General features: G+C 74.0%; 100 protein-coding genes (1 of these 100 cut by a window edge). 58 read left to right on the top strand and 42 right to left on the bottom strand.

Annotated elements, in window-relative coordinates:
- The 4 genes from BJY14_RS34990 to BJY14_RS35005 form a co-directional block, all read right to left on the bottom strand.
- A protein-coding gene (locus BJY14_RS34990; RefSeq protein WP_179836186.1) for a phosphoadenylyl-sulfate reductase crosses the window boundary here: on the bottom strand, window positions 1-634 show its 5' portion. Its footprint begins 77 nt before the window's first position; the window shows 634 of its 711 coding nt (coding positions 1-634); its start codon is at window positions 632-634; its stop codon lies off the left edge, out of view.
- On the bottom strand, window positions 631-801 hold the full coding sequence (locus BJY14_RS34995) for an Insertion element protein (protein ID WP_179847510.1): 171 nt from the start codon (window positions 799-801) through the stop codon (window positions 631-633). Before BJY14_RS34995 ends, BJY14_RS34990 begins: the two co-directional genes overlap by 4 nt.
- A 16-nt stretch (window positions 802-817) precedes the next feature.
- Window positions 818-2,485 carry a nitrite/sulfite reductase gene (locus BJY14_RS35000; RefSeq protein ID WP_179847511.1) on the bottom strand — a complete coding sequence of 556 codons (1,668 nt, stop codon included), beginning with the start codon at window positions 2,483-2,485 and terminating at the stop codon, window positions 818-820.
- Between the two features lie 272 nt (window positions 2,486-2,757).
- Entirely contained in the window at window positions 2,758-2,934 is a 177-nt protein-coding gene (locus tag BJY14_RS35005) for a hypothetical protein (protein ID WP_179847512.1), read from the bottom strand.
- A 245-nt stretch (window positions 2,935-3,179) separates the two neighbouring features.
- Here BJY14_RS35005 and BJY14_RS35010 point away from each other — a divergent pair, with 245 nt between their 5' ends.
- The 3 genes from BJY14_RS35010 to BJY14_RS35020 are packed head-to-tail and all read left to right on the top strand — an operon-like array spanning window position 3,180 to window position 6,070.
- A complete protein-coding gene (locus tag BJY14_RS35010) occupies window positions 3,180-4,232 on the top strand; it encodes a YihY/virulence factor BrkB family protein (protein WP_312879545.1) in 1,053 nt (350 codons plus the stop codon).
- Window positions 4,233-4,271: 39 nt separating this feature from the next.
- Window positions 4,272-5,300 (top strand): phosphotriesterase family protein, encoded by a 1,029-nt coding sequence (locus BJY14_RS35015; RefSeq protein WP_179847514.1) that lies wholly within the window; start codon window positions 4,272-4,274, stop codon window positions 5,298-5,300.
- Window positions 5,301-5,335: 35 nt separating this feature from the next.
- On the top strand, window positions 5,336-6,070 hold the full coding sequence (locus tag BJY14_RS35020) for a phosphoribosyltransferase (RefSeq protein WP_179847515.1): 735 nt from the start codon (window positions 5,336-5,338) through the stop codon (window positions 6,068-6,070).
- Window positions 6,071-6,360: 290 nt separating this feature from the next.
- Here the strand turns inward: BJY14_RS35020 and BJY14_RS35025 are convergent, their stop codons facing one another.
- The 4 genes from BJY14_RS35025 to BJY14_RS35040 all read right to left on the bottom strand — a co-directional run bounded on the left by BJY14_RS35025 (window position 6,361) and on the right by BJY14_RS35040 (window position 9,991).
- Window positions 6,361-6,657: a WhiB family transcriptional regulator gene (locus tag BJY14_RS35025; RefSeq protein WP_075901375.1), complete on the bottom strand. Its 297-nt coding sequence runs from the start codon at window positions 6,655-6,657 to the stop codon at window positions 6,361-6,363.
- A gap of 186 nt (window positions 6,658-6,843) precedes the next feature.
- Window positions 6,844-7,758, bottom strand: coding sequence for a ferredoxin family protein (locus tag BJY14_RS35030; protein ID WP_179847516.1), 915 nt, complete (start codon window positions 7,756-7,758; stop codon window positions 6,844-6,846).
- A 62-nt stretch (window positions 7,759-7,820) separates the two neighbouring features.
- Complete coding sequence (locus tag BJY14_RS35035) at window positions 7,821-9,386, bottom strand: glycerol-3-phosphate dehydrogenase/oxidase (protein ID WP_312879548.1); 1,566 nt, start codon at window positions 9,384-9,386, stop codon at window positions 7,821-7,823.
- Window positions 9,383-9,991 (bottom strand): TetR/AcrR family transcriptional regulator, encoded by a 609-nt coding sequence (locus tag BJY14_RS35040; protein WP_179847517.1) that lies wholly within the window; start codon window positions 9,989-9,991, stop codon window positions 9,383-9,385. Before BJY14_RS35040 ends, BJY14_RS35035 begins: the two co-directional genes overlap by 4 nt.
- 64 nt (window positions 9,992-10,055) lie before the next feature.
- On the opposite strand from BJY14_RS35040, the gene BJY14_RS35045 reads away from it, so the two are divergent.
- From BJY14_RS35045 to BJY14_RS35065, 5 genes are all read left to right on the top strand, one after another.
- On the top strand, window positions 10,056-11,645 hold the full coding sequence (locus BJY14_RS35045) for an FAD-binding oxidoreductase (RefSeq protein ID WP_179849837.1): 1,590 nt from the start codon (window positions 10,056-10,058) through the stop codon (window positions 11,643-11,645).
- Between the two features lie 29 nt (window positions 11,646-11,674).
- Window positions 11,675-12,577: a diacylglycerol kinase family protein gene (locus BJY14_RS47470; protein ID WP_218905728.1), complete on the top strand. Its 903-nt coding sequence runs from the start codon at window positions 11,675-11,677 to the stop codon at window positions 12,575-12,577.
- 327 nt (window positions 12,578-12,904) lie between these two features.
- Window positions 12,905-14,419, top strand: a complete 1,515-nt coding sequence (locus BJY14_RS35055) for a metallophosphoesterase family protein (protein WP_179847518.1) — start codon at window positions 12,905-12,907, stop codon at window positions 14,417-14,419.
- A gap of 156 nt (window positions 14,420-14,575) precedes the next feature.
- Window positions 14,576-15,070, top strand: coding sequence for a DUF4234 domain-containing protein (locus tag BJY14_RS35060; protein ID WP_179847519.1), 495 nt, complete (start codon window positions 14,576-14,578; stop codon window positions 15,068-15,070).
- A 314-nt stretch (window positions 15,071-15,384) separates the two neighbouring features.
- Window positions 15,385-17,073 carry a bifunctional 3'-5' exonuclease/DNA polymerase gene (locus tag BJY14_RS35065; protein WP_179847520.1) on the top strand — a complete coding sequence of 563 codons (1,689 nt, stop codon included), beginning with the start codon at window positions 15,385-15,387 and terminating at the stop codon, window positions 17,071-17,073.
- Between the two features lie 140 nt (window positions 17,074-17,213).
- On the opposite strand, the gene BJY14_RS35070 is transcribed toward BJY14_RS35065, so the two are convergent.
- Window positions 17,214-18,644 (bottom strand): MFS transporter, encoded by a 1,431-nt coding sequence (locus tag BJY14_RS35070; protein ID WP_179847521.1) that lies wholly within the window; start codon window positions 18,642-18,644, stop codon window positions 17,214-17,216.
- A 116-nt stretch (window positions 18,645-18,760) separates the two neighbouring features.
- Here BJY14_RS35070 and BJY14_RS35075 point away from each other — a divergent pair, with 116 nt between their 5' ends.
- Window positions 18,761-19,372, top strand: coding sequence for a TetR family transcriptional regulator C-terminal domain-containing protein (locus tag BJY14_RS35075; protein WP_179847522.1), 612 nt, complete (start codon window positions 18,761-18,763; stop codon window positions 19,370-19,372).
- A gap of 83 nt (window positions 19,373-19,455) precedes the next feature.
- On the opposite strand, the gene BJY14_RS35080 is transcribed toward BJY14_RS35075, so the two are convergent.
- The 5 genes from BJY14_RS35080 to BJY14_RS35100 form a co-directional block, all read right to left on the bottom strand.
- Window positions 19,456-20,718 (bottom strand): flavin-dependent oxidoreductase, encoded by a 1,263-nt coding sequence (locus tag BJY14_RS35080; protein ID WP_179847523.1) that lies wholly within the window; start codon window positions 20,716-20,718, stop codon window positions 19,456-19,458.
- Window positions 20,719-20,806: 88 nt separating this feature from the next.
- Window positions 20,807-21,592 carry an ABC transporter ATP-binding protein gene (locus BJY14_RS35085; RefSeq protein WP_179847524.1) on the bottom strand — a complete coding sequence of 262 codons (786 nt, stop codon included), beginning with the start codon at window positions 21,590-21,592 and terminating at the stop codon, window positions 20,807-20,809.
- Between the two features lie 52 nt (window positions 21,593-21,644).
- Window positions 21,645-22,448, bottom strand: coding sequence for an ABC transporter permease (locus tag BJY14_RS35090; protein ID WP_179847525.1), 804 nt, complete (start codon window positions 22,446-22,448; stop codon window positions 21,645-21,647).
- On the bottom strand, window positions 22,445-23,221 hold the full coding sequence (locus tag BJY14_RS35095) for an ABC transporter permease (protein ID WP_179847526.1): 777 nt from the start codon (window positions 23,219-23,221) through the stop codon (window positions 22,445-22,447). Before BJY14_RS35095 ends, BJY14_RS35090 begins: the two co-directional genes overlap by 4 nt.
- The gene (locus BJY14_RS35100) at window positions 23,221-24,201 is read right to left on the bottom strand and encodes an ABC transporter substrate-binding protein (protein WP_179847527.1); all 981 of its coding nucleotides are present in this window, start codon (window positions 24,199-24,201) and stop codon (window positions 23,221-23,223) included. The genes BJY14_RS35095 and BJY14_RS35100 overlap by 1 nt, the downstream gene beginning before the upstream one ends.
- A 602-nt stretch (window positions 24,202-24,803) precedes the next feature.
- On the opposite strand from BJY14_RS35100, the gene BJY14_RS35105 reads away from it, so the two are divergent.
- From BJY14_RS35105 to BJY14_RS35125, 5 genes are all read left to right on the top strand, one after another.
- Window positions 24,804-27,827 carry a nitrate- and nitrite sensing domain-containing protein gene (locus BJY14_RS35105; protein ID WP_179847528.1) on the top strand — a complete coding sequence of 1,008 codons (3,024 nt, stop codon included), beginning with the start codon at window positions 24,804-24,806 and terminating at the stop codon, window positions 27,825-27,827.
- Window positions 27,824-28,273 carry a roadblock/LC7 domain-containing protein gene (locus BJY14_RS35110; RefSeq protein WP_173396277.1) on the top strand — a complete coding sequence of 150 codons (450 nt, stop codon included), beginning with the start codon at window positions 27,824-27,826 and terminating at the stop codon, window positions 28,271-28,273. Before BJY14_RS35105 ends, BJY14_RS35110 begins: the two co-directional genes overlap by 4 nt.
- Window positions 28,274-28,303: 30 nt before the next feature.
- The gene (locus BJY14_RS35115) at window positions 28,304-28,759 is read left to right on the top strand and encodes a DUF742 domain-containing protein (RefSeq protein WP_179847529.1); all 456 of its coding nucleotides are present in this window, start codon (window positions 28,304-28,306) and stop codon (window positions 28,757-28,759) included.
- A 34-nt stretch (window positions 28,760-28,793) separates the two neighbouring features.
- Window positions 28,794-29,408 (top strand): GTP-binding protein, encoded by a 615-nt coding sequence (locus BJY14_RS35120; RefSeq protein ID WP_179849839.1) that lies wholly within the window; start codon window positions 28,794-28,796, stop codon window positions 29,406-29,408.
- 111 nt (window positions 29,409-29,519) lie between these two features.
- Window positions 29,520-30,293, top strand: coding sequence for an SGNH/GDSL hydrolase family protein (locus tag BJY14_RS35125; protein ID WP_179847530.1), 774 nt, complete (start codon window positions 29,520-29,522; stop codon window positions 30,291-30,293).
- Here BJY14_RS35125 and BJY14_RS47475 read toward each other — a convergent pair.
- Entirely contained in the window at window positions 30,290-30,628 is a 339-nt protein-coding gene (locus BJY14_RS47475; RefSeq protein ID WP_179847531.1) for an STAS domain-containing protein, read from the bottom strand. The genes BJY14_RS35125 and BJY14_RS47475 overlap by 4 nt on opposite strands.
- A 204-nt stretch (window positions 30,629-30,832) precedes the next feature.
- Between BJY14_RS47475 and BJY14_RS47480 the strand changes: the two genes are divergently transcribed.
- The 7 genes from BJY14_RS47480 to BJY14_RS35165 all read left to right on the top strand — a co-directional run bounded on the left by BJY14_RS47480 (window position 30,833) and on the right by BJY14_RS35165 (window position 38,392).
- Window positions 30,833-34,414 (top strand): AAA family ATPase, encoded by a 3,582-nt coding sequence (locus BJY14_RS47480; RefSeq protein ID WP_179847532.1) that lies wholly within the window; start codon window positions 30,833-30,835, stop codon window positions 34,412-34,414.
- A 250-nt stretch (window positions 34,415-34,664) separates the two neighbouring features.
- The gene (locus BJY14_RS35140; protein ID WP_312879550.1) at window positions 34,665-35,780 is read left to right on the top strand and encodes an LCP family protein; all 1,116 of its coding nucleotides are present in this window, start codon (window positions 34,665-34,667) and stop codon (window positions 35,778-35,780) included.
- A gap of 64 nt (window positions 35,781-35,844) precedes the next feature.
- Window positions 35,845-36,138, top strand: a complete 294-nt coding sequence (locus BJY14_RS35145; RefSeq protein WP_179847534.1) for a hypothetical protein — start codon at window positions 35,845-35,847, stop codon at window positions 36,136-36,138.
- A gap of 85 nt (window positions 36,139-36,223) precedes the next feature.
- Window positions 36,224-36,382, top strand: coding sequence for a hypothetical protein (locus tag BJY14_RS35150; RefSeq protein ID WP_179278923.1), 159 nt, complete (start codon window positions 36,224-36,226; stop codon window positions 36,380-36,382).
- 170 nt (window positions 36,383-36,552) lie between these two features.
- Window positions 36,553-36,708, top strand: a complete 156-nt coding sequence (locus BJY14_RS35155; protein WP_179847535.1) for a hypothetical protein — start codon at window positions 36,553-36,555, stop codon at window positions 36,706-36,708.
- Between the two features lie 110 nt (window positions 36,709-36,818).
- Complete coding sequence (locus BJY14_RS35160) at window positions 36,819-37,307, top strand: glutathione peroxidase (RefSeq protein WP_179847536.1); 489 nt, start codon at window positions 36,819-36,821, stop codon at window positions 37,305-37,307.
- 170 nt (window positions 37,308-37,477) lie between these two features.
- On the top strand, window positions 37,478-38,392 hold the full coding sequence (locus BJY14_RS35165) for an oxidoreductase (RefSeq protein ID WP_179847537.1): 915 nt from the start codon (window positions 37,478-37,480) through the stop codon (window positions 38,390-38,392).
- 209 nt (window positions 38,393-38,601) lie between these two features.
- Here BJY14_RS35165 and BJY14_RS35170 read toward each other — a convergent pair whose 3' ends face one another.
- The 3 genes from BJY14_RS35170 to BJY14_RS35180 form a co-directional block, all read right to left on the bottom strand.
- Window positions 38,602-39,144 (bottom strand): methylated-DNA--[protein]-cysteine S-methyltransferase, encoded by a 543-nt coding sequence (locus BJY14_RS35170; RefSeq protein WP_179847538.1) that lies wholly within the window; start codon window positions 39,142-39,144, stop codon window positions 38,602-38,604.
- Window positions 39,145-39,218: 74 nt separating this feature from the next.
- Complete coding sequence (locus tag BJY14_RS35175; RefSeq protein ID WP_179847539.1) at window positions 39,219-41,864, bottom strand: DUF7824 domain-containing protein; 2,646 nt, start codon at window positions 41,862-41,864, stop codon at window positions 39,219-39,221.
- Complete coding sequence (locus BJY14_RS35180; RefSeq protein WP_179847540.1) at window positions 41,861-43,234, bottom strand: SWIM zinc finger family protein; 1,374 nt, start codon at window positions 43,232-43,234, stop codon at window positions 41,861-41,863. The genes BJY14_RS35175 and BJY14_RS35180 overlap by 4 nt, the downstream gene beginning before the upstream one ends.
- 167 nt (window positions 43,235-43,401) lie before the next feature.
- On the opposite strand from BJY14_RS35180, the gene BJY14_RS35185 reads away from it, so the two are divergent.
- The 3 genes from BJY14_RS35185 (at window position 43,402) to BJY14_RS35195 (ending at window position 45,152) form a co-directional block, all read left to right on the top strand.
- Window positions 43,402-43,758, top strand: coding sequence for a hypothetical protein (locus BJY14_RS35185; protein ID WP_179847541.1), 357 nt, complete (start codon window positions 43,402-43,404; stop codon window positions 43,756-43,758).
- Window positions 43,759-43,844: 86 nt separating this feature from the next.
- The gene (locus BJY14_RS46865) at window positions 43,845-44,156 is read left to right on the top strand and encodes a DUF3817 domain-containing protein (protein WP_230299216.1); all 312 of its coding nucleotides are present in this window, start codon (window positions 43,845-43,847) and stop codon (window positions 44,154-44,156) included.
- Window positions 44,157-44,228: 72 nt separating this feature from the next.
- Window positions 44,229-45,152 (top strand): bifunctional helix-turn-helix transcriptional regulator/GNAT family N-acetyltransferase, encoded by a 924-nt coding sequence (locus tag BJY14_RS35195; RefSeq protein WP_179847543.1) that lies wholly within the window; start codon window positions 44,229-44,231, stop codon window positions 45,150-45,152.
- Between the two features lie 639 nt (window positions 45,153-45,791).
- Here the strand turns inward: BJY14_RS35195 and BJY14_RS35200 are convergent.
- Window positions 45,792-47,042, bottom strand: coding sequence for an MFS transporter (locus BJY14_RS35200; RefSeq protein ID WP_218905730.1), 1,251 nt, complete (start codon window positions 47,040-47,042; stop codon window positions 45,792-45,794).
- Window positions 47,043-47,295: 253 nt separating this feature from the next.
- Window positions 47,296-48,279, bottom strand: a complete 984-nt coding sequence (locus BJY14_RS45935; protein WP_246396223.1) for a hypothetical protein — start codon at window positions 48,277-48,279, stop codon at window positions 47,296-47,298.
- A gap of 199 nt (window positions 48,280-48,478) precedes the next feature.
- Here BJY14_RS45935 and lon point away from each other — a divergent pair, with 199 nt between their 5' ends.
- Entirely contained in the window at window positions 48,479-50,875 is a 2,397-nt protein-coding gene (lon, locus tag BJY14_RS35210; RefSeq protein WP_179847544.1) for an endopeptidase La, read from the top strand.
- Between the two features lie 183 nt (window positions 50,876-51,058).
- Window positions 51,059-51,487, top strand: a complete 429-nt coding sequence (locus BJY14_RS35215; RefSeq protein WP_312879554.1) for a VanZ family protein — start codon at window positions 51,059-51,061, stop codon at window positions 51,485-51,487.
- On the opposite strand, the gene BJY14_RS35225 is transcribed toward BJY14_RS35215, so the two are convergent.
- Window positions 51,484-52,995: a nitroreductase family deazaflavin-dependent oxidoreductase gene (locus BJY14_RS35225; protein ID WP_246396227.1), complete on the bottom strand. Its 1,512-nt coding sequence runs from the start codon at window positions 52,993-52,995 to the stop codon at window positions 51,484-51,486. The two genes, BJY14_RS35215 and BJY14_RS35225, sit on opposite strands and share 4 nt — an antisense overlap.
- A gap of 168 nt (window positions 52,996-53,163) precedes the next feature.
- Between BJY14_RS35225 and BJY14_RS35230 the strand changes: the two genes are divergently transcribed.
- Genes BJY14_RS35230 through BJY14_RS35265 form a run of 8 tightly spaced genes read left to right on the top strand, consistent with a single transcriptional unit; the run spans window position 53,164 to window position 61,578 of the window.
- On the top strand, window positions 53,164-54,174 hold the full coding sequence (locus BJY14_RS35230) for a Gfo/Idh/MocA family protein (protein WP_179847546.1): 1,011 nt from the start codon (window positions 53,164-53,166) through the stop codon (window positions 54,172-54,174).
- Window positions 54,171-55,022 carry a TIM barrel protein gene (locus BJY14_RS35235; protein WP_312879555.1) on the top strand — a complete coding sequence of 284 codons (852 nt, stop codon included), beginning with the start codon at window positions 54,171-54,173 and terminating at the stop codon, window positions 55,020-55,022. Before BJY14_RS35230 ends, BJY14_RS35235 begins: the two co-directional genes overlap by 4 nt.
- Window positions 55,019-55,954, top strand: coding sequence for a 5-dehydro-2-deoxygluconokinase (iolC, locus tag BJY14_RS35240; RefSeq protein ID WP_179847547.1), 936 nt, complete (start codon window positions 55,019-55,021; stop codon window positions 55,952-55,954). Before BJY14_RS35235 ends, iolC begins: the two co-directional genes overlap by 4 nt.
- On the top strand, window positions 55,951-56,808 hold the full coding sequence (iolB, locus tag BJY14_RS35245; RefSeq protein ID WP_179847548.1) for a 5-deoxy-glucuronate isomerase: 858 nt from the start codon (window positions 55,951-55,953) through the stop codon (window positions 56,806-56,808). The genes iolC and iolB overlap by 4 nt, the downstream gene beginning before the upstream one ends.
- Window positions 56,805-58,655: a 3D-(3,5/4)-trihydroxycyclohexane-1,2-dione acylhydrolase (decyclizing) gene (gene iolD / locus BJY14_RS35250; RefSeq protein ID WP_179847549.1), complete on the top strand. Its 1,851-nt coding sequence runs from the start codon at window positions 56,805-56,807 to the stop codon at window positions 58,653-58,655. Before iolB ends, iolD begins: the two co-directional genes overlap by 4 nt.
- A 45-nt stretch (window positions 58,656-58,700) precedes the next feature.
- On the top strand, window positions 58,701-59,690 hold the full coding sequence (locus BJY14_RS35255; RefSeq protein WP_179847550.1) for a sugar ABC transporter substrate-binding protein: 990 nt from the start codon (window positions 58,701-58,703) through the stop codon (window positions 59,688-59,690).
- Window positions 59,687-60,739, top strand: a complete 1,053-nt coding sequence (locus tag BJY14_RS35260) for an ABC transporter permease (RefSeq protein WP_179847551.1) — start codon at window positions 59,687-59,689, stop codon at window positions 60,737-60,739. Before BJY14_RS35255 ends, BJY14_RS35260 begins: the two co-directional genes overlap by 4 nt.
- A complete protein-coding gene (locus BJY14_RS35265; protein WP_179847552.1) occupies window positions 60,736-61,578 on the top strand; it encodes an ATP-binding cassette domain-containing protein in 843 nt (280 codons plus the stop codon). The genes BJY14_RS35260 and BJY14_RS35265 overlap by 4 nt, the downstream gene beginning before the upstream one ends.
- Window positions 61,579-61,617: 39 nt before the next feature.
- Here BJY14_RS35265 and BJY14_RS35270 read toward each other — a convergent pair whose 3' ends face one another.
- From BJY14_RS35270 to BJY14_RS35285, 4 genes are read right to left on the bottom strand one after another with little or no spacing between them, the layout of a single operon-like run.
- Window positions 61,618-64,719, bottom strand: a complete 3,102-nt coding sequence (locus BJY14_RS35270; protein WP_179847553.1) for a coiled-coil domain-containing protein — start codon at window positions 64,717-64,719, stop codon at window positions 61,618-61,620.
- The gene (locus BJY14_RS35275; protein ID WP_179849844.1) at window positions 64,716-65,363 is read right to left on the bottom strand and encodes a DprA-like winged helix domain-containing protein; all 648 of its coding nucleotides are present in this window, start codon (window positions 65,361-65,363) and stop codon (window positions 64,716-64,718) included. Before BJY14_RS35275 ends, BJY14_RS35270 begins: the two co-directional genes overlap by 4 nt.
- Window position 65,364: 1 nt before the next feature.
- The gene (locus BJY14_RS35280) at window positions 65,365-65,910 is read right to left on the bottom strand and encodes a hypothetical protein (RefSeq protein ID WP_179847554.1); all 546 of its coding nucleotides are present in this window, start codon (window positions 65,908-65,910) and stop codon (window positions 65,365-65,367) included.
- Window positions 65,907-67,118, bottom strand: coding sequence for a hypothetical protein (locus BJY14_RS35285; protein ID WP_179847555.1), 1,212 nt, complete (start codon window positions 67,116-67,118; stop codon window positions 65,907-65,909). Before BJY14_RS35285 ends, BJY14_RS35280 begins: the two co-directional genes overlap by 4 nt.
- Before the next feature lie 119 nt (window positions 67,119-67,237).
- On the opposite strand from BJY14_RS35285, the gene BJY14_RS35290 reads away from it, so the two are divergent.
- The 3 genes from BJY14_RS35290 to BJY14_RS35300 all read left to right on the top strand — a co-directional run bounded on the left by BJY14_RS35290 (window position 67,238) and on the right by BJY14_RS35300 (window position 72,273).
- Entirely contained in the window at window positions 67,238-69,700 is a 2,463-nt protein-coding gene (locus BJY14_RS35290; protein ID WP_312879556.1) for an ATP-binding protein, read from the top strand.
- Between the two features lie 111 nt (window positions 69,701-69,811).
- Window positions 69,812-71,281 carry a class I adenylate-forming enzyme family protein gene (locus tag BJY14_RS35295; protein WP_179847556.1) on the top strand — a complete coding sequence of 490 codons (1,470 nt, stop codon included), beginning with the start codon at window positions 69,812-69,814 and terminating at the stop codon, window positions 71,279-71,281.
- Between the two features lie 65 nt (window positions 71,282-71,346).
- Window positions 71,347-72,273, top strand: a complete 927-nt coding sequence (locus BJY14_RS35300; RefSeq protein ID WP_179847557.1) for an AMP-binding protein — start codon at window positions 71,347-71,349, stop codon at window positions 72,271-72,273.
- A 45-nt stretch (window positions 72,274-72,318) separates the two neighbouring features.
- Here BJY14_RS35300 and BJY14_RS35305 read toward each other — a convergent pair whose 3' ends face one another.
- Window positions 72,319-73,761, bottom strand: coding sequence for an aldehyde dehydrogenase (locus BJY14_RS35305; RefSeq protein WP_179847558.1), 1,443 nt, complete (start codon window positions 73,759-73,761; stop codon window positions 72,319-72,321).
- Window positions 73,762-73,890: 129 nt separating this feature from the next.
- Here BJY14_RS35305 and BJY14_RS35310 point away from each other — a divergent pair, with 129 nt between their 5' ends.
- The gene (locus BJY14_RS35310; protein ID WP_179847559.1) at window positions 73,891-74,487 is read left to right on the top strand and encodes a mycothiol-dependent nitroreductase Rv2466c family protein; all 597 of its coding nucleotides are present in this window, start codon (window positions 73,891-73,893) and stop codon (window positions 74,485-74,487) included.
- Window positions 74,488-74,491: 4 nt separating this feature from the next.
- On the opposite strand, the gene BJY14_RS35315 is transcribed toward BJY14_RS35310, so the two are convergent.
- Window positions 74,492-74,920, bottom strand: a complete 429-nt coding sequence (locus BJY14_RS35315; RefSeq protein WP_179847560.1) for a cytidine/deoxycytidylate deaminase family protein — start codon at window positions 74,918-74,920, stop codon at window positions 74,492-74,494.
- Window positions 74,913-75,599 (bottom strand): RibD family protein, encoded by a 687-nt coding sequence (locus BJY14_RS35320; RefSeq protein ID WP_179847561.1) that lies wholly within the window; start codon window positions 75,597-75,599, stop codon window positions 74,913-74,915. Before BJY14_RS35320 ends, BJY14_RS35315 begins: the two co-directional genes overlap by 8 nt.
- A 116-nt stretch (window positions 75,600-75,715) precedes the next feature.
- Between BJY14_RS35320 and BJY14_RS35325 the strand changes: the two genes are divergently transcribed.
- Complete coding sequence (locus BJY14_RS35325; protein WP_179847562.1) at window positions 75,716-76,843, top strand: exonuclease SbcCD subunit D; 1,128 nt, start codon at window positions 75,716-75,718, stop codon at window positions 76,841-76,843.
- On the top strand, window positions 76,840-79,863 hold the full coding sequence (locus BJY14_RS35330; protein ID WP_179847563.1) for an AAA family ATPase: 3,024 nt from the start codon (window positions 76,840-76,842) through the stop codon (window positions 79,861-79,863). Before BJY14_RS35325 ends, BJY14_RS35330 begins: the two co-directional genes overlap by 4 nt.
- A 25-nt stretch (window positions 79,864-79,888) precedes the next feature.
- On the opposite strand, the gene BJY14_RS35335 is transcribed toward BJY14_RS35330, so the two are convergent.
- Window positions 79,889-80,257 carry a PH domain-containing protein gene (locus BJY14_RS35335; RefSeq protein ID WP_179836129.1) on the bottom strand — a complete coding sequence of 123 codons (369 nt, stop codon included), beginning with the start codon at window positions 80,255-80,257 and terminating at the stop codon, window positions 79,889-79,891.
- 47 nt (window positions 80,258-80,304) lie between these two features.
- Complete coding sequence (locus BJY14_RS35340) at window positions 80,305-80,757, bottom strand: MarR family winged helix-turn-helix transcriptional regulator (protein ID WP_179847564.1); 453 nt, start codon at window positions 80,755-80,757, stop codon at window positions 80,305-80,307.
- 103 nt (window positions 80,758-80,860) lie between these two features.
- On the opposite strand from BJY14_RS35340, the gene BJY14_RS35345 reads away from it, so the two are divergent.
- The 6 genes from BJY14_RS35345 to pqqE all read left to right on the top strand — a co-directional run bounded on the left by BJY14_RS35345 (window position 80,861) and on the right by pqqE (window position 85,108).
- Window positions 80,861-81,877, top strand: coding sequence for an SMP-30/gluconolactonase/LRE family protein (locus BJY14_RS35345; protein ID WP_179847565.1), 1,017 nt, complete (start codon window positions 80,861-80,863; stop codon window positions 81,875-81,877).
- A 188-nt stretch (window positions 81,878-82,065) separates the two neighbouring features.
- Window positions 82,066-82,167 carry a pyrroloquinoline quinone precursor peptide PqqA gene (gene pqqA, locus BJY14_RS35350; RefSeq protein ID WP_179847566.1) on the top strand — a complete coding sequence of 34 codons (102 nt, stop codon included), beginning with the start codon at window positions 82,066-82,068 and terminating at the stop codon, window positions 82,165-82,167.
- Window positions 82,168-82,178: 11 nt separating this feature from the next.
- Window positions 82,179-83,063, top strand: coding sequence for a pyrroloquinoline quinone biosynthesis protein PqqB (gene pqqB / locus BJY14_RS35355; protein WP_179847567.1), 885 nt, complete (start codon window positions 82,179-82,181; stop codon window positions 83,061-83,063).
- Window positions 83,060-83,752, top strand: coding sequence for a pyrroloquinoline-quinone synthase PqqC (gene pqqC / locus BJY14_RS35360; RefSeq protein WP_179847568.1), 693 nt, complete (start codon window positions 83,060-83,062; stop codon window positions 83,750-83,752). Before pqqB ends, pqqC begins: the two co-directional genes overlap by 4 nt.
- A complete protein-coding gene (gene pqqD, locus BJY14_RS35365; RefSeq protein WP_179847569.1) occupies window positions 83,742-84,017 on the top strand; it encodes a pyrroloquinoline quinone biosynthesis peptide chaperone PqqD in 276 nt (91 codons plus the stop codon). The genes pqqC and pqqD overlap by 11 nt, the downstream gene beginning before the upstream one ends.
- Window positions 84,014-85,108, top strand: a complete 1,095-nt coding sequence (gene pqqE, locus BJY14_RS35370; protein WP_179847570.1) for a pyrroloquinoline quinone biosynthesis protein PqqE — start codon at window positions 84,014-84,016, stop codon at window positions 85,106-85,108. Before pqqD ends, pqqE begins: the two co-directional genes overlap by 4 nt.
- Here pqqE and BJY14_RS35375 read toward each other — a convergent pair.
- The 3 genes from BJY14_RS35375 to pdhA are packed head-to-tail and all read right to left on the bottom strand — an operon-like array spanning window position 85,095 to window position 88,574.
- A complete protein-coding gene (locus tag BJY14_RS35375) occupies window positions 85,095-86,453 on the bottom strand; it encodes a dihydrolipoamide acetyltransferase family protein (RefSeq protein ID WP_179847571.1) in 1,359 nt (452 codons plus the stop codon). The two genes, pqqE and BJY14_RS35375, sit on opposite strands and share 14 nt — an antisense overlap.
- Entirely contained in the window at window positions 86,450-87,466 is a 1,017-nt protein-coding gene (locus BJY14_RS35380; protein ID WP_179847572.1) for an alpha-ketoacid dehydrogenase subunit beta, read from the bottom strand. Before BJY14_RS35380 ends, BJY14_RS35375 begins: the two co-directional genes overlap by 4 nt.
- 1 nt (window position 87,467) lies before the next feature.
- Window positions 87,468-88,574: a pyruvate dehydrogenase (acetyl-transferring) E1 component subunit alpha gene (gene pdhA, locus BJY14_RS35385; RefSeq protein ID WP_179847573.1), complete on the bottom strand. Its 1,107-nt coding sequence runs from the start codon at window positions 88,572-88,574 to the stop codon at window positions 87,468-87,470.
- Between the two features lie 120 nt (window positions 88,575-88,694).
- On the opposite strand from pdhA, the gene BJY14_RS35390 reads away from it, so the two are divergent.
- From BJY14_RS35390 to paaE, 6 genes are all read left to right on the top strand, one after another.
- Window positions 88,695-89,204, top strand: a complete 510-nt coding sequence (locus BJY14_RS35390; RefSeq protein ID WP_179847574.1) for an Lrp/AsnC family transcriptional regulator — start codon at window positions 88,695-88,697, stop codon at window positions 89,202-89,204.
- Between the two features lie 130 nt (window positions 89,205-89,334).
- The gene (gene paaA / locus BJY14_RS35395) at window positions 89,335-90,303 is read left to right on the top strand and encodes a 1,2-phenylacetyl-CoA epoxidase subunit PaaA (protein WP_179847575.1); all 969 of its coding nucleotides are present in this window, start codon (window positions 89,335-89,337) and stop codon (window positions 90,301-90,303) included.
- Window positions 90,300-90,581, top strand: coding sequence for a 1,2-phenylacetyl-CoA epoxidase subunit PaaB (paaB, locus tag BJY14_RS35400; RefSeq protein WP_179847576.1), 282 nt, complete (start codon window positions 90,300-90,302; stop codon window positions 90,579-90,581). The genes paaA and paaB overlap by 4 nt, the downstream gene beginning before the upstream one ends.
- An 8-nt stretch (window positions 90,582-90,589) precedes the next feature.
- On the top strand, window positions 90,590-91,507 hold the full coding sequence (gene paaC, locus BJY14_RS35405) for a 1,2-phenylacetyl-CoA epoxidase subunit PaaC (protein ID WP_179847577.1): 918 nt from the start codon (window positions 90,590-90,592) through the stop codon (window positions 91,505-91,507).
- Entirely contained in the window at window positions 91,501-92,004 is a 504-nt protein-coding gene (gene paaD, locus BJY14_RS35410) for a 1,2-phenylacetyl-CoA epoxidase subunit PaaD (RefSeq protein ID WP_179847578.1), read from the top strand. The genes paaC and paaD overlap by 7 nt, the downstream gene beginning before the upstream one ends.
- 2 nt (window positions 92,005-92,006) lie before the next feature.
- Entirely contained in the window at window positions 92,007-93,065 is a 1,059-nt protein-coding gene (gene paaE / locus BJY14_RS35415; RefSeq protein ID WP_312879561.1) for a 1,2-phenylacetyl-CoA epoxidase subunit PaaE, read from the top strand.
- 5 nt (window positions 93,066-93,070) lie between these two features.
- On the opposite strand, the gene BJY14_RS35420 is transcribed toward paaE, so the two are convergent.
- Window positions 93,071-93,661, bottom strand: a complete 591-nt coding sequence (locus tag BJY14_RS35420; RefSeq protein ID WP_179849846.1) for a TetR/AcrR family transcriptional regulator — start codon at window positions 93,659-93,661, stop codon at window positions 93,071-93,073.
- Between the two features lie 950 nt (window positions 93,662-94,611).
- On the opposite strand from BJY14_RS35420, the gene BJY14_RS35425 reads away from it, so the two are divergent.
- A complete protein-coding gene (locus BJY14_RS35425) occupies window positions 94,612-95,985 on the top strand; it encodes an OFA family MFS transporter (protein WP_179847580.1) in 1,374 nt (457 codons plus the stop codon).
- A 22-nt stretch (window positions 95,986-96,007) separates the two neighbouring features.
- On the top strand, window positions 96,008-96,154 hold the full coding sequence (locus tag BJY14_RS35430; RefSeq protein ID WP_179847581.1) for an MFS transporter small subunit: 147 nt from the start codon (window positions 96,008-96,010) through the stop codon (window positions 96,152-96,154).
- On the opposite strand, the gene pdxR is transcribed toward BJY14_RS35430, so the two are convergent.
- On the bottom strand, window positions 96,123-97,571 hold the full coding sequence (gene pdxR, locus BJY14_RS35435) for a MocR-like pyridoxine biosynthesis transcription factor PdxR (protein ID WP_179847582.1): 1,449 nt from the start codon (window positions 97,569-97,571) through the stop codon (window positions 96,123-96,125). The genes BJY14_RS35430 and pdxR overlap by 32 nt on opposite strands.
- Before the next feature lie 80 nt (window positions 97,572-97,651).
- On the opposite strand from pdxR, the gene BJY14_RS35440 reads away from it, so the two are divergent.
- Both BJY14_RS35440 and BJY14_RS35445 read left to right on the top strand, forming a co-directional pair.
- Entirely contained in the window at window positions 97,652-98,947 is a 1,296-nt protein-coding gene (locus tag BJY14_RS35440; RefSeq protein ID WP_179847583.1) for an FAD-binding oxidoreductase, read from the top strand.
- A gap of 346 nt (window positions 98,948-99,293) precedes the next feature.
- Window positions 99,294-99,617: a histone-like nucleoid-structuring protein Lsr2 gene (locus BJY14_RS35445; RefSeq protein ID WP_179847584.1), complete on the top strand. Its 324-nt coding sequence runs from the start codon at window positions 99,294-99,296 to the stop codon at window positions 99,615-99,617.
- Window positions 99,618-99,653: 36 nt separating this feature from the next.
- On the opposite strand, the gene BJY14_RS35450 is transcribed toward BJY14_RS35445, so the two are convergent.
- The 7 genes from BJY14_RS35450 to BJY14_RS35480 form a co-directional block, all read right to left on the bottom strand.
- Window positions 99,654-100,229, bottom strand: coding sequence for a helix-turn-helix transcriptional regulator (locus BJY14_RS35450; RefSeq protein ID WP_179847585.1), 576 nt, complete (start codon window positions 100,227-100,229; stop codon window positions 99,654-99,656).
- 130 nt (window positions 100,230-100,359) lie between these two features.
- Complete coding sequence (locus BJY14_RS35455) at window positions 100,360-103,329, bottom strand: ATP-binding protein (protein ID WP_179847586.1); 2,970 nt, start codon at window positions 103,327-103,329, stop codon at window positions 100,360-100,362.
- A gap of 130 nt (window positions 103,330-103,459) precedes the next feature.
- On the bottom strand, window positions 103,460-104,743 hold the full coding sequence (locus tag BJY14_RS35460) for an MFS transporter (protein ID WP_179847587.1): 1,284 nt from the start codon (window positions 104,741-104,743) through the stop codon (window positions 103,460-103,462).
- Window positions 104,744-105,008: 265 nt separating this feature from the next.
- Entirely contained in the window at window positions 105,009-105,713 is a 705-nt protein-coding gene (fabG, locus tag BJY14_RS35465; RefSeq protein ID WP_179847588.1) for a 3-oxoacyl-ACP reductase FabG, read from the bottom strand.
- Window positions 105,710-108,088 carry a type I polyketide synthase gene (locus BJY14_RS35470; protein ID WP_179847589.1) on the bottom strand — a complete coding sequence of 793 codons (2,379 nt, stop codon included), beginning with the start codon at window positions 108,086-108,088 and terminating at the stop codon, window positions 105,710-105,712. Before BJY14_RS35470 ends, fabG begins: the two co-directional genes overlap by 4 nt.
- A complete protein-coding gene (locus tag BJY14_RS35475; protein ID WP_179847590.1) occupies window positions 108,085-109,119 on the bottom strand; it encodes a beta-ketoacyl synthase N-terminal-like domain-containing protein in 1,035 nt (344 codons plus the stop codon). The genes BJY14_RS35470 and BJY14_RS35475 overlap by 4 nt, the downstream gene beginning before the upstream one ends.
- Window positions 109,116-110,456, bottom strand: a complete 1,341-nt coding sequence (locus BJY14_RS35480) for a beta-ketoacyl-[acyl-carrier-protein] synthase family protein (RefSeq protein ID WP_179847591.1) — start codon at window positions 110,454-110,456, stop codon at window positions 109,116-109,118. The genes BJY14_RS35475 and BJY14_RS35480 overlap by 4 nt, the downstream gene beginning before the upstream one ends.
- A 244-nt stretch (window positions 110,457-110,700) precedes the next feature.
- On the opposite strand from BJY14_RS35480, the gene BJY14_RS35485 reads away from it, so the two are divergent.
- Complete coding sequence (locus tag BJY14_RS35485; RefSeq protein ID WP_179847592.1) at window positions 110,701-112,476, top strand: AMP-binding protein; 1,776 nt, start codon at window positions 110,701-110,703, stop codon at window positions 112,474-112,476.
- Window positions 112,477-112,659: 183 nt separating this feature from the next.
- The gene (locus BJY14_RS35490) at window positions 112,660-114,255 is read left to right on the top strand and encodes an HAL/PAL/TAL family ammonia-lyase (protein WP_218905734.1); all 1,596 of its coding nucleotides are present in this window, start codon (window positions 112,660-112,662) and stop codon (window positions 114,253-114,255) included.
- Window positions 114,256-114,310 lie beyond the last annotated feature (55 nt).

Here is a 114,310-nt window from a genome sequence, read left to right on the forward strand (position 1 = left end):
GGCGGGTGCACGGCGCGCAGCCGATCGACGGGTAGCCGTCGTAGTGCAGCGGGTTGACGAGCACCCCGTTGTCCTCGATGTAGTTGTCCATGTCCTCCTGGGACCAGCCGAGGATCGGGTTCACCTTGACCATGCCGCGCTTGCGGTCCCACTCGACGACCCGGCGGTCGCGGCGGCTGGCGGTCTCGTCCCGGCGGATGCCGCTGAACCAGGCCATGTAGCCCTCCAGCGCGCGGCCGAGCGGCTCCACCTTCCGCAGGTGGCAGCACAGGTCGGGGTTGCGGCCGTACAGGCGCGGGCCGAGCGCGGCCTCCTGCTCCTCCACCGTGCGGGACGGGGTGACGTCGATGACGTTCACCGGGTAGACGGCCTCGACGGCGTCGCGCGTCCCGACCGTCTCGGCGAAGTGGTAGCCGGTGTCGACGAACAGCACGTCGATGCCCGGCTTCACCTTCGACACGAGGTGGATCAGGGCCGCGTCCGACATGGAGGACGTGAGGCAGATGCGGTCGCCGAACGTCGCGACCGCCCACCGGATGACCTCCAGCGTGGGGGCGCCCTCCAGGGCCGCGGCGGCCGACTCGACGATGTCCTGAAGGTCGAGGGTGGGTCTGTCGGTCTCCAGCAGGGTCACCGGGGGACCTCCTTGCTCGCGGCGCGGGGAGCGCCGACACCGAGGAACTTCAGGCTGAAGGAACGCAGGCAGTCGGGGCAGAACCAGGCCCCGGGGTTCTCGTCCCGGGGTTCGAGGCTCTCCTCGCCGCAGTAGGGGCAGTGGAACGGCGCCATCCGCTCGCTCATGCGAGATCAGCCCCGTTCACTTGAGGTCCGCCTCGTCGGCGCGGTGCACCCACTCGGCGAAGGTCTCGCCGCCGGTGCGCTGCTCGTCGAACCGGCGCACGACGCGCTCGACGTAGTCGGTGAGCCCGGCCGAGGTGGTCTTGAGCCCGCGGACCTTCTTGCCGAACGACGCGCCGAGCCGCCCGCCGAGGTGGATCTGGAAGCCCTCGACCTGCTCGCCGTCGTCGTCCACGACGAGCTGGCCCTTCAGGCCGATGTCGGCGACCTGGATGCGGGCGCAGGCGTTCGGGCAGCCGTTGACGTTGATCGTCAGCGGCTGGTCGAAGTCGGGGAGCCGCTCCTCCAGCTCGTCGATCAGGTCCATCGCGCGCTGCTTGGTGTCGACGATGGCGAGCTTGCAGTACTCGATGCCCGTGCACGCCATCGTCTGGCGGCGGAACGTGGACGGCCGGACCTGGAGGTCGTGTTCGGCCAGCGCGTCGGCGAGCGCCTCGGTCCGCTCCTGCGGGACGTCCAGGATGACCATCTTCTGCTCGTTGGTCGTGCGGACGCGGCCGGAGCCGTAGCGCTCGGCGAGATCGCCGATGACGCCGAGCAGCTCGCCGTCGACCCGCCCGACGCGGGGCGCGAACCCGACGTAGTAGGCGCCGTCCTTCTGCGGGTGGATCCCGACGTGGTCGCGGCGGGCGAGCGGCGCGGCGGGCTCGGGGCCGTCCGGCAGCGCGTACCCGAGGTACTCCTTCTCCAGCACCTCGCGGAACTTCGCGGCGCCCCAGTCCTTCACCAGGAACTTCAGCCGGGCGCGGCTGCGCAGCCGCCGGTAGCCGTAGTCGCGGAAGATGGAGGTGACGCCGTGCCACACCTCGCTGGTCTGCTCGGGCTTGACGAACACGCCGAGGCTCTGCGCGAACATCGGGTTGGTGGACAGGCCTCCGCCGACGAACACTTGGTAGCCGGTCTCGCCCGCCTCGTTCACCACGCCCGTGAACGCGATGTCGTTGATCTCGTGGACGGTGCAGTGCGACGTGCAGCCCGACATCGCCGTCTTGAACTTGCGCGGCAGGTTGGAGAACTCGGGGGAGCCGATGAAGCGGTCGTGGATCTCGCGCAGGTCCGGCGTCGCGTCCACGACCTCGTCGGCCGCGATCCCGGCCAGCGGACAGCCGATGATCACCCGGGGGACGTCGCCGCACGCCTCCGTCGTGTGCAGCCCGACCGCCTCCAGCGCCTCCCAGATCGCGGGGACGTCCTCGATCCGCACCCAGTGCAGCTGGACGTTCTGGCGGTCGGTGATGTCGGCGGTGCCCCGCGCGTACCGGGTGGAGACGTCCGCGATGGTGCGCAGCTGGGGGCCGCTCAGCTGACCGCCGTCGATGCGCACCCGCATCATGAAGTAGCGGTCCTCGAGCTCCTCGTCCTCCAGCGCGCCGGTCCTGCCGCCGTCGATGCCGGGCTTGCGCTGGGTGTACAGGCCCATCCAGCGGAACCGGCCGCGCAGGTCGGACGGGTCGATCGAGTCGAAGCCGCTCTTGGAGTAGATGTCGATGATCCGGCGGCGGACGTTCAGGCCGTCGTCGTTCTTCTTGTTCTCCTCGTTCTTGTTGAGCGGTTCGCGGTAGCCGAGGGCCCACTGGCCCTCGCCCTTCTTGCGTTTGGTCGCGGGTGGCACGGCGCGCGTCCTCATCTGTGGTCGTGAGGGACGCGCGGCGCACCGGCGCTCTGAGGCAGCCGGCTCGACGCTGAGCGGGATGAAGTCAAAGGTGACGCCGATGCGCCACGCGCCCGGCTGTACAGGGGCGTGGTCGGAGCGTCACCTACAGATCGCGCTGCGGACGCGGAGGAAGTCGACGTGCCGGCGCTTGGCCAGCAACGGGTCCGCGGCAGTCATACCCGAACTGTGACATGCCGTCTCGCGGACTGTCCAGTGACGTCCGGCATGCGGACGCGTGAGATGCGTCATCCCTGCCGCCTCCAGTTCACCGGAGGCTCGGCCTTCCCGCCGGACGCGGGGTCAGCGCGCCGGCCGGGGGCGGCGTCCTCGGGGGCGGCGGGCGCGGGGTGGTGCTGGCAGTCGCACCAGGAGCCGCCACGGCACTCCTCGTGGTGGCGCTCTCGGCACGACTGGCAGATCATGTCTTCCATTGTCACCCATGGAGGCAAATGCCCGGTTCGCCGGGCGACCGCGTGTGGATGATCATGGTCCGCGAAACGTTCTGTGCCGTCATAGCGGGTATGGGCCAAGGGATGTGCACGGAACGGGCGGCGCGCCTGCGGAACCACCGGGCGGGGGAGGGGATCGGCACGCCACGCGCGGAGCGGACCAGTGAAGTGGGCGACGCGGCATGTTCCGGGCGCGCGACCCTCTACGGTGGGGCGGTGTGACCACCGTCTCCGACGCAGCGGGCGCCTCCCGGGCTGGGGATCCGCCCTCCGGAAAAGACCCGGAGGGCCCGCAGCGGCGCCTGCGCGACCGCCTGAACGCGCGCGTGCGCGCCGACGCGCGGGCCGCCGCGGGGATCGCCTGGACGCTGACCAAGGGCACCGCCATCGGCGGGTTCCGCTACCGGGTCACCGGGCTGGCGGCGGAGGCCGCGTTCTTCGCCCTGCTGTCGATGCCTCCCCTCGTCATCGGGCTCATCGGCACGATGGGCCACCTGCGCGGCCTGTTCGGCACGGAGACGATCGCCGAGGTGCGCGCCTGGGTGATCGAGCACTCCCAGACGGTGCTGACCGGCCCGACCGTCAAGACGGTCGTCGTCCCGCTCATCGACGACGTGATCAGGGGCGGCAGCCCCGACATCGTGTCGGTCAGCTTCCTGATCTCGCTGTGGGCGGGGTCGCGGGCGACGAACGTCTACGTCGACACGATCACGATCGCCTACGGGCTGTCGGGCGTGCGCGGCGTGATCCGCACCCGGCTGCGCGCGTTCGTGCTCTACCTCATCGGGCTGCTGACCCTGATCGTCGTGGTCCCGATGCTGGTGGCCGGGCCCGCGCTGGTCCGCCAGGCGCTGCCGGAGAGCACCGAGGCCGTCCAGGCGCTGTACTGGCCGGTCGTGGTGAGCGTGTCGATCGTCTTCCTCTCGCTGCTGTACCACATGAGCGTCCCGGTGCGGACGTCCTGGTGGCGCCAGACGCCCGGCGCGGCGCTGGCGCTGCTGATCTGGATCGTGGGCAGCTTCGTCCTGCGGATCTACCTGGCCGGCTCGCTGAGCGGGGTGTCGGTGTACGGGTCGCTGGCCGCCGCGATCGCGCTGCTGGCCTGGCTGTACGTGGCGGCGCTCGCGGTGCTGATCGGGGCCGCGCTGAACGCCGAGATCGACCGCCTGTGGCCCAGCGGGGACACCGCCCGGATCCGCGCCGAGCTGGAGGCGCAGGCCGACCAGGTGCCGCGGGACCAGGGCGCGACGGGTAAAAACCACTCCGTTTGAGGTCCTGAAAAGGGCAAACATGTCGTAGCCTCGCGTGACATGACCCCCCGTGAGGAGACCGGCCGGCTCCGGACCGTGACCGGCACGATCGCGACGTCCGACATCACCGGGCCGGTGCTCTCCCACGAGCACCTCCAGCTGGACCTGCGCTGGCCGGCGCGCCCCCAGCTCGCCTCCTCCGACCCGAACCGGTGGCTGGACGAGGAGAAGGCCGTCCAGCGGGAGCTGAACGGCCTGCGCAAGGACCACGGCCTCGGCCTCGTCGTCGACCTCACCTGCTCGGGCATGGGCCGCAACGCCGCCGCCCTCGCCCGCATCAGCGCCGGCGCCCGGGTTGCGGTGGTCGCCGGGACGGGCGTGTTCACCGAGCCGTTCCACCCCGCGTACGTGCGCGAGGTCCTCGCCGCCGGGGCGGCCCCCGCGCCCCCCGGATTCGAGGCGGACCGCGACGAGGCCGGGTACCCGGGCCCGTCGGCGGTCGACCGGCTCGCGGAGCGCCTGCTCGCCGAGGTCGGCTTCGGCATGGACGGAACGAACTCGCTGCCCGGCGTCATCGGCGAGATCGGCACCTGGGGGGAGGCGCCGACCGAGACCGAGGAGCTGTGCCTGCGCGCCGCGGCCCAGGCGGGCCGCTACTCCGGCCTGTCGGTCGCGACCTACGGGCGCGCGGGCCTCGCCCAGCTGGAGATCCTCACCTCCGCCGGGCTGCCCCCCGGGCGCGTCGCGGTGGGGCAGCAGGACCGGGTGGACGACCCCGCCCAGCACCGCAAGATCGCCGAGTCGGGCGGGTACGTCTCGTTCGGCACGCTCGGCCTCGCGGGGGAGGACGCCTCCGCCGTCGGCGCCCGCGTCCGCCGGGTGCTGGACCTGCTGGAGGCCGGGCACGCCGACCGGGTGCTGCTGAGCACCGGGGTTGCCCGGATGGCCCAGGTCGGCCGCTACGGCGGCGCTGGTTTCGGGTACCTGTTCGACACGTTCCTGCCCGCGCTGCGCGCCGCGGGCGCCGACGAGGCGACCCTCGGCGCGATCCTGCACGACAACCCGCTGCGGTGGCTCACCGGTTCCTGAGCGGGTAGGGGAACCCCTGGAAGGGGGTGCGTCCGATGCCCTGGAACCGTCCCGCGGGACGAGGCGCCAGGCGGGCGGCGACCGTCCGGCTCCCCTACACCGACCGCTCCGAGGCGGGCCGGGTGCTCGCCGCCCGACTCGCCACGATGGGGCTGGACGGGGCCGTGGTCCTCGCGCTGCCGCGCGGAGGCGTCCCCGTCGGCTACGAGATCGCGCGGCACCTCGAAGCCACGCTCGACGTGCTGGTGACCCGCAAGATCGGCTATCCGCCGCAGCCGGAGCTCGGCGTCGGCGCGATCGCCGAGGGCGGCGCCCCGGTGTTCGACGAGGGTCTGCTCGCCCGCCTCGGGCTCCGCGCGGACGACCTGGCCCCCACCGTGGAGGCCGAGCGCGCGGAACTGGACCGCCGGGTGACGGCCTACCGGCGCGGCCGGCCGCTGCCGCCGGTCGCCGGGCGGCCGGTGATCGTGGTGGACGACGGGCTCGCCACCGGCGGCACCGCCCGCGCGGCCGTGCGGGCGGTGCGTGGGCGCGGGCCGTCCCGGCTGGTCCTCGCGGTGCCGGTGGGCGCCGCCGAGACCGTCCGGAGCCTGGAGGCGGAGGTGGACGACCTGGTGGTGCCGGTCGCGCCCTGGGACTTCCAGGCCGTGGGGCAGTGGTACCGCGACTTCGGGCAACTCGGCGACGCCGACGTGACGGCCTGGCTGGAGCGCGCCGGACGGCCGGGCGGCGGCCCCGCGGACGGGCCCGCGGAGCCGGGCCGGGCGTGAGCGGCGGTGCCGGTCCGGACGTGAACCGCCGGATGCCGGGACTGAATGGTCCCCCGCGGATTTTCGGGAAATGGCCACATCGGCGGGGCCGGTGCGGTAAAAGGGCGGCCGGCCGAATGTCGTGGAACGATGTGACCGGGTCGCAACGCAGATGTGACGGAGAACCCGGGCCCGGTCGGGATGGACCGGGCCCGGGCAACGCAAACGGCCCCGCGGGGCGGGGCCGTGACGTTTTACAGGTGGCGTGCCGGGGTTCGCGATGGGAGCGTTTCGGCGATCTGCGCCTTCGTTCAGGCGGCGTTGGCGCGACGCATGCGGCGACGGCGCTCGGACGCGCGCTCGTCCTCGTTCAGGCCGCCCCAGGTGCCGTACTTCTCGGGCCGGGACACCGCGTAGTCCAGGCAGTCCGTACGGACCGGGCAGCCCATGCAGATCTGCTTGGCCTTGCGCTCGCGGATCTCGCGCTCGGGCTGGCGCTCGCCGTCGGGGCCGAAGAAGAGGACGAGGTCTTCCCCCCGGCACGCCGCGGCGTCCTGCCAGCCCCAGCTGGGACGAGGGAGGTTTGCCTGCCGACGTACCTGAGCCATGGAACACCCACCTTGATTGGTTTCGAACAAATTCGGGACATGGACGCTCGACGTACTTCGGATGACAAGAGTCAGAGAAGCGCCGAATGTTCCAACGTCTGGAGTTGCCGCTCTGTTCCCCGTCCGGTTACTCCGGAAACCTGGGGACGTGCGACAGGGAGACCCTCGAATGGGGCCTCAAGGAGATTACACGAGGGCCGCCTCGTTGAGAAGGGTGAGTTCCCTAACAACGTAGGTTCTCTGGTTCTCCCCGCAGTCGGTGCCGCACGGGTCGGGCTGCTGGACGGCCTCCACGACCACCCGGTAACGGCTCCGCCTCAGGAGAACAACCGCTTCGTGCCGGCTTGTTCCGGGGATTCCAGTGATCGACGCCACGGTCACGTCGTCCACCCCGAGCCGTCCCGTGTGCGCGCGGACGAAGTGCTCCGCGGCCTGCGCGGGCTCGGGCGCTCCCGCCCGCCCGCGCAGCCTGGGGAGGGCGACCTCGCCCCGCAGGTAGGCGTCCGCCGCCGCGTTCGCCTCCGCTTCGCCGAGGTCGCCGTACGAGAATCCGTGGGGAAGACATACCAAATTCGCCGCAAATCGGTCACCGCCGACATGGGTGGTTTCCCAGATCAGGCGGTCGAAACGCGTCGCGAGAAAACGGGCCAGCGGAGCACCGGTGCGGGCGCAGCAGGCGTTGCGGCGCCCGTGCGTGCAGACCAGCAGGACCGGCTCGCCCGTCCGCTCGCCCAGGCCCGGGGACCGGCCCTCCGCGAGCGCGTCCAGGTCGAGCGCCGCCAGTTCGTCCGGATCGGCCAGCTCGCGCCCCTCGATCCAGGCCTCGCCCCCGCGGGAGGACGCGGCGTAGACCTGGAACGGCGGGGTGGCGCGCCGGCGGCCCGGCCGGCGGATCAGCTGCGGACGGACGCCCGCCTTCTTCGCCGCCCGCACGGCCTCGGCGACCGGCGCCGGGTCGGCGAGGTCCTCGACGCGCTCGGGCCAGGGGCCCGGGTGCTCGATCAGCAGCCAGGCGCCCGCCTTCACGGTCGCGGTCGCCAGGCACGGCCGCTCGCCGGTGTGGCTCCCCGGGCAGTGTCCGCAGCTTCTGCCGCGCGTCACGCAGTCCCCCCGCCGATCTTCGTACATCCCCGTCGAGCTGAAAACGATTAGGTAAGGGTAACCTAAGGCGCGACGGTCAAACCAGGCGGGGCGGCTAGCAGCGCTTCCGCCGCGGGCAGAGCGGCCTCCCGGTCGGCCGCCACGAGGCCGATCCGGGTGCGCCGGTCCAGGAGATCGCCCGCGTCGAGGGCGCCCTCGTGCAGCACGCCCCACGCCAGCTCCGCGCCGGTCACCGGCAGCCCGGCGACGACCGGCTCCAGCAGCGCCGCGTCCCGCCGCCCCAGGGCGGCCAGTAGCGGCGCCTCGGTGCCGTACCGCTGGACGAGCCGGGTAGGCGCGTCCAGGGCGTCCAGCCGTCGGCGCGGAGCCGCGCCGACGAGGGGCAGCCGCGCGGTGCGGCAGGGGCCGGCGGGAAGCCCGCGGGCGCGCACGACCGCGTCCACGGCGTCCTCGGCCATGCGCCGGTAGGTGGTCAGCTTGCCGCCGACGATCGTCACGACGCCGTCCCGGGACGTCAGGACGGCGTGCCTGCGGGAGATGTCGGCGGTGTCGCCGCCGTGGCCGACGTCCAGCAGGGGCCGCAGGCCGGCGTACGCGCCGGCGACGTCGGCGCGCCGCACCGGGACGTCCAGCGCCGAGTCCAGGACGTCGAGCAGGAAGCCGATCTCGCCCTCGGTGGGCTCCGGTACGTCCGGGACGGGCCCGTCCGCGGGCTCGTCGGTGAGGCCGACGTAGACGCGGCCGTCGCCCTGCGGGAGCACGAGCACGAACCGGTTGCCCGCCCCCGGGATGGGGACGTGCATCGCGGCGGTGAGCCCGCGCAGCGCCTCGGCCCGCAGCACCAGGTGGGTGCCGCGGGACGGGCGCAGCCGCACCCCGTCCACCAGGCCGCCCGCCCACACCCCGGCGGCGTTCACCACCGCGCGCGCCCGCACGGTGGTCTCGCGGCCGGTGAGCTCGTCGCGGATCAGGGCGCCGTCGCCGGTCAGCTCGACCGCGCGGCAGCGGGTGAGGATCCGGGCGCCGTGCCCGGCGGCGGTCCGGGCGAGCGCGGTGACGAGGCGGGCGTCGTCGGCGAGCTGCCCGTCCCACGACAGCAGCCCGCCGCGCAGCCCGTGGGGCCGCAGGGCGGGCGCGAGCCGCAGCGTCTCGACCGCCGACAGCCGGCGCGGGCCCGGCAGGACCGAGCGCGGGGTGCGGGCGGCGAGCCGCAGCAGGTCCCCGGCGCGCATGCCGGCCGCGGCCAGCAGCGCCTGCGAGCGGGACACCAGCGGGGTCAGCGGCAGCACGAACGGGAGCGCCCGCACCAGGTGCGGGGCGGTGCGCAGCATCAGCGCGCCGCGCTCGACCGCGCTCTCGTGCGCGACGTCCACCTGCCCGGAGGCCAGGTAGCGCAGCCCGCCGTGGATCAGCTTGGAGCTCCAGCGCGACGTGCCGAACGCCAGGTCGCGGGCGTCGACCGCGGCGACCGACAGGCCGCGGGAGGCGGCGTCCAGCGCGGCGCCCGCGCCGGTGGCGCCGAGGCCGACGACCAGCACGTCCACCACCTCGCCGGGCAGTTCGGCGAGCTCGCGCTCCCTGCGCGCGGCGTTGAGCGAGGTCCGCGGATCGGGTCCGGCTGCGTTCACGGTGCGAGCATCCTCTCCAGGATGTGGCGGAGTTCGGCGTCGAGGGCGTCCGCGTCGACCCCGGGCGGCCCCGCGTCGATCATGATCTGCGCGGAGAGCCCGAACGACTGGACGACCAGCAGGAGCGCGCGGGCCTGGAGCGCGGGGTCGCCCGCCCGGACGGTGCCGTCCCGCTGGCCGGCGGAGATCGCCTCCTCGAACCCGGCGAGGAAGGATCGCTGGCTGGCGCCGCAGCGGTCCAGCAGGTAGGGCAGCAGCAGCTCCGGGTCGACCTCGATGATCTTGCGGAGCAGCGGGTGGTCGCGGAACGTCCGCACGCCGGTGACCAGGCCGTCCACCAGCCGGGGCCGGACGGGGCGGCCGTCGTCGAGGGGCCGCAGCGCGTCGCCGATCCCCGTCCACTCGCGGGTCATCAGGTCGGCGACGATGGTGCGGACGTCCGGCCAGCGCCGGTAGAGGGTCATCCGCGAGACGCCGGCCCGGCGCGCGATGTCGGTCAGCGTCGTGCGCCGCACCCCGACCGCGAGCACGCAGTCGCGGGCGGCGTCGAGCACGGTGTCGTCGGCGGTCCGCGCCGCCGGCCTGTTGTGACGATTCGACGTCATGTGTCACAGTGTAAGCCACCAGGAAGCCGGGGCGGCGAGGGAGGCGGGCGTGGAGACGCGCGACATGCTGTGGAGCGGCTGGGGCGACCCGGCGAAGGCGGCGCCGCTGCCCGAGCCGATGGTCGGCCTGCTGCGCGACCTGCTCGGCGTGCGGCCCGCCGAGGAGCCGCCGGCCGTGCTGACCGGCGTCCGGGTCGCCGAGCCCCGGCTGTCCGGGGACGACCTGGCCGCGCTCGCCGCCGCCGTGGGGGACGGGAACGTCCGCGTCGAGGCCGAGGCGCGGATCCGGCACACGCGCGGCAAGTCCACGTCCGACCTGCTGCGCATCCGGGCCGGTGACGCCGCCGACGCGCCGGACGCGGTCGTCCTGCCCGGCACCCACGACGAGGTGCTCGCCGTGCTGGAGGCGTGCGCCGGGCGGCGGATCGCCGTCGTCCCGTTCGGCGGTGGCACCTCGGTCGTCGGCGGGCTGGCGCCGGAGGGCGTGGACGCCTTCGTCGCCCTCGACCTGCGCCGCATGGACGGGCTCACCGAACTCGACGAGGTCTCCCGGACGGCCGTCCTGCAGCCCGGCCTGCGCGCCCCGGCGGCGGAGGCGCTCCTCAACGAGCGCGGCTACACGCTCGGGCACTTCCCGCAGTCCTACGAGTGGGCGTCGATCGGCGGGTTCGCGGCGGCGCGGTCGAGCGGGCAGGCTTCCGCCGGGTACGGGCGGTTCGACGACATGGTCGTCGGCCTCACCGTGGCCACCCCCGAGGGGACGCTCGACCTCGGGCGGGCGCCGAAGTCCGCCGCCGGGCCCGATCTGCGGCAGCTCGTCCTCGGCTCGGAGGGCGCGCTCGGCGTGATCACCTCCGTGCGGGTGCGGGTGCATCCCGTCCCGGCGGAGCGCGCGTACGAGGGCTGGCGGTTCGCCTCGTTCGACCAGGGCGCCGCCGCGCTGCGGCGCCTCGCCCAGGACGGCCCCCTCCCCGCGGTCCTGCGGCTGTCGGACGAGACCGAGACCATGGTCGGGCTGGCCGATCCGTCGGCCATCGGCGGCGGCTCCTCGGCGGCCGGGGCCCTGGCCGTCCTCGGCTTCGAGGGCGCCCCCGCCCATGTCGCCGACCGCCGGGCCGGGGCCGCGCGGGTGCTGCGCGAGGCCGGCGGCGAGCCCCTCGGCGCCGGGCCGGGGGAGAAGTGGGAGCACGGCCGCTTCAACGCCCCCTACCTGCGCGACTCCCTCCTGGACGTCGGCGCCTTCGTCGAGACGCTGGAGACCGCCGCCTTCTGGTCCGGCGTTCCCGCGCTGTACGAGGCCGTCCGGCAGGCGCTGATCGGGACGCTGTCGGGCGCCGGGACGCCGCCGCTGGTGATGTGCCACATCTCGCACGTGTATCCGACCGGCGCGTCCCTCTACTTCACGGTCGTGTCCGCGCAGGGGGAGGACCCCGTCGAGCACTGGGCCGCCGCCAAGCGCGCGGCCTGCGACGCGATCGTCGCGGCGGGCGGGACGATCAGCCATCATCACGGGGTGGGCACCGACCACCGTGACTGGTACGCCCGGGAGATCGGGCCGCTCGGCGCCGCCGTGCTGCGCGCCGTGAAGGACCGGGTCGATCCCGCCGGGATCCTCAACCCGGGCGTCCTCCTCCCGCCCGCGGAAAGGAAGTGAGCTCCGTGGGCGGGGATGAAGCGGGCAGAGTGCGCGGGGATGAAGCGGGCAGGGTGCGCGCGTTCACCGCGATCGTCAACCCGGCGGCGGGCGGCGCGTCCGCCTCGTGCCTGACGCCGCTCGCCCGGCTGCTGCGCGACGCGGGCGCCGAGGTCGACGTCGAGTACAGCCGCGGGATGGAGCACGCCGCCGGCGCCGCCCGCGCCGCCGCCGAGGCCGGCCGCGCGGTGCTCGGCGTCGGCGGGGACGGCCTGGTCGGCTGCGTCGGCGGGGCCCTGGCCGGGACGGACGCCCTCTTCGGGATCGTTCCCGCGGGCCGGGGCAACGACTTCGCGCGTCAGCTCGGCGTCCCGTCCGATCCGGAGCGGCTCGCCCCACTGCTGCTGGAGGGCGAGCCCCGCGCCGTCGACACGATCGACGCCAACGGGACGGCCGTGCTGGGCAGCGTCTACGCGGGCGTGGACGCTGTCGCCAACGACAACGCCAACCGGACGCGGCTGCTGCGCGGCTCCGCCGCCTACTACGTGGGGGCGCTACGCGCGATCGCCTCGTGGCGGCACGCCGACTACCTGATCACGGTGGACGGCGAGCGGCACCGGCGGGAGGGCTACACCGTCGTCGCCGCGAACTCCGGCTACTACGGGTTCGGCAAGCACATCGCCCCCGACGCGCGCGTGGACGACGGCCTGCTCGACGTCGTGCTGATCCGCAAGGCGCCGAGGACGCTGTTCTTCGCCGTCATGCGGGAGCTGGAGGCGGGGACGCACGTCCGGCGGCCCGAGGTGGAGGTCCTGCGCGGCCGCGAGGTGCGCATCGAGCTCGCCGAGGGGTCCGGCAGGACGCTCCCGTACGGCGCGGACGGGGAGCTGCCCGGGGTCCTCCCGGTCACCGCGCGGGTGATGCCGGGCGCGCTGCGCGTCCTGGCGCCCTGAGCCGCCCCGCCGAAGTTTTGCGGCGCGTTTAGGGCGGTTTACGCCCCCATTACGGCTCTCCGGATAGTGTCGGTTACGTCCCGCTACGGGACCTTGGGGCTGTCTGTGGAGGCATCATGGGAAGGCGACTGCACTGCTCGCCGTTCTGGGGGGACTCATGATGACCGCAGGCCCCCTCGTCGTGGTGGCGCCGGTGTCCTTGGGGGTGGCGCCGGCGCCAACCGCGGCTCTCTGACGAAGTGTCTGCTTCCTGGCGTCGTGTCGGCTTGACGGCGTGACCGCCTCCGGAAAGGCTGTGAGCAACCCCTCACCGCCCGGAGGCATTCTGTGTCCGCCGAGGTCCCCCCCGGACCCGACAACTCGCGCACCTCCGAGGAAGGCGCCGGCTGGGCCTGCGGCAAGCGGGGAAGCTTCCACGAGCTGCTCCCCGACCGCGTCCCCGACTTCTCCTGGCGCCGCCCCTCGGTGCTGTGGCGTTCGCGCAACGACGTGCTGGCGCGCCTGTTCGGCGACCCGGCGAACGCGATCCGCCGCCGCTGCGTGGCGTCCCTGCGCGAGCGCGGCACCCCCGCCGCGTTCACCGTCCACCGCCCCGCGCCGGAGTTCTCCTTCGCGCTGGTCGGCGACACCGGCGAGGGGGACCGGTCGCAGTACGCGGTGGTCCCGCCGCTGCTGCACGCGACCGAGGGCACCGACTTCATGGTCATCGCCAGCGACGTGATCTACCCGACCGGCGACGCGGCGGACTACCCCGGCAAGTTCTTCCGCCCCTACAAGGACTACCCCGCCCCGATCTACGCCGTGCCCGGCAACCACGACTGGTACGACGGGCTGCGGGGGTTCCTGCACGTCTTCTGCGGCCTGGACGAGAACTGCTCGCCGCCCCCGTGGCGCGGCCCGCTCGCGTTCATCCCGCGCCGCCTGTGGCGCCACTCCGGAGCCGTCGACGCCGAGGCGCTCGCCGAGGCCCGCCGGCTGTACCGGGGCGCGCCCGGCCAGCAGGGCGCGCAGCCCGGCCCGTACTGGGCGATCGACACCCCCGCGCTGCGCATCATCGGCATCGACACCGGGATCACCGGCCGGCTCGACCGCGACCAGGGCCGCTGGCTCCGGGAGGTGTCCGGGGGGCCGAAACCCAAACTGCTGGTGACCGGAAAACCGCTGTATGTGGACGACGACCACCGTCCCGGGCCGATCGAGGGCGGCGGGACGGTCGACGAGATCGTCCAGGACCCGGCGCACCACTACGTGGCCGCGATCGGCGGCGACATCCACAACTACCAGCGCTACCCGGTGAGGACCGGCGACGGCCGGACGATCCAGTACATCGTCTCGGGCGGCGGCGGCGCCTTCATGCACGCGACCCACATCATCCCGCGGACCCGGGTGGTGGACGAGGACGAGTTCCGCTGCTACCCGCTGCGCGGCGACTCCCTGTCGCGCTACAGCAAGCTGTACGGCCGGTGGCTGCGGCTCCCCGGGTTCTTCGAGCTCACTCCGGAGGAGGCCACCGCCGCCGTCGAGCACCGGCTCGGCATCAGGCCGGGACGCGGATACGACGGTCCGGCGGCGTCCCGCCGCGCGCGCTTCGTGGCCGCGCTCCTCGGCGTGCCGCGCAACGCCCGCGGCCGCCCCCGGTTCCTGCGGCTGCCCGTGCGCAGGCTGCCGCAGCGGTTCCGCTCGGAGCTGGCCGACTGGGACCGGCCGCCGTTCTTCAAGAACTTCCTGCGCCTGGACGTGACGGAGTCGCGGCTGCGCATCCGTTGCTTCGCGGCGACGGGCTGCGGCGACCACGAGACGTCACCGCCGTGCGAAGACGAGGTGACGATTCCGCTGCGCTAGCCGGTCGATCTGGAGAATTCGCCAGCAATGATCCGAATGTGGTCGATCTTGCCCCGCGGCGCGCCCCCCTGCCGTTACAGTCGTGGCTCACCACACGGGTGAACGGTAACGGACGGTCGGCCGGAAAACGACCGCGTCCTTCAGGAGAACTTCGCAATGAGTTACCCCCAGCAGGGTCAGGGCCAGCAACAGGCGTACCAGGGCGGCTACTCGCCCGCCCCCGCGCAGCACCAGGCGCCCGCCGCCGTCGGCACGGGCCTCAACATGAAGCGCCGCAACCCGGTCGGCGCATGGCTCGGACTGCCGATCATCACCTTCGGCATCTACGGGCTCGTCTGGTTCTTCAAGGTCCACGACGAGCTGCACCAGTACGACCGCCGCATCGACAACGCCGCCACCAACGCGCTGCTGTCCATGCTGTTCGGCGGCATCACCCTCGGCATCTGGCCCCTCGTCATGTGGGTCAAGCTCGGCGGGCGCATCGCCCAGGCGCAGCGCGCCGCCGGCCTCCAGCCGAGCTGCAGCGGCGGCATGGGCTTCCTGCTCGGCATCTTCGGCTTCGGCGTCCTGTACTACCAGCTCCAGCTGAACAAGGTCACCGACCGCTACGGCGACACCCCCGCCGCCCAGCAAGTTTCTCTGGCTGCGTAGTCCTGCATTTCTCTCCTCCTTCGGGCCTAGGCGGCCCTCCATCGTCGAGAAATGCGGGCGATCGCTGGCATCGCTCCGACTCGCCTTGCGGCTCGCTTCGCGATCAGGTACTCGCAAGCTCGTACCTGCCTTCGGACGCGATCGCAACGGGGGAGGTCGTTGCCGGCTGAGCTTCAAACGCTGTGTTGAGCAGCGGGCCACGGCCCTGGCCTGCTGATTCGGATCGCGCTCGACCCCTCCGCGACTTCGTCGCGGAGGGGTCTTCGCTTTTTTGCGGAGCCGGTTCTGTCGGTGGGCGGGGACAGAATGGGGGCGTGAGGATCGCGGTCGCCGCTGGTGGCGGGGTTGGGGGGTCGCTGCAGGCGGTGGGGGAGGACGGGGCGCCCGCGGGGGGCGTCGAGGAGGTCCCCGACCTGGTCTCGGCCATCGCCCTGCGGGAGCGTGACTCCGCACCGCGCTGGGTGTGGCCGTCCACCGCGCGGCTCTACCCGCGGCTGCTTGCGGCGGGGGTGCGGGTGTCGCGCTGCCATGACCTCGAACTCGTCGAAAGCCTGCTGCTCGGCCATGCCGGACGGTACGGGGAGCCGCGCTCGGTCGCGGCGGCGTGGGCGCGGTTGCGCGGCGAGCCCGTCCCGGCCGACCCGCCGCCGCCCCGGGAGGACGCGGCGCAGCCGTCGCTGTTCGACGACGACGCCGGGCGGGAGGCGTCCGCCGACGACCTCGGCCAGATCGTCGCGGTGCACGCCGAGCAGCAGCGGGCCGTCGCCGGGCTCGGCGGGTTCGCGCTGCTCGCGGCCGCGGAGTCGGCCGGAGCGCTGGTGGCCGCCGAGATGGCGCACGACGGGCTGCCCTGGTCGGCGGCCGAGCACGACGCGCTGCTCACCGAGTTGCTCGGGCCGCGCCCCACGGGCGGCCTGCGGCCCCGCAGGCTCCAGGACCTCGCCGACCGCGTCAGCGCGGCGTTCGGGCCGCGCGTGCACGTCAACCCCGACTCCCCGGCGCAGATCATCCGGGCCTTCGCCTCGGCGGGGCTGCCGATCCCGTCCACCCGGGCGCACGTCCTCAGGCAGCTCGACCACCCCGCCGTCCCCCTGCTGCTGGAGTACAAGGAGCTGGCGCGGCTGCACGCCGCGCACGGCTGGACGTGGCTCGACACGTGGGTGAGCGGCGGCCGGTTCCGTCCCGAGTACGTCGTCGGCGGCGTGGTGTCGGGACGGTGGGCGACGAGCGGCGGCGGGGCCCTGCAGATCCCGCGCGTGCTGCGCAAGGCCGTCGTCGCAGACCCCGGATGGGCCCTGGTCGTCGCCGACGCGGCGCAGCTCGAACCCCGGGTGCTGGCGGCGCTCGCGGGCGACCGCGCGTTCTCGGAGGCCGCCGCGCACGGCGACCTCTACGCCGCCCTGTCCGACGCCTTCCACGACGACCCCGACGGGAAGCGGAGCGCCCGCGACAAGGCCAAGATCGCCCTGCTCTCCGCCATGTACGGGGGAGGGACGGCGGACGCGGTGCAGCTCCTCGCCGTCCTGAAGAGCCGGTTCCCGCAGGCGTTCGAGTACGTGGAGGCCGCCGCGCGGGCGGGGGAGCGCGGGCTGCTCGTGCGTTCCCGCCTCGGGCGCACGTGCCCGCCGCCGTCGGCGGGATGGCGGGAGCTGACGTCGGCGGGCGACGACGACGCCCCCGGGCCCCGGGGCGGCACGGCGGCCCAGGCGCTGCGCGGACGGGGCCGCTTCACCCGCAACTTCGTCGTCCAGGCCACCGCCGCCGACTGGGCGCTCGCGCTCCTGGCCTCCCTGCGCCGCCGCCTCACCGCGCTCGGCCCGCCCCGCCTGGTGTTCTTCCAGCACGACGAGGTCATCGTGCACAGCCCCGCCGACCTGGCCGAGGAGGTAGCCGGAGCGGTGCGCGCCGCAGCACAGGAGGCGCGCGCCCTGCTGTTCGGCGACACCCCGGTCGTCTTCCCGATGGAGATCGCGGTCGTAGACCGCTACGCCGACGCCAAGTGACCCGCCCGCCGCCCGCATCGCGCCGCCGCGACGAACCCCGCCGGCCCAGCCCGCGCAGCAACCCCGCAACAACCTCAATGGTTGCGATCGCGTCCGAAGGCAGATTCGAGCGAAGCAAGAATCTGATCGCGCAGCGAGCCTCAGGGCGAGCCGGAGCGATGCCAGCGATCGCCCGCGGTGCTCGACGATGGAGGGCCGCCAGGCCCGAAGGAGGAGAGCACTGCAATGAACACAGCGCTGGTTGTGCAGAAGAGGTACACGGCTGTGTAGTCGCCGAGGGCGGCGTTCTCCGGGAGCAGCGCGGCGAGGACGGCGATGCCGAGCACGCCGCCCAGCTGCCTGGCCGTGGTGTTGAGTCCGGTGGCGCCGGCGAACCGCGACGGCCCGGCCGACAGCGCGGCGGCCGTGGCGGTGCCCGTGCTGATCATCCCCATCCCCGTTCCGGCCAGGAGGCCGAGCGGGAGCCAGAACGTCGCGTAGTGCGGCTCGGCCGGCAGGGCCGCTACGGCCCAGGTCCCGGACGCGGCAATGATCAGCGCGCCGCCCGTCACGGCGGGACGGACGCCGAAGCGGGAGGCGAGGCGGCCCGCCGCGACCGCGGCCGCGGTGGCGGTGAACGCGCCGGGCGTCGAGGCGAACCCCGCCTTCAGGATCGAGTAGTGCCACTCGCCCGTCAGGTAGAGCACGCCGGCGAGCAGCCACGCGTACAGAGCCGTCCCGTACAGGAACGAGGCGGCGTTCGCGGCGGCGAACCGGCGGTTGCGCCACAGTGAGATCTCCAGCGCGGGGACCGGGTGCCGCGCCGACCGCCACAGCGCCAGGGCGAACAGGGCGGCGCCGCCGAGCAGCAGCCCGAGCGTCCGGGCGTCCGTCCAGGCCCAGTCCCTGCTCTGCGTCACGCCGAGCGCGACGCCGCCGACCCCGGCGGCGAGCAGCAGCGTCCCGGCGAGGTCGGGCAGCCGCCCCGCGCCGCCCGCGGCTCTCGGCAGGCGCCGCCCGCCGAGCAGCATCGCGAGCCCGATCGGCACGTTGATGAGGAACAGGGACCGCCAGCCGGACAGGTCGACCAGCACCCCGCCGAGGCCGGGGCCGATCGCGGCGGCGAACGCGCCCGCCGCGCTCCACAGCCCGATGCTGCGGGCGCGGCGCTCGGGGGGCGTGTCGTGCAGCAGCAGCGCGAGCGACGCCGGGATCAGCGCCGCCGCCGCGGCGCCCTGCGCGGCGCGCGTCGCCAGCAGGACGGGCAGGTTCGGCGCGACCGCGCACGCCAGGGACGCCAGCGTGAACAGCCCGGTGCCCCACAGGTACAGCGACCGCCGGCCGACCAGGTCGGCGAGCCGCCCGGCGGGGGCGAGCAGCGCCGCGAACAGCACCGCGTACAGGGTGATCACCCAGGTCAGCCCGGACAGCGTGCTGCCCGGGAAGTCGGCGTGCAGATCGGCGACGGCCAGGTTGGCGGCGGTGGCGTCGAGCATGGCCAGGAACGTCGCCCCGGCGGCGAGCCAGGGGACGTACCGGCGCGCCGCGGCCGTTCGCGGCGGCGCCGTGCCGGTCTGCGTCTCGGTGGTCATCGAAAGGCCTCTCCAGAAAAATAAAACCGAACGGTCGTACACTCTTCTGGCGAGACGGCCCGCGTCAAGGGGTCCGGCGCATTGACTTTGAACGAACGGTCGTGCAGATTGATCCCATGAGCACCGACGGACGGCTGGTCAAGGGGGAGCAGACGCGCGGCACGATCCTGCGCCGCGCCGCCGACATCGCGTCGGCCGACGGCCTGGAGGGCCTGTCGATCGGCCGGCTCGCCACCGAGCTGCGGATCAGCAAGAGCGGCGTGTTCACCCACTTCGGGTCCAAGGAGGAGCTCCAGCTGGCGACCGTCCGCATGGCGGCCGAGGTGTTCCGGACGCACGTGGTCGAGCCCGCGCTCGCCGTCCCCGAGGGGATCGGCCGCGTCCGCGCGCTGCTGGACGCCTGGCAGCGCTACCAGCGCGAGCCCGTCTTCCCCGGCGGATGCTTCTTCCACTCCGCGATGGCCGAGTTCGACGCCCGCCCCGGCCGCGTCCGCGACGCGATCGCCGCGTCGCAGCGCGACTGGAGCGCCTTCGTCGAGCGCTGCCTGCGCGAGGCGCGCGACCTCGGCGAGATCGAGGCGGAGGCCGACGTCGCCCAGCTCGCCTTCGAGCTCGACGCACTGTGCCGCACGGGCGCGGCGCAGGCGCTGCTCCATGACGACCCGTCCCTCTACGACCGCGCCGCCCGCGCCGTGGACGCGCGGCTGGCCGCCGTCACCCCCGCCTGAGCCGGAGGTCCCGCGCGCGAAAGCCGGAGGCGCGGCGAGGCGACCGCCTCACCGCGCCCGTCAGCGTGCGCCCGCCGGTGCCGTCAGCGTGCCGCCGTGTAGGAGGGGCGGGAGTTCAGCGCCTCGACGTCGGAGAACGAGGTCTGCCGGTACGCGCCGCTGATCGTGTTCAGCTCGTCGGGGCTGAGCACGTCCTCGATCGAGGTGAAGCCCTGCGGCGCCCGCTGGCTGACCGTGTGCAGGACGCGGTCGGCCGGCATGTCGCGGCAGGCGCGGACGATGGCGTTGACCGGCTCGCGCCGCGCCTTGTCGTAGGCGAGCAGCCCCTCGGCGGCGTCGCCGGAGGCGGCCAGCTCGTGCGCCAGGACGCGGGCGTCGAGGATGGCCTGGGAGCCGCCGTTGGACCCGATCGGGTACATCGGGTGGGCGGCGTCGCCGAGCAGCGTGACGCGGCCGAACGTCCAGCGGTCGACGGGGTCCCGGTCGACCATCGGGTACTCCAGGATCTCCGCCGCCTGGGACATCAGCGCGGGGAAGTCGAGCCAGTCGTACTTCCAGTCCGCGAAGTAGGGGAGCACGTCCTCCAGGCGGCCGGCCTTGTTCCAGTCGGGGTCCCAGTCCAGCCGGTCGTCGGCGAGCCTGACCTCCGCGGCCCAGTTGAGCAGCGCCCTGCCCCGGCGCTCGGTCCGCATCGAGATCGGGTAGACGACGATCTTCGACGTGGCGTTGCTGCCCATGACGACCATGGTCCGCCCGGTCAGGATGGGGTCGGCCTCGGTGATGCCGCGCCACAGCCTGATGCCGTTCCACAGCGGCGCCGGCTCGTCCGGGTACAGCTGCGCGCGGACGGCGGAGTGCAGGCCGTCCGCGCCGACCAGCGCGTCGGCCGCCACCGTCTCGGCGGTGCCCGACGCCCGGTCGAGCAGGCGCGCCCGCACCTGCGTCCCGTCCTGCTCGAAGCCCTCGAAGACGGTCCCGGTGCGGACGGCGTCCTCGCCGAGCCGCGCGCGGACGGCGTCGAGCAGCATCATCTGCAGCTCGCCGCGGTGGATCGAGTACTGCGGCCAGTGGTAGCCGAGCGCGCGTCCGCGCGGCTCCGCCCAGATCCGGCCGCCGTGCCGGTCGAAGTGCACCATCTCGCCGGTCGGGATGCCGGTCTCGGCCAGCTCGTCGGCGAACCCCAGCTCGGTGAGCTCCCGGACGGCGTGCGGCAGCAGATTGATGCCGACGCCGAGCGGCAGCAGCCGGTTGGCGGAGTCGACGACGAGGGCCTCGACCCCGGCCTCGTGCAGGCTCAGCGCGGTGGTGAGCCCGCCGATGCCCGCCCCCACGATGAGTACGCGCATGAATCACCCTCCCGTTGGTGTCGGGGCGACCGGCCGGGCGGCCCGCCCGCGCCGGTCTCGTTCGTGTCGCCGCACGTGGCGGCCGTTCTCAGCCGGTCTTCGCCGGCGCCGCGCCGGGCACCTTCGCGCCGCCGCGGACCAGCCGCCCGACCTCGGCCCGGAGCCGGACGAACTCGGGGGTCCCCCGGGTCTCGATCTGGTCGCGCGCCGAGGGCAGGTCGACCGGCAGGTCGGCGTGCACGCGGGCGGGGGAGCGGTTCAGCACGACCACCCGGTCGCCGACGTAGACGCTCTCGTCGATGTCGTGCGTGACCAGCAGGATCGTCATCTTCCCGGTCCGGTGCATCTGCAGGACGAGGTCCTCCAGGTCCTCCCGGGTCTGCGCGTCCACCGACCCGAACGGCTCGTCCATCAGCAGCAGCGACGGGCGGTAGGCGAGGGCCCGCGCGATCGACACGCGCTGCTGCATGCCGCCCGACAGCTGCCACGGGTACTTGCGCCCCGCGTCCGCGAGGCCCACGGACTCCAGGGCCTCCTGCGCCGCGGCGCGCCGCTCGGAGCGGCCCTTCCCGCGCCGCCGCAGCGGCAGCGCCACGTTGTCGCGGACGGTCAGCCAGGGGAACAGGGAGCGGCTGTAGTCCTGGAACACCACGGCGAGGTCGTCGGGCACGCCGTCGATCGGCTCGCCGTTCAGGGTGAGGGTCCCGGCGGTCGGGCGGATCAGCCCGCCGATGCAGCGCAGCAGGGTGGACTTTCCGCAGCCGGAAGGGCCGACGATGCTGAGCAGCTGGCCGTCCGGGACGGTGAGGTCGAGTCCGTCGATGGCTCGGTGGCCGTCGCCGTAGGAATGGCTGAGGCCGGTTATCTGAAGCACCACGGCCGCCTTTGCTGTGTGTGTGTCGTCAGGTTCGGCATAGGGGACATCGTCAGTTCGCGAGCCGTTTCGCGCCAGTGTGCCAGGCCAGCAGACGCCGCTCCAGAAGCATGAACACCCCGTTGAACAGGAGGCCGAGCAGGCCCAGCATGACGATCCCGGCCCACATCCGGGGCAGCTCGAACGAGCGCTGGGCCCCGATGAGCTCGGAGCCGATGCCCGCGGTGCTGCCGAACAGCTCGGAGATGACCATCAGGATCAGCGCGAACGACAACGCCACCCGCAGTCCCGCGAAGATCTTGGGGGAGGCCGCCGGGAGCGTGACGGTCAGCAGCCTGCGGAGCCGGCCGACGCCGAACACCCGGGCCGTCTCCAGCTGCAGGGGGTCCACGGTGCGGACGCCGTCGCAGGTGTTGAGCAGCACCGGCCAGACCACGCCGAAGGCGATCGTGACGACCTGCATGGTCGCGCCGAGCTGGAACACGATGATGAAGAACGGCACCAGCGTGGGCGGAGGAACCGCGCGCAGGAACTCCAGCACCGGGTTCAGCAGGTCGTACAGGGTCCGCGACCGGCCGATCGCCGCGCCCAGCAGGACTCCGGCGGCTCCCGCGGCCGCCCACCCGGCGAACAGGTGGGTGAGGCTGGTGGAGAAGTCGTCCACCGCCTTGTCCGTGAGGAACCCCTGGGAGGCGGGTCCGGAGAACCACAGCTCGTGCAGCGCGTCGACGATCTTCGTGGGCGGGGGGAAGTAGGTCTCGTCCACCGCGCGCGTGACCAGTTCCCACAGCGCGATGGCGAGGGCGACGAGCCAGACCCGCTCGACCGATCCGCGCAGCGCTCCGAGGGCCCTCATGCGATCCCCTCCACGCGGGCGGTCTGCCAGCGGAACACGATCCGTTCCAGTGCGAAGAGGGCCGTGTTGGCCAGCAGCCCCAGCACACCGGCCCAGCAGGCGCCGGCCAGCAGCAGGTCGGTCCGGCCGCCGCCGGACTGGGTGTCGCCGAGGTAGATCCCCACTCCGTTGACGCCGCCCGCCAGGAGCTCGGTGCTGATCACCACGATGAGGGCGACGGAGGCGGCGATCCGGATGCCGGTGGCGATGAACGGCGAGGCGCTCGGCAGGGAGACGCGCCACAGCACCGACAGCGTCCCGAAGCCGAAGCTGCGCAGGCTCTCCTTGGCGACCGGATCGACGTCGCGGAGCGCGTACAGGGTGTTGATGAGGATCGGCCACAGGCAGGCGTAGAAGATCAAGGACATCTTCATCTGCGTGGGGTCGGCGAACAGGATGATGGCGAGCGGGATCAGCGCGACCGACGGGATGGGGCGCAGCAGTTCGACCAGCGCGCGGGAGGCGGTGCCGAGCACCGGCACCGAGCCGAGCAGCACGCCCAGCGGCACCGCCACGAGCACCGCCAGGACGAGCCCGCCGAACCATGCCGTGACCGTGGCCCCGACGTCGGCGAGGAACTCCCCGTCGACGGCCAGTTTCGCGGCCTCCCGCAGGACGGTCGACGCCGGGGGCAGGGCGGTCTCGTCGACGAGGCCGGAACGGCTCACGACCTCGACGACGGCGACCAGCCCGGCGACCCCGGCGGCGCCGAGAACGATACGGCGGTGGTTCATCAAGCGGGTGTGGCCATGAACGGCTTGACGTCGAGGGGCTTGTCCAGGTAGCCGAACTGCTGCATCAGGTCGGCCACGCGCTGGAGGCGGGTGGCGTTCAGCGTGGTCGGCCACGTGCCGAAGCTCATGGTGGAGGCGACCTTGGCGTCGATCCCCTTGGCGTAGGTCGGCAGGACGTCCTGGATGAGCTTGCGGTCGGCGGCCATGCCCTGCGCCTTCAGCAGCGCGCGCTGGAAGGCGGCGACCGTCTTGGGGTTCTCCTTGGCGAACTTCTCGGTGGTGGCGAAGCCCGCGATCGGGAAGTCCGCGGTCGGTCCGCTGGACAGGTCGGCGACCATGCGGGCGCCCATCGACTGCTGCATCTGGGTGCCGAACGGCTCGATCGCCTGGACGGCCTCGACGCTCTTGGACTTCAGGGCCTGCTCCATGGCGGGCGGGGGGACCTCGACGAAGTTCTTGTCCTCGTCGAATTCGACGCCCTGGGGCTTGCCGGCGGCGCGCACCAGCAGCGTCGCGATGTTGCGCTTGGTGTTGACGGCGATCTTCTTGCCGGCCAGGTCCTTGACCGTGTGGTACGGGGAGTCCTTGCGCACCATCAGCGTGTGGGTCTTCGGCGCGCTCTGCATGCCCTCAACGACGATCTTGGGCTTGAACCCCGGGTCCTTGGACCCGGCGGTGAGCAGCGAGACGTAGTTGCTGATGCTGAAGTCGAGCCGGCCGCTCTTCAGGAGGGGGATGCCCGCGGCGCCGCCCGGGATGACCTGGGTCTTGACAGTCAGGCCCTCGGCCTTGAACAGTCCCTTGGAGATGGCGAGCTGGACGGGCGCGGTGTCGGCGACGGTCATGTTGCCGAGAGTGATCTCGGACTTCTCCAGACCGTTGGCCGACTTCTTCTCAGAAGAGCCGCAGGCCGCGGCGGAGAGCGTCAGAGCGATCGCTAGCGCGCCTGTGACGGCTGTACGGCGGTGGGAAGCAGGCATGGCAAGGCTCCATTTTGCGGGGGAAGCACGTCGAACCTGATCTTTCAAACGAGGCGGGAGCGTAGCGCACTGTGGGTGTGGCTTGGGTGAGATGAGAGGATTATGTGCAATTATGTGAACATGGGATAACAGTCTGTGACATTCGCATCTCCTGCATCACAAGTCCAGACTTGTGTGATCATTCGGGTTGGCCATGATGGTGGCTCTGTGTTGCAATATCTCGCGCTCGCCCCCAGTGGCGTGGGTGAGCGATGCGACCCGAATCCCGTTCAGGCCACTGTACGCCGCGAGCGATCGACCCCATTGAGAGGTAGCGGAGGGCAGTGCGGAAAGCAGAAGGGGCCGAGATGGCCCCGCAATCCCCCCAGCCAGGCCCGTCTGCCAGGGACGACGCCCCGAAGCGAGGCTCCCGCGGCGGGCGGTACAAGCTGCGCAACTGGCGAGTGCGCACGCGCCTGTTCGCCCTCATCGCGGTGCCCACGATCGTGGCCGCACTCTTTGCGGGTTACCGCGTTTCGGTGTCGTTGGACAACGCCGAAGCCTATAGCCGTACCGGCCAGCTGGCTACGCTCGGTAATCAACTGACCGCGCTCGCGCACGATGTGGAAGCCGAGCGCGACGCGATGGCGGAGCGCGCCGCCGGCGGCGGGCGCGCCGCGGGCGCCGAGGCGCTCGCCGCGCGGCAGGAGGCGGTGGACGCCGACGCCCGCAAGGTGCGCGCCGCCGCCGCGGACGTCGAGCTGTACTCCACCAGCCTTCGGCTGGCGGTCGGCAACGTCCTCAACCGGGTCGACGACCTGCCCGCGCTGCGCACCGCGTCCGCGCGCCTCGGCCCCGGGGTGATCATCGACAAGTACACCGAGTTCGTCGACGACTTCACCTCCTTCCACATCCTCATCTCCCAGGACGCCCCGACGGCCGAGCTCGCGCAGAGCGCGCTGGCGCTCGCCGACCTGGCGAACGCCAAGGACGCCGCGTCCCGCGAGCGGGCCCTGCTGTCGTCCGCGCTCTGGGAGGGGCGGTTCGAGCCCCTCGACCGCGCCGCGGTCGACGACGCCCGCGCCGACATGAACACCAGCATCTCCGCCTTCCGCAGCTCGGCGACACCCGCCCAGCTGCGGCTGTACGAGGACACCGTCACCGGGCCCGAGCTGGACCGCGCGGAGGTGACCCGGCTGCAGACGCTGGCCGTCGCCGACTCCTCCCGGCAGCTCCAGGTCCGGCTCGGCGTCCGCACGGCCCGCTCCTGGACGGCCGACTCGACCGCGCGGGTCGACAAGCTGCGGGCGGTCGAGAAGCGCATCGCCGCCGACCTCGCCGCCTCGGCGGACGACGCGCGGACCGGTGCGCAGACCGCGGCGATCCGGGACGGCGTGCTGCTGTTCCTCGTCCTCGCGGTCGTGCTGGCGACCCTGATCGTGATGGCGCGCTCGCTGGTCCGGCCGCTGCGCCGGCTCCAGTCCGGCGCGCTCGACGTCGCCAACGCGCGCCTGCCCGGCCTGGTCGACCGGCTGCGCGACCCGGAGGCCGCCGCGGGCGGCATCGAGGTCAAGCCGATCGAGATCGACTCCACCGACGAGATCGGCCAGGTCGCGCGGGCGTTCGACGAGGTCCACCGCGAGGCGGTCCGGCTGGCCGCCGACGAGGCCGTGCTGCGCGGCAACATCAACGCGATGTTCGTCAACCTCTCCCGCCGCAGCCAGTCCCTGATCGAGCGGCAGCTGCGGCTGATCGAGGAGCTGGAGCAGAGCGAGCGCGACGAGGAGCAGCTCGGCAACCTGTTCCGGCTGGACCACCTCGCCACCCGCATGCGTCGCAACTGCGAGAACCTCCTCGTCCTCGGCGGCCAGGAGCAGGTGCGCCGGTGGAACCAGCCCGTCCCGCTCATCGACGTCGTCCGCGCGTCGCTGTCCGAGGTCGAGCAGTACGAGCGCGTCGCGCTGCGGGTTCAGGGCGACATGACGGTCGCCGGCCCCGTCGTCAACGACCTCGTCCACCTGCTGGCCGAGCTGGTGGAGAACGCCACCGTGTTCTCCTCGGAGAACACCAAGGTGACGGTGTCGGGGCAGATGCTGAGCGGCGGCGGCTGCATGCTGCAGATCACCGACAACGGCGTCGGCATGTCGCCCGAGGAGCTGGAGCAGGCCAACTGGCGGCTGGCGAACCCGCCCGTCATCGACTTCTCCGCCGCCCGCCGCATGGGCCTGTTCGTGGTCGGCCGCCTGGCCGTCCGGCACGGGATCCGCGTCGAGCTGCGGGCCGCCCAGGGCGGCGGCCTCACCGCGTTCGTGGTGCTGCCGGACGCGGTGGTCACGCCGGGCGAGTCCGCCGGCATCGGCACCCGCCCCGGCCTCGCCCCGCGCGAGGCGGGCTCCCACAACCAGCTCGCCGCGCTCACCACCACCCCCGCCGCCGAGCCGCCCTCGGGCGGGTTCCGGCAGGACGACTACGGGCCCGCCGCCTCCATGGGCGGTGGCACCGGACCGCATTCCATGGCGGGCGGCACGGGAGCGCACCCCATGGTCGGCGGCACCGGCCCGCTGCGGCCCGCCCGCGGCGCCACCGGCCCGCTGCCGAGCGTCTCCGAGACCGGGCCGATCCCGTCCCCGGGCGCGCACGACCCCTACGGCACGGGCGCGCAGCCCGTGGTCCCGCCCGCCGAGCGGCGCCCCGCGCGGGACCCGCGCACTCCCGCGAACGACCCCTACGGGACCGGTGAGGGGCAGCCGCCGCGCAGGCCGGGGGAGCTGCCGGTCCGGGAGCCGGGCACGCATCTGCAGAGCCGCCCGTCCGACGGCGGCTCCTCGAACGGGCTCTTCCAGCCGCGCAGCGAGCGCCCGCCGGAGGAAGAGGCCGGCACCAACGGCGCCTACCGGCCGGGCGGGCGGACCGGGCCGCAGCCGGTCGTCCCGGAGGCGCAGCCGATGGTGCCCGACTCCGGCGGCGGGCGGCACATCCCGTGGGAGACCGGGCCGCTGGAGCAGGTCGCCCCGGCGCCCATGGCGCCCGCGCCCCACGTGCCGGAGGCCTCCGTCCCCGAGCCGCGCGTTCCCCAGCCGGCCGCGCGGGCCGCGGCGGCCCCGGAGCCGAAGGCCCCGCCGCGGCCGCCCGAGCGCTCGCCCATCTTCGACGCGATGCAGTCGGAGTGGTTCATGCGCAGGTCGGGGGGCGCGTCCGGCGAGGAGCCGGCCAAGAGTTGGGAGTCCCCGGCGGACGCGGGCTTCCGCGCCGCCGAGGCGGCCCGCGAGCCGGTGGCGACGAGCCGGACCAACGTCGGACTGCCCAAGCGGGTGCCCGGCAAGAACCGCATCCCCGGGGCGGTCGGCCGCGGGGCGCAGGACGCGCCCCAGCCGCCGGCGGGCCCGCCGCAGGGCCGTCCGGCGCCCGCCGGGGCCGGTCTCGGGCCGCAGGCGCCGACGCAGGGCATGCCGGTCATCGGCCAGCAGGCCCCGGGGCAGCCGCAGGGACAGCAGGAGCAGGGTCCCGGCCAGTCGGCCGACGCTGTACGCAACCGCTTCGCGAGCCTGCAGCGCGGCGTCCACCGGGGACGCCATGAGGCTCGTGGCACAGGCACATCAGGTGAGGTGCCGTCACAGGGTGACGGCGAGACAGGAGGCACCCGGTGAGCGGGCAGGATCTCAACTGGTTGGTGACGAACTTCGCGGACCGTGTCGCGAAGGTCGCGCACGCCGTCGTGGTCTCCTCGGACGGACTGCCGATGGCCTACTCGGCGGGCTTCCCGCCGGAGCGGGCGGACCAGCTCTCGGCGATCGCGTCGGGGCTGATGAGCCTGACCCAGGGCGCGGCGAAGATCTTCGACGCCGGCGGGGTGAACCAGACCGTCGTGGAGATGGACCGCGGGCTGCTGTTCGTCATGTCCATCACGAACGGTTCGGTGTTCGCGGTGCTGGCGGCGCCCGACTGCGACCTCGGGCTGGTGGCCTACGAGATGACGCTCCTGGTGGAGCGGGTGGGACGGGTGCTGACTCCCGCCCTGCGCGCCCAGGAGCAGCAGCCCCCGTACTCGGGGCCTTCCGTGACCGAGATGGGCGCCGGGCCCGCCCGCTATTGACCGTGACTGACTCTGACGGAGGTCGGCGACATGGATCGAGGCAGTCCCTTCGGGGGCGGTCCCGGAGGCGGCGGCCGCTGGCCGGGTGACCAGGGGCGGGCCCCCGTGCAGGGCCGTCCTCCCGAGCGGGACGAGCGCGACGGCAGCTCGCTCGTGCGCCCGTACGCGGTCACCGGCGGGCGCACCCGGCCGCGGTACGACCTGGCCATCGAGGCCCTCGTCACCGCGGCGCCCTACCCGCCGCGGGACGTGGCCGTGCTGACCCCGGAGTACCGGGCGATCATGGACCTGTGCCGGTCGGCCCGCTCGGTCGCCGAGGTGTCCGCGCTGCTGCGCCTGCCGCTCGGGGTCGCGCGGGTCCTCGTGGCCGACATGGCCGTCGAGGGGCTGCTGCGCCTGCACCAGTCGCAGTCCCCCACCACCGCCGGCGGACAGCCGGACATCCGCTTGCTAGAAAGGGTGCTCAGTGGCCTTCGGAAGCTCTGACCACGTGCCGGGGCCGCACGGCGGGGAGACCGAGCTGACCTCGGTCAAGATCGTCGTCGGTGGCGGCTTCGGCGTCGGCAAGACCACCTTCGTCGGCTCCGTCTCGGAGATCATGCCGCTCACCACCGAGGCGGTGATGACCGCGGCCAGCGCCGACGTGGACGACCTGTCGGCCGTCCCGGACAAGACGACCACCACGGTCGCGATGGACTTCGGCCGCGTGTCGCTGGACAGCGAGCTGATCCTCTACCTGTTCGGCACCCCCGGGCAGCACCGCTTCTGGTTCATGTGGGACGACCTGGTCCGCGGCGCGATCGGCGCCGTCGTGCTGGTCGACACCCGCCGGCTGGAGGACTGCTTCGCCGCGGTGGACTACTTCGAGGAGCTCGGCCTGCCGTTCGTGGTGGGGGTCAACGGGTTCCACGGCGAGTTCCAGTACGCCGTCGAGGACATCCGCGACGCCCTGTCGATCAGCGCGCACGTCCCGATCGTGCAGTGCGACGCGCGGAGCCGCGAGTCCACCAAGCAGGTGCTGATCACGCTGGTCAAGCACGCGATGACGGTGCACGCCGCCGGGGCGCAGGCGGCCGCCCCCGCGCCGGGCGCCCCCGGCGGGCAAATCGGCACCACCTCCCCAAGCTGGACATAGCCGCGCGCGGGGGCGCGGCGTGGTCCTGGCGGTGGCTACGGTCGCGTAGGTCGTGTGCACGATGCATGATTGTTCGTCGTGATCGAGCATGAGTCCGCGCTGGGGGTTGCGATGAGCGCATCGGAGAAGATCGGCACCTTCGTGGCCATCGGCGACAGCTTCACCGAGGGCCTGAACGACCCCTACCCCGGCGAGACCGACGTCTTCCGCGGCTGGGCGGACCGGCTCGCCGAGCACATCGGCGCGCTGAACCCGGGCCTGCGCTATGCCAACCTCGCCGTCCGGGGGAAGCTCGTGCGGCAGATCGTGGACGACCAGGTGCCGATCGCCGTCGGCCTCTCGCCCGACCTGGTCACGCTCTGCGCGGGCGGCAACGACATGATCCGTCCCGGCGCGGACCCCGACGCGGCCGCGGTCCTGTTCGACGACGCGGTCCGGCGGCTGCGCGCCACCGGCTCCCGCGTCGTGGTCTTCACCGGGTTCGATCCGCGCGGGCTGCGCGCGGGCGGCCGCATCCGGGGCAAGGCCGCCACCTACAACATGCACCTGCGCGCGATCGCCGACCACCGCGGCTGCGCGGTGGTGGACCTGTGGCCGCTGCGCGTCTTCCACGACCCGCGCGCCTGGTACGAGGACCGCCTGCACCTGTCGCCCGAGGGGCACCGGCGCATGGCGCTCTACGTCGCCGGGGTGGTCGGCGTCCCGGTCGAGAGCGACTGGCGCGAGCCCTGGCCGCCCCTGGACCGCGCCGACTGGCTCACGATGAGGCGCGAGGACGTCCACTGGGCCCGGACGTACCTGCTGCCGTGGATCGGCCGCCGGGCCACGCGCCGCTCCTCCGGCGACGGCCGCGGCCCGAAGCGCCCCACCCCCCTCCCGCTCTAGGCGGGGTCGGGTTCGGTCGCCAGCGCCTCCTGGAGGGTCCTCTTGACGGGGATGCGCCGGTGCAGGCCCGTGATCTCCAGGGCGCGGCGGACGATGGGCCGGGGCCCGGCGAGGACGAGGCTGCCGCCCGCCGCGGTGGCGGACTTGTAGCAGGCGACGATGACCGAGAGTCCGCCCGAGTCCATGAACTCGAGGTCGGTGAGGTCCAGCACGAGGTGGTCGCCGTGCTCGCGGCGGGCCTCGTTCAGGTGGACGCGCAGCTCCTGCGAGCCGGCGACGTCGAGTTCTCCGCACAGCCTGAGGACGGCGCGTCCGCCGTCCGGCCGTGTGGTCACTTCCAAAGGTGACACGGGGGGTTCCCCTCTTGTGTGCTGCTTTGGCCGGACTCGTCCGGCGAATAGTTTCCGTCCGACAACTATCGCGGACGCCGGGCCGCCTGCCAACCCGCCGCAACAGGGGTGTGCGTGATCGTGACGCGCCGTAAGGTGCTTGTCGGATGTGATTGCCTCGACGATCCGCTGCGTAGGAGACGACCCCAGGTGAGTTCCCCCCGGCTGCCGGACCATCTCGAAGTGCTGCTCACTGAGGAGCCGGTCCTCGATGTGTACGCGTACGGCCCCTGGCGCGTGCCCGACGGTCTGTACGAGGAGATGCGCGAGCGCGCGGTCGCCTACAACACCGACCAGCGCGCCGTCGTGCTGACGCGGCAGCTCAGTGACTTCTACGGGAGCGACACCAGCGCGGCGGGAGCCGAGCAGTGGTCGCTGCTGACGTTCCTGCTGGGCGCCTCGGCGGTGCGCGGCGGGTCGCGCGGCGACGTCGACTACGAGCTGCTGTCGGCGTTCCTGGCGACGCCCGAGTCGGCCGTCCGGGACCCGGCCGCGTGGTTCACCCAGGGCGGGCGGTGGCGCCCGCCGGGCCTGTGGCTGCCCGAGCCGGCCGGAGACGACCGGGAGCGGCGCGCGGTGATGTTCGAGCTGGCGCGGGCCGGGCTGGAGGTCTTCGAGGGCCTGGAGCCGCTGGAGCGGCGCCGGCGGGCCCTGATGGGCCTGTTCGACCGGCGCGCCGCCGACCCGGCGCTGCGCGAGGCGGACATGACCGTCCCCAACCGGCGGCTGGAGGACCTGTGGGTCTCCGGCCTGACCGAGGAGGAACTGGCCGTCCTGCCCGAGCTGGCCGGCCCGGTGGGCTACCTGGGCTGGGTGTGCGAGGGGCTGGACGCCGCGCACGAGGGGCTGGCCGGGGCCGTCGCCGACGGCGACGAGCCCGACGTGGCGCTGGCGCGGCTGCTGCTGGCGGCCGACGCCGCGGTCGTCCCGGCCGAACTGGCGGTGGTGCTCGGCACCGCCCGCTACGAGAACGTGGAGGAGCGGTTCCGCGCCGCGCGGGACGGCTTCGCCGCCGAGGCGTGGCAGTACGACGTGCGGGCGTGGCTGGCGCGCGGCCTGGTCGCGGGCGCGGCGGACGCGGCCCGCGCCTGGCTGGACATGGCGGTGCGGTTCACCGGCGCGGTGCAGGGCCTGCCGGAGGCGCCGGTCAGCCCGCGCAGCCGGGTGCCGGTGCGCCCGTTCCAGACCGACCTGCGGCGGCTGTTCACCGTCCGCCGGGTCTTCAACACCCTGAAGTTCGGTTCCGGCGAGGACGGCTCGCGGACGGCCCCCGCCGAGCGGGCCGAGCCCGGTGCGCGGAGCGGCCCGCCGCTCATCGGCCAGCCGGAGCTGTCGCGGGCGCTGCAGGACGCGGTGGCGGCGCGGCTGGCGGGCCAGCGGCCGGTCCGGCTGCTCGTCGCCGGCCCGGAGGGCACCGGCAAGGGCACCGCCGCCGAGATCGTCGAGAGCGCGCTCGGCGAGGGCGGCGCCGTCCGCGAGGCGCTGTGGATCTCCGACCAGGTCTTCGCCTCCCTCGGCGTGAGCGACGCCGTCCTGTGGCTGCAGGCCCGCGTCCGCGACTGCCTGGAGGGCCGCATGCTCCTGGTCGTGGACGACCTGGAGAAGCTCGCCGCGCACGAGCGGTGCGGCGCCGCCGCCGCGGAGGAACTGCGGCGGCTCATGGCGCGCTCGCCGTCGCTCAACGTCGTCGCCCTGTGCCGCCCCGGCGGCGACCGGCGGCTCTTCGACGCCAACCCCGCGCTGGTCCGGGCGTTCGACGTCGCCCGCACCCGCGACTTCGCCGAGGACGACCTCGCCGAGCTGTTCACCCTCGCCGTCGCGCGGCTCGGCGCGCGCGCCGGGGCGGAGACGGCCGCGGCCGCCGGCGCCATGCTCCGCCGCACCCCGCCGATGCTGAACCTGCGCGGCGCCCGCCTGGTGGAGCACATGGCGAGCCGGGCCGTCGCCGAGGCGGACCGGCGGGCCCGGGAGGACGGGACCGACGCCGGGCCCCTGGAGGTCACCGCCGCGGACCTGCCGCAGCGGCTCATCGCCGGCCGTCCCGCCGACTCCGACCCGCTCGCCGAGCTGGCCGCCTGCGTCGGCATCGAGCCCGTCAAGCGCGAGGTCGACGCGCTCGTCGCCGAGGCCAAGGCCGCCCGGCTGCGCCGCGAGGCGGGCATGACGGCCCGGACCCGGCTGCGGCACCTGGTCTTCACCGGCAACACCGGCACCGGCAAGGGCAAGGTCGCGCAGATCCTCGGCCGGATCTACGCCGACCTCGGCGTGCTGTCGTCCGGCCACACGGTCGAGGTGGAGCGCGCCGACCTGCTCGGCGAGTACGCCAGCGAGAGCGTCCTGCGCGTCCGCCGGGCGGTGGAGCAGGCGCACGGCGGCGTCCTGGTCGTCCGCGACGCGCACGCCCTGGTTTCGGCCGCGTCGGACGCGGCGCGCGGCCGCGAGGTGCTGGACGTGCTGCTGACGAGCGTCCAGGCGCACACCGAGGACCTCGTCGTGGTGCTGACCGGCCCGGCGGCGGAGATGAACGGGCTGCTGAAGTCCCACCCCGACCTCGCCGCCGCCTTCCCCCGCACGCTCCGCTTCCCCGACCTCACCGACGAGGAACTGGTGGAGGTGTTCACCGCCAAGGCCGCCGACTCGGGGTTCGAGCTGGCCCCCGGCGTCCTGGACAAGGTGCGCGCGCTCGTCGAGGCGGCGCCGCGCGAGCGCGGGGTCGGCAACGTCCGCATCATGACGAACCTGCTCGAACGGGCCGTCGCGATGCAGGGGCGCCGCGTCCTGGCCGACGGGATCGTCGACGAGGACGAGTCCCTCGACGTGATCCTGCCCGAGGACGTCCCCGACACCCTCACCCGCGGCCGCGACGACGTCCCCGGCGACCCGCTCGCGGAGGTCGAGCGGCTGATCGGCCTCGCCGACATCAAGCGGGAGGTGGCCGCGCTGGTCGCCGAGGTCCGCGCCGAGCAGCTGCGGCGCGACGCCAAGGTCTCCCCGGCGCCCCCGGCCCGGCACATGGTGTTCGCCGGCAACCCCGGCACGGCCAAGACGACGATCGCGCGGCTGATCGCCGCCGTGTTCGCCCGGCTCGGCCTGCTGTCGTCCGGGCACCTGGTGGAGGTCACCCGCGCCGACCTCGTCGCCGAGTTCATCGGGCAGACCGCGCCGCGCGTGCGGGACGCGGTCGGCCGCGCGCTCGGCGGCGTGCTGTTCGTGGACGAGGCGTACACGCTGGCGTCCGGCGGCGGCGGCGACCGGCGCGACTTCGGCCACGAGGCGATCGCCGAGCTGCTGCGGCTGATGGAGGAGCACCGCGGCGACCTGGTGGTCATCGTCGCGGGCTACGACGCCGAGATGGAGCGCTTCCTGGACGCCAACCCGGGGCTGAAGTCGCGGTTCCCGAAGCGGCTGCGGTTCCCCGACTACTCCGACGACGAGCTCGTCACGATCTTCGAGTTCATGGCGGCGGAGGACGGGTTCGCGCTCGCCCCCGGCATCCTGGACGGGCTGCGCCGCCTCGTCGCGGCCCAGCCGCGCGGCTCCTCGTTCGGCAACGCCCGTCTCGTCCGCAACCTGCTGGAGGCGGCGATCTCCCGGCAGGCGCAGCGCATCACCGCCAAGGAGGACGCGGCGGCGGGCGAGATCGACCCGGCCGAGGTCGCGCTGCTGCGCCCCGAGGACCTGCCCGAGGCCCCGCCCCGCGAGGAGCAGGGAGGCTACGGCCTCTACATCTGACCGGGCCCTCCCGATCACCTCGCCGCGCTCCGGCAGGTGGACGCGGCCGGCGTCCTCCGCGCGTACGACCAGCCCGGGGCGGTATGCGCCGTAAGAGGGACGATGTCCGCTTCGTTTCTCCCAGAGCGCGGTGATTTGTTGGTGTGGACAATCATGCGCCGGACGGACGCGCGGCACGCCCGGGTTGTCTAAGGTCTACGGCATGGTTGACGGCTGGCCGCAGGGCCGGACACGCAAGGAGGGCGACCGCGTGGGGCGAAGCAGGGAGAACTCCGCACGCGCGGAGCACCATCAGGCCGCCTACGGGCGGGACACTTACGACGACCCGTACGACGACCCGTACGCCGGCGACCAGCTCGCCGGGGGACGGGCCGACCAGGGCGGCCCCCGCGGCGGGGCGCCCTACCGCCGGCGGCGCCGGCGGCGCTGGCCGCGGGTGTTCGGCGCCCTCGTCGCCGTGCTCCTGGTGGTCGTCGTCGGCGGCTACTTCTACCTGGACTCCCGGCTGAAGCGCGAGTCGGTCCTCGTGGACTACGCCGGCCGGGTCGCCGACACACCGGGGACGAACTGGCTGGTCGTCGGGTCCGACAGCCGCGAGGGCCTCTCGAAGGACGACCAGAAGCGCCTCGCGACCGGGTTCGCCTCCGGGCGCCGCACCGACTCGATGATGCTGCTGCACTACGGCGCCGGCGGGACGTCCCTCATCAGCCTGCCGCGCGACTCCTACCTCCCGATCCCCGGGCACGGCTCGAACAAGCTGAACGCGGCCTTCGCCTTCGGCGGGCCCAAGCTGCTCGTGCAGACCGTGGAGAAGGCCACCGGGCTCCACATCGACCACTACGCCGAGATCGGCTTCGGCGGCTTCGTGGGCGTGGTGGACGCGGTCGGCGGCGTCGACATCTGCGTCAAGGAGAACATCAAGGACCGCAAGGCGGGGCTGAACCTCAAGGCCGGATGCCAGACGCTGGACGGCGGCCAGGCGCTCGGCTACGTCCGGACCCGCGCCTTCGCCCGCGCCGACCTCGAACGCGTGGAGCACCAGCGGCAGTTCTTCGGCGCGCTGATGAGGAAGGCCACGAGCCCGGGCACGATGCTCAACCCGTTCCGCGGCGTCCCGCTGGCCATGAACGCCACCAGCAACTTCCTGGTGGACGACGGCGACCACCTCTACGACCTGGTCCGCATGATGTGGGCGATGAAGGGCGTCAGCGGCGGGAACGGCGTCACGACCACCGTCCCGATCGGGGGCTCCGGGAGCTCCGCCTCCGCCGGGTCCTACATCACCTGGGACAGGTCCAAGGCGTCCACGCTCTTCGGAGCGCTGAAGCAGGACCAGGAGATCCCGTCGAACGTCATCACGAAGTGACGGACCGGCCCGTCGCCTCGCCCGGCGCGAGGTGGCGGGCCGGACGCTCGAATAGAGTCGGGCCATGGCCGAACAGACGCCGGACGGCGGGAATCTGGACGAGCTGACGTCCAAGGAGCTGTACGAGCGGGCGATGGGCCTCGCCAAGGAGCGGCGCGACGTCGGCTTCCTGTGGGACCTGCTGCGCGCGATCCCGGCGGCCGCGGCGGCCACCGGGGAGGTCGACCGCGCCGAGTTCGACCTCTTCCACGGCCTGTCGCTGCTGGAGGAGTTCACGCACGCGGGGGAGGGCGAGATGGCCGATGCCCTCCGGCCCTTCTACATCGACTACCTCCACCGGCACGCCAAGGGGACCTGACCCGCTCTTTGTCCCCTCTTGATCTCTCTTCGGCCACCCTGGGGAATCACTGAGAGTAAGTGATCGACCGCAGAGGGTGGTTGAAGTGAACAAGAAGCACATGAAGATCGCCGCCATCGCCTTCACGGCGTGGTACGTCATCAGCAGGCCCGAGGGGGCGGCGCATCTCGTCAACGGCGCCCTGAGCGGCCTCGGCAACGCCGCCGAGTCGTTGTCGCAGTTCATGAGCGCCATCCCGAACTGACCGACGGGTCGCCCGGCCCCGTACCGCGCCGGTACGGGGCTTCTCTTCGCGACGCCACCATGAAGTTGCCCGAACGTCACAGTAAAATCGCGCTTTGCGGGCAGACGCGGCTGGGCACAATGGGATCGGGTCGATTGTGTCGCGCGCTACGAACAGGGATGGCGTTACGGATGAAGAAGAACCTCCGCTATGTGGCGATCGCCTTCGTCATCTTCTACTTGCTGAGCTCACCGACGGATGCGGCAGATGTGGTCAACAACGCCTTCAGCAAGCTGGGTGACGCGGGCAACTCGCTCTCAGCCTTCGTGAACCAATTGGGTAAGTAACGCGCGCGCTGGGCGCGTGAGGGCGGCCGGCGGCGGGAGACCCCCGCCACCGGCGGCGTCAGCGGCGAGGACGGGGCCGAACCGCGGAGCGATCTCCTAGGATCGGCCGCATGTCTGTCTTCGACGTAGAGATCGAGGGCCTGCGCGGCGGGCCCGCGGACCTCGCACAGTACCGGGGCAAGGCCGTTCTGGTCGTCAATGTCGCGTCCAGGTGCGGCCTCACTCCGCAGTACTCCGGCCTGGAGCGGCTGCAGGAGACGTACGCCGGACGGGGCTTCACCGTCCTCGGCGTCCCCTGCAACCAGTTCATGGGGCAGGAGCCCGGCAGCTCCGAGGAGATCGCCGAGTTCTGCTCGGCGACCTACGGGGTCACGTTCCCGATGACCGAGAAGGTCGAGGTCAACGGGGACGGCCGGCATCCGCTGTACCGGGAGCTCGTCGGCGTCCCCGACGCCGAGGGCCACACCGGCGACATCCGGTGGAACTTCGAGAAGTTCCTGATCGCCCCGGACGGCGCCGTCGCGGCCCGCTTCGCGCCCCAGACCGAGCCGGAGTCCGCCGAGGTCGTCACCGCCATCGAGAAGAGCCTGCCCGCCTGACCGAGGACACGCCCTCCACGCGGAGAGCACGCCCTCCGGGAGGGGGACGGTCTCCGCGTGGGGGGCGCGTTTCGTCCGGGGTGTGAATCGCGCCACATCGTGGGGACATTGCCTCGTATTCGAGGGCCCGTCTAACTTGTGGAACTCGCGATATGACGTGGAGGTGCCCCATGGGCGGATGGACGGCCGGCGACATCCCCGATCTGCACGGGCGGCGGGCGATCGTCACCGGGGCCAACAGCGGCATCGGCTACCACACCGCGCTCCAGCTCGCCCGGCACGGCGCGTCCGTCGTGCTGGCCTGCCGCAGCGCCGAACGCGGCGGCGCCGCCCTGGAGCGGATGAGGACGGCCGCGCCGGGGGCCGACCTCGTCCTGGACTCCCTGGACCTCGCCGACCTGGCGTCCGTGCGGGAGTTCGCGGCCCGGCACGGCGAGGCGCCTCTCGACATCCTGGTCAACAACGCCGGGGTCATGGCGATCCCGCGCCGCGCGACCGCCGACGGCTTCGAGATGCAGTTCGGCACCAACCACCTCGGCCACTTCGCGCTCACCGGCCTCCTGCTGCCCGCGCTGCGCGCCGCCCCGTCCGCCCGCGTCGTCACCGTCACCTCGGGCTTCGCCTGGACGGGACGTATCGACTTCGACGACCTGCAGGGCGAGCGCCGGTACCGCAAGTGGACCGCCTACAGCCAGGCCAAGCTCGCGAACCTGGTCTTCGCCAAGGAACTGGACCGGCGCGTCGCCGAGGTGACCAGCGTCGCCGCCCACCCCGGCTACGCCGCGACCAACCTGCAGCAGACAGGGCCGCGCATGCAGGGCAACACGCTCATGGAGAAGGCGACGGGGCTGGGCAACGCGCTGGTGGCGCAGTCCGCCGCCGCGGGCGCGCTCCCGTCCCTGTACGCCGCGACGGCGCCGGACGTGTCGGGCGGCGCCTGCTACGGCCCCCGCCTGTTCCAGTACCGGGGCGCCCCGGCCAAGGTCCCCACGCCCCGGCACGCCGACCGTGCCGGGCTGGGGGAGCGCCTCTGGGAGGTGTCCGAGGCCCTCACCGGCGTCACGTACGCCGGGGCCAAGGCCTAACGCTGTGTTTCAAAGTCCCGGCCCACTTCGCTCGCCTGGCGGCTCGCTACACGACCTGGCCTGGGCGAACGCGGCATCGCTTCGCGATCTGCCCGGCTCCGCTCGCCTCCGGCTTCGCTCCACCGGCCAGGTCACGCGTTCGCGCGCTTGACCGGAGCCACTTCGAGACAGGCCCTAGCGCGGCTTGCAGAGGCGCGTGGTCCGGTGGGTCACGGCCCCCGGTCGATGTCCCAGTCGAGGGTGGCGGGGACGGAGCCTTCGAGGGTGAGGAGCCAGCGCTTGACCTCGACGCCGGAGCCGCCGCTGTAGCCGCCGAGGCCGTTCGAGGCGACGACGCGGTGGCAGGGGACGATCAGAGGGATCGGGTTGCTGCCCATGACCTGGCCGATGACCTGGGCGTGCACGCCGGTGCCGCTGCGGTCTCCCAGGTCGCCGTAGGTGAGGACCTGCCCGTAGGGGACGGTCTCGTACAGCGTCGTGAGCACCTGCCGCTGCACGTCGGACGTGAGCCGCCAGTCGATGGGCAGCTCGAAGTGCTTCAGGTCGCCGGCGAAGTAGTCCCGGAGGGCCGCCAGCGCGGGGGCCAGGCGGTCGGGGGCGTCCACGACGGGCAGCCCGGTCGCCTTGGCGGTGCGGGCACGCGCGGCGGGGGTGTCGCGGAAGTGCAGCGAGACGACCCCCGTCCCGGTCTCGCCGACGAGCAGGCGGCCGAGCACGGTCTCGACCGTGCCGAACGCGAGGGTCTCGGTCATCGTCCAGCGCTCCTTCCCACCGGTTTCAGCGTTCCACATCGAACCGGTACTTCCGTCAACACCGGTGCGGGCCCTCACGTTGCGAGCGTGCGGTGCAGGCGGGCGGACTCCTTCACGAGCCGGCTGGAACCGCCGCGGGCCGCCACTTCCTGGACGCTCGCGATGGCGCCCCTGGCGCCGGTCGTGTCCGCCAGGCGGGTCGCCAGGGCGATGAGGTCGGGAACCCCGGTCGCGGCGCGCTCGCCCGGGCCGGGGAGCGCGTGCGGGAGCGCCGCGGCGAGGATCGCCCAGACCCCGGCGTGCCCGCCGCCGTCGGCGGCCGCCGTGAGGGCCTTCACGGCGCGGGGGAGGGTGAGGCGCTTCAGGGCGGCGAGCCGGCCGAGCGCCGTCCCCGTCGCGGCCGCCGGCAGGTCGCCCCGGGCGCTGAGGACGAGCAGCGCCTCGACGGCGTCCGCGCGCTCGTTCTGGTTGCGGTGGGCGAGCGCGCAGGCGAGCAGCGTGCCCGTGGCCGCGCCGGTGGGCCCGTCGGCCTCGGCCAGGTCGAGCATGATGGCGCCCTGGTCCAGGTCCTCCTCGCTCGCGCCCGCCAGGTCGGGGACGAGATGCGCGGCGGTCACCTCGCGGTGGGACGGCAGGACCGACGGCCAGAAGCCCTGGGCCGCCCTGATGCCCGCCGTCCCGAAGTCCGTCCAGCCGTCTTCGGGGAAGGCGCACAGGTGGGCGATGTCGGAGTCGCCCGGGACGTCCACCGTGGACAGGATCCGGGTCGGCAGCCGCACCGTCCGGCCGCGGACGCTCGCGAGGGGCTTGTCGAGGACCGTGCACTCGACGGCGGGGTCGGCGAGCCCGCCGTCCGCCAACCACGCCGCGAGGGTCCTGCCGGCCTTGGACTCAAGCCGGCTCGCGCGGGCCGCGGCGGCCGGGTCGATCTCGCGGGGCAGGCGCAGCATCGCCTGCGTGAGGTCGGCCCGCCCCGGCCCGGCGCCCGCCGCCTCGATCCGTTCGAGCCGCTCGACCAGGACGCCGGGGTCGACGTGGCCGCTGCCCTCGGTCGGGGTCGCGAGGAGGACGGGCGCCTTCCCGACCGCGGACGCGATCTCGTGCCTGCGCAGGGTGAGGAAGCGCTCCATCTGCGGGTGGAACACCGTCCCCGCCTTGCGGGACCGCCCCTTCAGAAGGGAGGCCAGTGCTTCGGCGAGGCCATGCGACTTCGCGGGGCGCAGGAGGCTCTGCACAGGGAACGCGATCCAGCTCGCCTGGACATAGGCGCGCCAGTAGGAGTGTTTGTCGGCGTCCGTGATCCAGGACGCGAGGTCGTCGGCGGGTTTCCGGAGGGCCGCGCGGGTCGCCTCCAGGTCGCGGTAGGCGAACTCGACGAGCGCGGCGAGGAAGCGTTCGGACGTGCGCCACTCCTCGTCGGCGCGGAGCAGGACCGCGAACTCCTCGGCCAGTTCGCCGAGGGAGCCGATCGGCGCGGGCGCTTCGCGCGGGGTGAAGGGGGGCGGGCCCGGGGAGGGCTCGGGACCGGCGGCCGTCTCGACGGCGCCGAACGCCGCCGCGACGGGCTCGCGCAGGACGGCCGGCAGGTCGGCGGCGGCGGCGCGCACCTCCTCGCGGACGGCCTCGCTCGCGCGGTCCGCATGCCTGGTCGCGACCGTGACGGCGCGTTCGCGCAGGTCGAGCGCGTCGGAGCCGAAGACGGCCGTGGCGGCGCGCAGCGTGGCGTCGACCCGGTCGCGCTTGCGGGCCGTGCGGTCGAGCCAGGTCAGCGCGGCCTGGACGAGCTTCTTCTCGGGACGGAACAGCAGCGCGTCCGCGGCCTCGCCGAACAGTGCGGCGTCGAGCGCGCCCCGGTCGTCGGCGCGGCGGATCTCGCGCAGGGCCAGGCCGGCGACGGTCGAGGGCGCGGCGGGGAGCAGGCGGACGTAGTCGCGCACGCGGGTGGCCGTCTCGTCCACGGTGGGCTCCAGCGCGTCGTGCAGCGCGATGAACCAGCGGAGGTCGCGCACGGTGCCGCCGCGCAGGAAGCGGCGGACGCAGCCGTCGAGCAGAAGCGCGCGGTCGAGCCGCCCGGTCGCGGCCATGCCGGAGAGGGCGCCGGCCCAGGTGCCCTTGCGGGCGCTTCTCCACTGGGGGCTCGCCTCGTCCTCGGCGAGGGCGCCGCCCACCGCGTTCACCTCGAACAGCTTCGGGACGAGCGCGTCCAGGAACGGGTCGTCGGCGCCGGGGAAGTCGCGCTCGGTCACCCAGCCCACCACGAAACCGTCCGAATCCGGGACCGTCCCCGCCGACTCGGCCAGCGTCGCCGCCATGTGCCACAGCATCGACTCGCCGTCGGAGACGCGGATCCGGTCGGCGACGCGGTGGGCGACTTCGGCGCGCCATTCGTCGGGGCGCGCGGACGTGACCGCGCGCAGCGCCGCGGACACCCGAAGGAAGGCGTCAGGCGCCCACCACAGGCGCAGGTCGCGACGGCACAGCCACGCGGCCGCGGCCGCCGGCCCGCCGAGCGTGCCGGCCCCGGCGACCAGCAGCGGCTCCACCGTCCCAAGGATCAGCTCGCCGTAGGGCGACGCGGCGCGCATCGCCTTCAGGCGGTCGGGCAGGTCCTTCGCGACGGCGCGGCGGGCGTCGTCGTCGAGCTCGCCGACCAACCGCGCCGCCAGCTCCGCGTCGCCGGCGTCGAGCGCCTTCTGGAGGTCGTCCTCGCGGGCCCTCATCGGGCCGTCTCCACGCTCGCCTCGCGGCGGACGATCCGGGCGGCGAGGACGTGCTTGCACGGGCCGCGCTCGCCCCGGTGGTCGTACCACCACGGGCAGGTGCAGGCGGCCCGGTCGCCGTCGAAGCGGACGTGCCGCTCGCCGCCGTTGCCCGCGACGACCGCCGCGTCCTCTGCGGTGAACCGCACGGCGCCCTGCGCGACCAGCGCGCGCGCCGAGCGCAGCCGCGGGTTGAGGTCGGCCACGCGGGACGGGTCGTAGGGCAGTTCGCGGTGGAAGAACGCGGCCTCGGCGGTGTCGAAACCGACGCGGCCGGACGTCCCCAGCTGGACCAGCGCCGCCTTCGTCCGCGCGAGCGCGAGCCCCGACCGCTCGGCCAGCAGGCCCGGCTCCACCCGCGGCTCGAAGGACAGCAGCGCGCCGATCAGGTCCGCGTCGCCCGCCGCCTCGTCGGTCGAGACGGCGTCCAGTACGGCGCCTTCCCCGGAGAAGCCGCGCGAGTGCTGCGGCGACAGCGTCAGGACGTAGCGCATGCCGGGGAGCTCCAGCTCCCAGACGCTCGACACCGGCCCGCTCCCGGCGGCGACGGGCGGCCCGTAGACGCGCAGCGCCTTCGCGAACCGCAGCAGCGGCAGCATCGTCCGCAGCCGGTCGGGCCCCGCCAGGCAGACGGCCCCGGGCGACGGGCGCGCCGCGACCCGCAGCGTCCGGCCCGCGGGGACGACCCACAGCGGCTCGCGCCCGCCGCGCGGCAGGGACCGCAGGAACCGCACCGCGCCGGGCCCGCTCAGCTCCCCGCGCGGGTCGAACCCGGCCGTGATGACCTGGACCTCGGCGAAGCCGCGGAGCCAGCGGTCGGGCAGCGGGACCTTCTTCTCCACGACGGCCCCGTCCATCGTGGTGACGGCCAGTTCCTCCGCGCCGACCGCCAGGTGCAGCGGGTCGGATCCGCCCACCCGGGCGAGCGCCTCGCGCAGCGGCCCGTTCACGTCCACGTTCGTCGTGCCGCGCTCGTGGACCTCGCCGTCCAGCGCCGGTTCCAGCACGTCCAACCGCGCGTAGACGCCGCCGCAGGCGGAGAACGACTCCATCCGGATCCGGTCGCCGTTGCACGTGACGACCGGGTCGCGGAACGCGGTGGGACGCGGCTGGAAGTACCGGGTCTGCGCGACGTCGGCCAGCGCGAGCAGGCCGGCCGCCGCGGCCGCCGCCTGCGTCAGCACGCCGCTGAAGAAGTGCGGATGCGCCCGCGGCCCGCCGCTGGTCGTCCCGCCGGACGTGGAGAGCCCGAGAAGCCCCCCGTCCAGCCCGGAGGGCCTCGTGTACCGGTACGACTGCGCGGCCCCTGCCGCCACCGTGCTGCTCGCCATGCCGGAAACGTAGAGCGTCGGGCTGACAAAGCGGGCCGAGTCCGCGATCACGCGGTCCACAGGCCCGGCGGCGGGCGCGCCGAGCCGCTGATGGACCTCGTCCGGGCGCGCCGCGCCGGGCCGGGGTCGCGGTCGGGGGCCGGGGGACCGGGGGTAGGCTCGGTGACGTGCGACGGTTCCTCACCCCAGGCTGGCTCGGGCTGCATGCGCTCGCCCTCGTGCTGTGCGGCGCGTTCCTCGGCTTCGGCTGGTGGCAGTTCGACCGGGCCCAGGGCGGCAACGACCGCAGCTGGGCCTACACGTTCGAGTGGCCGATCTTCGCGATCTTCGTGATCGTGATGTGGGTCAAGATGATCCGGGACGAGCGGGCCGGAGTGCGGCCCGCCCCGCGGACCATCGAGGAGCCCGCGGAGGCCGAGGTCAAGCGGGAGATCATCCGTCAGCAGGAGGAAGCGGACCCCGCCCTCGCGGCCTACAACCGCTACCTCGCGCGGCTCAACTCCGAGAGCCGCGGGCGCGGCTGACCCGCGTCCCGCACGCCCCCGCCCAGGGGGATCCGCCCCGCCCGAGGGGCCGCCGAACGAAAGGTGCGTTTGCTGTGGAAGGCGCGGTGACCAGGTACCGGATCCTGGCGCTGGTGGTCGGCACGCTGCTGGTGCTGCTGGTGATCGGCATGATCCTCAAGTACGGGCCGACCGACATGCCGGCGCTCGCGGGCATCGTGGCGCCCGTCCACGGCTTCCTCTACATGGTCTACCTGGTGGTCGCCTACGACCTGTGGCGGCGCACCGGCTGGCCGCTGAGCCGGATGGTGATGATCGTGCTCGGCGGCGTGGTGCCGCTGATGACCTTCTTCGTGGAGCGCAGGGTGGTCCGCGACGCGCGGGAACTGCCGCCCGCGAAGGCAGAGGCGAGCGTCTGACGGTCTCGGGGGACTGGTGCGCCGCGCCCGGCTCGCCTAATGTTTGACTGAGTCAAACGTTAGGAGGCGGGCATGGAGGCGACCCGGGAGGACGTCGGCACGGTCCGCGCGTTCAACCGCTTCTACACCGGTGTCATCGGCGTGCTCGGCGAGGGCCTGGTCCGGTCGCCCTACTCGCTCACCGAGGCGAGGGTGATCTTCGAGCTGGCGCAGCGGGAGGCCGGCGAGGTGCTGGCCCTGCGCCGCGCCCTCGGCCTCGACGCCGGCTACCTCAGCCGGATGCTGGCCCGGTTCGAGACCGACGGCCTCGTGGCGCGGGAGCGCGCGCCCGGCGACGCCCGGCGCCAGATCGTCCGGCTCACCCCGCGGGGCCGCGAGGTCTTCGCCATGCTGGACGAGCGGTCCGTCGCCGAGATCCGCGAACTGCTGGACGGGCTGGACCCGGCCGACCACCGCCGGCTGCTCGCCGCGATGCGCACCGTCCAGGACGTCCTCGGGGAACGTCCCCGCCGGGACGGCTTCGCCCTGCGCCCGCTGCGCCCCGGCGACCTCGGCTGGGTCGTGGAGCGCAACGGCGCGCTCTACGACGTGGAGTGCGGCTGGGACCGCACCTACGAGGCACTGGTCGCCTCCGTCGTCGCCGACTACGTGCGCGGGCACGACCCGGAGCGGGAGAACGCCTGGATCGCCGAGTCGGAGGGGGAGCGGCTGGGCGCGGTGTTCTGCGTCCGGCGTGAGGAGGGCGTCGCGCAACTCCGGCTGCTGCACGTCGAGCCGCGGGCCCGCGGGACGGGCGTCGGGGCGGCGCTGGTCGCCGAGTGCGTCGACTTCGCCGCCAAGGCGGGCTACGGCGAGATCATGCTGTGGACGACGGCGCTCCAGCGTCCCGCGCACCGCCTCTACGAGCGCGCCGGGTTCGTCCTGGAGGAGCGGGAGGCGCCGGAGGAGCGCTTCGGGGACGTCGTGCACGGGCAGGTCTGGCGCAGGAAGCTGTGAACGGGGCCCGTGGAGGGTGTCGCTCCTCCACGGGCCCTGCTCCGCAGCGATCCCTGACTGCGTAGGCGGCCGGGACGGGGGTCGGACGGAGTACCGGCCGCCTGAACTCACCGGCTGCGCGCCGGTCCGAGTCGGGTCTGGATCCCACCTCCTTCCCCTGCCGCGCCGGGCGCGGGCGCTCGCCCGGCGTTCGGGAGAGGGCGCCTGCACGGCGCCCGGATGCCTGCGGCCGGACCGGCGGCACGGCTGCGCGCCGCGGCCGGCCCGGCCTGTGGGGGCGCCGGTGCCGCGGGGGCGAGCGGCACGGGGCCCAGGGGAGGACGCCGGCGCCGGGCCGGTCCGGTACGGCCGAGGACCCGAGGTGTGTCGCCGTGCCCGCCCTCCGCGGCTCCCGCTGGGGGGCGGGGCCGGCCGCGATGCGGTACGCCGCGAACGTTCTCGGCCGTACGGACCGGGCCGCGCGGGGAAGGGGGCGCGGAGGCGGCCCGGTGTGCACATCCGCTACCGTGCATTCGCCGCCTCCCGCCGTTCGACCTGGGGCTTTGCCGCCCGAGTACCTGCCGTTCACCCTGCGTCACGATCTCGTTGCGTTAGGTACCCTCGCGTCATGCGCGCGTAAACCGAGCCCCGTGCAAAGAATCAAGATCGCGAAGGCGCCTTTGCCTCCGCGTTGCCCCGCCGGTCCGGGCGGGAGGGGCGGCCGGAACGGTGCGACAGGTGCCGGGCGAGCGCCACGCAGGCCAGCAGGGCGACGAGCGCGCAGACGGCCGTCCAGCCGAACCGCGTGCAGGCGGCCGCTCCGAGCCACGATCCGGAGCTGCCGCCGAGGAACGCGCAGGTCATGTAGGCGGTGTTGACGCGGCTGCGGGCGTCCGGGCGCAGCGCGAAGATCCGTGCCTGGTTCGCGATCATGCCGGACTGCAGCGCGACGTCCAGCAGCAGCGTCCCGGCGCCGAGCGCCGCGAGCCCCGGCGCTCCGCCGAGGGCGCCCAGCGCCAGCACCCCGGCCGCCGCGAGCGTCCCGGTGATCGCGACGAGGCTGACCGGGTCCGGGCCCCGCCGGTCGACCCGGCGTCCCGCGGCGGGCATCGCGGCCATGGTGCCGGCGCTGACCAGCGCGAGGACGCCGACCGCCTGCGCCCCGAGCCCGTACCCGGGGCCCGTGAGATACAGGGCGAGGCCCGTCCAGACGGCCTGGAACCCGCCGAAGAGCGTCGCCTGGTAGAGGCACGACCGCCGCAGTTCGGGTTCCTCGCGCAGGAGCCGCAGCGGCGCGGCCAGCAGCGCCGGGTAGGACTGCCGCGACGGCGGGACGGTCGCCGGCAGCGTGAACGCCAGCGCCGCCGCGATCGCCAGGGTGGCGACCGCGGCGATCAGGTACGGGGCCCGCCAGCCGAGCCACTCGCCGGCGAACCCGCCGAACGTGCGGGCCAGCAGGATGCCGCCGATCGAGCCGGCCAGCAGCGTCCCCATGACCGCGCCGCGCCGCTCGGCGGCCACCAGGCCGGCCGCCATCGGCGCGATGACCTGCGCGACGACGGTCGTGACCCCGGTCACGGCGCTCGCGCAGATCAGCCCCGCGAGCCCGGGCGCGCCCGCCGCGCAGAGCATCGCCGCGCCGGTGACGGCGAGCATCGCCACGATCAGCGGGCGGTGCGGGAGCCGGTCGCCGAGCGGCACCAGCAGGAAGTTCCCGGCCCCGTACCCGAACTGCGCCGCGGTCACCACCAGCGCCGCAGAGTCCGGCGCCACGTGCAGCCCAGACGCGATGAGCGGGCTCACCGCCTGCGGGAAGTAGATGTTGCCCACGGCGACGCCGCAGGTCAGAGAGAGAAGGAAGAGCGTGCGGCGGTCGATCGAGGCGTCCGCCGCGGACACGGGAGAAGACAAGGATGCTCCACGTCGAGTCGACACCGGCGCGGAATCCGCGCAGGCCGGGACAGCGGGGGGACGACCCCCGCCGGAATCGCCTCGGCGTCGTGGAGCGGTGCCGGCCTAGGCCGCCGCGCGCCTCGTCGCCGAGACGCCGGTAGTGGCCTTGCCGGAAGCGGTGTACACGCGCGACCTCCCGTAGCGCATCCAAGATCTTCGCGCTGACCCTGGCATGCCCCGACCTCGCCCGCAACGGGTTTTTCCGCGAGCCTCAGCGCGCGTGGGGCTCGTCCATGTTCCAGGCGGCGGGCAGGGCGCCCCCGCACACGGCGCAGACGTAGTGGTCGTCCTTCACGATGTTGCGCTGGCGGCACTGGCGGCAACGCCGGAACACGATCGGGTGGGTGAACTCGGGGGGACGTTCAAGGCCGGCTCGGTCGAGAGCCGCCGCGACGGCCGTCCAGGAGGACGGGTCGGGGCAGTAGCCGGTCGACTGGTTGCTGATCTCGCTGACCGTCCAGGCGCCCCCGCTCGCGGCGAACGTGATCTCACCCGCGCCCAGCACGGGCTCGCGGCCCGCGCAGGCGACGTGCTCGCTGCGTTGCGGCGCCAGGCGCAGCGTCCCGTCCAGACCGACGACGTAGGTGAACGGCTCCTCCGCGTCCTGCGCCGTCTGCCCCGGCAGCCAGACGGCGAGGTCATCGTGCGACGCGACCGCCTGCCCGCGCCGCCCCGGCAGCGCCTGCTCGAAGATCTCGGCAGGCCCGACGTAGCGGTACTCGCGCGGCCCCGGCGGCTTCAAAGCCGCGGAGAAGGACGGCGCGACGGTGCGCCATGCGCACCCACCCGGATCGGTGAAGAGGTCGCTGGCGACCACGCGCGGATCGGACGCGCCGGTGCGGTAGTCCAGAGCGATCGCGACGTCGTCACCGGCATGCCGGTTGACCGCGATGAGAACGGCCGCGTCGACGTCCAGCCAGGGCAACTCCACCGGGGCGCCGCCCCGTCCCAGCCGGAAGAGCCCTGCGTGGCTCTCATGAAGACCCAGCAGCGCCCCCGTCTCCCTGCGCATCTCGTCGTAGTCGACGAGGAAGTCCAGCGGGTCCTCGAACCAGGGCATGACCTCGCGCAGCACGTCATCGCCGGGATGCCGCCACCGCCCCGTCTCCAGCAACTCCACGAGGAGTGCCGGCAGCACCAGCCCGCGAACGCGCACGCGTCCTCCGCCGCGCTCGACGCCCACAGCCCGATCCATGCGCCGAGCCTGCCACACGCCGCCCCTCGGCCGACGCCCGCTCAGGAGCTCCGGAGCCGGCCGTGGCCGAACACTTCGGCCACCGCGCGGGGTGATCGCTGAGAGCGAACGTTGCTGAGGAAACAAAATGCTGCTCCGCTTTCTTGAGTGTGTATGACTCAATCTTGCGGTTGGGTGTCCTACTGAGTTGGAGCTGAGCATGAGCGAGACCCTGACGCTGCCGGTGCTGCCCCTGGAGGACGGGGTCGTTCTGCCCGGCATGGTGGTGCCCCTGGACCTGTCGGAGAGCGGCGAGGTCCGGGCCGCGGTGGAGGCCGCGCGGGCGGTGGCGCAGACCAAGGGGCCGGGCATCCGGTCGGCGGCCAAGCCGCGGGTGCTGCTGGTGCCCCGGCTGAACGGGCAGTACGCCGGCATCGGCACGCTCGGCGTGATCGAGCAGGAGGGGCGGCTGCCCGGCGGTGAGCCGGGCGCGGTCGTCCGCGGCGTGCAGCGGGTGCGGATCGGCACCGGGACGACCGGGCCGGGCGCGGCGCTGTGGGTCGAGGGGACGGCGGTGGAGGCGCCGCCGGCGACCGGGCGCGCGCAGGAGCTGGCGAAGGAGTACAAGGGGCTGGTCAGCGCGATCCTGCAGAAGCGGGGCGCCTGGCAGGTGGTGGACGTCGTGCAGCAGATCGACGACCCCTCCACGCTGGCCGACAACGCCGGGTACGCGCCGTACCTCACCGACGAGCAGAAGATCGAGGTCCTGGAGACCGTCGACGTCGTCGAGCGGCTGACCCTGGTGATCGGCTGGACGCGCGACCACCTCGCCGAGCTGGACGTGGCGGAGACGATCCGCAAGGACGTCCAGGAGGGCATGGAGAAGACGCAGCGGGAGTTCCTGCTGCGCCAGCAGCAGGAGGCCATCCGCAAGGAGCTGGCCGAGCTGAACGGCGACCCGGCCGACGAGGAGGACGACTACCGGGCCAGGATCGAGGCCGCGAACCTGCCGGAGAAGGTGCGCGAGGCGGCGCTGAAGGAGGTCGACAAGCTGGAGCGGTCGTCCGACGCCTCGCCCGAGGGCGGCTGGATCCGCACCTGGCTGGACACCGTCCTCGACATCCCCTGGAACGAGCGGTCCGAGGACGCCTACGACATCGCGGGCGCGCGGGAGATCCTGGACGCCGACCACGCCGGTCTCGACGACGTCAAGGAGCGCATCGTCGAGTACCTGGCCGTGCGCAAGCGTCGCGAGGAGCGCGGCCTCGGCGTCGTGGGCGGGCGCAGGAGCGGCGCCGTGCTGGCGCTGACCGGTCCTCCCGGCGTAGGCAAGACGTCGCTGGGCGAGTCGGTCGCGCGGGCCATGGGACGCGAGTTCGTGCGGGTCGCCCTGGGCGGCGTGCGGGACGAGGCCGAGATCCGGGGTCACCGCCGCACGTACGTGGGCGCCCTCCCGGGCCGCATCGTCCGCGCCATCCGCGAGGCGGGGACGATGAACCCCGTCGTCCTGCTGGACGAGGTCGACAAGGTCGGCGCCGACTACCGGGGCGACCCGACCGCGGCGCTGCTGGAGGTCCTCGACCCCGAGCAGAACCACACCTTCCGGGACCACTACCTGGAGGTCGAGCTCGACCTGAGCGACGTGCTGTTCCTGGCCACCGCGAACGTGGTGGAGGCGATCCCCGGCCCGCTGCTCGACCGGATGGAGCTGGTGGAGCTGGACGGCTACACCGAGCACGAGAAGGTCACGATCGCCCGCGACCACCTGCTGCCGCGCCAGCTCGACAAGGCGGGGCTGGAGGCGTCCGAGGTGGCCTTCGGCGACGACGCGCTGCGGCTGCTGGCGGCCGAGTACACCCGGGAGGCCGGCGTCCGGTCCCTGGACCGCTCGATCGCGCGGGTGCTGCGCAAGGTCGCGGCCAACGTCGCGCTCGGGAAGGCGGCGCTGCCCGTCCGGATCGGCGCCGACGGCCTGAAGGACTACCTCGGCCGGCCGCGGTTCACCCCGGAGGTCGAGTTGAGCAGGAACGAGCGCCGCACCGGCGTGCCGGGCGTGGCGACGGGCCTCGCCGTCACCGGCGCGGGCGGCGACGTCCTCTACATCGAGGCGTCGCTGGCCGACCGGGAGACCGGCGACACCGGCGTGACGCTCACCGGCCAGCTCGGCGACGTCATGAAGGAGTCGGCCCGGATCGCGCTCAGCTACCTGCGCTCGCGCGGCGCGGAGCTGGAGCTGCCGGTCGGCGACCTGAAGGACCGCGGCGTGCACGTCCACGTGCCCGCCGGGGCGATCCCGAAGGACGGTCCGAGCGCGGGCATCACGATGACGACGGCGCTGGCGTCGCTGCTGTCGGGCCGCCCGGTGCGCTCGGACGTGGCGATGACCGGTGAGGTGTCGCTGACCGGGCGGGTGCTGCCGATCGGCGGGCTGAAGCAGAAGCTGCTGGCCGCGTCGAGGCTCGGCATCACCACCGCGATCGTGCCCAAGCGCAACGAGCCGGACCTGGAGGACGTCCCGGCCGAGGTGCTCGGCGCGATGACGGTGTTCGCCGTCAGCGACGTCCGCGAGGTGCTGGACCTGGCCCTGGAGCCGGCCACCACCCCGGTCGCCGTCTGATCGCGGCGCACGGAACGCCCGTGCCGGGTTAATCCCGGTACGGGCGTTCTGACTTCAATGGGCTATCCGGTCGCCCGAAACCCGGAGCCGCGCATGGACCGCGGCGGACGGGGCAGACCGCGCCTCGTGTTGGTCGAAATGTGGCAGCCCGCAGCGGCGGGCGAGAGGGTCCCTTGGTACGTCGTGGCTCTGCGCGTGACGGTCGTCATCGTCGCGCTGGGTTTCCTCGGCGTATTCTTTTACTTCGCGTTCAAGCTGACGCTGACGCCCGTCGATGACAACGGGCAGGCGGGCGGGAACACCGATCCGGGCCGGTCGCTCCGGTTCTACATGGACCAGCCGACCAAGGACGCGATCCTCCAGATCGGCGGCAACGTGGTGCTCCTGGCGCCGCTCGGAGTGCTGCTGCCCCTGGTCTGGACGACCCTGCGGGGCCCCGTGCGGCTGGCCCTGGTGAGCGGCATGCTCTCGCTGGCCATCGAGACCGTCCAGGGCACGTTCGTGATGGGACGGGCCTTCGACGTCGACGACGTCATCCTCAACGTCGCCGGTGTCGTGCTCGCCTACCTGCTCATCGGGCGCAAGCTCTCCCTGAAGCTCCGCGGCCGTTAACGGGGGGTCAGGCGGAAGACTCTGAGCTGCCGCTCGGCGCGCTCCACGTAACGGTCGTAGACGGGCCAGACGGCGGTGAGGCGAGGCCAGACCTCCTTGCGCTCGACGTCGTCCAGGAGGCGTGCGGTGACGGGGGTCGTGCGGCCCTGGAAGCTGACCTGCGCGTCGGGATTCTTCAGAAGGTTCCCCGTCCAGGCGGGGTGCTTCTCCCGGCCGAAGTTGGAGCCGACGACGTACCAGCCGCCCTCCCGATCGGGCAGGCACGCGAGCGGCGTCTGCCGCGGGAGGCCGCTGACGGCGCCGGTCGTCGTCAGGACGAGGCTCGGCACGAGGAGCTGGCCGAGCAGGAGCCGCCCGCCGGTGAGCCGGTGCAACGTCCGGTCGACGGGCGGGACGACCTTGGGCCCCACCTTGGAGAACCATTCGGCGCCCGAGACCCGGTGGAAGACCGGTCCGAAGGTGCGCTGGACGAGAGTCGGCATGGGGGCCTCCTTGGCGGCGAGCCGTCCGGCCCGGCGCGGGTTCAGATGGCCGCTCTCGGCCAGCCAGCGCAGGCCGTCGGCGACGGTCTCCTCGACGGGACGCAGCGTGAGGCCGAGCGCGTCCAGGATGGGGCGGTCGTCGGTCGGCACCAGCGTCACCATGAACTCGGCGGCGTCGCGGGTGAGCGGGTAGTCGAAGCGGCGGACGCGCTTGGCCGCGTCGAGGACGGAGCCGAGCGCGAGCATCGCGCGGCTGGGCACGCGGACGCGGCGGCACCTGACGCCGGTGAGGCGGTCGCACAGGTCGGCGTACTGCGGCCAGGTCAGGTAGTGGCCGCCGAGCACCCAGCGGCTCGGGCCCTGTCGCGCCTCGACGGAACGTGCCAGCGCCTCGCCGAGGTCGCGGACGTCGATGACCGAGACGCCCCCGCCCGGAAGCGGCCACACCTTGCCGAGCGCCGCGGCGAGGCCCTCCATCAGCGCGTCCAGCGCCGGCTGGTTCGGGCCGCACACGGCGCCGGGGTAGACGATGGTGACCGGCGCGCCGTCCTCCTGGAGGCCGCGCACGTAGCGTTCGGCCGCCAGCTTGGACCTGCCGTAGTCGGTGCGGGGGCTCGCCAGGGCGTCCCCCGCGGTGATGACCGGGCCGGACGGCGGGACGAACACCGCGATCGTCGACACGTGGACCACCGGGGCCAGGCCCTGCGCGACGGCGCCGCCGACGACGTTGCGGGTGCCGCGGACGTTCACCTCCACCAGGTCGCCGGCGCCCCCGGTCACCCCGATCGCCGCGGCGGCGTGGACGGCGGCGTCGCAGCCGCGCATCGCCTCGGCGACCGCGTCCTCGTCCAGCATGTCGCCGGGGACGAGTTCGACGTCCCGGGGGTCGACGCCGACCGCGCGCAGGACCTTCGCCGCCCGGCCCGGGTCGCGGACCAGCGCGCGCGGCCGGTGCCCGGCGGCGAGCAGGGCGCGGACGGCGTGGGACCCGACGAACCCGGAGGCGCCGGTGACGAAGATCCGCATAAGGCAAAACTAGCGCTTGGTATGACTCCGGCGACAGCCGAGGCCCCGAGTAACGGCCGGGATTTCGGACACCTCCATTACGGAGAGGCGGACGGTCGGGGCGTTGACGCTTCTGGAACGCTCCATCAGACTCGTGTCTCCACCTGACCGCCGACCGGGAGGGGATCGATGAGGATCGGACTGGCCGGCGCGGGGCGCATTGGTGCGCGCCACGCCGCCGCGTTGCGAGAGTTGCCCGAGGTGGAGGCGGTGATCATCGCGGACGCCGATCCGGGGCGCGCCCGCGATCTCGCCGCGCGCCTGGGCGGGGGACCGCCGGGGGTCACCGCCCTGGAAACCGTGGAGGGGCTCTTCTCCGCCGGCCTGGACGGCCTGGTCGTCGCGGCGGCCACGGACGCGCACGCGGCCCTGGTGGAGCGGGCCGTGGCCGCGCGAACTCCCGTCTTCTGCGAGAAACCGCTTGCGTCCGATATGAATGGAACGTTCCAAGTCGTCCGGGCGGCGGCGGGCGCCGGCGTTCCGGTGCAGGTCGGGTTCCAGCGCCGGTTCGACGCCGGGAACGCGGCGGCGCGCGAGGCGCTCGCCTCCGGGCGGCTCGGCTGGCTGCACACCGTCCGCTCGTGCAGCTTCGACCCGGCGCCGCCGCCGGCCGAGTACGTCCCCACGTCCGGCGGGCTGTTCCGCGACTGCATGATCCACGACCTGGACCTCATCCGGTTCGTCACCGGGCGCGAGGTCGTCCGCGTGATGGCGGTGGGCGCCAACCGCGGCGACGACTTCTTCCGGGAGGCCGGCGACGTCGACACCGGGTCGGCGTTGCTCGTCCTGGACGACGGGACGCTCGGCCAGGTCTCGGCCACCCGCTACAACGCCGCCGGGTACGACGCGCGCCTGGAGCTGTTCGGGTCCAAGGACAGCGTCATCACCGGACTGGACGACCGGACGCCCGCGACCGCGCTCCCCGACGGGGACCAGCCGAGGGCGCCCTACGGCGGGTTCATGGAGCGCTTCTCCGACGCCTACGACGCCGAGTTGCGGGCCTTCGCCGACGTCGTGGCGGGCCGCCGCGCCAACCCGTGCCCGCCGGAAGAGGCGCTGGAGGCGTTCTACCTCGCCGAGGCGTGCGAGCTGTCCATGCGGGAAGGGCGGTTCGTCGACGTCGAGGAGGTACGGCGGTGAGGATCGCCGGCGCGCCGATCTCGTGGGGCGTGTGCGAGGTGCCCGGCTGGGGCCACCAGATGGAGCCGGACCGGGTGCTCGCCGAGATGCGCGACCTCGGCCTCGCCGCCACGGAACTGGGACCGGACGGCTTCCTTCCCAGAGCCACACAAGAGCGGGACGAGTTGCTGACCTCTTTCGGGCTGGGTCTTGTAGGGGCGTTCGTGCCTGTCGTCCTGCACGACCCCGCGTTCGACCCATTGCCCGTCGTCGAACAGGCGTTGGACGACATCGATGGCGTCCTCGTACTGGCCGCCGCAACGGGAGTCGACGGATACGACGAGCGTCCCGTCCTTGACGCCAAGGCGTGGGCGGCGCTGCTCGCGAACCTTGACGCGATCGCCGCACAGGCCGCCGACCGCGGGAAGCTCGCCACCCTGCACCCTCACGTCGGGACGGTCGTTGAGCGGCGCGCCGAAGTCGAACGCGTGCTCGGCGGATGCGGCATCCCGCTCTGCCTCGACACAGGGCACCTACTGGTCGGGGGAACCGATCCGGTGTGGCTGGCACGTTTCGCGGCGCCGCGCATAGCGCATGTCCATCTGAAGGACGTGGACGTGGGCCTTGCCCAACAGGTACTCAAGGGAGACATCACGTACACGAGCGCGGTGCGCGACGGTCTGTACAGGCCGCTAGGGGACGGCGACGTCGACATCCCCGACATCATTCGCTCCCTGGAGGTCGCCGGTTACGACGGCTGGTGGGTGATGGAGCAGGACACCGTGCTGACCGGCGAGCCCGCGCAGGGTGCCGGACCGTGCGGCGACGTCCGCAGGAGCCTCGACTACCTCGCCGGGGTGGCCCGATGACGTTCGACCTCATCACGATGGGGCGGGTCAGCGTCGACGTCTATCCGGACCAGGTGGGCACGCCGCTGGAGGACGTCGAGTCGTTCGGCAAGTACCTCGGGGGCAGCCCGACCAACGTCGCGGTGGCGGCGGCCAGGTACGGCCGCAGGACCGCCGTCATCACGCGCACCGGAGAAGACCCCTTCGGCCGGTTCATCCACAAGGCCCTCCAGGGCTACGGCGTGGACGACCGGTTCGTCACCGCCGTCCCCGGCCTGCCGACACCGCTGGCCTTCTGCGAGATCTTCCCGCCCGACGACTTCCCGCTGTACTTCTACCGCTACCCCAAGGCGCCCGACCTGGAGATCCGTCCGGACGAGCTGGACCTCGACGCGATCCGATCGGCGCGCATCGTCTGGGGCACGGTCACGGGTCTTTCGCAGGAGCCCAGCCGGGAGGCGACCCTCACCGCGCTGGGGGAGCACCCCGGGCAGACCGTCATCGACCTCGACTACCGGCCGATGCTGTGGGACGACCCCTCGGAGGCTCCGCACTGGGCGGGTCTCGCCTTGGAACGGGCAACGGTCGCGGTCGGAAACCTGGAGGAGTGCGAGGTCGCCGTGGGGGAGCGGGAGCCGCGCGCCGCCGCCCGCGCGATCCTGGCGCGCGGCCCGGAACTCGCCATCGTGAAGATGGGGCCGGAAGGCGTCCTCGCTGCGACGGCCGACGAGGTCGTGGAGGTACCGCCGGTCAAGGTGGACGTCGTCAACGGACTCGGCGCCGGGGACGCGTTCGGCGGCGCCATCTGCCACGGCCTCCTCGCCGGATGGGACCTGCGGCGGCTCGTCGAGTTCGCGGGCGCCGCAGGGGCGATCGTCGCGTCCCGCATCGCCTGCTCCGACGCGATGCCTGCACAAGACGAGGTCGACGAACTCCTCAAGGAGCCGCGATGAAACACCATCTCCCCGCCGGAACCGCTGCGGAAGCCCCGTACGAGCTTGTCGTGACGCCCGAGTCGGCCGGCTGGGCGTACTCGGGGCTGCGCATCCTGGAGCTGCCGGAAGGCGGGGTGCACACGTTCGACACCGGTGAGTTCGAGACGATCGTGTTGCCGCTGGCGGGGTCGTGCGCGGTGGAGTGCGACGGCGAGCGGTTCGAGCTGGAGGGGCGCGAGGACGTCTTCGCCCGGGTCAGCGATTTCGCCTACGTCCCGCGGGACGCCCAGGTGACGGTTCGGGGCCGCGGGCGGTTCGCGCTCGCGGGTGCCAGGTGCGAGCGGCGGCTGGTACCCCGCTACGGGCCGGCGGAGACGGTTCCGGTGGAGCTGCGGGGCGCGGGGTCGGCGAGCCGGCAGGTGAACAACTTCGGGACGCCGGAGGGGTTCCCGTTCGCCGAGAAGCTGATCGCGTGCGAGGTGCTGACGCCGGCGGGGTGCTGGTCGTCGTTCCCGCCGCACAAGCATGACGAGCAGAGGCCCGGCGAGTCGGTCCTGGAGGAGATCTACTACTTCGAGGTCGCCCGGGACGGCATGGCCTACCAGCGCGTCTACGGGTCGCCGGGACGTCCGATCGACGTGCTGGCGGAGGTCCGCAGCGGCGACGCCGTGCTGATCCCGCACGGCTGGCACGGTCCGTCGATGGCGCCGCCGGGGCACGACCTGTACTACCTGAACGTGATGGCCGGGCCGTCCCCGGAGCGCGCGTGGCGCATCTGCGACGACCCGGAGCACGCCTGGATCCGCGACACCTGGGAGGGGCAGGCAGTGGACCCCCGGCTGCCCCTGACCTCGCCGGAGGGACGCTCGTGAGACTCACCGTGGCTCAGGCCCTGGTCCGCTTCCTCTCCGTGCAGTACAGCGAGCGGGATGGTGTGGAGCGGCGGTTCTTCGCGGGCTGTTTCGGGATTTTCGGGCATGGCAATGTGGCCGGGATGGGGCAGGCGCTGCTGGAGCACGGCGGTGAGCTGCCGTATTTGATGGCGCGTAATGAGCAGGCGATGGTGCATGCGGCTGCTGGGTTCGCGCGGATGAGTGATCGGTTGTCGGCGTTGGCGTGCACGACGTCGATCGGGCCGGGTGCGACGAACATGGTGACGGGTGCGGCGCTGGCGACGGTGAACCGGTTGCCGGTGCTGCTGCTGCCGGGTGACGTCTTCGCGACGCGTGCGGCCAATCCGGTGTTGCAGGAGTTGGAGGACGCCCGCTCGTATGACGTGTCGGTGAACGACTGCTTCAGGCCGGTGTCGAGGTACTGGGATCGGATCAATCGTGCCGAGCAGTTGCCGGGGGCGTTGCTGGCGGCGATGCGGGTGCTGACCGATCCGGCCGAGACGGGTGCGGTGACGTTGGCGTTGCCGCAGGATGTGCAGGCCGAGGCGTTCGATTGGCCGGAGGAGTTGTTCGCGCGGCGGGTGTGGCGGGTCGGGCGTCCGGTGCCCGAGCCGGCGGCGTTGGAGGAGGCGTCGGCGCTGTTGGGCGGGGCGGAGCGTCCGTTGATCGTGGCGGGCGGCGGGGTCATCTATTCGGGGGCCACCGACGAGTTGCGCGCCCTGGCCGAGCGGACGGGGATCCCGGTCGCTGAGACCCAGGCGGGCAAGGGTGCGCTGGCGTGGGATCACCCATCGTCGGTGGGTGCGGTCGGCGCGACGGGGACCACGGCGGCCAACGCGCTGGCGCGCCAGGCCGATGTGGTGGTGGGGATCGGTACCCGCTACAGCGACTTCACCACCGCCTCCCATAGCTTGTTCGCCGATCCTGGGGTGCGGTTCGTCAACATCAATGTCGCCCGCGCTGACGCGGTCAAGCTCGGGGGAGTGTCGGTGGTGGCCGACGCCCGCGAGGGCATCCGTGCCCTGCACGCGGCGCTGGACGGTTACAGCGTCCCGCAGGCCTACCGGGATGATGCCCGGGCGCTGACGGCCGAGTGGAACACCAAGGTCGACCTGGCCTGCGCGCCCCGGAACGGGGAGCGGCTCACCCAGGCCGAGGTGATCGGGGCGGTCAACGAGATCAGCGGGCCGCGGGACGTGGTGGTGTGCGCGGCCGGGTCGATGCCCGGGGACCTGCACAAGCTGTGGCGGGCCCGCGATCCCAAGGGCTACCACGTCGAGTACGGCTACTCGTGCATGGGATATGAGATCGCCGGGGGTCTGGGCGTGAAGATGGCCGCGCCCGACCGGGAGGTGTTCGTCATGGTCGGCGACGGCTCCTATCTGATGATGGCCCAGGAACTCACCACCGCCGTCGCCGAAGGGATCAAACTCGTCGTCGTCCTGGTCCAGAACCACGGCTACGCCTCCATCGGCAACCTGTCCGAAAGCGTCGGCGCGCAGCGCTTCGGCACCCGCCACCGCCTGCGCACCCCCACCGGCCTGGACGGCGACCCCATCCCGGTCGACCTCGCCGCCAACGCCGCCAGCCTCGGCGCCGACGTCATCCGCGCCACGACGGCCACCGACCTGCGGGACGCTCTCCAGCAGGCGCGCAAATCCCCGAGGACCACGGTCGTCCACATCGAGACGGACCCCTTGGCAAGCACCCCCGACAGTGCGGCATGGTGGGACGTCCCGGTCGCGGAGGTGTCGGCGCTGGACTCCACCCGGGAGGCCCGCGCCCGCTATGAGCGGGATAAGCGCACGCGCCGTCATCATCTGTGATCAACTCCTCAGACCGACCATTCGGGGAGAAACGGAGAGCAGCCGATGAGAGGCGTTTTCGCGCGTGGGACGTCCAGGGGCCTCGCGGTGCTGGCCGCCGCGGGACTGCTGGCGCTGAGCGCCTGCAGCAGCTCGGGCGGCAAGAAGTCCGAGGACACCCCGGAGGGCGCCGGCCCCCGGTTGAAGATCGCGATGGTCACGCACTCCGGCGCGGGCGACACCTTCTGGGACATCGTCCAGAAGGGCGCGAAGGCCGCCGCCGCCAAGGACAACGTCGAGTTCCTCTACTCCGCCGACCCGGACGGCGGCAAGCAGGCCCAGCTCGTCCAGGCCGCGCTCGACAAGAAGGTCGACGGCATCATCGTCACCCTCGCCAAGCCGGACGCGATGAAGGACGTGCTGGCCCGGGCCGCGGCCGCGAAGGTGCCGGTCGTGACGATCAACTCCGGCGCCGAGGAGTCGGCGAAGCTCGGCGCGGTCGCGCACTTCGGGCAGGACGAGTCGATCGCCGGTGAGGCGGCCGGCACGGAGCTGGCGAAGATCGGCGCCAAGAAGGCGCTGTGCGTCGTGCACGAGCAGGGCAACGTCGGCCTGGAGGACCGCTGCGCCGGCGCGAAGAAGACGTTCGGCGGCGACCTGCAGAACCTGTTCGTCCAGGGCACGAACATGCCGGAGGTGAAGTCGTCCCTCACGGCCAAGCTCCAGGCCGACAAGGGCATCGACGGGATCCTGACGCTCGGCGCCCCGTTCGCCGCGACCGCCGTCGACGCGGTCAAGGAGACCGGGAGCAAGGCCGAGATCGGCACGTTCGACCTGAACAAGGACCTCATCGCCTCGATCAAGTCGGGCGCGATCGCGTTCGCCGTCGACCAGCAGCCCTACCTGCAGGGCTACGGCGCCGTCGACGAGCTGTGGCTGCTGAAGAACAACGGCAACGTGCTCGGCGGCGGGCGCCCCGTGCTGACCGGGCCCGCGATCGTGACCGAGCAGAACGCGGGACAGCTGGAGGCGTTCGCGAACCGGGGGACGCGATGACCCAGGCGGTGGCCGGGCCGCCGGAGGCCCGCCCCGACGAGCGCCTGGCCCGGAGCTCGCCGCTGCGGCGGCTGCTCGGCCGCCCGGAACTCGGCGCGCTGCTCGGCGCGGTGGCGCTGTTCGCGTTCTTCTCGATCGTCGCGGACGCGTTCCTGCGCGCCGGGTCGTTCTCCACCGTGCTGTACGCGGCCTCGACGTTCGGGATCATGGCGGTCGGGGTGTCGCTGCTCATGATCGGCGGCGAGTTCGACCTGTCCGCCGGGGTGATGGTGACGTCCTCGGCGCTGGTCGCCGCGCTGACCGCCTACCAGTTCACGCTGAACGTGTGGGCGGGCGTGGCGATCTCGCTGGTGCTGACGCTGGCGCTCGGCATGGTGAACGGCGTCCTGTACGTCCGGACGCGGCTGCCGAGCTTCATCATCACGCTCGCGACGTTCTTCATGCTCGCGGGCCTGAACCTCGGCGTGACGAAGGCGCTCACCGGCAACGTCGCCAGCGACTCGGTCCGCGACATGGACGGGTTCGCCTCCGCCCGCGCGGTCTTCGCCTCCGACGTGGACGTGCTCGGCGTCAACGTCAAGGTCACGGTGTTCTGGTGGCTGCTGTTCACGGCGATCGCCACCTGGCTCCTGCTGCGCACCCGCGCCGGCAACTGGATCTTCGCGGTGGGCGGGGCCGCCGGCAGCGCCCGCGCGGTCGGCGTGCCCGTCGACCGCGTGAAGATCGGCCTGTTCATGGGCGTGGCGTTCTGCGCCTGGTTCTCCGGGATGCACCTGGTGTTCGCGTTCGCGACCGTCCAGTCGGGGGAGGGCGTCGGCAACGAGTTCCTCTACATCATCTGCGCGGTCATCGGCGGGTGCCTGCTCACCGGCGGCTACGGGTCGGCGATCGGCGCGGCGATCGGCGCGTTCATCTTCGGCATGACGAACAAGGGGATCGTGTACGCCGAGTGGAACCCCGACTGGTTCCGGTTCTTCCTCGGCGCGATGCTGCTGATCGCGACCGTGGTCAACCTGGTCGTGCGGCGCAGAGTGGAGCGGTCGCCATGACGGACGCGAAGGGGGCGCCGCTCATCAGGCTCAGCGGCGTCGGCAAGAACTACGGCAACGTCATCGCGCTGCGCGACGTCGACCTGGAGGCGTCCGCGGGCGAGGTCACCTGCGTCCTCGGCGACAACGGGGCGGGCAAGTCCACGCTCATCAAGGTCGTCGCCGGGCTGCACCGCCACGACACCGGCACCTACGAGGTGCGGGGCGAGGAGGTGAGCTTCGCTTCGCCGCGCGACGCGCTCGACCGCGGCATCGCGACCGTCTACCAGGACCTCGCGGTCGTCCCGCTCATGCCCGTCTGGCGGAACTTCTTCCTCGGCTCGGAGGTGCGGGGGCGCTTCGGGCGCATGGACGCCGGCTCCATGCGCGCGACCACCCAGCGCGAGATGGCCGCGATGGGCATCGACCTGCGCGACGTCGACCAGCCCATCGGGACCCTGTCGGGCGGCGAGCGGCAGTGCGTGGCCATCGCCCGCGCCGTCCACTTCGGCGCCGAGGCCCTCGTCCTGGACGAGCCCACCGCCGCCCTCGGCGTCAAGCAGGCCGGGGTGGTGCTGCGCTACATCGTGCGGGCGCGCGAGCGGGGCCTCGCGGTCGTCTTCATCACCCACAACCCGCACCACGCCTACCCGGTCGGCGACCGCTTCCTGATCCTGAACCGGGGGCGCGGCATCGGCCACCACACCAAGGAGGAGATCACCCGCGAGGAGCTCACCGGCCTGATGGCGGGCGGCGGCGAGCTGGAGGAGCTCGCCCACGAACTCGACGCGGCGGGCTCGTCCGGGGCCGCCGCGCAGCTGGCGAAGGAGGCCGAGAGCCTCGGCCTCACCGACGACTGACGGCCGCCCCGGGCCGCTCCCCGCGGCCCGGGGCGGCCATCACGCCGGCTCGGGCGGCGCCGGTTCGGGGCGGGCCGCGGTGATGTGGTCGGCCAGCTTGCGGACGCGGGCCTCGTGCTCGTCGTAGCCGACGACGACCGGGGGCTCGTTGTAGGGCATCGTGTCGGACGAGCGGCGCAGCTTCACGTACTGGCCGCACGCGTCGATCGCGTACGGCTCCATGTCGTCCTGCAGCGCGCCGATCACCGTGATGCCGTGCGTCTCGCCGATCTTGCGGAAGAGGGCGACGGCCTCCTTGCGGTGCTCCTTGCCGAGGTTGCGGCCGAGCTCGTCCAGCACGAGGCAGAGCCGGCCGCCGCCTGAGCTGGCGAGCGCGGCCGCGCAGACCAGCTTGACGGCCTTCTCGTCCATGAGCGCGGTGTTGGCGCGGCGGTTGTACGGGACGTACCGCTGCCCGTCCGAGCGCCGCCACTTCGGCGTGACGCGCCAGCGCCACTCCTGCTCGGGGTCGCCCGGCTGCTCCGGCGTGGGGAACTCCAGCGTCGCGCCGTACCCCCCGTACGTCACGTCGAGCTTCTCGAACTCCTCCGAGACCCGCTGCAGGCGCGCGCGGATCGCGGCGGTCAGCGCGGTGCGGTGCGCCTCGGCGGCTCCGGCCGCCTCCGTCGCGCCCTTCTGCGCCTTGTCGAGGTCGGCGCGGCGGGCCGACATCTGCACCTCGATCTGCCGGCGCTGGTGCCTCTCGTAGTCCTCCTGCTGGCGCAGGTAGCTCTCCATCGCCTTGACCAGGCGCGGGAACGTGGCCTGCTCGCGGTCGGTGCGGCGCCCCTCGCCCTCGGCGCGCTCGCGAAGCAGGAACCGCATCTCCTCGGGCATGTCCTCGTCCGACGGCCCGTCGGGGAAGACCCTCCGCAGCGCCTCCGACAGGTGCTTCTCGGCGGTGTGCCACCACTCGGCGGGCGTCCACGTGGCCTCGTCGTCGTCCAGGGCGGACAGCCACTCGGCGGCGCCCTCGCGGGAGCCGCCCCACGCCTTCTCCAGGTCGTCCAGGCCGAGCGCGGCGCGCCTGTCGGCCAGCTCGGACGCGGCGCGGCGGACCTTGTCGCGCTCGCGCTCGTGCGTCTCCCTGCGGCCGCGCAGCCGGTCGACCTCCAGCGCGCGCGTGTCGGCCTTCGCCTGGAGCCGCCGCAGCGTCTGCTCCGCCGCCCCGAGGCGCGGGCCGAGCCGGGACTCGCTGCCGCCGAGCTCCTCCAGGCGCTCGCGCAGCCCCGCCATCGCCGCGCGGACCTCGTCCAGTTCGGCCGCGGCGCGCGCGCCCGCGAGACGCCGCCCGGCGAGCGCCACGTCGGCGGCGGCGTCGGTCGTGGCCTGCCGCGCCCTCTCCAGCGCCTCCTCGGCGGACTCCACCGCCGTCCCGGCCGCCTGGACGCGGGCCACGCGTCCGGTGACGGGCTCGCCGAACCCGCCGACGACCACGACCCCGGTCCCCTCTCCTTCGAGCGCCGCGAAGAAGGAGGCCGGCGACGGCTCGCAGCTCACGCCGTCCGGCAGCGTCGTGCCGCCGTCCGCGGGGACGATCATGGAACCGGGCATGCCGTCGAGGGCGGCGACCGCCGCGTCGAGATCGCCGGCGCCGACGACGACGGCCTCCCGGTACGGCCACAGGGCCGCCTCCCAGCGCTCCCGGACGCCCTCGGCCAGCTCCACGGCGTCCAGCAGGCCGACCGCCGCGATGCCCGCGGCGGCCAGCGCGCGGATCTGCGCGGGCGCGCTGCCCTCGCCCGCCTCCGCCTCGGCCAGGGACCGCTTCGCGCGCGCGACGGCGCCCTTGGCCATCCCGTACTCCTGCTGGGCCTCGTCACGGCGGGCCTCGGCCTCCGCCAGCTCGGCGCGCGCGGCGTCGCGGTCGCGCCCGTCGGCCTCCCGGCGGCGCTCCTCCAGCGCCGACACGCGCCGGCGCAGCTCGTCCAGGCGGTTGCGGGCGACGGCCTTGTCCGCGCCGAGCTGGTCGGCCTGGCCCTTCAGATCGGCGAGCGCCGCGCCCGCCTCCTGGAGCTGCGCCTCCAGCGCCCCTCCGGTGAGCTGCTCGATCTCCTTCTCCGCGGCCTTGGCCGCGGCGGCCAGCTCCTCGCCCTCCCGGTGCAGCCGCTCCTGGTCGGCCGCGTGCGCGGCGTCGGCCTCGGCCGCGTCCATCAGCAGCCGGGCCTGCCGCGTCCGCCAGCGCCGCACCGCCGCCGCGGCCTCGTCGCGGGCCCGGTCGCGGCGGTCGAACGTCTTCAGCAGGCTCGCCGCCTCCCGCTCCCACTCGGTGAGCCGCTCGGCCGCCTCCGCCGCCTTGGCCCGCTCGCGGTGCTCCTCCGCGCGGGACTTGCGCTCGGCCTCCAGCTCCCGGTCCAGCCCGGTCAGCGCCGCGATCGCGCTGAAGATGCGCTCCGGGCTGATCTCGTTCAGCGGCTGGGACAGCAGGTTCGTCGCGACCTTGGACCGCACCGACGTCGACAGGAACGACACGCACCGCACCTGCCCCCCGTACAGGACGCGGGACAGGTCCTTCGCGACGAGGTCGCGGCGCCCGGCGCTGCGCGGCAGGCTCGCCCACAGCCGGTCGGCCAGCGACACCCGGTCGGCCTCGGACGGGGCGGAGGCCAGGTAGACGCCCCGCCGCCACCGGATCTCCAGGTGCGGCGCGTCGACGTTCACCCGCAGCCACACGGTGACGGCGGTCTCGCCCTGTTCCTCCTCGGCCCCGTCCCCTTCCACGGGCCCGCCGCCCTCCGCGGGATCGGCGTAGTCGAAGACCCCGACGATGTACCCGTGGTCGGCGCTGGCCCACTGGCTGTCGCCCTGCGCGGCCAGCTCCGCGTTGAACAGCAGCTCCGCCACCGCACGCGCGCCCGACGCGAACCGCCACTGCTCGTCGCCCAGGAGCGCGGTGATGGCCGCGATGAACGAGGACTTGCCGGCGCCGTTGGAGTCCTTCGGCCCCTGCCCGGCCACGACGATGAGCGTCCCCGGGACGGTCGGCACCGGATGCGTCGACAGCCGCGAGATGTTCACCGCCTGCACGGCCACGAGGGTCCGCCCGCCGACGACGTTCTCGGCGTCGCGCGCGGTCACCATCGGTTCCAGGACGGCCGTCATGTGTGCTCCCCCTGCTCGCGTTCCCGTCCCCTGCGCCGCGCCCGGATCGCCGCCGCGAGCGGCGAGTCCGGCCCGGCGGCCAGGATCAGCTCCTCTTGCAGCCGCCTGCGCGCGGCGCCGGTCAGCCGGTGGAACTGCGGCCCCGGCACGAACCCTCCGGCGTCGTCCGATCCCGCCTTCACCTGCGACACCAGCCCCGCCAGCCGCAGCCTCCGCAGCGACGCCTCCAGCTCCCCGACCGGCAGCTGCGTCCGGCGGCGCAGCTCGTCCATCGGCGTCGGGTGGGGCGACAGCCACGAGTCGTCCTCCAGCAGCCCCGCCGCCCTCGGGACGGCCACCGAATGGATCAGCACGAGCGTCAGGACGGCCCGCTCCCGCACCGGCGGGACGCACGCGGGGTCGGCGGCCAGCTCGGCCGCGACGTCGTCGCGGTAGCCGGAGGTCCACCGCGTGTGCTCCGACCGGATGAGGGTCCGCCCGGCCAACGCGAGCATCTCCTCGACCGTCCTGCGCAGCGCCGGCTCCCGCAGCGCCGCGAACCGCACCTCCGAGACCGGCTCGGCCGCGTGCTCCACCGCCATGTAGGCCGCCACGAGCTCCGCGCGCCGCCGCTCGTCGTAGGCCCGCAGCACCGGCTCGAACATGTCACTCACCCGGGCCCTCCCCGGCGTCGGGGCGCGGGCCGGGTTCGGGGAGGCGGCGCAGGAGGTCCCGCAGGGACGCGAGGGAGCCCTCCGGCCAGAGGGCGACCCGGGGCCCGGGGCGGACGGCGCCGGAGGCCTCGTCCAGCAGGAGCCAGCCAGTGTCCGACAGGCGGCGCAGCTCGCCGGTGGCCCAGCGGCGGGCCAGGTCGGTGTCGCCCCGCGTCATGCCCGCGTACACCTCCAGGACGTCGGCGACCGTGGACGGGGAGCCCGGCCAGGGGGCGTCGTCCAGGCGCGTCCAGCAGCAGCGCAGGGCCGCCGCGAGGACGCGGCGGGCCTGCCCGGCGCGGTCCAGCGGCATGGGCGCGGTGTCGTACTCCTCCAGCAGGGCGGGCGTCGCGCCGTCCGGCCACTCGGGCAGGACCCAGACGCGGGCGCCGTCCGCCGCGGCGACGGTCCCCGGCGGCACGGGATCGGACGCGGAGACGGACGGGCCGCCCAGCACGCGGGCGCGTGCGCGGGCCAGCACATGCGGATCGACGGTCACCGGTCCGTCCTTTCGAGCCGCCCCGGGGTCACCCACGTCGGGGCGCCCTCGGGACGCACCGCCAGCCCGTCCGACCAGACGAGGCGGTACGGGAGGTCGGGGTGCAGGTGCAGGGACGACAGGTCGGCGAGCGTGCGGCGGGCCGCCGCCCAGTCGCGGGCGAGGACGTCCTCGACCGCGACCGCGTCGCGACCGCGCAGGATCTGCTCGGCCAGGTCGCGGAGCCTCTCCGTCGCGGCCGTGTCCGAGCCGGTGTCGCCCGACAGGCCCGGGTCGGGGACCGACGGGCGGGGCGGCGCGGGGCGCGGCGGCGTGGCGCGCGGGCCGTCCTCCACGGCGGTCACCACGGCGGACGGCTCGTGCCACGGCGCCGCCGCGTCGAAGACGAACCCCTCCAGGACGGCCGCGAGGTCCTCGCGCGAGGCGGTGCGGGTGAAGGTGCGCCAGGTCTCGGGCGGCAGGAGGGTGAGGTTGCGGGTGGTCCCCGCCGAGTCCGACAGCCGTGCGGCGGCGCGGCGCGAGGCGTCACCGTAGGCGTAGATGGCGGCGCGCAGGTCGGTGCAGGTGCGGTCGAGCTGCGGCCAGCGGCGCAGGATCGCGCCGTGCAGCCGCTCGGCGCGCACCAGGATCTCCTCGGTGCCCCAGAGCTTCGGGGCCTGCTCGCGGAGCTCCTCGATGGTGCCGTTGGTGAGGGTGACCAGCTCGACGCTCCACAGCCGGAACGCGCGGGCGAGGCCGTCCGCGCCGTCGCGCGCCTGCTCGGGCGTCATGCGCGGGTCGGCCACGTTGAGCTGCTCCAGCGCGAGGAGCCGGTGCATCTCGCTCTGGCCGCCGTCCAGCATCATCCGCCGGACGAACATCAGCCCGACGACGCTCGTGAACGACGCCCTGTAGCGCAGCTGGTTCGGCTTCGGGAACACCTCGCGGACGGCGCCGAGCCCCTTGAGCACCCGCAGCCGGTTCTCGAAGACCTCGGCCGGGTAGCGGCGGCACACGTACCGCATCTGCTCGCGGCTCAGCCCGTCCTCGCCCGCGTCGGCGAACGCCGCGAGCAGCGTCTCGGCGACGTCCACCAGTTCCGGGTCGTCCACGACGGCGCCGCTGTCGCGGGCCAGCGCCGCGAACATCTGGCGGTAGACGCCCAGCACGGCCTCGCCGACCAGGACGTCGTCGAGGCTGGCGGCCGCGTTGTCGGAGGCAGGGGACACGGCGCACTACGGTACGGCCACCGCGCCGCCAAGGTGGAATCGGCGCGGGCGCGCGATCGCCAGACCGAGACCGCGAAACCGTGGCGGATCACGCAGCGCGATGCCACACTCACAGAGCCGTGAAGACCAATCTCCCCGCCGAGCCCAACGCCTTCGTCGGCCGCGAACGCGACGCCGCCGACCTCGGCAGGCTGCTGGAGAGCATGCGCGCCGTCACCCTGTGCGGGGCGGGCGGGATCGGCAAGACGCGGCTCGCGCTGCACGTCGCGCACGCGGTTCTCGACGCTCCGCCGGCGGACGGCGCCGACGACGGGGGCGTCTGGTTCGTGGAACTGGCCGACGTCCGCCCGGACGGGACGACCGAGCCCGTCGCGCGGCGCGTCGCCGCGGCCCTCGACGTGGCCGAGGAGGACGGCCGGCCGCTCACCGAGACGCTCGCCGGGGCGCTGCGCGCGCCCGCGGTCCTGCTCGTCCTCGACAACTGCGAGCACGTCGTCGAGGAGTGCGCGAAGCTCACCGGCCTGCTGCTGGCCCGCTGCCCGCGGCTGCGGATCCTCGCCACCAGCAGGGAGCCGCTGCGGATGGCGGGGGAGAACGTGTGGCGGGTGCCGCCCCTGGAGCCGGACGAGGCGGTCCGGCTGTTCCTGGAGCGCGCGAGGGCGGCGCGGCCCGGGTTCGCCCCGTCCGGGGCCGTGTACGAGGTCACCCGGGCCCTCGACGGGATGCCGCTGGCGGTGGAGCTCGCCGCCGCCCGGGTCCGGGTGCTGTCGGCCGAGCAGATCGCGCGCCGCCTCGCCGACCGGTTCCGGCTGCTCAGCGCCGGCGACCGCACCGCCCCCGCCCGGCAGCGGACGCTGCGCGCCGCGATCGACTGGAGCCACGAGCTGCTGGACGGGCCGGAGCGCGTCCTCCTGCGGCGCCTGTCGGTCTTCTCCGGCTGGACGCTGGAGCAGGCCGAGCACGTCTGCGCAGGTCCCGCGCCGCCCGGCGGCGCCGCCCTGCCCGCCGACGACGTCCTGGACACGCTCACCGCGCTCGTCGACAAGTCACTCGTGACGGTGACCGGGGAGACCGGCGGGGAGGTCCGGTTCCGGCTGCTCGACAGCATCCGCGAGTACGCGGCCGAGCGGCTCGCGGACGCCGGCGAGGAGGCGGCGTTCCGCGGGCGGCACCGCGACGCAGTCCTCGCCGCCGCCGAGCGCGACGGCCGGGTCGCGCTCGGCGTCGAGCCCGCGCCCTGGGCGGACCGGGTGGCGCTGTTCCACCGGTACGACACCGAGCTCGGCAACGTGCGGGCCGCGCTGACCTGGTCGCTCGACCACGGCGACATCGCCGAGGGGCTGCGGCTGTGCACCGCGCTCCGGGCCTTCTGGATCGCGCGCGGCCGCGTCGCCGAGTGGGCCGACCGGACCGACCGCTTCCTGTCCGCCGGCCGCGATCTCGACCCGCGCGTCCTCGGCCCGGCCCTGGCCGGCCGCGCGCAGCTCGCCGTCGGGGGCCGCGACTTCGCCCACGCCGCCCGGCGCGCCGGCGAGGCGCTCGCCCTCTGCCGCGAGGCCGGGGACGACTTCATGACCGCGACCGCGCTGATCACCGGCGCCGAGTGCCTCGCCCGCGCCGGCCGCTTCGCCGACGCCGCCGCCTGCCTGGACGAGGCCGACGCCCTCGTCCGCGGCCCCGGCCGGGAGTGGACCCGCGCCTACGCGTGCGCGGCCCGTGGCTACCTGCTGATCCGGGAGTCGCGCCTGCGCGAGGCCCGCGAGCGGCTCGACACGGCCGCGTCCGTCATGCGGGAGATCGGCCACCTGTGGGGCGCCTCCCACGCCATGATCGGCCTCGGCAGGCTCGCGGAGCTGCGCGGCGACCCCGACTCGGCCCGCGGAAACTACGCCGCGGTCCTGCCGATCCTCGCCGAGATCGGCGCGCGGCCGGAGCTGGCGCGGGCCCTCGCCGGCCTCGGCCGCGTCGCGCTCGCCCAGGGCGACCTCCCCTCGGCCCGCGCGTCCCTCGCGCGGAGCCTCGCGCTGAGCCGCTCGTCCGGCATCCGGCTGGACGTGGCCCGCGCACTGGACGCGTTCGCCGAGCTGGTCGCGTGCGAGGGCGACGCGCGCGGCGCGGTCACGCTCGCGGGCGCGGCGTCCGCGCTGCGCGAGGCGACCGGCCGCGAGCCCGGCACCGGTGCGCGCCGCGAACGCGTGCTCGAACCGATCCGCCGCCGGATCGGCGAGCCCCTCGTCGCCCAGTACTGGGGGGAGGGCCGCGCGATGCCCGCCGACGACGCGGTCGCCCGCGCGCTGCGCGGCCCCGGGACCGTCCCGCCGCCGAGGCGGCCGGTGCCGGGCGGCGCCGCGGAGGCCGTCCCCGCGCCGGTCACGCCGCCGAGCACCCTGACGGCCCGCGAACGGGAGATCGCCCGCCTCGTCTCCCGCGGCCTCAGCAACCGCGGGATCGCCGACGAGCTGGTCATCAGCCCCGCCACCGCCGCCCGCCACGTCACCAACATCCTGACCAAGCTCGGCTTCTCCTCCCGCGCCCAGATCGCCGCCTGGGCCGTGGACAACGTCCCCGCGGAGGGCTCCTGACCGCGAGGTGTGTACACACCTCGTGCGCTCTCCGGGCGTCCGCCGAATACGACGGTGGTTGCGCACTTCGGCGCATGCGCGGCCGGGACCGGCCGTCCTAGCGTCGGCGCCATGCTCTCCAGAGGTGCGGACCCCGCCTACCCGGCGGTCACAGTGACCCGCGCGGTGTTCGGCGCCGCGCCCGACCCCGGGAAGACCGCGGTGCTGGACGTGTCCTCCGGACGCTCCCTGTCCCACGGCGCGCTCTCCGCCATGGTCGGGACCGCGGCCTCCGCCCTGGCGCGCGCCGGGTCGGAGCCGGGGGAGGTGATCGGCCTGCGGCTGCGCGAGCCGCTGGACCTCGCCGTCGCGCTGCACGCCGTGATCGCGGCCGGTGCCGTCGCCTTCCCCCTCGCGGGCCCGGACGCGTCCCGCCTGCTGGACGAGGCCGATGCCCGCTTCGTCATCACCGACGGCCCGGGCGGCGATGGCGACCGCCTCACCGGCGAGGCGGCCCCGCTGCGGCTCACCGACCTGCTCGCCGACCCGGCCCGCGCGGACACGGCCCCGCCCGCGCTCGCGGCCCCCGCCTGCGGCGACATCGCGCTCCTGGCGGCGACGCGGGGGACCGGCAGGAGGCCCGCCCGGACGGTGCGGCTGACGCACGCGGAGGTCGTGGCGGGCCTGGTGAGGGTCGCCGAGTCGGCCATGTTCGGCGGCGCGGACACGGTGCTGAGCGCGCTGCCGTTCGGCACCGTCCTCGGGCTGAACGGGGTGCTCAACCCGGCGCTGCGGCTCGGCGCCACCGTCGTCGCGTTCTCCGAGACGGGGCGCCACGACCTGCTCCGCTCGCTGCGGGACCACCGGGTGACCGTCGCGGTGCTGCCGCCGGAGCTCGTGGAGGCCCTCGCCTACGAGCGCGCCGTCTGCCAGTACGACCTGCGGGCGCTGCGCGCCGTGGTGGCCGCCGGCGGGCCGCTCGCGGCGGAGGAGGCGCGGGCCGCCGCGTCCCGGCTCGGCTGCCCGGTGCGGCAGGCGTACGGGCTGGCCGAGGCCGGCGGGTTCACCCATCTCAACCTGCGCGCGGCCGAGGAGGGGACGCTCGACTCGGTCGGCCGCGGCCTGCCGGGCGTGGCGTGGCGGGTCGTGGATCCGCGCACCGGGGCGGTGCAGCCGTCCTACCAGCCGGGCGAGATGTGCGTCCGGCTCCCGGCGGCGCGGGCCGCCGCGGGGCCCGCGCGCTGGCTGCCCACCGGGGACTCGGCGTTCGCCGACGAGCACGGGCGGGTGTTCATCCTCGGACGGCTCGCCGGGGCGCGCCGCGAACCGCCCGGCGACCCGGAGGCGGTGCTGGCCGCGCATCCGTCCGTGCGGGACGCCGTCGTGGCGCCCGCCCCCGACGACGACCTCGGGCTCGCGCCCCACGCGTTCGCCGTCCCGGCCGAACCGGTGTCCGAGGCCGACCTCCTCGCCTACGTCAACGGGCGCGTGCCGAAGACCCGGGAGGTGTCGGCGGTGCACGTCGTGGACGAGATCCCCCGCACGCCCGACGGCCGGGTCAGGCGCCGCGAGCTACTGGAACGCGCCGGCCTGGCCCCGTGACGTACACACGCGGCTACACACTTCTTCGGATGCGGCGCCGGACGGGCGCGGCGTACCTTCGCCGCATGTCCGAGGCGAGCACTCCGGTCCCCGACGCCACGATCACCGACGTGGTGCTGGAGGCGGTCGGAGACGCGGACAGGGCCGGCTCCCGGCCGCGCAGGCGCCCCGCCCTCGTGGATCCCGCGGGCGAACTCGGGCACGCCGACTTCGCAAGAGCGGTCCCGGCCGCGGCCGACGGCCTGCGCCGCCACGGGGTCCGGCACGGCGACGTCGGCGCGGTCCACGTCCGCGGCGTCCGCGAACTGGCCGTCGCCGCCCACGCGGTCACCGCCGCCGGGGCCGTCCCGGTCCTGCTCCCGCCCGGCGGCGCCCCCGCCGGGCTCGCCGGAATGATGAACGAGGCCGGCGCCCGTTTCCTGCTGACCGGAGAGGACACGGCGGCCGCGTCGATGGCCGCCGTGGAGCGTTCGTACGTCAGGCAGGTCTTCGCCTTCGGGGACGTCGCCGGCGCCACGCCGTTCCGCCGCCTCCTGGAACCCGGGGGCGCCCGGGCGGGCAGGCCGCCCGGACCGCTCCGGGACCCGGCGCTGCGCGTGCCGGCCCCATGGGGGGACATCACCCACGCCGACCGCCTCGCCGACCTCTACCGCCTGTGCGGGACGCTGGGCATCTCGGACGGGGACGTGGTCGCCCTGTGCGGCCAGGACGTCCCCGCGCCCACGCGGATGGGGCTGGTGGACCTGTGCCTCATGCGGGGCGCCACCCTCGTGGGCGTCCCCGGCCGCGACGCGGGGGACCTCCTCGAAGCGATCCTCGACCACCGGGCCACCGCCGCCGTCGTCACCCCGGCGCAGCTCCGCGCCATCGCCTTCGACCACGGCCGCGTCCCCGTCCCCGGGGTCCGCCTCCTGGTGACGGGCGCGCCGTCCGCCGAGGCCGTCCACGCCTGCCGCTCCCGGCACCGCTGGCCGGTCGCCCTGCTGTGCTGACGGGCCGTTCCCGCGCGCCCCGGGGACGCGCGGGAACGGCGGGCGTCAGCTCGCGGGGGCGGGGTGGGGGATGGACTTGTGCTCCAGGTAGGCGTGCAGGCCCTCGGGGCCGAGCTCGCGGCCGAGGCCGCTGTTCTTGTAGCCGCCGAAGGGGGTGTTCGGGTCGAGCGTGTACATGTTGACGCCGCAGCTCCCGGTGCGGATGCGGCGGGCGACCTCGACGCCGTGCTCGACGTCGGAGGTCCAGACCGAGCCGCCGAGCCCGTAGTCGCTGTCGTTGGCGATCTTGATGGCGTCGTCCTCGTCCTCGTAGGGGATGAGGACCAGCACGGGGCCGAAGATCTCCTCGCGGGCGATGCGCATGTCGTTGCCGACGTCGCCGAAGACGGTGGGCGCGACGTACCAGCCGCGGTCGTGCGGGCGGTTCAGCCCGCCGGTGATCAGCTTGGCGCCCTCGTCCTGGCCGATCCGGATGTAGTTCTCCACGCGCTCCTGCTGCCGCCTGGCGACCAGCGGGCCGATCTCGCAGCCGTAGTCGGCGGGGTCGCCGACCGACAGGCCGCCCACCATGGTCGCGAGGGCGTCGGCGACCTCGTCGTAGCGGCGGCGGGACGCGAGGATGCGGGTCTGCGCGGCGCACGCCTCGCCGTTGTTCATCAGCGAGGCCAGCTTGAAGCCCTCGACGGTGGCGGCCAGGTCCGCGTCGTCCAGGACGATCGCGGCGGACTTGCCGCCGAGTTCGAGGGTGACCCGCTTGAGCTGCTCGCCGCAGACCGCGCCGATCCTGCGCCCGGCGGCGGTGGAGCCGGTGAAGGACACCTTGTCGACGTCGGGGTGCGCGACGAGGTAGGCGCCGACCTCGCGTCCGGCCGGGACGATGTTGACGACGCCCTCGGGGATGCCCGCCTCGCGGATCCACTCGGCCAGCAGGTAGGAGTCGAGGGGCGTCTCGGGGGAGGGCTTGGCGACGACCGTGCAGCCGGCGATGAGCGCGGGCGCGAGCTTGAGCATCAGCGTGAACTGCGGGACGTTCCACGGGACGATCGCCGCGACGACGCCGACCGGCTCCTGGGTGACCGTGACCGGCCCCAGCATGCCCTGCCGCTCCTCCTCCCAGGTGTAGGAGGCGGCGAGGTCCACGTAGTACTGGAGCACCATCTGCGGGATGGCCGCCTGCCCGAACACCGAGAACATGATGGGGGAGCCCATCTCGGCGGTCACCAGGTCGGCCATCTCCTGCTGCCGCTCGGCGTAGATCGCCGAGAGCCGGCCGACGATCTCCGCGCGCTCGGCGGGGGTCATCCGCGGCCAGGGGCCCTCGTCGAAGGCGCGCCGGGCCGCCGCGACGGCCGCGTCGATGTCGCCCTCGGTGCCCTCGGGGACCCGCCCGATGACCTCCTCGGTGTGCGGGGAGACGACGTCGATCACGCCGGTCCCGGCCGGTGCGGCCCACTCGCCTCCGATGAACAGCCGATCGTGCTCGCGCATGCTGCTGTGCCTCCCCTGCCCGAGGGCCGACGCGGGTAACCGAATGCTTGCTTGGCCACAGCATCGCATGACGTCCCGGGGCGTTGGCAAGAGGAATGAGACTGGAGTCTCATTTGGTACAACGGACCCGTGTCAGAGATCGCCGACGTCTGGTTCGACCCGTCCTGTCCCTACACCTGGATCACCACGCGGTGGCTCCTGGAGGCCGCCGAGGTCCGGCCGGTCACGCCGCGCTGGCACCTGCTGAGCCTCGCCGCGCTGAACGAGGGCCGGGACGACGATCCCGAGAACGACCCCGAGGGCTACCTGTGGCTGCCCGCGCGGGTCTGCGCCGCCGTCACCGCCGAGGCCGGGCAGGCGGCGCTCGGGCGCTTCTACACCGCGTTCGGTACCCGCGTCCACGAGCGCGGGGAGATGGGGGTGCGGACGATCCCCGACGCGCTCGCCGAGGCCGGCCTGCCGGAGGAACTCGCCGCCGCGGCCCTGGACGCCCGGCACGACGGCGCGGTCCGCGCCTCGACCGCCGAAGGGCTCGCGCGGGTCGGGCCGCACGTCGGCACGCCCGTCGTCGCGGTCGGCGGTCGCGCGTTCTTCGGCCCGGTCCTGTCCCGCGTCCCGCGCGGCGAGGCGGCCGGCCGGCTGTGGGACGGGACGCTTCTCGTCGCCGGGACGCCCGGCTTCCACGAGCTCAAAGGGCGGCCCCACGCCGCCCCCGACCCCTCCTAGAGCCCTAGAGCAGGTGGGCGTTCGGGCGGCGGGCGCGCTCGGCGAGCTCGGGCAGCTCGACCGCCTCGACGCCCGCGGCCGCGAGGATCTCCGCGCCCGTCCCCGCGGCGAACAGGGCCGGCTCGCGCCACGCGAACACGACGCGGCGGGCGCCCGAGGCGACGATCAGCTCCGCGCACGTGCGGGGACGCGACGCGCGGTGCCCGCACGGTTCGAGGGAGCTGTAGACGGTCGCCCCGGCCAGGTCGCCGCGCGTCCTGGCGAGCGCGGCCTCCTCGGCGTGGTCGTGCGGGTCGTCCTCGCGGGAGAAACCGCGCGCGACCTCCCGCCCGTCCGCCCCGACGATGACCGCGCCCACCGAGAACGCGGTGCGCGACGGCGGGCACTGGGCCGCGAGGTCGCACGCCAGGGCCAGCCAGCCGAGGTCATCCACGCGCGCCCCCGGCCAGGTAGCGCAGCAGGGCGAGGTCGCCGATGCGGGTGGCCTCCTGGAGCCGCATGGGCCGCTCCGGGGACTGCGGGAACACCCCGGACCGCACGAAGCGCGGCGCGGACGGGTCGCCGACGAAGAACGGCGCGACCACGAGCTGGAGCTCGTCCACCGCGTCGGCGGTGAGGAACAGCGTGTGGATCCCGCCGCCGCCCTCGACCATCAGCCGCCGGACGCCCCGGGCGGCGAGGTCGCCGAGCACCGCGTCCAGCGCGAGCGGGTCGCCCGCGTCCACGACGTCGGCGAGCCCGGCCAGCCGGGTCGCCAGGGAGCCCGCCGTGCCGGTCGGGGCGTACACGAGCTTCGGGGACCCGCCCGTGGTGAAGAACCGCGCGCCGGGGTCCAGGTCGCCGCTCCACGTCAGCGTCACCTTGGTGAGGTCGGGCGGCAGCCCGCGCGCGACCCGCTGCTCCCGCCGCGCCGCCGACCGCACGAGCAGCCTCGGGTCGTCGGCCCGGACGGTGCCCGCGCCGACGAGGATCGCGTCGCAGCCGGCGCGCACCGCGTCGACCCGGTCCCAGTCGGCCGTGCTGGACAGCCGCAGCCGCTCCGGAGTCGCGTCGTCGATGTAGCCGTCGGCGGACATCGCGCAGCTCAGCAGCACGTAGGGACGCTCGCTCACGCCGCCACCCTACGGGAGCGCCGCGTCCTTGATCGCATCGCCCGCGCAGATCGTTTGAGGCGACTCGGCGTTTCTGCGCCGGATGTGTCGGAGGGGGTGCCTATGGTTGCTGCGACATGCGAATCCTGCACACCTCCGACTGGCATCTCGGCAGATCGTTCCACCGCGAGGACCTGCTGGCCGCGCAGGCGGCGTTCGTCGACCACCTGGTCGAGACCGTCGCGGCGGAGCGGGTCGAGTGCGTGCTGGTCTCCGGGGACGTCTACGACCGGGCCCTGCCCGCGGTCGACGCCGTCCGGCTGTGCAACGAGGCCCTGGAGCGGCTCGCCGCCCTCACCCGGGTCGTGCTCATCGCGGGCAACCACGACTCCGCGCGCCGCCTCGGGTTCGGCTCGGCGCTGATGGACGCCGCGGGCGTGCACGTCCGCACCGACTTCGCGACCGTGGGGGAGCCCGTCGTCGTCGGCGACGCCGCTATCTACGGCATCCCCTACCTGGAGCCCGAGCTCGTCCGCCACCCGTGGGAGCTGGAGGAGCGCAGCCACGCCGCCGCGCTCACCGAGGCCATGCGCCGCGTCCGCGACGACGCCGCGCGCCACGACCGGCTCTCGGTCGTGCTCGCGCACGCGTTCGTCACCGGCGGCGAGTCCAGCGAGAGCGAGCGCGACATCTCGGTCGGCGGCTCCTCGCAGGTGTCGGCGTCGGTGTTCGACGGCGTCGGCTACGCGGCGCTCGGCCACCTGCACGGCGCCTGGCGCATCGGCGACCGCGTCCGCTACTCGGGCTCGCCGCTGGCCTACTCCTTCTCCGAGGAACGCCACGTCAAGGGCTCCTGGCTGATCGACCTGCGCGCCGACGGCGTCGCCGCGGAGTTCGTGGAGGCGCCCGTCCCGCGGCGCCTGGCGCGGGTCCGCGGCCGCATCGACGACCTGCTCTCCGACCCGTCCTTCGACGGGCTGGAGGACCGCTGGCTCCAGGTCACGCTCACCGACGGGCGCCGCCCGTCCGCCGCGATGGAGCGGCTGCGCCGGCGCTTCCCGCACACGCTCGTCCTCGGCTTCGAGCCCGAGGGCGGCGGCGCCGACGGCGCCCGCGCCTGGTCCGAGCACGTCCGCGAGCGCTCCGCCCTCGACATCGCGGGCGACTTCGTCGCCGAGGTCACCGACGGGCCCGCCGGCGGCGACGAATGCGCCCTGCTCCACGAGGCCTTCGAGGCCTGCCGCCACAAGGAGGCCATGGCGTGAGGCTGCACCGGCTGGAGATCGCGGCGTTCGGGCCCTTCTCGGGGACCGAGGTCATCGACTTCGACGCGCTGTCCGACGCCGGGCTGTTCCTCATCCAGGGCCGCACGGGCGCGGGCAAGACGAGCATCCTCGACGCGGTGTGCTTCGCGCTCTACGGGCAGGTGCCCGGCGTCCGCAACGCGGTGAAGGGGCTGCGCAGCGACCACGCGCCGCCCGGCGCCGGGCCGCGCGTGGTGCTGGAGACGACCATCCGGGGCCGCCGCCTGCGCGTCTCGCGCTCGCCCGCCTGGGAGCGGCCGAAGCTGCGCGGGTCCGGGACGACGACCGAGCACGCCAAGGTCGTCGTCGAGGAGTTCGAGCACGGCGGCTGGGTGGGGCTCACCACGCGGCTCGACGAGGCGGGCGACCTCGTGACGCGGATGCTCGGCATGACCGCCGTCCAGTTCTGCCAGGTGGCGATGCTGCCGCAGGGGGAGTTCGCCGGGTTCCTGCGCGCCGGCGCCGACGAGCGCCGCAAGGTCCTGGAGCGGCTGTTCGCCGCCGAGGTGTACGCGCAGGTCGAGAAGTGGCTCGCCGAGCGGCGCGCCGCGACGGGCCGGGAGGCCGCCGGGCTCGGGGCGCGGGCGGTCTCGATCGCCGACCGGATCTGCGAGACGACCGGCGCCGCGCCGCCCCGCGAGCCCCGCCCGGCCGTCCCGGCGCCGCGCCGGGGGGAGCCGGCCGTGGAGCCGTTCGCCGAGGTGGAGGCGCTGCCCGCGTGGGCCGCCGAGCTCGCGGGCGGCCAGGAGGACGTCCGCGCGGTCGTCGAGGAGCTGCGCGCGGGCGCGGCGGCGACGCTGCGCGCGGCGCGCGAGGAGCTGGAGGAGGCGCGGGCGCTCGCCGGCCGGCGGCGCCGCCACGCCGAGGCGCTCGCCAGGCGCGACGCGCTGGCCGGGCGCGCGGAGGAGAAGTCGCGGCTGGCCTCGCGGCTCGACGCCGCCGCCCGCGCCGACCGGGTCGTCCCGCTCGTCAGGGACGTCCAGGCCCGGCACGGGGAGGCGGGCCGCGCCCGCCGCTGGGCCGAGGAGACCCGGTCCCGGGCCGCCGCGCTGCTGCCGCCGAAGGCGCCGCAGGACGTCCTCGCCAAGGCCGAGCGCGACCGCCGCGACGAGGTCGCGGGCCTGGAGGGACGCAGGGCCGCCGCCGCCCGGCTCCGGCAGGCCGGCCGCGAGCGGGAGGCGCTGGCCGGGGAGCTGCTGCGGCTGGAGCCGGAGGACGCGCGGATCCGCGCCGCGCTCGCCGAGCTTCCCGCGCTCGTGGAGGCGCGCCGCGCCGAGCTCGACGAGGCCAGGGTCGCCGCCGCCGGGCGCTCGGGCGCCGCGGCGGACGTCCGCGACGCCGGGCGCCGCCTCGACGCCGCGCAGCGCCGCGACCAGGTCGAGCTCCGGCTCGCCGAGGCGGAGGCCCGGTACCGGACCGCGGTCGACGCGGCCCAGGACGCCCGGCAGGCCGTCCTCGACCTGCGGCAGGCGCGGCTGGACGGCATGGCCGCCGTCCTCGCCGAGGAGCTGGCGGACGGCGAGCCCTGCCGGGTCTGCGGCTCCACCGAGCACCCGGCCCCGGTCACCTCGCTCGCGCTGATCCCGACCGAGGAGCAGGTGGAGGAGGCGCAGTCCGGGGCCGACGCCGCCCAGGACGCCCGGGAGCAGGCCGGCACCAGGGTCGGGGAGCTGCGCACCGAGCGCGACGAGCTGCTGGAGATCGCCGGCGAGGCCGACGCGGACGCCCTCGTCGCCGAGCTCGCCGAGGCGCAGGCGGCGCTGGAGGCCGCGCAGGCCCGCGCGGCGGAGGCCGAGCGCCTGGAGCAGGCGCTCCACCGCGACGAGCAGGAGCTCGACCGGGTCCGCTCCGCGCAGGAGGAGACGTCCCGCGCCCTCACCGAGATCCGCACGCACGACCGGGAGCTGGCCGCCGAGCAGGCCCGGCTGTCCGCCGAGCTCGACGAGGCCCTCGGCGGCGACCCGACGCTGGAGGCCCGCATCGCCCGGCTCGCCGGCGAGGCCGACCTGATCGCCGCGGCGGTCGAGGCGGCCCGCGCGTACGGGCGCGCCGCCGAGGAGCTGTCCGCCGCCCGCGCGAAGGCCGGGCAGGAGGCCGGGGAGCAGGGGTTCCGGACGCCGGAGGAGGTCCTCGAAGCCGAGCTTCCGGACGAGGAGCAGGGCGTCCTGCGCGACCGGATTCGCAGGCTCGACGACGAGGAGGCCGAGGTCCGCGCCCTGCTCGGCGACCCGGAGCTGGTCGCGGCCGCCGCCGCGCCCGCACCCGACCTGCCCGCCCTGGAGGCGGCGGCGGCCGCCGCGGACGCGGCGCACACCGGGGCCGCGAACGCCGCCGACCGCGCGCGGCACCGCTGCGAGCGCCTCGCCGAGCTGCGCGTGGACCTCGCCGCCGCCGTCGGCGCGTGGCGTCCCGCCGCCGGGCGGCACGAGGTCGCCGAGCGCCTGGCGGGGCTCGCCTCGGGCAAGCACCCCGCGAACCGGCACGACATGTCGCTGTCGGCGTACGTGCTGGGCGCCCGCCTCCGCCAGGTCGTCGCCGCCGCGAACGAGCGGTTGGACCGCATGTCCGGGGGCCGCTACGCCCTCGTGCACACCGTCGAGAAGGCGGCGGGCGACCGTGCCAGGGGGGCCGGGGGGCTCGGCCTGCGCGTCGCCGACTCCTGGACGGGCCTGGAGCGCGACCCGGTCACCCTGTCGGGCGGCGAGTCGTTCATCACCTCGCTGGCGCTGGCCCTCGGCCTCGCCGACGTCGTCACCGCCGAGGCGGGCGGCACCGAGATCGGCACCCTGTTCGTCGACGAGGGGTTCGGCACGCTCGACGAGGAGACCCTCGACGAGGTCATGGACGTCCTGGACGGCCTGCGCGACGGCGGCCGGGCGGTCGGCATCGTCAGCCACGTCGCCGAGCTGCGCGCCCGCATCCCCGCGCAGCTCCGCGTCACCAAGGACCGCGCGGGCTCCACCGCCGCGGTCGTCGTCTGACGCGCCGGGCGGGCGGGGGCGCAGGTCAGCCGGAGATGTACTGCAGGATCACGTTGTGCACGTGGTGGCTCTTGTCGGCGCCGCGGAACTCGACCTCGTAGGTGTGCGTGCCGACGTTGATCGCGATCGAGCCGGTGGAGAAGTAGGACCCGGCCCACGACTTGTTGCTGACCACGCTCACGGAGGTGACCCGGGAGTAGGGCACGCTGGTGATCGCGTACTTCTTGCCGGCGAAGCTGCGGTCCTGGATGATCACCCGGCGGTCGGTGAGCCCGATGAACCCGGTGCCGGCGCCGACCGCGTCGTAGACGGCGATGATCTGCTCGCCGGGCAGCAGCCCGCTCTCGATCTGCTTGAGCTGGCCCGACCTGTCGTGCTGGACCCCGTCGCCCATGGCTCCTCCGGTGCTCGCGGCGTTCGTCCCGTTCCGTAGGGAGTGTCTCAGCCGCCGGGCGCGGACCGGGCGGCTTCCAGGAAGCCGACGCACCGGCCCAGCAGATCGATCAGCGTCTGCCGCTCGGCGTCGGTGAACTCGGCGGCGAGCCCGCGCTCGACCCTGACCGCGCGGGCGTCGGCGCTCTCCAGGACGGCCGCGCCCTCGGCGGTGATCCGCGTCTCCAGGATGTTGCGGTGCCACTCGTGCGGGGTGCGCTCGATCAGCCCGCGCTCCTGGAGGTTCTTCAGGACGGTGTTCATCGTCGGCGGGGTGACCGCGCACTTGCGGGCCAGCGCGGCGGCCGACATGCCCGGGTTGTCGTCGAGGTGCAGCAGGGCCGCGTACTGCGGGACCGTGAGCCCGCTCGGCTTCAGCGCCGCCTGCTTGGCGCCGTTGAGCGCCTGCTCGGCGCGCTTGAGGTGCGAGCCGAGGCGCTCAGAGGCGGGCAACGAGGTCATTCCCGCATGGTAGCGAGCCTGCGGGGAGAAGTCTGTTGACGAGTATTAGGGTTCTAACTATCGTATGTGCGCGTACTAATGATGTAACTCGAACGGAGATGTCATGTCGCGCATCCAGCGCTCCACCGCGGCGGCCGTGGCGGGCCTCGCCGTCGCCGCCCTCACCGTTTCCGCGGCGCCCGCGTCCCTGGCGGCCGGCGCGCGCGCCGCCGCGGCCCCGGCGGCCGCGTCGCGGATCTCCACGGCCTACGTGCTGCCGGGCGACCGCGTGTATCCCGAGGGCATCGCCGCGGATCCGCGCACCGGCACGATGTACGCCGGGTCCTTTAAGGACGGCACGGTCTACCGCATGCGTCCGGGCCGCCGCACGGCCGAGGTGTTCCTGCCCGCCGGCGCCGACGGCCGCCACACCGCCAACGGGCTCAAGACCGACCGGGCCGGGCGGCTGTGGGTGATCGACTCCTCGTCCGGCGTGGCGGTCTACGACGCCCGCAGCCGCGCCCTGCTGGCGCGTTTCGCCGTCCCCGGCGACGGCGCCCGGTTCGTCAACGACCTCGCCGTCGCCCCCGACGGCGGCGTCTACCTGACGGACAGCTCCCGCGCCGTCGTCTACCAGGTCACGCCGCGGGACCTGGAGGCGGCCCGGGGCGGGACGGGGACGCTCACGCTCCGGTTCGACCTGAGCGACGTCCTCGAACCGCACGAGCCGGCCGACTTCACGCTCAACGGGATCGTCGCCGACCCCACCGGACGGTTCCTGCTGACCGACGACATGCTCGGCGGCGACCTCTACAGGCTGGACCTCGCCACCGGCGCCATCCGCAAGGTCGCTCTGAGCGGCGGTGACATGCGCAACGCGGACGGTCTGGAACTCCAGGACGGGCGCCTCTGGACGGCCGACAACGTCGACAACGCCCTCACCCGCTGGCGAGTCGCGCCCGACGGGACGCGCGCCCGCCTCGAGCGCACGCTGGCGGACCCGTCCCTCCAGGTCCCGACGACGCTCGTCCGCCGCCACGGGACGCTCTACGTGGTCCGCTCGCAGTTCGACAAGGGCGGCCCGCTCGGCGACGGCATCCCGGAGATCCCCTTCACCGTCGCCGCCGTCCGGGGCCTCTGACGGCTGAGCTCGGCCATTACCTCTATAGGTGAACGCCATTCATCATTGGCTCGGAAACGTGAAACTCTGCCGAGCCGCGGGAGGTTCTTCGAGCCGAACTGGCTTTCTGGAAAAAGCCGGATAAACGTGCTTCAATCATTTCCGGGTGATCGCCTCGGACGGTTCGTCATCGAGCGAAAGGAGAGGCCATGACCGGCTCCCAGGACCGGGCGGCCCTCTGGGTCAGGCCCGACTACGAGATCATCGAGACCTCGCTGGAGGTCACGGCGTATTTCACCGCCGAAAGCTGAGATCGGCTCCTATGCGGTTGCGGATTCTCGGCACCGCGGCGGGCGGCGGCGTTCCCCAGTGGAACTGCGGATGCACCGGGTGCGCCGCCGCCCGCGCCCGCCCCGCGCTGCGCCGCCGGCACGCCTGCGTCGCGGTCGAGGCCGGCGGCGGGCGGTGGCTCCTGGTCAACGCGACGCCCGACGTCGCCGCCCAGATCGAGGCCGCCGCCGAGCTGCGCCCGGACCCGGGGTCGCGGCGCAGCCCGGTGGCGGGCGTGGCCCTCACCGACGCCGAGCTCGACCACGTCCTCGGGCTGCCCGTTCTGCGGGAGGCGCCGAGCCTGCACATCTTCGCCACCGCCGCGGTTCGGCACGCCCTCTCCCGCGGCCTCCGCCTGGACGACGTCCTCGCCCCCTATGCGGGCGTCACGTGGTCGGAGCTCGCGGAGGGGGAGCCCGCCGTCTTCGGCACGCTGGAGGTGCGGGCCGTCCGCGTCTCGGGGAAGCGGCCCCGCTACGCCGCGGACCTCGACGCCCCCGGCGACGCGTGGTCGGCGGCGCTGCGCGTCACCGACCGCCGGGACGGCGGGACCGTCGCCTACGCGCCCTGCCTGGCCGCCTGGCCCTCCTCGCTCGACGACGCGCTGACCGGGGCGGACTGCGTGTTCCTCGACGGCACCTTCTGGGACGACGAGGAGCCCCGGCGCTCCGGCTGCTCCGACCGGACCGCCACGGGAATGGGGCACCTGCCCATCACCGCCACGCGCGGGCCGTTCGCCGAGCTGCCCGCCGCGCACCGCCTCTACACCCACCTGAACAACACCAACCCGCTGGTCGACCCGAACGCGGACGGGCACCGCGCGCTGGCCGCCCTCGGCATCGAGGTCGCCGCGGAGGGCGCGGTGATCGACCTGTGAACCTCGAAGACCGGCTGCGCGCGCTCGCGGCCGAGCGCTACCACCACCGGCACCCGTTCAACGTCCGCATGCACGAGGGCCTGCTCTCCCCGGCCGAGCTGCGCCGCTGGGTGCTCAACCGGTTCCACTACCAGCGCGGCATCCCCGTGAAGGACGCGTACGTCCTCGCCAAGCTCGGCAGCCGCGACCTGCGGCGGAGCTGGATCCGCCGCATCCACGACCACGACGGCCGTCCCGGGGAGGACGGCGGGATCGAGCGGTGGCTGCGCCTCGGAGAGGCCGCCGGCCTGGACCGGTCGGCGCTGCTGTCGGGCGAGGGCGTCCTGCCGGGCGTGCGGTTCGCGGTCGACGCCTACGTGGGCTTCTGCCGCGACGGCACGCGCCTGGAGGCCGTCGCGTCCTCGCTGACCGAGCTGTTCGCGCCCGAGCTGATGGCGACCAGGATCGACGCCTGGGAGCGCCACTACCCCTGGGTCGAGCCCGAGGGGCTGCGCTACTTCCGCGCGCGGGTGTCGCAGGGGCGTCGCGACTCCGCCGAGGCGCTCGCCCTCGTCCGGCAATGGGCGCGTACTCCCGGCGACGAGGAGAGGGTGCTGGCCGCGCTCGCCTTCAAGTGCGACGTCCTCTGGTCGCTGCTGGACGCGGTCGAGCACGCGTCCGCCGCAGAGGAGCCCTCCGATGCCGGCTGACGGGGCGGAGGGGGAGTGGCGGCCCGCCCTCGCGCGCTCCGTCGTCCTCAGGCACGACGCGGTCCGCGGCGCCGACCTGCTGCTCATGCCCGAGCGGGCGGTGCGGCTCAGCGCGACCGGCGGAAGCGTCCTGCGGCTCTGCGACGGCCGCCGGACGGTCGCGGACATCATCGCCGCGCTGGGGGAGAGCTTCCCGGACGCGCCGCTGGCCGACGACGTCCCCGAGTTCCTCGACCGCGTGCGGGCGGAAGGATGGCTGCGATGACCGGTGCGCCCGCCCCCTGGGCCCTCCTCGCCGAGCTCACCCACGCCTGCCCGCTGCACTGCCCCTACTGCTCCAACCCCCTCGAACTCGTCCGGCGGGACGCCGAACTCGGCACCGCCGACTGGGCCCGCGTCTTCGCCGAGGCGGCCGGCATCGGGGTCGTCCACGCGCACCTGTCCGGCGGCGAGCCGCTGCTGCGCCGCGACCTCCCGGAGATCACCCGGGCCGCGCACCGCGCGGGCGTGCACACCCAGCTCGTCACGAGCGGTCTCGGCCTGACCGCGCCCCGCCTGGACGGCCTGGTCCGCGCCGGGCTGGACGGCGTGCAGCTCTCCGTCCAGGACGCGCGCCGGGTGCCGTCCGACCTCATCGCCGGGCGGACGTCCTTCCGGGCCAAGGAACGCGCCGCCGGGGTCATCGCCGCCGCCGGGCTCCCGTTCGGGCTGAACGTCGTCCTGCACCGGCACAACCTCGACCGCCTCCCCGAGATCCTCGACCTCGCGGCCGCCTGGGGCGCCGACCGGATCGAGCTGGCCAACACCCAGTTCTACGGGTGGGCGCTGCGCAACCGCGCGGCGCTGCTGCCCGCGCGCGACCAGCTCGACCGGGCCAGGGCCGTCGTCGCCGAGCGGCGGAAACGGCCCGGCCCCGAGATCGTCTGGGTGCTGCCGGACTACTACGAGGGCGTCCCGAAACCCTGCATGGGCGGATGGGGCGCGCGTTCCATCACGGTCGGCCCGGACGGCACCGCGCTGCCGTGCCCGGCCGCGTACGCCCTGCCGGACCTGGAACCGCCGAACGTCCGCGACCACCCGCTGGGGTGGATCTGGGCGGACTCGCCCGCCTTCAACGCCTATCGGGGGACCGGCTGGATGACCGGCCCGTGCCGGGAATGCCCCCGCCGCGACACCGACTTCGGCGGCTGCCGCTGCCAGGCGCACGCCCTCACCGGGGACGCCGCCCGCACCGACCCCGCCTGCTCGCTCTCACCCGACCACCACCTGGTGCGCGACCTGGCCGACGCCGCCGGCGACGGGCCCGGGGGCGACTTCGCCTACCGGCGTCCGCCGCCCGCCGTCACAGATTCGTGAGCAGGACGGCGGGGTTCTCCACGCAGTCGGCCACGAACCGCAGGAACCCGCCCGCCGCGCCGCCGTCGCAGACCCGGTGGTCGAACGTCAGCGAGAGCTGGGTCATCTTGCGCGGCACGACCGCGCCGTCCACGACCCAGGGACGGTCGATGACGCGGCCCACGCCGAGCAGCGCCGCCTCGGGATGGTTGATGATCGGGGTGGAGCCGTCCACGCCGAACACGCCGTAGTTGTTGAGGGTGAACGTGCCGCCGGTCAGCGCCTCCGGCGGCAGCCCGCCCGAGCGCGCGAGGCCGGTGAGCCTGGCCAGCTCCGCGGCGATCTGCGCGGTCGTCATCAGGTGCGCGTCCCGCACCACGGGCACGACCAGGCCGCGGTCGGTCTGCGCGGCGAAGCCGAGGTTGACGTGCCCGTACCGGACGATCTCCTGCCGGTCGGCGTCGACCGAGGAGTTCAGCTCGGGGAACTCCCGCAGAGCGGCCACGCAGACGCGGGCCAGCAGGGCCAGCAGCCCGACGCCGAGTTCGGGCCGGGTCCGCCGGAGCGCGTCCTTGGCCTCGACGAGGGCGGTGGCGTCGGCGTCGACCCAGGTCGTCGCGTCCGGGATCTCGCTGCGGCTGCGGGTGAGCTTGTCGGCCACCGCTCGGCGGATCCCCCGCAGCGGGATCCGCTCGGGCATCGGACGGGCGGCGGGCACCGGCGTCTCGGCGGGAGTCTCGGCGGGCGTGCCGGTGGTGGCGATGGCCTGCTCGACGTCGCGGCGCAGGATCACGCCGCGCGGGCCGGTGGCGGCGACGGCGGCGAGGTCGAGGCCGTGCTCGCGCGCGATCCTGCGGACCAGCGGAGAGATCACGCGCGGGGCGCCCGCGCGGCGGGGCTCCGGCGCGGGCGCCACCGGAGCGGCCGCCACTGGAGCGGGGGCCGCCGCCGGGGCCTTCGGGCCGCCCGCGCGGCGCCGTCCGCGCCGGCCCGGCCCGTGCCCGGTGCCGTAGCCGATCAGGACGTTGCCGGACCCGGCCTGCTCCTCCTCGCGGTAGCGGGCCGCGTCCGGATGCGCGTCCGGGACGGGCCGCACGTCCGGAGCGGCCGCCGACTCCGCGGGGCCGACCTCGATGAGCGGCTCGCCGACCGCGAGGACCGCGCCCGCCTCCGCGTGCAGCCGCAGGACGGTCCCCGCGTAGGGGACGGGCACCTCCACGGCCGCCTTGGCGGTCTCGACCTCCACCACGACCTGGTCGACCTCGACGGTGTCGCCCGCGGCGACCTTCCATTCGACGATCTCGGCCTCGGTCAGGCCCTCGCCGAGGTCGGGCAGGCGGAACACCTGCCGGGTGGCGGCGGTCACGAGGCCTCCCTGTCCAGGTGCAGGACGTCGGGGACGTCGTCGAACTGGAGCCGGTCGACGGCGTCCAGGACGCGGTCGGCGTCCGGCAGGTGCGAGTGCTCCAGCTTCGGCGGCGGGTAGGGGATGTCGAACCCGGAGACGCGCAGCACGGGCGCGGCCAGCGAGTGGAAGCAGCGCTCCTGCACGCGGGCCGCGATCTCCGCGCCGACGCCCGCGAAGCCCTGCGCCTCCTGGACGACCACGCAGCGGCCCGTCTTGCGCACCGAGGCGGCCACCGTCCCGTCGTCGAACGGGACGATGGTGCGCAGGTCCACCACCTCCAGGTCGCGTCCCTCCCGCGCGGCGGCCTCGGCGGCCTCCAGCGCCACCGGGACGCTCGGCCCGTAGGCGACGAGCGTCGCGTCCCGCCCCTCGCGGCGCACCACGGCCCGCCCGAACCCGGCGGCGCGCCGGTTCTCGCGGGTGATGTCGCCCTTGGCCCAGTACAGCCGCTTGGGCTCCATGAAGATGACCGGGTCCGGGTCGGTGACGGCGTCGCGCAGCAGCCAGTACGCGTCGTCGGCGGTGGCGGGCGTGACGACCTTCAGGCCCGGCGTGTGCGCGTAGTAGGCCTCGCTGGAGTCGCAGTGGTGCTCGACGCCGCCGATGCCGCCCGCGTAGGGGATGCGGATCACCATCGGCAGCGACAGGCGGCCGCGGGTGCGGTTGCGGAACTTGGCCACGTGCGAGGCGATCTGCTCGAAGGCCGGGTAGGCGAAGGCGTCGAACTGCATCTCCACCACGGGGCGGAAGCCGCCCATCGCCATGCCCACGGCCAGGCCGACGATCCCCGCCTCGGCGAGCGGGGTGTCGAAGCAGCGGTCCTCGCCGAAGTCGCGGGTCAGCCCGTCGGTGATGCGGAAGACCCCGCCGAGCGGCCCCACGTCCTCGCCGAAGACCAGCACCCGCTCGTCCTCGGCCAGCGCGTCCCGCAGCGCGGCGTTCAGCGCCTGCGCCATCGTCGTCGCGGCCATGTCAGTCCTCCCCGGGGAGCATCTCGGACGCCAGCAGGGCGCGCTGCTCGCGCAGCTGGGGCGTGGGTTCGGCGAAGACGTGGTCGAACAGCTCGAACGGGTCGGCCTCCGGGTCGGCGGCCATCCGGTCGCGCAGGCGCGCCGCGTACTCCTCGGCGGCCTCCCGCGCGGACGCGACGTCCTCCTCCGAGAGCAGGCCGCGGCCGCGCAGGTGGGTCTCCAGCCGCGCGAGGGGGTCGGCCGCCTCCCACCGCGCGACCTCCTCGTCCTCGCGGTACCGGGAGGCGTCGTCGGCGTTGGTGTGGGAGTCCATGCGGTAGGTGTGCGCCTCGACCAGGTACGGGCCGCCGCCGGAGCGGGCGTGCTCGACGGCGGCGGTCAGGACCGACAGCACCGCGACGAGGTCGTTGCCGTCGACCTGCTCGGACCGGACGCCGTACCCGACCCCCTTGTAGGCCAGCGCGGGCGCGGCGGTCTGCTTGGCCAGCGGCACCGAGATCGCGTACTTGTTGTTCTGGACGAAGAAGACCACGGGCGCGCGCAGGACCCCGGCGTAGTTGAGCGCCTCGTGGAAGTCGCCCTCGCTGGTCCCGCCGTCGCCGACGAACGCCATCACCACGCCGTCCTCGCCCTTGCGGCGCAGGGCCTCGGCCATGCCGACGGCGTGGATCGTCTGGGTGGCCAGCGGCGTGCACTGGGGCGCGACGCGCGTGGCGGCCGGGTCGTAGCCGCAGTGCCAGCCGCCGCGCAGCAGCGTGAGGACCTCGACGGGGTCCATCCCGCGCGCGACGAGCGCCACCGAGTCGCGGTACGTGGGGAACAGCCAGTCGTTCTCGCGCAGCGCGAGCACCCCGGCGATCTGGCAGGCCTCCTGCCCGCGGCTGGACGGGTAGACCGCCAGCCGGCCCTGCCTGGTCAGCGCGGTGGCCTGCCGGTCGAACCGGCGGCCGAGCACCATCCGGCGGTAGGCCTCGACCAGCGCCGCGTCCTCCGGCGCCGCGTATTCGGCCGGCGCGCCGGCGTCCGTCCCGTCCTCGGCGACGAAGCGCACCGGGACGGCGGAGGGGAGAAGGCCCTCGACCTCCTGATGAGGTGTCCGTACGGACATGGCGCCGCTCCCTTCCCGTGGACGGTTGTCGGTTCGATCGTCCGCTCGGACGACGATCTGCTCAAGACATCGGGCACAATGAGCGACAAATAGCTCGTTCAGCGGCATTGGGGGCGCCAAATGTCATCGGACGCAGGCGGCGAGGGCGTCCGGCCCGGACGTTCTGCCGCACGGCTGGACGCCGTGGACCGCGCGATCATCGCCGAGCTGCTGCGCGACGGGCGGCTCTCGGTGCGGGCGCTGGCCGAGCGCGTGCACGTCTCGCGCGCCAACGCCTACGCGCGGCTCACCCGTCTCATGGACGAGGGCGTCATCACCGGATTCACCGCCGAGCTCGCCCCGCACAAGGCCGGCCTCGGCACCAGCGCGTACGTCTCGGTCACGATCGAGCAGAACTCCTGGCGCTCGGTCTCCGCCCGGCTCCAGGACACCCCCTACGTCGAGCACTTCGCGATGGTCGGCGGTGACTACGACGTCCTGGCCCTGGTCAGGGCCCCGGACAACGAGGAGCTCCGGCACGTCGTGCTGGAGCGCATCCAGGACATCCCCGGCGTCCGGGCGACCCGCACCTGGCTGGTCTTCGACGAGGCGCGGGGCAGGGGAGCGCAGTGGGAGACGTGGGACGACTGAGGCCCCGGCGCGCCCGTGGGCAGGGCGTTCCGCCCTTCTTGCACGCTCGCGCGGCCTGTGTCACCCTGAATACAGACCGATCGGTCAGTAAATAGACCGAGTCCAGCCGGGACCCCGGCGGGAGGAGCCCATGACGACGCCGCAGGCCGCGCCCCAGCCGGCGCCCGCTGAGCATTTCGAGGCGACGATCGCGCGCCACGACCGGATCGAGCCGCGCGACTGGATGCCCGACGCCTACCGCAGGACGCTGGTCCGGCAGATCGCCCAGCACGCCCACTCCGAGATCATCGGGATGCAGCCGGAGGGCAACTGGATCACCCGCGCCCCCTCGCTGCGCCGCAAGGCGATCCTGCTGGCCAAGGTCCAGGACGAGGCCGGGCACGGGCTCTACCTGTACTCGGCGTGCGAGACCCTCGGCGTGTCCCGCGCCGAGCTGACCGAGATGCTCCTCACCGGCCGGCAGAAGTACTCCTCGATCTTCAACTACCCCACGCTCTCCTACGCCGACGTCGGCACGATCGGATGGCTGGTGGACGGCGCGGCGATCTGCAACCAGGTCCCGCTGTGCCGGACGTCCTACGGCCCCTACGGCCGCGCGATGATCCGCATCTGCAAGGAGGAGTCGTTCCACCAGCGGCAGGGCTACGAGCTGCTGATGACGATGATGCGCGGCACCGGCGAGCAGCGCCGCATGGTGCAGGAGTCGGTGGACCGGTTCTGGTGGCCCTCGCTGATGATGTTCGGCCCGCCCGACGCGAACTCGCCGAACTCCGAGCGGTCCATGGCCTGGGGCATCAAACGCAACAGCAACGACGAACTGCGCCAGCGCTTCGTCGACATGACCGTCCCGCAGGCCGAGGCCCTCGGCGTCACACTCCCCGACCCCGACCTGCGCTGGAACGAGGAACGCCAGGCCCACGACTTCGGCGAGCCCGACTGGTCGGAGCTGTCCGCCGTCATCAAGGGCGAGGGCCCCTGCAACGCCCAGCGGCTGGCGCACCGCCGCCGCGCCCACGAGGACGGCGCCTGGGTCCGCGAAGCCGCCACCGCCTTCGCGCGCAAGCAGGCGGCCCGAAGCGAGGAAGGAGCCGGAGCATGAGCGAATGGCCCCTCTACGAGGTGTTCGTGCGCGGCAAGCGCGGCCTCAACCACGTGCACGTCGGGTCGCTGCACGCCCCCGACGACGAGATGGCCGTCCGGCACGCGCGCGACGTGTACACGCGCCGCAACGAGGGCGTCAGCATCTGGGTGGTGCGGTCGGACGCCATCACCGCCTCCAGCCCGGACGAGAAGGACCCGCTCTTCGCCCCCAGCGGCGACAAGGTCTACCGGCACCCGACGTTCTACGACATCCCCGAGAACGTCCCCCACATGTGAAGGCCGCCATGGAAAGTCAGCACGGCTCGGTGTACGACGGGCTCCTGGACGGCGACAGCTCCCAGTGGGCGTTCGGCACCGACTTCGAAGACCCGCTGGCCGGCGTCGACACGACCGTCCCGGACGGCGTCGACCCGCACGCCCTCGCGACGTACTGCCTGATGCTCGCCGACGACGCCCTCGTCCTGTCGCACCGGCTCTCCGAATGGTGCGGCAACGCGCCCGACCTGGAAGAGGACATCGCCCTCGCCAACATCGCGCTGGACCTGCTCGGCCAGGCGCGGCTCCTGCTCGCCCGCGCCGCCACCGCCGACCCGTCCATCGTCCCGGCGCTGCCGGAGGGCTCGCCGGTCCCCGCCGAGGACGCGCTCGCCTTCTTCCGGGACGCGGACGCCTACCGCAACGTGCGCCTCGCCGAACTGCCCAACGGCGACTTCGGGCACACCATGGCCCGCGTCCTGGTGTTCGCGACCGCCCGGCTGGCGCTGTTCGAGCGGCTCACCGGCAGCCGCGACGCCGTCCTCGCCGCCGTCGCCGCCAAGGGCGTCAAGGAACTGGCCTACCACCGCGACTTCGCGGGCCGCTGGTTCCTCACCCTCGCCCAGGGCACCGAGGAGTCGCGCCGCCGCGTCCTCGCCGGGCTCGACGAAGTGTGGCGCCACCACGACGAACTGTTCCGCACCCACCCGGTGGAGCGGGCGCTCGCCGAAGCGGGCGTCGCCGTCGACCCGGCATCGACCGCCGACGACGCAGCTGCCGTGCTCGCGCAGGTCTTCACCGCGAGCGGCGTCGAACGTCCCGAAGTGCCGCAGACCGGGCTGCTCGGCGGGCGCGGCGGACGCGACGGCGTCCACACCGAAGCGCTGAGCCGCATGCTCGCCGAGACGCAGGTCGTCGCCCGCGCCCACCCGCTGGGACGGTGGTGACCGCCGTGCCCGGCACCGCCCGCGCCGTCGCCGCGTCCGTCCGGGACCCGGAAATGCCGATGCTGACCCTGGACGACCTCGGCGTGCTGCGCCGCGTCGAGGAGCACGGCTCCGCCGTCACCGTCGCGATCACCCCGACGTACTCGGGCTGCCCCGCGCTCGCCACCATGCGCGACGACCTCGTCCACCGGCTCACCGACGCCGGATACGCCGACGTGCGCGTCGAGATCGAACTGTCCCCGCCCTGGTCCAGCGACTGGATCAGCGAGCGCGGCCGGGCCGCCCTCGCCGCCGCCGGGATCTCACCGCCCGGCCCCGCCCCCGCGCCCGCCGGGCCCGTCGCGCTCACCCTGGCGCCCACCCGCCGGAGCCTGCGCTGCCCCCGATGCGGATCCGCGTCGGTCGAACTGACCTCGGAGTTCGGCTCCACCTCCTGCAAGGCGCTGTACCGCTGCACCGGCTGCCTCGAGCCGTTCGAACACGTGAAGGAGATCTAGCGGTGGCGCCAGCGACGTTCCACCCACTGAAGGTCGCCGCCGTCGACCGGCTCACCGACGACTCCGCGGCGGTGACCTTCGACGTCCCGCCCGAACTCGCCGCCGACTACGCGTTCGCCGCCGGCCAGAGCCTCACGCTGCGCAGGACCATCGACGGGCGGGAGCACCGCCGGTCCTACTCCATCTGCGCCCCGGCCGGCGCCCGCCCCCGCATCGGCGTCCGCGAGATCCCCGAAGGCCTGTTCTCCTCCTGGCTCGTCCGGGAGGTCCGCCCGGGCACCGAGATCGACGTCCAGGTCCCGTCCGGCAGCCTGCGGGCCGACCCCGCCGAACCCGGACGCCACCTGCTGATCGCCGCGGGCTCCGGCATCACCCCGATGATCTCGATCGCCGCCACCGTCCTCGCCAACCCCGGCACCGAGGTGCGGCTGCTCTACGGCAACCGCACGAGCGGGACCGTGATGTTCGCCGAAGAGCTCGGCGACCTCAAGAACCGCTACGGCCCCCGGTTCCAGCTCGTCCACGTCCTCAGCCGCGAACCCCGCGACGTCGAACTGTTCTCCGGCCGCCTCGACGCCGGCCGCCTGCGCCGCCTGCTGAGCGCCGTCACCCCCGTCGACGACATCGACCACGTCTGGCTGTGCGGCCCCCTCCCCATGGTCACCGGCGCCCGCGACGTCCTCGCCGAATTCGGCGTCCCCCGCGACAAGGTGCACGTCGAGCTGTTCTACGTCGACGAACCGCCCCCCGAAGTACGGCGCGACGCCCCCGCCGCCACCGGCGAGACCAGCGATGTCACCGTCGTCCTGGACGGCCGGTCCAGCACCTCCCCGATGCCGCGCGACCAGCGCATCCTCGACGCTGCCCAGGCCACCCGCGCCGACCTGCCGTTCGCCTGCAAAGGCGGCGTCTGCGGCACCTGCCGCGCCCGCGTCACCGAAGGCGAAGTCGACATGGTCCGCAACTACGCCCTGGAACCCTCCGAAGTCGCCGCCGGATTCGTGCTCACCTGCCAATCCCACCCCGTCACCGCCGCCGTCACCGTCGACTTCGACTCCTGACCCCGTCAGGCCGGCGGCGCCGCCAGCCCGTCGAACGCGATCGCGGTGATGGCTTCGGACAGGTCGTCGGCGCTCACCTCACCACCCGGCCGGTACCACTCCACCAGCGAATTCACCATGCCGAACAGGAGCCGGCTCACCAACTCCGGCGGCACATCACCGCGCACCGCCCCCTCCGCGGCCGCCGCGCGCACCAGCTCCGCCAGCCGCGCGTCGATCCACCGCCGCCGCCGCAACGCCGCAAGCTCCACCTCACTGTTGCCCCGCACCCGCAGCAGCAGCGTCACCGCCGGCTGGTGCGCCACCAGCACCCGCACGCTCTCCCGCACCACCGATCGCAGCCGCTCATACGCACTACCCCCCACCCCCTCCTGCGCCTCACGGATCACCGCCGTCAACTCATCGAGCGCCTCATCGAGAGCCAGCGCCAACAGATACGACTTGCTCGGCACATGATGGTAAATCGCCGACTTACTGAACCCGAGTTCCTCCGCGAGGTCCCCCATACTGGTCCCCTCGTAACCCCGCCGATTGAAGAGCTCAATGGCCCGCCGCAAAACCGTCGCCTGGTCATACCCCGGCCTGCCTCTTTTCATTTGTTTTTTCTCCTCCTTCGGGCCTGGCGGCCCTCCATCGTCTAAAAAACGGGCGATCGCTGGCATCGCTCCGTCTCGCCTGGCGGCTCGCTGCGCGATCAGGTTCTTGCTTCGCTCGAACCTGCCTTCGGACGCGATCGCGGTCCCCAGGTTGTCGCGTGGTGCTGTGTCGGCTGAGGTCGTTGCAGTAGTGGGTGGCTGTGTTTATTGCAGAGCTCTCCTCCTTCGGGCCCTGGGGGCCCTCCATCGTCGAGTACTGCGGGCGATCGCTGGCATCGCTCCGGCTCGCCTTGCGGCTCGCTGCGCGATCAGGTTCTTGCTTCGCTCGAACCTGCCTTCGGACGCGATCGCGGTCCCCAGGTTGTCGCGTGGTGCTGTGTCGGCTGAGGTCGTTGCAGTAGTGGGTGGCTGTGTTTATTGCAGAGCTCTCCTCCTTCGGGCCCTGGGGGCCCTCCATCGTCGAGTACTGCGGGCGATCGCTGGCATCGCTCCGGCTCGCCTTGCGGCTCGCTGCGCGATCAGGTTCTTGCTTCGCTCGAAGTCTGCCTTCGGACGCGATCGCGGGCCCTCAGGTTGCTGCGGGGTTGCTGTGTTGGCTGAGGTTGTTGGAGTGGTGGGTTGCGGTGGGTGGGCAGGTGTCGGTGAGTCGGTACATGATCGGTGGCTCGCTTCGGCTCGGTGCTCGGTCGGGTTCTTGCTTTGCTTGGGGTGGCCTTCCGGGGGCTTGGGGGACTTCGTCGTGTGGGTGCTGCGGGCGATCTTCGGGGTGGTTCGGGGGTTTGGATTCTTGCAGGTGGGTGGGGGGTGGTCGGGGGTTTGGGGCTTGTGGCGGGGGTTGGTTGACAGGTTGGTGGTGTGGAGGGGTGTTCATGTAGCACGTTTGTGTTTATGGTCGTCGGTGTCGGGGGTGCAGTACCTGTCCGGATACGCTCCCGAACCGGAGGCCCGCTGTGGCGCTCTCCTTCCTCGACCTGCGGCACACCGTCGCTGAACCGGGCTACAACCGCTGGCTGATTCCACCCGCCGCGCTCGCCGTGCACCTCTGCATCGGGCAGGCGTACGCCACCAGCGTCTACAAGACCTCGCTCGTCGCGCATTTCGACGCCAGCCTCACCGCGGTCGGCGTCGTCTTCTCCATCGCGATCGTGATGCTCGGCGCGTCGGCGGCCGTGATGGGGACGTGGGTCGACCGCGTCGGGCCGCGCCGGGCGATGTTCACCGCCGCCTGCTTCTGGGCGTCGGGCTTCCTGGTCGGGGCCCTTGGCATCGCCGCCGGACAGCTGTGGCTGGTCTACCTCGGCTACGGGTTCATCGGCGGCATCGGCCTCGGCATCGGGTACATCTCGCCGGTCTCGACCTTGATCAAATGGTTTCCCGACCGGCCCGGCCTGGCGACCGGCATGGCCATCATGGGCTTCGGCGGGGGCGCGCTGGTGGCCTCGCCGCTGTCGCGACGGCTGCTCGCGCTGTACGACCCGGACGGCGACCCCGCGTCCGGGTCCGCCGTCGCCCTGCTGTTCGTCACGCTGGGCGTCGCCTACTTCCTGGTGATGATGCTCGGCGTGTTCACCGTGCGGGTCCCGCCGCCGGGATGGCGGCCCGCAGGGTCCGCCCCCGCGGCGGAACGGGCCGCCGCGCCGCGCGGCGTCTCGGCGGCGTCGGCGATCAGGACGCCGCAGTTCTGGCTGCTGTGGACGGTGCTGTTCTGCAACGTCACCGCCGGGATCGGGATCCTGGAGCAGGCCGGCCCCATGATCGGCGACTTCTTCCGCTCCGGCGGCTCGACCTCGGTGTCGGCGACCGAGGCCGCCGGGTTCGTCGGGCTCCTGTCGATGTTCAACATGGCGGGGCGGTTCGCCTGGTCCTCGACCTCGGACTTCATCGGCCGCAAACCCACCTACGTGGGCTACCTCGGCGTCGGCATGGCCGCCTACGTCCTGCTCGCGCTCTTCGGGGACGCCTCCACGGCGTTCTTCGTCGCCCTTGCCGCGCTGATCATCTCCTTCTACGGCGGCGGGTTCGCCACCGTCCCCGCCTACCTGCGCGACCTGTTCGGCACCTACCAGGTCGGCGCCATCCACGGCCGCCTGCTGACCGCCTGGTCGGCGGCGGGCATCGCCGGGCCGCTGATCGTGAACCGGTTCCTGGACGCCCGCGGCGAGCCGGGCGCGCTGGTGGCCTCCGACTACCGGCCCGCCCTGTTCACCATGGTCGGCGTCCTCGCCGTCGGCTTCGCCGCGAACCTGCTCATCCGCCCGGTGGCGGAGCGGCACCACGTGGCGGACGCCGGACCCCGCGTGACCGACCCCAGCCCCGCCACCTGATCCACAGCGAAGGAGGAGCGCCATGGCGTCAACGCCGGACGAGAGCCCGTCCGCGGCCCCCGACAGGGCCGTGCCGCGTCTCGTCGTCTCCTGGTCCATCGTCGGCGTCCCGCTGATCTACGGCGTGGTGGAGACGGTCAGGGCGATCCTGCCCCTCTTCGGCGGCTGACCTCGGGCTGCTGGAGGACCCCTACGAGTGCTTGCACCGCCGCCTCGAAGGCGTGGTTCGGGGGTGTCGCGTAGCCGACCACCAGGCCGTCCTGGGGTGGGAGGCGTGCGGCGGGGTGGCGGAACGTCGACAGGGCGTCGACCGCCACTCCCGCGCGGGTCGCGGCTTGCAGGGTGGCGGGCTCGGTGCCGGGCGGTAGGCGCAGGACGGCGTGCAGGCCGGCGGCGATCCCCGTCGTGTGGACGTGGGGCGCGTGCTCGGCCAGTGCGGTGACGAAGCGGTCGCGGCGGGCGCGGTAGCGCTGGCGCATGCGGCGGACGTGGCGGTCGTAGGAGCCGGAGTCGAGGAAGTCGGCAAGGGTCAGCTGGTCGGTCACGCCCGCCCAGGCCTCGCGTTCGCCCTTGGCCGTGAGGACGTCGTCCACCAGGTGGTCGGGCAGGACCATCCAGCCGAGCCGGATGGCGGGGGACAGGCTCTTGCTGGCGGACCCGATGTACAGGACCCGGTCGGGGGCCAGGCCCTGCACGGCGCCCACCGGCTGGCGGTCGTAGCGGAATTCGCCGTCGTAGTCGTCTTCGATGATGAGCCCGTCCGATGCGGTGGCCCATTCCACGACTGACGTGCGCCTGCGTGAATGCAGCGGATCACCCGTGGGGAACTGGTGCGCGGGCGTCAGCAGTACGGTGCGGTCGGTTTTGGAAAGCTCGTCGATCCGGGCTCCGTCGCCGTCGACGGTGAGCGGACGGGTGCGCGTACTGGTCTGCTTCAGAAGGGCCCGGTGAAAGGGCAGGCCGTATCCCTCGACCGCCAGGGGACCGTGCAGCACCCCGCCGCCGAACAGGAGGCGCAGGGCGTGCGCGAAGCCGGAGCAGACCACGATGTGGTCGGCGTCGGTCCGCACGCCGCGCGTGCGGGCCAGGTACGCGGCGAGCGCGCGGCGCAGTTCGGGACGCCCGCGCGGGTCGCCGGGCCCGAAGGCCTCACTCGGCGCCGCGGTGACCGCCCGGCGTGCCGACGCCAGCCAGGCGGCGCGCGGAAAGGACGCGGCGTCCGGCTGGCCCTGCCGCAGGTCGTGCACCGTTCGGGGTGAGGGGTCCGCGCTGGGACGCGGCGTGGAACGTGCCGGGGGCGGCTGCTGCGCGCCCAGCGCGACACGCGTCCCGGAGCCCTGCCGGGCGGTCAGCCAGCCCTCGGCGACGAGTTCCGCGTAGGCGTCGGCGACGGTATTGCGGGCCAGGCCCAGGTCGGCGGCCAGCGAGCGGTAGGGCGGCAGCCGGGTTCCCGGGGCCAGCCGCCCGGAGCGGACCGCCTCGCGCAGCGCGCGCGTCAGCGCCGCCCGGCGCCCGCCGACGTCCGGCAGGTCCAGGTGGAGGTCGGCGCCGATCCGCGCCGCGAGATTGACCCAGGTTTCCGTCATCGGATTGCACCATACCGCCGGTCTCTTCCACCTCTAGATTCAGGTGCAGAGCCTGATCTACCTGCTGCTTCGGAGGAATGATGAACGACTTGCGTGCCGCTGTCCGCGGTCGGGTGCTGCTGCCCGGCGACGCCGGTTTCGACGCCGCTCGGCGGCCCTGGAACCTGGCCGTGGAGCAGCCGGTGGAGGCGGTCGTCGAGGCCGCCGACGCCGATGACGTCGCCGCGCTCGTCCGCTACGCCCGTTCCGCCGGGGTGGGGGTCGCCACGCAGCCCAACGGGCACGGCGCGACGGGCCGCACCGGGGGCGCGATCCTGCTGCGGACCCGGCGGCTGGACGGCCTGGAGGTCGACCCGGTGGCGCGCCGGGCCCGGGTCGGCGCCGGCGTCGCGTCGGGACGGCTCCAGGCGGCGGCCGCGCCGCACGGCATGACCGGGCTGCCCGGGAGCTCGCCCGTGGTCAGCGTCGCCGGGGTCGCGCTCGGCGGCGGGCTGAGCTGGTTCGGCCGCGCTCACGGGTGGGTCGCCGACAGCGTGACCGCCTTCGAGGTCGTCGACGGCGAGGGACGCCGCAGGCGCGTTGACGCGGACACCGACCCCGAGCTGTTCTGGGCGCTGCGCGGCGGGGGCGGCGACGTCGCCGTTGTGACGTCGCTCGACCTGGCGCTGCACCCGGCGCCGCACCTGTACGGCGGGCGGATGCTGTGGACGGCCGAGCACGCGCCCGAGGTGATGGACGCCTACCGGCAGATCACCGCCGCCGCCCCGGACGAACTGACCGTCTGGCTGGACCTGCTGCACTTCCCCGGCGCCGATCCGATGGTCGCGGTGGACGTCACCCATCTGGGCACGGCGGACGAGGCGTGCGACCTGCTGCATCCCCTGGACCGGCTCGCCCGGCCGCTGTCCGACGGCAGGGCGACCATGCCGGTCTCCGAGCTGGGCGCCATCACGGCCGAGCCCACCGACCCCGGCGCCGGCCTCTCGCGGGCCGAACTGCTCACGGATCTGGACGACGGCGCGGCCAAGGCCCTGCTGGCCGATCCCATAGCCCCATTGCTGAGCGTGCAGATTCGCCATCTGGAGGGCGCTTTCGCTCGCCGGTCCGACAGTCCGCACGGCCCGCTAACCGAGCCGTACGCGCTGTACATGTTCGGCATCCCGACCACCCCGGCGACCGCCGATGCAGTCGCGGGAAAGCAGAGCGCCTTCGCCGACGCGCTCCCTATCAGCGGCCGCAAGCCCTTCACCTTCCTCAACCCCGACGAGACCGCCGCGAACGCATTCACTCCGGAGGCGCTGACCCGCCTCCGCCGTATCAAGACCCGCCACGACCCGCACAACACCTTCCGCAGTAACTTCCCCGCCAATCGCTGAGACCTGTAACCGGAACCTGCCCGCGCACCGGCCTCGGCCCGCACCGCGACCCCGCGACAACCTCAATGGTTGCGATCGCGTCCGAAGGCAGATTCGAGCGAAGCAAGAATCTGATCGCGCAGCGAGCCGCCAGGCGAGCCGGAGCGATGCCAGCGATCGCCCGCGGTGCCCGACGACGGAGGGCCCTCCGGGCCCGAAGGAGGAGGGCGCTGCAATAGACACACCGCTGCAATAAATACCCCAAGGGAGGGTTCGAATTGCAGTTTCGGTGACCTGGCCTGTTGCCCGGCGGCCTAGTATGAACGCGGGACCGTCATTCGTCACCGTACGAGGGGGAAGGCAATTCATGGCGCAGCAGGTCAAGGTTCACCTGGTCGACGACATCAGCGGCGGGGATGCGGTGGAAACCGTGTCGTTCTCGCTGGACGGTAAGTCCTATGAGATCGACCTGAACAAGAAGAACGCCGCCAAACTGCGCAAGGTCATCGAGCCTTACCGGGAGCACGCGCGCAAGGCGCGCCGGGTCGCGGCGAGGGGCGCCGCGCGCACGGCGGGCAGCCGCGAGCGCAGCGCCGAGATCCGCCGGTGGGCGAGGTCGGCGGGGATTCCGGTCAACGACCGCGGGCGCATTCCCGCCGACGTGATCCAGAAGTTCGAGTCCGCGCACTGACCCGGCGCTCAGGGAGGCGCCGGGGCGGGTGCCGGGTCAGACCAGGTCGGTCGCGGCCAGGCAGATGCCGAGTTCCAGGCGGCTGCGCGCGCCGAGTTGCTGCATCGCGTCGTGCACCTGGCGCTGGACGGTGCGCGGCGAGATCTTCAGGGCGTTGGCGGCCGCCTGGTCGGTCATGCCCGCGGCCAGTTTGCGTAGGACGTTGAGCTGGAGTTCGCTCATCGGCCGCGCCTGGACGGGGGCGATGGGGAACGCCTGCTCCCAGTGGCTCTCGAAGAGGGCGACCAGCCGGTCGATCTCGGCGGGCTGGACGATCGCGGGAGCGAGGTAGGGGCCGTTGCGCCTGACCAGGGCGGTGCGGCGGTCGACCACGAGGAGGAAGGCCGGCAGGGTGCCGCCGAGCCGGATCTCGGACGGTCCCTGCCCGGTGGCCGCCTGGAGGCGGCAGGAGCGGGAGACGACGATGCGGGAGCGGGGGCGGGTGGTGGTGCGGCGGCGCAGGTAGGCGTTCCGCAGTGGGGCCGGCCATGCCGGGACGAGCGAGAGGATCTCGTGCCGGGCCGTCGCGAGCAGATGTACGACCTGCTTTTGATCATGTACCGAAAGGTGCATGCGTACCCTCGTTCGATCGGTGTGCGTATCACCAACTTCGGCATTGCCTGCGGGCGGGGGTGCAATGCGTCTTCGACGCTATAACCGCGGCCCTTACCGGACGCTAACCGGCGCCGCGCGGCATTTGTCGTTATTGCCTACTGGTTTGATGGGAAACTTTTCCCGTCAGGTCGTCGGCCTCCGCCCGCACGGCCGCCGCGGCGTCGTGGTCGCCCGCGGCGGCGTAGGCGTCGCCCAGCCGGCGCAGCGTCCGCGCGAGGAACGGGAGCCAGCCCCGGGTGCGCCAGACGTCCACGGACTCCTCCAGGCAGCCGACGGCGGCGGCGGTGTCGCCCGCGGCCAGGTTCAGCTCGCCGAGGACGGCGAGGGCGTCGGCGAGGTGGTGCCCGAAGTTGCCCGCCCGGCTGTAGGCGAGGGCGAGGTCGGCGGTGGGCCTGGCCCGCACGTCCCCGATCGCGGTGAACAGCCTCGCGAGGTAGACGAGGGAGAACGTCTCCAGGTAGCGGTCGTCCAGCTCGCGGGCCATCGTGATCGACCGGTTGAGCATGTCCTGCCCGGTGCCGAGGTCGCCCGCGAAGGCGTGGCCCACCCCGAGGAACTGGACGACCGTGGCCTTGAGCCGGGGGTTGCCGAGCCGCTCGGCGATCTCCAGGGCGCGTTCCAGGCAGGGCAGGGCGCGCAGCGGGTCCTCCTCGCCGTGCGCCACCGCCTGGACCTGGAGCGCCCGCGCCTGCCCGCCCAGGTAGCCGGACGGCTCGGCGAGCCGCAGGGCCCGCGTCGCCGTGGCGAGGGCCTCCTCCTTGGCGCCCTGGGCGACCAGGCCCCAGCTGATCTGGATGAGGGCGTCGGCCATGCCGCGGTCGTCGCCCAGCTCGGTGAACAGCCGCAGGAGCCGTTCCGCCGTCTCCCGCATCACCACCATCGCGGGCTTGGTCCGGCCCTCCGACGTCCAGGTGATGACCTCCAGGAGCCCCCGCAGCAGGACGGCCTCGCCCCGCTTGTTGCGCGCCGCCCGGCAGAGCCGCAGCGCCCGCTCGTGGGTGTGCCTCCAGTCGTCGTAGGCCCCCCGGATGTCGCAGAACTTCTCCAGGGAGGCGGCGAGGTCCCAGGCCAGCTCGTCGAGCTTGAGGTCGCACGCCTGCCGGGCCGCGGCCGTCAGCGCCGGCAGTTCGGCGGCGAACCACTGGAGCGGGTCGGCGAGCAGGCGCGCGGCGGTGGCGGGGGAGAGGGGCCAGCGCGGCGCGGTCCCGTGCATGGAGGCGTAGGCCGGGCCGGGGATGCGCTCGGCCGCGTTCTCGGCGAGCCACAGCCAGGCCCCGAGGGCCCGGGCGAGGGCGGCGGTGCGCTGGCGGGGGGCGTCCTCCGCCTCCGCGCACTCGCGCGCGTACAGCCGGATGAGCTCGTGCATGCGGTGCCGCAGTCCGCCGGTGGCGTCGGTGCCGGCCACGTTGACGAGCTGGGCGTCGATGAGCCGCTCCAGGTGCGGGCGCGCCTCGTTCAGCGGGACGCCGAGGAGCGCGGCGACCGTCCACAGGGTGAAGTCCGGGGCGTCCAGCAGCCCGATCATCCGGAACGCCCGCCGGGTCGCGGGCGGCAGCGGCCGGTAGCTCATCCGGAAGCTCGCCCGGACCGCCAGGTCGCCGACCGACAGCTCGTCCAGCCGGCCGCGCTCGTCGCGCAGCACCTCGGCGAGGTGGGCCAGGGTCCAGTTCGGGCGCCCGGCCAGCCGCCCCGCGGCGATGCGGACGGCCAGCGGGATGTGCCCGCACAGCCGCACGATCTCCACCGCGCCCTCGGGCTCGGCCGCGACGCGGCGCGGGCCGATGACGCGGGTGAGCAGGTCGACGGCCTGCGGCGGCGACAGGACCTCCAGGTCCAGCAGCGTCGCGCCCTCCAGCCCGGTGAGGCGGTTGCGGCTGGTGACGAGCACGGCCGTGCCGGGGGAGCCCGGTAACAGGGGCCGCACCTGCTCCTCGTTCAGGGCCCCGTCGAGGACGAGGAGCACCCTGCGCCCGGCGACCCGGCTGCGGAACAGGGCGGCGCGCTCCGCCGGGGCCGGCGGGACGCCCGAGCCGCTCACCCCGAGCGCGCGCAGGAACCGGTCGAGGACCTCCGAGGGCTCGGGCCGGGTGTCGGCGTCGCCGTTCAGGTTCGCGTAGAGCTGGCCGTCGGGGAACGCGTCGGTCAGCAGGTGCGCCACGTGCACGGCGAGGGCCGTCTTGCCGATGCCGCCCATGCCCGCGATCGTGGTGACCGCCACCGTCCGGGCCCGCCCGTTCGCCGGGCGCGTCAGGCTCTCGGCGATGAGCGCCGCCTCGTCGGAGCGGCCGGTGAAGTCGGGGATGCCGGGCGGCAGCTGCGCCGGGACCGGGACGGCGGCACGGGAGACGGCGTCCGGCTCCGGCAGGGCGGCGAACGGCCGGTCGCGGTCGAGGACGCGCAGGTAGGCGTCCTGGACCTGGCTGCTCGGCTCGACGCCGAGCTCGTCGGCGAGCCGCTCGCCGAGCCGCCGGTAGACGTTCAGCGCCTCGGCGGGCTGCCCGCCGGCGGCGAGCAGGTCGATGAGGGCCGCGTGCAGCGGCTCGTCGAAGGGCAGGTCGCCGGCGAGGGCGCGCACGGCGGCGATCGCGGGCTCGGGGTCGCCGACGTGCTGGGCCGCGGTGGCCAGGTCCATCACCGCCTCGCGCACGTGCTGCTCGACCGAGCGCAGCAGGACGTCGGCGCGGTCGAGGTACTCCATCCCCGTGAGGACGGGCCCGCGCCGCAGCCGCAGGGCGGACACGAGCACGGCGGCGCGCCGCTCCGGGTCCTCCACCGCGCGGGCCCGTTCGATCAGCGCACGGAAGCGGTGCAGGTCGAGATCGTCGCCGGGGACCGCCAGGCGGTAGCCGTCCTCGTAGTCGATCGACGGCCCGCCGCCGAGCTGCCGGAGCCACTTGCGCAGCCGGGAGATCCCGACGTGCACCGACTCCCGGCTCGTCATCTCGGCGCGGTCGGCCCACACCAGCCGCGTGAGCCGCTCGGTCCGCAGGGGCTCGCCCTGGGCCAGCAGCAGCGCTCCGAGCAGCCCCTGCAGGACGTGGGACCGCGGCGGCGGCACGTCGGTCCCCCCGGCGCTCACCGAAAGCCGGCCCAGCACCCTGAACGCCGGTGCCGGGCGGCTCGCGTCCTGTCTCGTTTCGACGATGGGACACCTGCCCTCGATCGGTGAGCGGTCTCGGCGGACGAGGTCAGCGGACGGATCTGACCGGCCGGATGGCCAGGCCGCCGGCGACGGCGAGGCCGGCGCCGGCCGTGAAGAGCGCGGAGAAGCCGCCCGCGAGCAGCGTCCCGGCGGCCACGAGCGGGGCCACGGCGACCGCGCCGCTGCCCGCCGCGGTGATGAGGCCGAGGTCCTTGGCACGGTCCCGGTCGCGGGGCAGCACCTCGGTGACCAGGGCCTGGTCGATGGCGAGGTAGGCGCCGTGCCCGGCGCCGAGGACGGCCGCCGACGCCAGCGCCGCGGGCCAGAGGGGGACCAGCGCCATGCAGGTCAGCGACCCGGCCATGAGGAGGGAGGCGACGATGACGAACGGTTTGCGCCGTCCCGTGCGGTCGGATCGGCGCCCTGCGATGAGGCTCGCGGCGACGACCCCCGCCGTGTAGAGCAGGCTGAGCAGCGCCACGCCCCCGGCGGGATCGTCCACGCGCACCTCGTCGCGCAGGAAGTAGAGCAGGTACAGCGTGGCGAGGGAGATCGACAGCTGGGTGAGGAACCGCCCTGACAGCGTCCAGGCGAAGTCGGGATGGCGCCGCGGGCTGACGTACAGGCCGGCCGCGAAGGCCTTGGGCGACCGGCGCGGGGGGCGCGGTCCGGAGACCGGGAGCGCGGGCCCGTCAAGCCGTCCGTCAAGGCCGGGCGAGTGCTCCTGGAGCAGGACGTACGGGAGGGCCAGCGTGATCGTCAGCCCGCCCATGAGCGCGTAACCGGCCCAGGTGGGGATCGCCGAGACGAGCATCGTCCCGACGACGAGCCCGACCGGCATCGCGAGCCCCGCGATGCCGGAGACCAGGCCGCGCCGGGCCACCGGGACGCGGTCGGGGATGGCGGCGCACAGGGCCGCGCACATCGCGTTCGCGGCGCCGTGCACGAGGACCCAGCACACGCCGACGCCGGCAACCGACGTCTGGAACGGCAGCGCGAACAGGGCCGCGGAGCAGACCAGGGCGGAGCCGAGCACCCAGGGCCGCCGCCTCCCCAGGCGCGAGGCGGTGCGGTCCGACAGGGCGCCGGCGACGGGGGAGGAGACGATGGCGGCGCCGGCGCCGAGGGCGGTGATCAGGCCGAGGTGCCAGACCTGGCGGGACGGGTCGAGCGCCGCGAGCTGGGCGGGCAGCAGGATCTGCGCCGCGGCCAGCAGCCCGGCCCACATGGCGAGCGTCGCCAGGAAATAGGCGATGATCCAATGGCGGGGGACGGTGTCGGCGGGCGCTGGGCGGGCAGGGGCGGATCCTCGTTTATAGGAGATCTCCATTTGAGCTGACGGCCCTCGCATCGCGTCGTCTGTGAACGGGAGCTCAAACGCACCGATTCGAAGCGTTTGCAATCCTTGCTCGGACGTCTCTTTGATCATATGCGGGGCAATTAAAGGAGTCCGGTGAACATCATGACCATTGGATCGTTGGACTGTCAACCAACTGTCAGTTTCGTGGAGGCCAACGTGTCCCGGCGGGCGGTGCCCCGCCCCCGGCGGGGCCGTATCCGGTTTCTACGGCCCCGCCTGATCTGTCCCGCGGGTGTCAGTGCCCCAGGCTGCCTCCCCCGTCGATGGTGATCACCTGGCCGGTCACCGACGCGGCGTCCGCGGAGGCGAGCCAGACCGCGGCGGCCGCGATCTCGTCGAGCGTGGCGGTGCGCCCGAGCGGGACCTCGTCGAGGATCTGCTGCTTGTAGCGGTCGGTGAGCTCACTGGTCATGTCGGTGTCCAGCAGCCCGGGCGCGATCACGTTCGAGGTGACGCCGCGGGCGGCCAGCTCGCGGGCCAGGGCCCGGGCGAGCCCGATCAGGCCCGCCTTGCTGGCGGCGTAGTTGGCCTGGCCGGGCACGCCCTTGGTGCCGGCCACCGAGGAAATGAAGATCATCCTTCCGTGCCGTGCGCGGATCATGTCCGAGACCGCGGCCCTGGCCACCCGGTACGCCCCGGTGAGATTGGTGTCGATCACGCGGGTGAACGATTCCTCCCGCATCCGCAGCAGCAGCGCGTCGTCGGTGATCCCCGCGTTGGAGACCAGGACCTCGACCGGCCCGTGCGCCTCCTTGATCTCCTCGAACGCCCGGGCGACCTGGCTGGAGTCGGTGACGTCGCACTTGACGCCGAGCAGCCCGTCCGGGGCGCCGGAGCCGCGGTGGGTCACCGCGACCGCGTCGCCGGCGGCGGCGAACGCGCGGGCGATCGCCAGGCCGAGGCCGCGGTTCCCGCCGGTGACGAGTACGGAACGGGTCATGAGTGTCCTCCGGCGGGAATCGGTCCGGTCGGCTCGGCCACGGAGGCGGCGAGGTCCCCGCCCCCGTCGAGCGGCCGGTTCCACCAGAAACGCCCGGTGGCGGCGAACGCGTAGGGGGTGAGGCGGTGCCTGACCCGCTCGCCCGGCTCGTAGAGCTCGTCCCAGTCGGGGTTCAGGCCGTCCCGGTAGAGCGCCGCGATGATCCCGGCCAGCGCGTCGCCGCCGTTCTCGCCGGGCAGCAGGCGCAGGCCGTCCGTGCGCTCGCCCATGACCTCGATCAGCCGGACCGGTTCCGACTCCACGGCCGCCCGCAGCGCCTCGTCGAACCGCGGGCCGTCGCCGGGACGTTCCGTCCAGAACGCGGCGTCCAGCGCCTCGTCGTCGAGCCGCCCGCCGCGGCGGGCCGAGTAGAGCGGGACCGAGGGCGGCCGGCAGGCGAGGTCCGCGGCGGCCGCCGGCTCGGACGCGCCGTACGCGGCGACCAGCCGGCACGCGTCCTCCAGGCCGAACACGCCGGCCAGCACCGCCGCGGCGTACTCGCCGACCCCCTCGCCGACCGTCCACGCGGGCTTGACCCCCACGTCGGCCAGCGTCCGCCCGGCGGCGTAGGCGACGGCGAAGGCGACCGGCTCGGCGGCGGGCGGTTCCGCGCCGGACAGCAGGACGTCCCGCACGGACCAGCCGAGGAGGGGCCGCAGCGCCGCGTCCGCGGCGCCGAGCGCGCGCCGGTAGGCCGGGACCCCTTCGTGCCACCGCGCCGCGCCGGTGCGCCATGCGGAGACGCCCGAGATCACCCATCCCGTCTTCGGCCGCGTTCCGGCACGCCCGGACAGGGCGGCGAGCCGGCGGTCGTCCCCGGCGGCCTCCAGCAGCGCCTCCACGGCGGCCGTCCGGTCGGACGCCGGGAGCGCCAGCCGGACCGGCCCCGACGCCTTGACCTTGTTGGACGTCCAGCTCAGCTGCGCGAGCCGTCCGGCGGGCGCGGCCGCGACGTCCTCGGCCAGCCGGCGGGCCGCGCCGCGCAGGCCCTCGACGTCGCGCGCCGACACCGTCAGGACCCCGCCGCGCGCGGCGCCGGAGGGCGCGGTGTCCGGCTTCGCGGCGGCCTCCGGGGCCGTGGCGAGCACGATGTGGGCGTTGGTGCCGCCGAGGCCGAAGCCGCTGACCCCGGCGAGGACCTCGCCGTCCGGAAGCGGCATCGGCTCCTTGACGAGCCGGAGCCCGTTCGCCGCGAGCTTCAGACGCGGGTTCTCGCTGTCGGAGAAGCGGCTCAGCGGGACCACGCGGTGGTGCAGGGCCAGCGCGGTCTTGATCAGCCCGGCCATGCCCGCCGCCCCCTCGGCGTGCCCGATGTTGCCCTTGACGGACCCGATCGCGCACGGCCGCTCCCGGGGGACGCCGTGCACCTTGCCGAGGGCGCGGGCCTCCAGCCGGTCGCCCAGCAGCGTGCCCGTGCCGTGCGTCTCCACGTAGGCGATGTCCTGAGGGCGGACCCCCGCGCGCTTGTAGGCCTCGACCATGACGGCCTGCTGGGCGTGCGGGTTCGGTGCGGTGACCGTCGTGCTGCGGCCGCCGTGGTTGACCGCGCCGCCCCTGATGACCGCGTAGACGGGCAGGCCGTCGGCGAGAGCGTCGTCCAGGCGGCGCAGGACGAGGACGGCGACGCCCTCGGCGCGGCCGAAACCGTCGGCCTTGGAACTGAACGGTTTGCAGCGGCCGTCGGGGGAGGCCACCTTGGCCTGGGCGAAGTAGATGCTCGACGACGGGGTGATGAACATGTTCACCGACCCGACCAGCGCCTGGTCGCAGACCCCGGCCCGCAGCGCGTGGCAGGCCTCCTCGGTCGCGACCAGGGAGGACGAGCACGCCGTGTCGACGGCCATGCTCGGGCCCCGCAGGTCGAGCTGGTAGGAGATGCGGTTGGCCGCCATCGCGTAGCCGTTCCCGGAGCCGACGTGGCCGGTGATGCTGGTGAAGTTGGTCATCAGCAGGCTCATCCACTCCGAGCCCATGATCCCGACGTAGACGCCGGTCCCGCTGCCCGCCAGCGAGCGCGGGTCGATCGTCGCGTCCTCCAGGGCCCGCCACGCGGTCTGGAGCAGCAACCGCACCTGCGGGTCGGCGACCTCGGCCTCCTCCTTGGAGAAGCCGAAGAACTCGTGGTCGAAGGCGTCGGCGTCGTCGACGAAGCCGGCGTAGCGGGTGTTGGTCTTGCCGAGGCCGCCGTCCGGGTCGTAGTAGACGTCGGCGTTCCAGCGGGACTTGGGCACCTCGACGATCCCCTCGTCGCCGCGCATCAGCAGCTCCCACAGGGCGCCCGGGTCGGGCGCCTTGGGGAAGCGGCAGTCGATGCCGACGATGGCGATGTCCGTCATGTTCCTGGTCCTCCTCGGCCGCCGGTCCGCAGCAAGCAGCACGCGGCGTGCCCGTCGGTGTCGATGGTGGTGATCAGTGCGAGACCACCGGCGGGGTCAAGGGAGGCTCGCTCTCGGCTTGCGTCGCGGACCGCGATCGCGGCGGCGACCTGGAGCGCGGCGGCGGCGCCGAAGGCGTCGCCGACGATCTCCGAGGGCCGCAGGACGCGGGTGTGCGCCGGAAGGCGCAGGCCGGCGTCCTCCTGCCCGGAGGGCACGAGGAGGCCGACGTTCTCGGGGGCGGCGCCGCCGGTGCGCAGCGCTCTGCGCACGGCGGCGTCCAGCACGGCGGGGGCGTGGCAGGGCTCGTCGAAGACGCGGCTCTCCAGCGCGAGGACCTCGGCCAGCACCGGCCGGCCGTGGGACCGCGCCCGCTCCGCGGGCTCGACGAGGAACACGCCGCACCCCTCGGCGGGGCGGGCCTCGCGCCCGGCGGCCTCGGCGATCGCCGCGCGCCGGTCGTTCAGGTCCTCGTAGGCGCCGCACACCACGGCGTCGGCCCGGCCGGAGGCGAGCAGCCGCCGCGCGTACCGCAGCGCGGCGAGGCCGGTCGCGGCGCCCGCCGTGACGGTCGCGTTCGGTCCCCGCAGGTCGAACGCCATCGCGGCCTGCGCGCTGGCGTAGTTCATCACGCACGCCGGGACGAGCGCCGGGTTGACGTTGTCGGGCCGGGGGCGGGTCAGCGAGTCCCGGGTCAGCGTCATCGACTGGTCGATCCCGGCGGCGCCGCTGCCGAGCACGAGCGCCCGGCGGTGCGGCGGCCATCCGGCGAGGACGTCCGGGCCGAGCAGGTCCCCGATCGCGGCGATCGCCATCGCGGAGGGCCGGTCGACCAGCCGGACGGGACGCGCGGACGGGTCGGGGGCCTCGGTGCGGAAGTCCTCGACCGCGCCGCCGGGAAGCGGCACGCCCGCGCGGATCGCCTCGCCGAACGGGCCCGCGCCGACGCCCGCGGGCGACATCAGCGCCATCGCCGAGATGACGGTGTTCACGCGGCCCCCTCTGCCGTGGCGGTGTGTCGTCCCGTGGACGGTTCGGGCCCGGCGGCCGGCCCGCCCGCGAGGGCGCCGGCGTGGCGCAGCACGACCGCGGCGTTGTTGCCGCCGACGCCGAGCGAGTTGACCACGGCCGTGCGGACCCGGGCGGGGCGTGGCGCGCCCGTCACGCAGTCCACGGGGCACTCGGGGTCGGGCGTGGAGAAGTTGACGGTGGGCGGGATGAACCCGTGCTCCATGCCGAGCACCGCGGCGATGCACGCGTGCGCGCCGGCCGCGCCCTGCGTGTGGCCGATCATGGATTTGAGCGCGGTGACGGGCGGCGGCGCGTCGCCGAACACGTCCGCGAACACGGCCGACTCCATCGCGTCGTTGATCTTCGTGCCGGTACCGTGCGCGAAGACGACGTCCACCTCCGACGGCGCGGCGCCGGCGTCGCGCAGCGCGCCCGACAGGCACGCGGCGACGCGCTCGCGCAGCGGTCTCGTGGGGTGCTCGGCGTCGCAGTTGAGCCCGAACCCGGCGACCTCGGCCAGGACGGTCGCGCCGCGCCGGCGGGCGTGGTCGAGGGTCTCCAGGACGAGCATCCCGGCGCCCTCGCCGAACATGAACCCGTTCCGGTCGAGGTCGAAGGGGCTGCACCGCTCCGAGGCCCACGCCCGCAGCCGGTAGAACCCGGCGAAGGCCATCCGGCTCACCGAGTCGGCCCCGCCGCAGATCGCGAACTCGGCCTCGCCGCCGCGCAGGGCGTCCAGCGCGTGGCCGACCGCGTAGTTGCCCGCGGCGCACACCGTCGGGATCGTGACGGCCTCCACGTCGGTGAGGCCGAGCTCGACGGCCACCGCGACGGGCAGGCGGCCGGGGTGCACCCGCCGGGCCCGCGGCGCCGGCAGCCCGCCGGGGCCGCCGGCGACCTCGGCGGCGGCCAGCGCGTCCACGTCGAGCGACTCGCCGCAGGTCGTGCCGACCGCGATGACGCCGGGCTCGTCCCGGACCTCCGCGGGGTCGAGGCCCGCGTCGCGCATCGCCATGCGAGCGGCGGCCGCCGCCTGGGCGCCGACCTTCCCGAAGCGGCCCGGCTCGATCCGCCGCAGGCGGGTCTCGGGGTCGAACCCGGGGACCTCGTAGGCGCGGGCGTACCGGAAGCCCGTCGTGTCGAAGCCGCTGATCGGCGACGCGCCGCAGGCGCCCGCGCGCAGGGCCGTCAGGAAGTCCTCGCGGCCGATCCCGATGCTGGAGATGACGCCCAGCCCGGTGACGGCGACCCGCGGCCGGGGATCAGCGGCCGGCCCCCGCGCGTGGGGACGGTCGTGGGAAACGGCGGATTTTTCCAATTTGGCTCACCTCGAAGGGAGGATTTCGTGCCCCGGCGAACGGCTCAATGACCGTTCGCGCGCCTTAACGCGCTGCGCGCATGGCCATGCCCGCCCAGGTATGGCCGAGGCCCCGCCCGGACATGGCGGTGCACCGGCGAAAGAGCGGCCGAATCGGCAGTCCGCGGGCGGGCCGCCGCGTCTAGTGTGCGGGGGCGAAGTCGTCCCGGCAGGTAGTGCCTTTGATGAATGGGATTCGAGTCGCATGGTGAATTCGAGTGGGCGGGTGTTCGCGGAGCCGAGGATCAGCGCCGCCCGGCGCCCCGACGGGACGGTGCTGCTGTCCTCGCGGGTGCCGCTGGAGCCCTACGACGCCGACCTCGCGCGGCCGCTGCTGCGGTGGGCGGCCGAGCGGCCGGGCGCCGTCCTGGCCGCCGAGCGGCGCAGCGGCGGATGGGACGAGCTGACCTACGGCGCGGCCCTGGCGGACGCCGAGGCGCTCGGGGAGGCCCTGCTGGAGCGCGGCCTCGGCCCGGACCGCCCGCTCATGGTGCTGTCGGGCAACTCGCTGCGGCACCTGCGGCTCACGCTCGCCGGGTACCTCGCCGGGATCCCGGTGGTCTCGCTCAGCACCGCGTACTCGCTGAGCGGCGGGCACGAGCGGCTGCGCACGGTCACCGGCATCGCCCGGCCCGGCGCCGTCTACGCCGAGGACGGCCGGGAGTACGGCGCGGCGCTGGCGGCGCTGGCCGGGCTGGCGCCGCGCACCCTCGTCGGCCGGGAGGGCGGCGGGGAGCCCCTCGACGGGCTGCTGCGCACCGCGCCGGGGGAGCGGCTCGCCGCGGCCCGGGCCGCGGTCGCCCCGGACTCCGTCGCCAAGATCTTCTTCACGAGCGGCTCGACCGGGCGCCCGAAGGCCGTCCCGAACACCCACCGGATGCTGTGCGCCGTCCAGCAGATGATGCGGCAGGTGTGGCCGTTCCTCGCCGAGACCCGGCTGACCCTCGTCGACTGGCTGCCGTGGAGCCACACCTTCGGCGGCAACCACAACCTGCACATGGTCCTGACGCACGGCGGCACCCTCGCCATCGACGACGGCGGGCCGACCCCCGAGCTGCTGCCGCGCAGCCTGCGCAACCTCGCCGAGTTCTCGCCGAACGTCTACTTCAACGTGCCCGCCGGCTTCGCGCTGCTGGCCGAGGCGCTGGAGTGCGACTCGGTGCTCGCCAAGACCTTCTTCGCCCGGCTGGGCCTGCTGTTCAGCGCGGGCGCCCCGCTGCCCGCCGAGCTGCGGGAGCGGATGCTGAGGCTGGCGGAGCGGTTCTCGCCCGGGAAGGTCCGCTTCACCTCCTCGTGGGGCCTGACGGAGACGGCGTCGGCGGTGACCTCCGCCCATCTGGACACCGACGTGCCGGGCGCGATCGGCGTGCCGCTGCCGGGGATCCGGCTCAAGCTGGCCCCGGTCGACGGGCGGCTGGAGATGCGGGCCGCCGGGCCCACGGTGATGACCGGCTACCTGGACGACCCGGACCGCACCGCCGAGGCGTTCGACGAGGAGGGCTTCTACCGGACGGGTGACGCCGGCCTGCCCGCCGACGACGGCGACCCGGGCCGCGGCCTGGTGTTCCAGGGCCGCATCACCGAGGACTTCAAGCTGACCACCGGGACGTGGGTGCGGGTCGGGGCGCTGCGGGCGGCGCTGCTGGCGTCCGCCGACCAGCTCGCCGAGGTCGTGATCACCGGGTCGGGGCGGGCGCACGCGGGCGCGCTCGCCTGGACGCGGCGCGGCGGCGACCCCGCGGCGCTGCGCCGGGCCCTGGCCGAGGCGCTGGCCAGGTTCAACGCCGGGCAGCGGTCCTCGCGGCGGATCGAGCGGATGCTGCTGCTGGCCGAGCCGCCGGACCGCGACGCCGGGGAGCTGACCGACAAGGGCTCGGTGAGCCAGCTGGAGGTGCTGCGGAACCGGTCCGCCCAGGTCGATCTCCTCTACCGGGACCCGCCGCCGCCCGAGGTGATCCTGCCCGCCGACCACGCCGACTGAGCCGGACATGCCGGTAAAGGCCAGGCATGCCCATAAAGGCAGCGCGTGAGCGCGGCGGCATAGGGATTATCCGGTACCGGGGGCACTGCACAGAATTCCGGTACCGGACGCCTGAACGAGAATGGAGTTTGCACAATGGCGGACAAGCTCTCCGCGGCGTTTTCCTCATCGCACGAACCACCGGTGCTGCCGATCGACGGACATCGGCTGACCCTGGCGGAGACCGTGACGGTCGCCAGGGCGCCGCACCGCCCGCGCGTCGGCCTGGCCGCCGAGGCCGTGGCGCGGATGGACGCCACCACGCGGGCCAAGGCCGGCCTCATCGCGGCGGGACTGCCGATCTACGGGGTGACCGCGGGCTTCGGCGACAGCAACACCCGCCAGATCCACGGGGACAAGAGCGCCGCGCTGCAGGAGAACCTGCTGCGCTTCCTGAACTGCGGCACCGGGGCGGCGGCCGAGCCGGACGTGCTGCGCGCGACGCTGCTGGTCCGCGCCAACTGCCTCGCCCGGGGCTACTCCGCGATCCGGCCGCGCGTCGTGGAGCTGCTGCTGGACTGCCTCAACCGCGACATCCTGCCGCTCATCCCGGAGCGCGGGTCGGTCGGCGCCAGCGGCGACCTCGTCCCGCTCAGCTACGTGGCCCGGATGCTGACCGGCGAGGGGGACGTCCTGCACGCCGGCGAGCGGCGCACGGCCGCCGCCGCCCTGAGCGACGCCGGGCTCGTCCCGGTCGAGCTGGAGGCCAAGGAGGGACTGGCGCTGGTCAACGGCACGTCGTTCATGTCGGGGTTCGCCGTCCTGGCCGCCCATGACGCCGGCGAGCTCGCCTACACGGCCGAGCTGTGCACGGCGATGGCGAGCCAGGTGCTGCTCGGCAACCCGGCGCACTTCGACGACTTCCTGTTCCAGCAGAAGCCGCACGAGGGCGTCCTCGCGAGCGCCCGCACGATCCGGGGGCTGCTGGCCGGCGGCGACGCCGGCGGCGGGCCGGGCGCCGACGAGACGTGGACCGGCGACGGCTACCGCCAGCTCGAACGGCCCATCCAGGACCGCTACTCGATCCGCTGCGCGCCGCACGTGGTCGGCGCGCTGCGCGACACCCTCATCTGGGCCGAGCAGATGCTGGAGATCGAGGTCAACTCCTCCAACGACAACCCGCTGTTCCACCCCGACGGGACGGTCCTGAACGGCGGCAACTTCTACGGCGGGCACGTCGGCCAGACGATGGACTCGCTGAAGATCGCGGTGGCCAGCGTCGCCGACCTGCTCGACCGCCAGCTGGAGCTGGTCGTCGACGAGAAGTTCAACAACGGCCTGACGCCCAACCTCATCCCCCGCTACGAGGCCGGGAGCTGGGACGCGGGCCTGCACCACGGCTTCAAGGGGATGCAGATCAGCGCGTCGTCGCTGGTGGCGGAGGCGCAGCGGTGGACGATGCCCGCGACGTCCTTCTCCCGCTCCACCGAGGCCCACAACCAGGACAAGGTGAGCATGGGCACGATCGCCGCGCGGGACGCGCGGTCGGTCGTGGAGCTGGCGCAGGAGGTCGCCGCGATCCACCTGATCGCGCTGTGCCAGGCCGCCGACCTGCGGGGGCTGGAGCACCTGAGCTCCGCGACCGCCGCCGCCCACACCCTCGTCCGCAAGATCTCGCCGTTCCTGGACGGCGACCGTCCCCTCCAGGACGACATCCGGCGCGTCCGGGACGCCGTCCGCTCCGGCGAGCTGCGCCGGGCCGTCACCGAGAACACGAGCGGCGTGCCCGCGCTCGGCTGACCCGGCCGCACCGCGACGGCCCCCGCCCCTTCCGGTCTCGCCGGGAAGGGGCGGG

The sequence above is a fragment of the Actinomadura luteofluorescens genome, assembly GCF_013409365.1.
GTDB lineage: Bacteria > Actinomycetota > Actinomycetes > Streptosporangiales > Streptosporangiaceae > Spirillospora > Spirillospora luteofluorescens.

Bases quoted from the DNA above. Each gene is read 5' to 3' on its own strand.
- BJY14_RS35295 (WP_179847556.1), top strand. From the start codon at position 69,812: ATGCTCTCCAGAGGTGCGGACCCCGCCTACCCGGCGGTCACAGTGACC.
- pqqA (WP_179847566.1), top strand. From the start codon at position 82,066: ATGACCGGCTCCCAGGACCGGGCGGCCCTCTGGGTCAGGCCCGACTAC.
- BJY14_RS35440 (WP_179847583.1), top strand. From the start codon at position 97,652: ATGAACGACTTGCGTGCCGCTGTCCGCGGTCGGGTGCTGCTGCCCGGC.
- BJY14_RS35335 (WP_179836129.1), bottom strand. From the start codon at position 80,257: ATGGGCGACGGGGTCCAGCACGACAGGTCGGGCCAGCTCAAGCAGATC.
- BJY14_RS34995 (WP_179847510.1), bottom strand. From the start codon at position 801: ATGAGCGAGCGGATGGCGCCGTTCCACTGCCCCTACTGCGGCGAGGAG.
- BJY14_RS35470 (WP_179847589.1), bottom strand. From the start codon at position 108,088: ATGACGGACATCGCCATCGTCGGCATCGACTGCCGCTTCCCCAAGGCG.
- fabG (WP_179847588.1), bottom strand. From the start codon at position 105,713: ATGACCCGTTCCGTACTCGTCACCGGCGGGAACCGCGGCCTCGGCCTG.
- BJY14_RS35125 (WP_179847530.1), top strand. From the start codon at position 29,520: ATGAGCGCATCGGAGAAGATCGGCACCTTCGTGGCCATCGGCGACAGC.
- BJY14_RS35075 (WP_179847522.1), top strand. From the start codon at position 18,761: ATGAGCACCGACGGACGGCTGGTCAAGGGGGAGCAGACGCGCGGCACG.
- BJY14_RS45935 (WP_246396223.1), bottom strand. From the start codon at position 48,279: ATGGATCGGGCTGTGGGCGTCGAGCGCGGCGGAGGACGCGTGCGCGTT.
- BJY14_RS35420 (WP_179849846.1), bottom strand. From the start codon at position 93,661: ATGAAAAGAGGCAGGCCGGGGTATGACCAGGCGACGGTTTTGCGGCGG.
- BJY14_RS35145 (WP_179847534.1), top strand. From the start codon at position 35,845: ATGGCCGAACAGACGCCGGACGGCGGGAATCTGGACGAGCTGACGTCC.
- BJY14_RS35165 (WP_179847537.1), top strand. From the start codon at position 37,478: ATGGGCGGATGGACGGCCGGCGACATCCCCGATCTGCACGGGCGGCGG.
- BJY14_RS35080 (WP_179847523.1), bottom strand. From the start codon at position 20,718: ATGCGCGTACTCATCGTGGGGGCGGGCATCGGCGGGCTCACCACCGCG.
- BJY14_RS35195 (WP_179847543.1), top strand. From the start codon at position 44,229: ATGGAGGCGACCCGGGAGGACGTCGGCACGGTCCGCGCGTTCAACCGC.
- BJY14_RS35090 (WP_179847525.1), bottom strand. From the start codon at position 22,448: ATGAGGGCCCTCGGAGCGCTGCGCGGATCGGTCGAGCGGGTCTGGCTC.
- BJY14_RS35175 (WP_179847539.1), bottom strand. From the start codon at position 41,864: ATGAGGGCCCGCGAGGACGACCTCCAGAAGGCGCTCGACGCCGGCGAC.
- BJY14_RS35095 (WP_179847526.1), bottom strand. From the start codon at position 23,221: ATGAACCACCGCCGTATCGTTCTCGGCGCCGCCGGGGTCGCCGGGCTG.
- BJY14_RS35180 (WP_179847540.1), bottom strand. From the start codon at position 43,234: ATGGCGAGCAGCACGGTGGCGGCAGGGGCCGCGCAGTCGTACCGGTAC.
- BJY14_RS35100 (WP_179847527.1), bottom strand. From the start codon at position 24,201: ATGCCTGCTTCCCACCGCCGTACAGCCGTCACAGGCGCGCTAGCGATC.
- BJY14_RS35015 (WP_179847514.1), top strand. From the start codon at position 4,272: ATGACCCCCCGTGAGGAGACCGGCCGGCTCCGGACCGTGACCGGCACG.
- BJY14_RS35115 (WP_179847529.1), top strand. From the start codon at position 28,304: ATGGATCGAGGCAGTCCCTTCGGGGGCGGTCCCGGAGGCGGCGGCCGC.
- BJY14_RS35040 (WP_179847517.1), bottom strand. From the start codon at position 9,991: ATGACGTCGAATCGTCACAACAGGCCGGCGGCGCGGACCGCCGACGAC.
- BJY14_RS35265 (WP_179847552.1), top strand. From the start codon at position 60,736: ATGACGGACGCGAAGGGGGCGCCGCTCATCAGGCTCAGCGGCGTCGGC.
- BJY14_RS35380 (WP_179847572.1), bottom strand. From the start codon at position 87,466: ATGGCCGCGACGACGATGGCGCAGGCGCTGAACGCCGCGCTGCGGGAC.
- BJY14_RS35230 (WP_179847546.1), top strand. From the start codon at position 53,164: ATGAGGATCGGACTGGCCGGCGCGGGGCGCATTGGTGCGCGCCACGCC.
- lon (WP_179847544.1), top strand. From the start codon at position 48,479: ATGAGCGAGACCCTGACGCTGCCGGTGCTGCCCCTGGAGGACGGGGTC.
- pqqE (WP_179847570.1), top strand. From the start codon at position 84,014: ATGACCGGTGCGCCCGCCCCCTGGGCCCTCCTCGCCGAGCTCACCCAC.
- BJY14_RS35025 (WP_075901375.1), bottom strand. From the start codon at position 6,657: ATGGCTCAGGTACGTCGGCAGGCAAACCTCCCTCGTCCCAGCTGGGGC.
- BJY14_RS35260 (WP_179847551.1), top strand. From the start codon at position 59,687: ATGACCCAGGCGGTGGCCGGGCCGCCGGAGGCCCGCCCCGACGAGCGC.
- iolC (WP_179847547.1), top strand. From the start codon at position 55,019: ATGACGTTCGACCTCATCACGATGGGGCGGGTCAGCGTCGACGTCTAT.
- BJY14_RS35390 (WP_179847574.1), top strand. From the start codon at position 88,695: ATGTCATCGGACGCAGGCGGCGAGGGCGTCCGGCCCGGACGTTCTGCC.
- BJY14_RS35340 (WP_179847564.1), bottom strand. From the start codon at position 80,757: ATGACCTCGTTGCCCGCCTCTGAGCGCCTCGGCTCGCACCTCAAGCGC.
- BJY14_RS35020 (WP_179847515.1), top strand. From the start codon at position 5,336: ATGCCCTGGAACCGTCCCGCGGGACGAGGCGCCAGGCGGGCGGCGACC.
- BJY14_RS35445 (WP_179847584.1), top strand. From the start codon at position 99,294: ATGGCGCAGCAGGTCAAGGTTCACCTGGTCGACGACATCAGCGGCGGG.
- BJY14_RS35170 (WP_179847538.1), bottom strand. From the start codon at position 39,144: ATGACCGAGACCCTCGCGTTCGGCACGGTCGAGACCGTGCTCGGCCGC.
- BJY14_RS35460 (WP_179847587.1), bottom strand. From the start codon at position 104,743: ATGGAGATCTCCTATAAACGAGGATCCGCCCCTGCCCGCCCAGCGCCC.
- iolB (WP_179847548.1), top strand. From the start codon at position 55,951: ATGAAACACCATCTCCCCGCCGGAACCGCTGCGGAAGCCCCGTACGAG.
- BJY14_RS35305 (WP_179847558.1), bottom strand. From the start codon at position 73,761: ATGCGCGAGCACGATCGGCTGTTCATCGGAGGCGAGTGGGCCGCACCG.
- BJY14_RS35155 (WP_179847535.1), top strand. From the start codon at position 36,553: ATGAAGAAGAACCTCCGCTATGTGGCGATCGCCTTCGTCATCTTCTAC.
- paaB (WP_179847576.1), top strand. From the start codon at position 90,300: ATGAGCGAATGGCCCCTCTACGAGGTGTTCGTGCGCGGCAAGCGCGGC.
- pqqB (WP_179847567.1), top strand. From the start codon at position 82,179: ATGCGGTTGCGGATTCTCGGCACCGCGGCGGGCGGCGGCGTTCCCCAG.
- pqqD (WP_179847569.1), top strand. From the start codon at position 83,742: ATGCCGGCTGACGGGGCGGAGGGGGAGTGGCGGCCCGCCCTCGCGCGC.
- BJY14_RS35160 (WP_179847536.1), top strand. From the start codon at position 36,819: ATGTCTGTCTTCGACGTAGAGATCGAGGGCCTGCGCGGCGGGCCCGCG.
- BJY14_RS35450 (WP_179847585.1), bottom strand. From the start codon at position 100,229: ATGCACCTTTCGGTACATGATCAAAAGCAGGTCGTACATCTGCTCGCG.
- BJY14_RS35060 (WP_179847519.1), top strand. From the start codon at position 14,576: ATGAGTTACCCCCAGCAGGGTCAGGGCCAGCAACAGGCGTACCAGGGC.
- BJY14_RS35485 (WP_179847592.1), top strand. From the start codon at position 110,701: ATGGTGAATTCGAGTGGGCGGGTGTTCGCGGAGCCGAGGATCAGCGCC.
- BJY14_RS35255 (WP_179847550.1), top strand. From the start codon at position 58,701: ATGAGAGGCGTTTTCGCGCGTGGGACGTCCAGGGGCCTCGCGGTGCTG.
- pdxR (WP_179847582.1), bottom strand. From the start codon at position 97,571: ATGACGGAAACCTGGGTCAATCTCGCGGCGCGGATCGGCGCCGACCTC.
- BJY14_RS35325 (WP_179847562.1), top strand. From the start codon at position 75,716: ATGCGAATCCTGCACACCTCCGACTGGCATCTCGGCAGATCGTTCCAC.
- BJY14_RS35225 (WP_246396227.1), bottom strand. From the start codon at position 52,995: ATGCGGATCTTCGTCACCGGCGCCTCCGGGTTCGTCGGGTCCCACGCC.
- BJY14_RS35005 (WP_179847512.1), bottom strand. From the start codon at position 2,934: ATGATCTGCCAGTCGTGCCGAGAGCGCCACCACGAGGAGTGCCGTGGC.
- BJY14_RS35070 (WP_179847521.1), bottom strand. From the start codon at position 18,644: ATGACCACCGAGACGCAGACCGGCACGGCGCCGCCGCGAACGGCCGCG.
- BJY14_RS35275 (WP_179849844.1), bottom strand. From the start codon at position 65,363: ATGTTCGAGCCGGTGCTGCGGGCCTACGACGAGCGGCGGCGCGCGGAG.
- BJY14_RS35345 (WP_179847565.1), top strand. From the start codon at position 80,861: ATGTCGCGCATCCAGCGCTCCACCGCGGCGGCCGTGGCGGGCCTCGCC.
- paaC (WP_179847577.1), top strand. From the start codon at position 90,590: ATGGAAAGTCAGCACGGCTCGGTGTACGACGGGCTCCTGGACGGCGAC.
- BJY14_RS35300 (WP_179847557.1), top strand. From the start codon at position 71,347: ATGTCCGAGGCGAGCACTCCGGTCCCCGACGCCACGATCACCGACGTG.
- BJY14_RS35045 (WP_179849837.1), top strand. From the start codon at position 10,056: ATGCTGTGGAGCGGCTGGGGCGACCCGGCGAAGGCGGCGCCGCTGCCC.
- paaA (WP_179847575.1), top strand. From the start codon at position 89,335: ATGACGACGCCGCAGGCCGCGCCCCAGCCGGCGCCCGCTGAGCATTTC.
- BJY14_RS35430 (WP_179847581.1), top strand. From the start codon at position 96,008: ATGGCGTCAACGCCGGACGAGAGCCCGTCCGCGGCCCCCGACAGGGCC.
- BJY14_RS35270 (WP_179847553.1), bottom strand. From the start codon at position 64,719: ATGACGGCCGTCCTGGAACCGATGGTGACCGCGCGCGACGCCGAGAAC.
- BJY14_RS35000 (WP_179847511.1), bottom strand. From the start codon at position 2,485: ATGAGGACGCGCGCCGTGCCACCCGCGACCAAACGCAAGAAGGGCGAG.
- pdhA (WP_179847573.1), bottom strand. From the start codon at position 88,574: ATGTCCGTACGGACACCTCATCAGGAGGTCGAGGGCCTTCTCCCCTCC.